Here is a 115,343-nt window from a genome sequence, read left to right as displayed (position 1 = left end):
GGTCGGGAGGGCACCGATCTTCTCCACCACGTCCAGGCCCGAGGTGACCCGACCGATGATCGGGTACGTCGGCTCGGCGGTGGTGAAGTCCTTGAAGAAGATCAGGAACTGGCTGCCGTTGGCACCCGGCGGGTTCGAGATCATCGCGACCGTACCTTTGGGGTAGGTCGGCGCGGCGTCCGGTGCCGGGCTGGCCTCCGGCGACGGCTCCGCCCCGGTCGGCACGTTCTCGCTGTAGAACGAGTACGCCGGACCGCCCAGACCGGTGCCGGTCGGGTCGCCGCAGCGCACCGCGCCCTCGGCGGTGATCTCGTGGCACTTGGTGTTGTCGTAGAACGACTGGCTGGCCAGGTGGGCGATGCTCGCCGCCGCGCACGGCGCGGTCGCCAGATCCAGCTCGACGCTGATCGGCGCACCCTGGTTGGTGGTGACGGTCATCGGCCGGGTGCCGGTGGTCGGCAGCCCGGTGGTGGCCGGCTCGCCGACCTCCTTGAGGTTGCTGTTGCCCGCGGTGTTCTGCGGGGTCCAGAGGCAGACCTCGTCGGCGGCGCTGTTGTCGGTCGGCTCCGAGTCGAAGGCACCCAGCGCCCAGGCCGAACCCGCGACGATCAGTACGAGAATCAGGGCGGTGCCGACTCCGGCACGAACCTGCCGGCGACGTTTGACGGCGGCGGCCCGGCGGGCCATCTGCCGGTCGAGCTTGGCCCGCGCCAGTTTGCGCTGCCGGTCCCTGCTGGAAGCCACCCGTGCTCCCCTTTCCTCTACCCTGGTCGTCAGCCGGTGGTCGCGTACCCGTCGGGCCGGCAGGTGCGCCACGCCACACGCCCGCCAGAGTGTACGGGTACCGGCTGGAAAAGTCGTGTACGAGGTCGGGGCCGGGGCTCATCGGGACATGTCAGTGCCCAGTGGGGCGCCTGGGACGGATGCGCCGGAACCGGCGACAGCGGCCGGATAGGCTGCGCCAGACGGACGACAGCTCGACGGAAAGGGGAGCGGACGTGCTCGTGGCCGGCTTTCCCGCGGACGCCTTCGGCACCAACTGTTACGTGGTCGCCGCCGGGCCGGGGGAACAGTGCGTGGTGGTCGATCCCGGCATCGGGGTGATCGACCGGCTCGACGCGCTACTCGCCGAGCATCGCCTGCATCCCGCCGCAGTGCTGCTCACCCACGGGCACCTCGACCACACCTTCTCCGTGGCACCGGTCTGCGGCGCCCGCGGGATCACCGCGTACGTGCACCCGGACGACCGGGAACTGCTGGCCGACCCGGCCAAGGGGCTGTCGGTGGACCTGGCGCAGATGTTCGGCGGTCGGCTGCCGTACACCGAGCCGGAGGACGTCGCCGAGTTGGCCGACGGTGCGACGCTCACCCTCGCCGGGTTGGAGATCACCGTCGACCACGCGCCCGGCCATACCGGCGGGTCGGTGCTGTTCCGGTTGCCCGGTGCCGGCTCACCCTGGGAGGCGGACCAGCTCTGCCTCTCCGGGGACGTGCTCTTCGCCGGCTCGATCGGCCGCACCGACCTGCCGGGCGGCAGCATGCCGACGATGCTCACCAGCCTGCGGCACAAGATCCTCCCGCTGGCCGACGACACCGTCGTACTGCCCGGCCACGGCCCCGCGACCACCATCGGCCGCGAGCGCGCCACCAACCCGTACCTCGCCGAGGTGGCCGGGACGGGCGGCGCGCGACCGGCGGCCCCCACCCGCGGCCTGTAGCGGCCGAGTCGACTCTGCCCCGCGCGGACCGCGCGGGTCTGCGAACGGAGCATCATGAGCAAGCCCACGCCCATCTCCGGCTTTCCGGAGTGGACGCCCGCCCAGCGGATGATCGAGCAGTACGTGCTGGACCGGATCCGGTCGACCTTCGAGCTGTACGGCTTCGCCCCCCTGGAGACGCGTGCGGTCGAGCCGCTGGACCAGCTGCTGCGCAAGGGGGAGACCTCCAAGGAGGTCTACGTGATCCGCCGGCTGCACGGCGACCCGGAGGGCCCGGCCGGTGACGACAGCCTTGGCCTGCACTTCGACCTGACGGTGCCGTTCGCCCGCTACGTGCTGGAGAACGCCGGCAAGCTGCAGTTCCCGTTCCGCCGCTACCAGATCCAGAAGGTGTGGCGCGGGGAGCGGCCGCAGGAGGGGCGCTACCGCGAGTTCCTCCAGGCCGACATCGACATCGTCGACCGGGACACCCTCGCCGGGCACCACGAGGCGGAGATGCCGCTGGTGATCGGCGACGCACTGCGCTCGCTGCCGATCCCGCCGGTCCGCATCCAGGTGAACAACCGCAAGATCTGCGAGGGCTTCTACCGGGGCATCGGGCTGACCGACCCGGAGGCGGCGCTGCGGGCAGTCGACAAACTCGACAAGATCGGCCCGGCCGGGGTGGCGGAGCTGCTGGCGACCACGGCCGGCGCGAGCGAGGCACAGGCCAAGGCGTGCCTGGCGCTGGCGGAGATCTCCGCGCCGGACGCCTCCTTCGCCGACGCGGTCCGCGCGCTCGGGGTCAGTGACCCGCTGCTCGACGAGGGCATCGCCGAACTGACCACGGTGGTGGAGACCGCCGCCGCGCACTCACCCGGCCTCTGCGTGGCCGACCTGCGCATCGCCCGCGGTCTGGACTACTACACCGGCGCCGTCTACGAGACCCAGATGATCGGGTACGAGAAGTTCGGCTCGGTCTGCTCCGGTGGCCGGTACGACAACTTGGCCAGCGCCGGCAACGCCCGGTTCCCCGGGGTGGGCATCTCGATCGGGGTGACCCGGCTGCTCGGGTTGCTCTTCGGCGCGGGTGCCCTGTCGGTCTCCCGGGAGGTGCCGACCTGCGTGCTGGTGGCGGTGACCAACGAGGAATTGCGCGGCGCCAGCAACCGGGTCGCCGAGGGCCTGCGTTCGCGTGGCATCCCCACCGAGGTGTCGCCGAGTGCGGCGAAGTTCGGCAAGCAGATCCGGTACGCCGAGCGGCGCGGCATCCCCTACGTCTGGTTCCCCGGCACTGATGGTGCCTCCGACGAGGTCAAGGACATCCGCTCCGGCGACCAGGCCCCGGCCACCCCAGCCGAGTGGACCCCCCCACCCGCCGACCTCAAACCCGCCATCCACTAGCCACCCCACCCCGCGACCTTCCCGCCCCGCCCGCCCGCGTGATCTTGCCCCCGCCCCCGTACCCGTCCTCGCCCCCGCCCCCGCGATCTTGCACTTTGTGTCGTCGTTACGGGCGATACAAAGTGCTTTGTCGGGACCGAAAGTGCAAGATCGCGCGGTCGGTGGCGCGCGGTCGGTGGGGCGAGGGCGGTGGCGGTGGGGGAGTGGGGGCTACCAGGGGTAGCCGGCGGGGTAGGAGATGGTGGCGAGGGTTTGCTGGCCGGCGGTGTTGGGGTGGAAGTAGTCCCAGGTGGAGAGCTGGGCAAGGGTGAACGGGTAGCTGAAGACGGCGTTGTTGTCGTACCGGCAGTTCGCGCCGTAGGCGGCGCAGGCCGCGGCCAGTTGGCCGTTGAAGTCGACCACGCGCTGCCGGACTCGATTACGGCGGTCGATGTCGGCCTGGGCGGTCGAGGTCGGGTTGGCCAGGATCGACTGGCAGATGCCAAAGAGCGACCAGGCCGTACGGGCGCTGCTGCTGTCCTTGCCGACCGACCAGAGTCGGTGCACGTCGGGGATGCTGATCACGTAGATCTTGGCGTTCGGCAGGCCGGACTTGAGCCGGGTCAGCGCGGAGTCGATGTTCGTCCGGAAGGCGGCCGGGGAGGTCATCGTCGACTCCGAGCTGGTGCAGGCGTCGTTGGCGCCGATCAGGATGGTCACGTAGCCGGCGCCCTGACTGACTGCGGTGCCGGCCTGGCCGGACAGGTCGGCGGACTTGGCGCCGGTGCGGGCGGCGTTGTTGTTGCGGCCGTTGATGGCCGAGTTGGCCCGCCGGATGCGCAGGTAGTGGCTGTTCACGGTGGAGTCGTCGCCGGTGCTGAACGATCGGCTGGTGCAGTCGACGTACCACCCGCAGGCGTTGAAGCCGCGGGTGATGGAGTCGCCGAGGCTGGTCATCGAGCTGGGTGGTGGGCCGGGGTCGGCGGCGGCGGGGCCGGTGACGAGTAGGACGAGGGCGGTGACGCCGGCGAGGGTGGCCAGCGCGCGTCGGACGAGGGTCATGGTGGCCTCCGGTTCACGGTGTGCCGGATTGTGGCGGCGACCAGAGCGTATAGACGACCTTCTGTGTCCACAATGTTACGGAGGCATTGCTTCGCCCCGGCGGTGGAAATCGGGCAAAGCGTGGCCTTGTCAATGATCTTAAATGTGTGAATACTTGCCTTCGCTTGGCCGTTTCCCCAGGTGGCCGAGTTGCCCCCTGCCCTGTCGACGTGACAGGGCCCGCCAACCCCCTCCGGGAGGCTGTTACATGCGACCCACAAGGTCAATGCTGCGCCGCGCCGTCACCGTCGCCGCGGCCGCAACCCTCGTCGCCGGCGTACTGGCCGGCACGCCCGCCCAGGCGGCACCCGGGTCCGCCACACCCGACGCCGCCGCGTCCCTCGCCGAGCGTCTCGGCGCCCGCGCCGCCGGTGCGTACGCCGACGCCACCGGCAAGATGGTGGTCGCGGTGACCGACAGCGTCGCGGCCCGCCAGGTGGCGGCGGCCGGCGCCACCCCCAAGCTCGTCAAGCGTGGTGCGTCGGAGCTGAACCGCGCCACCGCCGAGCTGGACCGCTCCGCGGCGATCCCCGGCACCGCCTGGTGGGTCGATCCGGCCACCAACCAGGTCGTCGTCTCCGTCGACAGCACGGTCACCGGCGCCAAGCTGGAGCGGGTGAAGGCCGCCGCTGCGCGGACCAACGGCGCGGTACGCGTCGAGGCCGAGACCGGCGTGCTGAGCACCCGCATCTCCGGTGGTGAGGCCATCTACGCACAGGGCGGCGGGCGCTGCTCGCTGGGCTTCAACGTGCGGGCCGGCAGCACCTACTACTTCGTCACCGCCGGGCACTGCACCAACATCGCTGCGAACTGGTACAGCAACTCCGCGCAGACCGCGCTGCTGGGCTCGCGTACCGGCAGCGTCTTCCCGGGCAGCGACTACGGCATCGTCCGGTACAGCAACCAGAGCACGGTGCAGCCGGGCAACGTCTACCTCTACAACGGCAGCTACCGTGACATCACCAGCTCCGGCAGCGCGTTCGTCAACCAGTCGGCGCAGCGCTCGGGCAGCACCACCGGTCTGCGCAGCGGCACGGTGACCGGGCTCAACGCCACGGTCAACTACGCCGAGGGACAGGTCCGGGGCCTGATCCGGACCAACATCTGCGCCCAGCCGGGCGACAGTGGCGGTTCGCTGTTCAGCGGCAGCGTCGCGCTCGGCCTGACCTCGGGCGGCAGTGGCAACTGCAGCACCGGGGGCACCACCTACTTCCAGCCGATCGGACCGGTGCTGAGCCGCTACGGCGTCAGCGTCTACTGATCCCTCGTACGCACGAACTTCTCCTCCACCAGCGGGCCGCCGGATTCCTCCTCCGGCGGCCCGCGTACGTCGTGGGCGGGTCGACCGGGTCCCGTCCGGTGCGCCGGGCGTCGGGACGGGGTCCTTCCCCGCACCCGGCAAACGGCGGCGGGGGCGTGCTGCGAGAATGCCGGAAGTAGACCTGGAGCCAGACGAGGGAGACGCACGTCGTGATCCGTACCCATGACGCCGGCAGCCTGCGCGCGACGGACGCCGGCACCACGGTGACGCTCGCCGGGTGGGTGGCCCGCCGGCGCGACCACGGCGGTGTCATCTTCGTCGACCTGCGCGACGGTTCCGGCGTGGTCCAGGTGGTCTTCCGCGAGGAGGACGCACACGCGCTGCGCAACGAGTACTGCGTCAAGGTCGTCGGCGAGGTGACCCGACGGCCCGAGGGCAACGAGAACCCGGAGCTGCCCACCGGCGAGATCGAGGTGACCGCGACCGAGCTGGACGTGCTCTCCGAGGCGGCGCCGCTGCCGCTGCCGGTGGACGACCAGGTGGTGGCCGGCGACGACGTCCGGCTCAAGTACCGCTACCTCGACCTGCGGCGCGGCGGCCCGGCGCGGGCCATGCGACTGCGCTCGCGGGCCAACCAGCTCGCCCGTACCGTGCTGCACGAGCGGGACTTCCTGGAGATCGAGACGCCGACGCTGACCCGGTCCACCCCGGAGGGCGCCCGCGACTTCCTGGTCCCGGTCCGCCTCCAGCCGGGCAGCTGGTACGCGCTGCCGCAGTCGCCGCAGCTGTTCAAGCAGCTGCTGATGGTCGGCGGCATGGAGCGGTACTACCAGATCGCCCGCTGCTACCGGGACGAGGACTTCCGGGCCGACCGGCAGCCGGAGTTCACCCAGCTCGACATCGAGATGTCCTTCGTCACCGAGGACGACGTGATCGACCTCGGCGAGGCGATCGTCGCCGCCCTCTGGTCGGACCTGGCCGGGTACGAGATCCCCCGGCCCCTGCCGCGGATCACCTGGCACGACGCGATGGCCCGGTACGGCTCGGACAAGCCCGACCTGCGCTACGGCGTCGAGCTGACCGAGCTGACCGACTACCTGCGCGGCACCCAGTTCCGGGTCTTCGCCGGGGCGATCGACGCGGGCGGCTACGTCGGCGCGGTGGTGATGCCCGGCGGCGCCGCCCAGACCCGCAAGGAGCTGGACGGCTGGCAGGACTGGGCCAAGGCGCGTGGTGCCCGGGGGCTGGCGTACGTGGTGCTCGACGCCGAGACCGGTGAGGCGCGCGGGCCGGTGGCGAAGAACCTCTCCGCCGAGCACCTGTCCGGGCTGGCCGACGCGGTCGGCGCCAAGCCCGGCGACGCGATCTTCTTCGCGGCCAGCGCGCAGACCCGGGAGGCGCAGGAGCTGCTCGGGGCGGCCCGGATCGAGATCGCCAAGCGGTCCGGTCTGGTCGACGAGAGCGCCTGGGCGTTCTGCTGGGTGGTGGACGCCCCCATGTTCGAGCTGGCCTCCGACCAGGGGAGCGGCGGGGCCGGTGGCTGGACGGCCGTGCACCACCCGTTCACCTCGCCGAACTCCGAATGGGTCGACCGGTTCGAGGAGGCGCCGGACCGGGCGCTGGCGTACGCGTACGACATCGTCTGCAACGGCAACGAGATCGGTGGCGGGTCGATCCGTATCCACCGTCGGGACGTACAGCAGCGGGTCTTCGACCTGCTCGGCATCACGCCCGAGGAGGCGCAGGACAAGTTCGGCTTCCTGCTGGAGGCGTTCAGCTACGGTCCGCCGCCGCACGGCGGCATCGCGTTCGGCTGGGACCGGGTCTGCATGCTGCTCGCCGGTGCCGACTCGATCCGCGAGGTGATCGCCTTCCCGAAGACGCGCGGCGGCTTCGACCCCCTCACCGGCGCACCCACCCCCATCACCGCCCAACAGCGCGCCGAGGCCGGCATCGACGCCAAGCCCAAGCCGCAGCAGGCGCCGCACACCGGCACCGCCGGCCCGGCCGCCCCGGTGGCCGACCCCACCTGACCGACCGACCCGCCCGGTCACCCGGGGCGCCGCCTCCTGCGTCGATCATGAAGTTGTTGCCGTCCCGCCCGGCGGGTTGCGACAACAACTTCATGATCGACGGCGGTGTCGACGGGGAGCGGGTGAGGGGAGCAGGCAGATCCAGCTCTGCCGCGACTCGCTGGCCGGGCGGGCCACGCTCTTCACCGACGAGTTGCGTTGCCCGGTCGACGGCACCGATCTGGCCGCCGCCGTGGTGGAACTGGTCGGCTCCGACTATGCCGGGCCGCTGGACGTGGCCGGCCCGGAGGCGGTCAGCCGGGCCGAGTTGGGCCGGCTGGTGGCGCACCGGGAGGGCCTCGACGCGCCGGACTGAAGACCTCCACCGTCACCGCCGCCGGGGTGGTGCGCCCCACCGACGTACGCCTGGACTGCGCCCGCGCCGTCGACCTGCTGGCCACCCGGCTGCGTGGCGTCACCTAACTGCTCGGCCCCTAGCCCAGCCGCGCGAGTCGCTGCCGTGGTCCATCCACACCATCTATGCACAGCGCTTGTGCATAGATGGTGTGCGCAGCTACTGTGCATTCATGGAGAAGAAGCCGAGCGGCGCCGAACCGCGCGTCGTGCACGTCGACGCGCGGCAGATCCGGGCGCTCGCCCATCCGCTGCGCGTCCAACTGCTCGGCGCCCTGCGCACCAACGGGCCGGCGACCGCGACCGACCTCGCCGCCGAACTCGACACCAACACCGGCGCGACCAGCTACCACCTGCGTCAGCTGGCCGAGGTCGGGTTGGTCGTCGAGGAGCCGGCCGAGGGCGGCGGGCGGCGGCGCTACTGGCGCGCCGCCCACGACATCAGTTCGTGGCAGCCCACGGACTTCGAGGGGGATCCGGAGGCCCAGGCGGCGGCGGACTGGGTGCAGAGCAGGCACTTCCAGTACGTGGCCGAGTACGCCCAGCGTTGGGTCGCCGTGCAACACGACCGGCCGCGGGAGTGGCGCGAGGCCGTCGACTTCAGCGACGCGCTGCTCACCCTCACGCCCAGCCAGCTGCGCGCCCTCAACGAGGAGCTGTGGGCGGTGGTCAAGCGGTACCGGGACGCGCCGGCCGCGCCCGACGCCGAGCAGGTCATCCTCTTCGCCGCCGGCTTCCCCCTGGTCCGGGACGCGACCCGATGAGCACCCTCACCGTCGCCCAGATCCGCCACCGCTTCCTGGTCCTGCACGGCCTGCGGTGGCTGCCGGTCGGCCTGCTGATTCCGGTGTTCATCCTGCTCATGCAGGAACGCGGACTGACCCTGACCCAGATCGGGCTGGCCGTCGGCGCGCAGGGCGTGGTGGTGCTCGCCCTGGAACTGCCCACCGGCGGGTTCGCCGACGTGCTGGGCCGCAAACCCGTGCTGGTGGTGGCGAACGTGGTCGGACTCGCCTCGCTGGCCCTGCTGCTGGTCGCCGACTCGCTGGCCCTGCTGGCCACCGTCTGGGCGTTGCAGGGGGTGTTCCGCGCCCTGGACAGCGGCCCGCTCGAATCCTGGTACGTCGACGCCACCCTCGCCGCCGACCCCGACGCCGCGTACGAGAAGGGGTTGGGTCAGGCCGGCACCGTCCTGGGCCTGTGCATGGCCGCCGGTGCGCTGCTCAGCGGCGGCCTGGTCGCCCTCGGCCCGGTGGGGCCGGTCAGTGCCCTCACCACGCCGATCGTGGTCGCGGTCGGATTGCAGGCGGTCGCCCTGGCGGGTCTGTTGACCCTGCTGGCGGAGCAGCGACCGGCAGCCGGCGCGGGCGCGTTGCGCTCGTCGCTGCGACAGGCGCCGCGGATGGTCGGCGAGGCGTTCGGTCTGCTGCGCCGCTCCCGGGTGCTGCTCGCGTTGGTGGCGGTCGAGCTGTTCTGGGGCTTCGGCATGGTCACCTTCGAGGGCCTGCTGCCGATCCGGCTCGCCGAGGTGGTGGGCGGCGCCGATCGGGCCGCCGCGCTGCTCGGCCCGGCCAGTACGGCGGCCTGGCTCGCCTCGGCCGGCGGCGCGGCACTCACCCCGCTGCTCATCCGCTGGCTTGGCGCCGCGTTCGGTGCCGCCCTGCTGCGGATCGTGCAGGGCATCACGGTCGTCGGCATGGGTCTGCTCGCCGGTCCGGTCGGGGTGCTGATCGCCTTCGTCGCCTGCTACGCCGTGCACGGCGCGGCCAACCCGCTGCACATGGGGCTGTTGCACCGGCAGGTCGACGGCCCGTACCGGACCAGCGTGATCTCGGTGAACTCCATGGCGGCGATGCCGGCCGCGGCGCTGGGCGGAGTGCTGCTCGGCTACGTCGGTGACCGGGCCGGGGTCAGCGTGGCGATGCTGGTCGGTGCGGTCGTGCTGGCCGTCGCCGCCCCGCTGTACCTACCCGCCTGGCGCGCCGACCGTCGTACCGGCGTGCCAGTCGGCGGCGCCGATCCCGTCGTCGCGGTCGGCTCGGCCGCGGACGTCCCGGCGGTGGGCGTCGCGGCCGATCACGGACCGGGGGCAGCCGACGCGAAGAAGGTCGGCCGGCGCTAGGTGGCGGACTGCCGGCCGGGGGCCAGCCTCGGCCGGCGGTGGGGGCCTGGCTCGGTGGCCGGGGGTTCGGCGCCGGGTGGGATCAGGCGATGCGGACCGAGGTGAGCTGGTGGGTGCCGGTGTACCCGAGCCGCCGGTAGAGCCGGATCGCGCCCACGTTGACCGGGTAGACCCCCAGCGCCACCATGTCGTAGCGGGTGGCCAACGCCCGGGTCATGCCCGCGGTCAGCGCGGCGCCGAGCCCTCGGCCGCGATGCGCCGGCGCCACCGTCAGCCCGGCGAGGAACCCCACGTCACCCCGGGTACGGTCGGCCCCGCAGGCGATCAGGCGGTCGCCGTCGCGGATGCCGTACCAGTCGACGATCCGCGGGTCGCCGGGCCGGGCCGTGGAGGTCGGGAACGCCTCCTCGATCAGCGCGGTCAGTGCCGGGCGGTCCGCATCGGTGAGCCGGACCACCCGCTCCTCGTCGGGCTGCGGCGGCGGGGCGGTGGCGGTCCAGAGGAAGTCCCAGTCCTCGTGGGTGTCCACCGCCGGGACGACGGTGCGGGTCGGCGGATCCAGTCGCGGCAGGTGAACCCACCGCCCCGGCTGCCAGGCATGCTCGGCGGCGAGCGCACGGAACAGGTCGACCGCCTCGGCCGCCGGGCCGACCACACCGCCCAGCGGTCCCGGCGTGGTGGCGGGCAGCAGCCAACACACGGCGTGGTCCCGCCGCCAACCCCGTACCGGTTCCTGCGGCGGCAGCGAGTGCCGGACGAACGGGTGGTTGCCCACGCTGCTCAGGACCGCCTCCCGCCCGGCGGGCCCGCCGTCAACGCTGATCACGACGCCACCCTAATCGAGCCCCCGACCCATCCCGCCCACCCGCCTTCCCGCAGCCGCCCCTGGTACGGACCGGCCCGTCCGAGGGGCGCCCGCCGGCCGGGATCCGCCGGGGACGAAGTTCCAGGGTGGAGATTGGCGGGCCGACCGATCGGGTACATCCCGCGCCGACCTACTGGAACCCCCACCGGAGGAACCCCATGCTCGCCATCGCCGCCGCCGTGGTCTTCGGCTTCGCGTTGCTGCTCGACCTGCTGGACACCCGGCTCGGCGCGCCGGACCTGTTCAGCTGGAACACCTTGGTGCTGATCGGTCTGCTGCTGCTCTCGCTGCACCTGGCCGGGGTCGGCCGGCGTGGTGGTGGCCGCTGGTACCGGGGCCGTCGCCCGGGGCGCGGCTGACCGAGAAGGATCAGACCGGGCGCGGTCGGCGGCGCGATTCCGGCGTGGTCGGTCGAGCCCGGTACTGTTCTCGTGATGGAGTCCGAGACGCTCTTCACCCTGGGTGAACCCGCCGCAGCAGTAGGTGCGGTAACGGGTTCCAGTGGCGTCGGCGGCTTCACTCCGGCCGGTCCGGACGCGCCGCTGCCGGTCCGGATGCGCCCGGCGAGCCTCGACGAACTGGTGGGGCAGGGCCACCTGCTCGCCCCCGGGGCGCCGTTGCGGCAACTGGTCATCGGTGCCGCGCCGATGTCGGTCATCCTCTGGGGGCCGCCCGGCAGCGGCAAGACCACCATCGCCCATCTGGTCGCCGCGGCCACCGACCGGCGGTTCGTCGCCATGTCGGCACTGTCGGCGGGGGTGAAGGACGTCCGAGCGGTGATCGACACCGCCCGGCGGCAACGCCGGTCGGGTGGTCCGCCGACCGTGCTCTTCATCGACGAGGTGCACCGGTTCAGCAAGACCCAGCAGGACTCCCTGCTCGCCGCGGTCGAGGACCGCACCGTCACGCTGCTCGCGGCCACCACGGAGAACCCGTACTTCTCGGTCATCTCCCCGCTGCTGTCCCGGTGCGTACTGCTCACCCTGCACCCGCTCGACGACGCGGCCGTCCGCGGCCTGCTGCGGCGCGCGATGACCGACGAGCGGGGGCTGGCCGGGGCGCTCACCCTGGACACCGAGGCCGAGGATCACCTCGTACGACTGGCCGGTGGTGACGTCCGCAAGGCGCTCACCGCCCTGGAGGCGGCGGCCGGCTCGGCCACCGCCCTCGGCAGCGGGCGGATCGACCTGGCGACCGCGGAGCGGGCGGTGGACACGGCGGCCGTCCGCTACGACCGTGCCGGCGACGCCCACTACGACGTGACCAGCGCGTTCATCAAGAGCATGCGGGGCTCGGACGTGGACGCGGCGCTGCACTGGCTGGCCCGGATGCTGGTGGCGGGAGAAGATGCCCGGTTCATCGCCCGTCGACTGGTTATCTTCGCCAGCGAGGACGTCGGCATGGCCGACCCCGGCGCGCTCGGCGTGGCCACCGCCGCGGCGCACGCGGTGGAGTACGTCGGTCTGCCCGAGGCCCAGCTCAACCTCGCCCAGGCGGTGATCCACCTGGCGACCGCACCCAAGTCGAACTCGGCCACCGCCGCGATCGGCGCGGCCATCGCCGACGTACGGGCCGGTCGCGGTGGCCCGGTACCGCGTGGTCTGCGCGACGCGCACTACGCCGGTGCGCGTGGCCTCGGCCACGGCACCGGTTACCGCTATCCGCACGACGACCAACGAGGTGTGGTCAGCCAGCAGTACGTGCCGGACGAACTGATCGGCGTCGACTACTACCGGCCGAGCCAGCACGGCGCGGAACGATCGGTGGCCACCCGGCTGCCGTTGCTGCGCCGGATCGTCCGTGGGCAGTCCGCCCCGGCGCGCCCGGAGACACCGACGACGGGTGACCGGGCCGCGGCGACACCCCCCGGTGGCGACGGCGGCCAGCGGGCGGCCACTGACGCCGAGACGGCGGACGAGGTCGGCGACCACGCAGACGGGAAGGGTCAACAGTGAAATCCCCTGGTTCCGAACGACCGGAGGACGGTCCGGACGAGCGGCGCAAGGGCCGCCGCTGGGGCCGGGGCAGGTCCGAGGCCGCCGCGGAGGAACCGGCGGCCGGTGAGGACTTCGGCTGGATCGACGACCTGCGCTCGGCCAAGCAGCAGCGCGGTCAGTTGGGCCCCGACGGTGCCCCACCGGCGCCGGACGAGCCCACCGCCGCCCGGCGAGGCCCGGCGGCGCCACCCGGACCGGACCGGGCCGGTCAGGTTCCGCCCGGCCGCCCTGGCCCGGTTCCGTCGGTGCGCCCGGCACCGCCTTCGGGTGGCCCCGTCCCGCCCCCCGCGCCGGGGGGACGCGCCCACGCTCCCGCCGGCCCCGCAGGTCCGGCCGGCCCACCCGGTCCGCCGAGACCGACGAACCAGCCCGGACAGCCGGGGCAGCCGGGTCCGGCTGGTCGTCCCGTGCCGCCGGGTGCCGGGCCTGCTCCGGCCGCCCCGCCACGCCGGGGCAGCGCCGAGCCGCCTCGCGCCCGCCCGGTCGACGGCCCCTGGCCGGGCGCCCCGGCCGCGCGCCCGGCCGGCGAGGCGACGCCAGCCGACGGGCCGCGGCCGAGCGCCGGGGCCGCACCGGTCGCGGGACCGCCGGCCGGGATGCCCGCGCCACCCACGGACGGCCCCCGTCCCCCGGCCGCCGGCCCTCGTCCCCCGGCCGCCGGCCCTCGTCCCCCGGCCGCCGGCCCCCGTCCTCCCGCCGCCGGCCAGCGGCCGCCGGTGCCGTACCCCGGTGCGCCGGCCACCGGTTCCGCACCGGCCGGACGCCGGGAGGGGGGCACCCCGAACCCACCAGCTGACGCGTGGCCGCACCCGGAAGCCGCGCCGCCCGGTCGGCGCCCGCGCGCCGGTTCGCCTGCCGAGCCGATGACCGGCCCGCCGTCCGGTCCACTGTCCGGCCGGGCGGCCGGCCCCACCACCGGTTCGTTGCCTGGCCCGGTGTCCGGTGCTCCGGTCGGTCCGGTGTCCGGCGCGCCCGTCGGTCCGGTCTCCGGTCCACCCGCGCCCCGTCGGTCCCCGGGCCGGCCCGATGGCGCCCCCGCAGGCCCCCGTCGGGCGGCGCCCGACAACGTCGAGGGCACCCTCGGCCCGGCACCGTCGGAGGCCGACGGCGGTCCACGGTCGAGCGGTCGAACGGGTGCACCGGCAGGTCCGCGCGGTCGCCGGGCGGCGGTCGAGCCCGACCCGCACCAGCACCCGACCGGGTACGGTCCGGGTCGCCCGGCGCCGGAATCACCGGTCCCCGCAAGCCCGTCCGGTGCACCGGCGGGCGGTCGACGGGCCGGGCGGCGCCGCGCCGCCGAACCCGACGGCGAGCAGCCGGTGGTACCGCTGTCCGGCAACGCCCCACCGGTTCCCGGTGTGCCGTCCGGCACCACCGGAGGTCTCTCGGTCGGCGAGATCGTGCCACGGGGCCGCCGCGCCGGTGCGGACGGACCGGTTCCGCCGGCCACCGACCGCCGGGTGGTTGCCGAGCCGCCTCCCGGCCGCCCTGCGGCCGCCCCGCGGGACGCGGCGGTGCGCGACGGCCGGCCGACCGGGGCGACGGACGCCCCGGTCCGGGGCCGCCGCTCGGGCGACGCGGAGGAGCCGCGGGCTCGGGGCCGCCGGGCGGCCGACGCGGGACCGGACCCCGAATCCGGTACGGCAACCGGTGACCTCGCCCCGCGGCCCGGTGACCCGCGGCCCGGTGACGCGCGGCCCGGTGACGGCCGGGCCGGCCGGCCACCGCGGCCGGCCGACTGGCTGCGGCAGGCGGGCCGCGCCCACCACACCGATCCGGCGCTGCCCACGATCAATCGGCGCGGCCCGGCACCGGACGCCCCGGCGAGGCACTCCGGTGGCCCCCAGGCGACCGGTATGCCGCCGGTCGGGGAACGCCGGGACGCGGAGGGCGCCGCCGGACCGCCGGCTGCCCGCACCAGGACCCCCGCCCACCCGGATGGCAACCCGACACCACCACCGCACCCAGCGGTCCGTCCAGAGGGGGCGCCGGCAGGCAGGGCGCGCCCCGACGGCGCGCCGGCCGGACCGGCCCGTGGTGCGGTGCGGCCCGACGGGGCGAATGCCGGCCCGGTCCGGCCCGACGGTCCACCGGCCGGCCCGGGCCGCCCGGGTGGCGGCCCCCCCGGCCCGGTCCGGGGGGCAGCCCGCCCCGAGGCCGATCCGACCCGCCCCGACTCCGCCCCGGCACGACCTGCGGTCGGCCCGCCTCGATCGGGCGCCGTACCGCCTGCGGGGCCGGCGCCGGGCGGCCCGGTCCGTACCGGCGCGGACCGCGCCGGACCACCCGGCTCGCCGGCTGTGGCCCGGGCCGCCGCCCCCCGACCTGAGGACCGGCTGGCAGGCCGGGCCGCCCCGCCGCACCGCAATCCGGCCCGCCCGGAACCCACCGGGATCCCACCGGTACCGGCGCTGCCGCGTGCCGTTGACGGGCCGCCGCGGGCCGGGGACGGGGCGCCGCGGGTCGGGGACGGGGCGCCGCGGGCCGGCGGGCCGTTGCCGCGGGCCGGTGAGGGGCCGCCGCCGGTGGCCCGGGCCGCCGCCGCGGTCGCACCCGTCGACCCGGCCGGGCCGCGACCGGGCACCGAGCCGGCCGTAAGGCAGCCCGTGGAAGCGGGGCGCGGGAGTGTCGACCGGTTCGACGACGACGACGCCGGCACCGAGACGCGCCGTCAGGGTGGCGGCAACCAGCGGCTGCGGGCGGGCATCCTGGCCGCGGTGTGCGTACTGCTGCTCGGCCTGTTGCCGGCGTTCTTCGGGCTGCGGGCGGAGGCCCGGGATCCGGCCTTCGCCTCGTTGGACGAGTTGGACGTGCCGGCCTGGGCGGCGGTCGACCCGGTCGACGACGTCACCGGCAGCTACTGGTGTCTGCTCGACTGCCGCCTGCGGGAGCGGACCGTGAACTCCGAACGGGCACCGGAGGAGACCGCCGAGGCGTACCAGGCGGCACTGCGTGAGGACGGCTGGCAGCCCTGGAAGCCGAGCTTCTGCCCCGAGCAGGAGGAGAAGGGCAGCTACACCTGCTGGCGGCTGGACGAGTTGACCCTCGACCTCTGGGTCCGGGCACCCACCTGCGTACCGCCGCCGGTGGACGGTGAACCGGTGATCGTGCCGTCTCCCGACGAGTCGACCGAGGCCGAGGAGTGCTCCGGATCGTTGGTGTCGGTGAAGGTGCGCAACGCGATCGACGACGAACGGACCCGGCCCCAGCCGAGCACCGACCCGTCACTGACCGGTGTGGACCCCTACCCGACGGTGGGAGACGACCCGTTGGGCGAGTTGACTACGTCACCACCGTCCTGAGCCGATCGTCATCACGGACGGTAGGGTCTGGTTCTGGCGGCCCGTGTGCTGCCCGCCGACCTCGGCGGGCAGCCGGGCGGCGGTGTGGGCGAGACGGTCGTGCGGCTCGGGGAGATTGCCGCCCCGAGCCACTTGCTGAGGAGGACAGGCGTGGGCATTTTGGAGGTCGCGGCGTTGATCGCGGCGATCGCGTTCGCGATGCTGGTGTTGATCCTGACGCTGCCCATCCTGCGGCTGCGGCACACCGTGGACGCCACCACTCGGATGATCAACGACCTCAACGACCGGACCGGCCCGCTGCTCGGCGATGTCAACACCACGGTCCGCAACGTGAACGTGACCCTGGAGCAGGTGCAGACCTCGCTCGACGGGGTGAACCTGCAACTGGCCAAGGTCGACAACATGACCAGCCACGCGCAGAACATCAGCGCGAACGTCGCCAACCTGGTCACCGTCGTCTCCGCCGCGGCAGCCAACCCGCTGGTCAAGGTGGCCGCGTTCGGTTATGGGGTACGCAAGGCCGCCGCCGCCCGCCGGCACGCGGAGACCGAGCGCGAGGTCCGGGACAGCATCAAGGCCCAGCGGCGCGCCGCCCGGCGCGAGAGCCGCTGACCGGTCGGGTCGGGGAGGTACGAGCATGAGGCGTCTGTTCTGGCTGGGCATCGGGCTGGCCGTCGGCGTGGTGGTGGTCCGCAAGGCGACCCGGGCCGCGCACGCGTACACCCCGGCCGGCATCGCCGACAACCTGTCACAATCCGCTGGCGGCCTGGTGGAGGAGTTGCGTAGCTTCGTCGCGGACGTACGCGCCGGGATGGCGGAGCGGGAGCAGGAGATCCACGAGGCGTTCGCCCAGGGCGAGGCGTTCGACGACCAGTTCGCCGAGCTGCGGGAGGACCCGCGGTTGGGCGATCGAGAAATCTTTCCGGAGGAACACCAGCGATGAAGACGGCGGAGATCAAGCGGCGGTATCTCGCCCACTTCGAGGCGAACGGGCACGCCGTGGTGCCGTCCGCTCCGCTGCCCGCCATCAGCGATCCGAACCTGCTGTTCGTCAACGCCGGCATGGTGCAGTTCGTCCCCTACTTCCTGGGTCAGCAGTCCCCGCCGTTCCCGCGTGCGGTCAGTGTGCAGAAGTGCATCCGCACGCCGGACATCGACGAGGTCGGCAAGACCAGCCGGCACGGCACGTTCTTCCAGATGAACGGCAACTTCTCCTTCGGTGACTACTTCAAGGCCGGGGCGATCCCGCTCGCCTGGGAGCTGTCCACCAAACCGGTCGATCAGGGCGGGTTCGGGTTGGACCCGGAGCGGATCTGGGCCACGGTCTACCTCGACGACGACGAGGCGTACGACCTCTGGCTGCGTACCGGAGTGCCGGCCGAGCGGATCGTGCGCCGGGGCAAGAAGGACAACTTCTGGTCGATGGGCATCCCCGGTCCGGCGGGCCCGTGCTCCGAGCTGTACTACGACCGGGGCCCGGAGTACGGCGCCGAGGGCGGCCCGGAGGTCGACGAGGACCGCTACCTGGAGTTCTGGAACCTCGTCTTCATGCAGTACGAGATCGCGGACGTCCGGAGCAAGGAGGAGTTCCGGATCGTCGGCGAGCTGCCGAAGAAGAACATCGACACCGGCATGGGCCTGGAGCGGATGGCCTCCATCCTGCAGGGCGTCGACAACCTGTACGAGATCGACGAGGTGCGGCCGATCCTGGACCGGGCGGCCGAGCTGACCGGCAAGCGGTACGGCGCGCACTCCGGGCACGCGGCCAACCAGTCGCACCCGGACGACGTCCGGCTGCGGGTGATCGCCGACCACGTGCGGACCGCGCTGATGCTGATCGGCGACGGGGTGACCCCGAGCAACGAGGGCCGGGGCTACGTGCTGCGGCGGATCATGCGGCGGGCGATCCGGTCCGTGCGGCTGCTCGGCTGGCAGGAGCGGGCGCTGCCCGAGCTGCTGCCGGTGGCCCGGGACTGCATGGCGCCGTCGTACCCGGAGCTGGCCGCCGACTTCGAGCGGATCTCCGCGTACGCGTACGCGGAGGAGGACGCCTTCCTGGCGACGCTGCGCGCCGGTACCACGATCCTGGACACCGCGATCGCCGAGACCCGCACCGCGGGCGGCCGGGCGCTCACCGGCGACAAGGCGTTCCAGCTGCACGACACGTACGGCTTCCCGATCGACCTGACCCTGGAGATCGCCGCCGAGCAGGGTCTCGACGTCGACCAGGAGGGCTTCCGCCGGCTGATGGCCGACCAGCGGGCCCGGGCGAAGGCGGATGCGCAGGCGCGCAAGACCGGGCACACCGACCTGTCGGCGTACCGGTCGGTGCTCGACGCCGGCGGTCCGGTGACCTTCACCGGCTACACCGAGGTCAGCCGGGAGTCGACGGTCCGCGCGCTGCTCGGCGCCGACGGTCCGCGCGCGGCGGCGGTCGAGGGCGACCTGGTCGAGCTGGTGCTCGACACCACCCCGTTCTACGCCGAGGGCGGTGGGCAGCAGCCCGACCACGGCATGATCACGGTGGGCGGCGGGCAGGTCGAGGTGCTCGACGTGCAGCAGCCGGTGCCGGGGCTGATCGTGCACCGGGCCCGGGTGATCCGGGGCGAGGTGCGGGCGGGGGAGGCCGGCTACGCCGAGATCGACACCAGCCGACGGCGGGCGATCTCCCGGTCGCACACGGCGACGCACCTGGTGCACCAGACCATGCGCAACTTCCTCGGCGAGTCCGCCACCCAGGCCGGTTCGTTGAACGCGCCGGGCCGGCTGCGGTTCGACTTCAACACCGCGACCGGGGTGGCGCCGAGCGTGCTGCGGGACGTGGAGCAGCAGGTCAACGAGGTGCTCCTGGCCGACCTGGAGGTGCACGCGTTCGTCACCTCGCTGGACGAGGCGCGGCGGATCGGCGCGATGGCGCTGTTCGGCGAGAAGTACGGCGACCAGGTCCGGGTGGTCGAGGTCGGCGACTACGCCCGCGAGCTGTGCGGCGGTACCCACGTGTCGCGCTCCGGCCAGCTTGGCCTGGTCAAGATCCTCTCCGAGTCGTCCATCGGGTCCGGCGTACGCCGGGTCGAGGCGCTGGTCGGCATGGACGCGTTCAACTTCCTGGCCCGCGAGCACCTGCTGGTGGCCCGCCTCGCCGAGCTGTACCGCGTCCCGTCCGAGCAGGTCGCCGACCGGGTCGAGCAGACGGTCACCCAGCTGCGCGACGCCGAGAAGGAGCTGGAGAAGCTGCGCGCCCAGCTGGTGCTCGGTGGCGCGGCGGCGTTCGCCGCCCAGGCCAGGGACGTGCGCGGGGTCGCCTACGTCGGCATCGAGGCGCCCGAGGGGGCCGGCGGCAACGACGTACGCACCCTCGCCCAGGAGATCCGGGGCCGGATCGACCCGGCCCGGCCGGGGGTGGTCGCCGTGGCGGCCCGCTCGAACGGCAAGGCGTCCCTGGTGGTGGCGGTCAACCCGGCGGCCCGCAGCCGCGGCCTGGCGGCGAACGACCTGGTCAAGGTCGCGTTCTCCGGGCGCGGGGGCGGCAGCCCCGATCTCGCCCAGGGCGGTGGACTGCCCGATTCGGAGGTGCCGACGCTGCTGGTGACGGTCGAGAAGGCGGTCGCCGAGGCGTGAGTCATCGGTACGGCGGGTCAGGGCGGACCGGGTCGGTCCGCCCTGACCCGTTTATCGGCGGAGGTGACGGGGAGTGACTGAGTTGTCTCGGGGCGTGCGACTCGGCGTGGACGTGGGACAGGTCCGGGTCGGGGTGTCCCGATCCGATCCGCACGGGGTGCTGGCCACCCCGCTGCTGACCCTCGCCCGGGATCAGAACCCCAGGTCAGATGCGGTGCCGACGGATCTGGTCGAGCTTGCCGCGCTGGTCGTCGAGCACGAGGCGGTGGAGGTGGTGGTGGGCCTTCCGGTCAACCTCGCCGGTCGGCATGGACCCGCGGCCGAGCACGCGAAGGCGTACGCTCGTCAACTGGCTGATGTGATAGCGCCTGTTCCGGTGACGCTGACCGACGAGAGGATGTCCACGGTCGTCGCGAGTCGTAGGCTTGCCGAGCGAGGTGTCCGGGGGAAGAAGCAACGTGCGGTGGTCGACCAGGCCGCCGCGGTGGAGATTCTGCAGAGCTGGCTGGACGCGCAGCGGAGGCGGACGTAAATGTTTGACGATCTGGACCTCGGTCACGACGAGCAGGATCGGGGTGACAAGGGTAAGCATCGCCGGGGCCGCCGCCGGGACGGTCGCTCCGGTGGCGGGCGCGGCAAGACAGTGCTGGCCCTGATGCTGGCCCTGGTGCTGCTCGGCGGCATCGGCGGTGGGGCCTTCTACGGCTTCGACCGGATCCAGAACTACTTCGTCACCCCGGACTTCGACGGCGCGGGCACCGAGGACGTGACGATCCAGATTCCGCAGGGCGCGTTCCTGGCCGACATGGCGGTGGCGCTCTACGACGCCGGGGTGGTCAAGAGCACCAAGGCGTTCATCGAGGCGGCGGAGGACAACTCCCGCAGCCGCAACATCCAGCCCGGCACGTACAAGCTGCGCAAGGAGATGAGCGGCGAGTTGGCGCTCGCCGCGATGCTCGACCCGCAGAACCGGATCATCAACGGGGTCACCATCCCCGAGGGGCGCACCGCCAAGAACATCTTCAAGTTGCTCAGCGAGCACACCGAGATCCCGGTCAAGGAGTTCGAGGCCGCCGCGAAGGATCCGGAGAAGCTCGGCGTACCGGACTGGTGGTTCAAGCGGGAGGACGGCAAGAAGGCCAAGAAGTCCATCGAGGGCTTCCTCTACCCGGACACCTACGAGATCCCGCCGAACGCCACCGCCGAGACGATCCTCGGCCAGATGGTGGACCACTTCCTCACCGTCACCGGGCAGCTGGAGTTCGCCGACCGGGTGCAGAAGGAACGCGGCGGGATCAGCCCGTACGAGGCGCTGATCGTGGCGTCCCTCGCGCAGGCCGAGGCCGGCACCAAGAAGGATCTCGGCAAGGTGGCCCGGGTCGCCTACAACCGGGTGTACACGGGGACCTTCGACTGCGGCTGCCTGGAGATGGACGTCACGGTCAACTACTACTTCGAGTCGATCGGGCAGGAGGGCAAGACCTCCGGCCAGATGACCGCCAGCGACCTCGACAATCCGAAGAACCCGTACAACCGCAAGCTGCGGGGCATGGTCCCCACCCCGATCAACAATCCGGGCAGGGACGCGCTCGAGGGTGCGATGGACCCGCCGACCGGCGACTGGCTGTTCTTCGTGGCCATCGACAAGGAGGGCAACTCCGCCTTCACCCCGAGCTACAACCAGCACCTGAAGAACATCGAGAAGGCCAAGGAGAACGGCGTCCTGTGAGCGTGGCCGCTCGGCGGGCGGCGGTGCTGGGCAAGCCGATCGCGCACTCGCTCTCCCCGGTCATCCACAACGCCGGCTACGCCGCCGCCGGGCTCGCCGGGTGGTCGTACACCCGGATCGAGTGCGCGGCGGCGGAGCTGCCGGACCTGGTCGCCGGCCTGGGCCCGGAGTGGGCCGGATTGTCGGTGACCATGCCCGGCAAGGAGGTGGCGCTCGCGGTGGCCGCCGAGGTCTCGCCGGTGGCCGCCGCCGTCGGTGCCGCCAACACCCTGGTACGCCGCCCCGACGGCACCTGGTACGCCGACAACACCGACGTCAGCGGCATGGTCGACGTGCTGACCACGGCAGGTGTACGCGAGGGTGGCCTCGGCGTGGTGTCTGGCGTCGGTGAGGTGGGCGTGGTGCCGGGTGCGGGTGGGGCCGTCACCGTGCTGGGTGCGGGCGGGACCGCGCGGGCGGCGCTGGCCGCGGCGGCCCGGCTGGGTGCGACCGAGGTGAGCGTGGTGGCCCGCCGCACGGCGGCCATCGACGAACTGGCACCGGTGGCGACCGCCCTGGGGCTGACCCTGACCGCCGTGTCCTGGACGGACGCGGCGGCGCTGGCCGACGCGAACCTGCTGATCTCCACGGTACCGAAGGGTGCCGCTGACGAACTGGCCGGTGTGGTTCGCTGGCGTCCCGGCACGGTGCTCTTCGACGCCATCTACGATCCGTGGCCGACTCCGCTGGCCGCCTCGGCCGCCGCTGCCGGCTGCCGCGTCGTTTCCGGCCTGGACCTGTTGCTGGCCCAGGCGGTCGGCCAGTTCGAGCAGTTCACGGGCGTTCCCGCTCCCCGGTCTGCGATGGCCGCCGCTCTCACTGCTGCCCGTGCTCCCCGACAGTGAACTGTCCCGGTAGAGCGCGACGGGCGAGGTTCTGGCCTGGATCTTGGACGGTTCCGGTCAGGAACCAACGGGAACTGTCCAAGATCTCCGGGGCAGGTGTGCGACGGACTTCGAGGGTGGAGTCCTGGCGCGCGGTCATGACACGTCCGACGTCTCCCTTCCTCGGCCGGGACGTCGGCGACCGGGGTGGCCGCCCGATCGTCGTGCTACGGGTCGCCGGGCCGGTCTGACGCGGTCTCCGGGGTCTTCGTCGTGCACGGAGCGGACAAACCGCCGACGAGTCGCAGCGTTGGCTTAGGTGACCTTTAAGACGCGCTTAGGTCCCCCTGTCATGCCCACGCTCTGTTGTGTACACCGATACGCTGCTCAGCGTTATCGTCGCAGACACAAGGAGTTCCTGTGACCAGGCGTGGACTTCATCGCCTCATCCGGCACCCCGGTCCCCGGCGCAAGGCCGTGGTCCTCGGCGCGCTCGGCGTCACGGTCGTGCTCGGGCTGACCGCGACCATGGTGCCCCTGTTCGCCGCCGACGACCTGTCGGTGCCGGTGGTCGCCGATACCACCGCCACGTCGGTGGCGCAGGATGGCGACAACAGCGTCAAGACGACCCTGGCCACCTGCCCGGCACGGTGCGACGGGAACCCGCGTGGCGGTCGGGACGCGGTGCTGGCCTTCATGGTGACGTCGCTGCCGGCGAACGCGGTGAACGTCCGGGCGACCCTACGGGTGCACGCCTGGCAGGCGTTCAAGGCCACGGTGAGCGCCCACGCCTCCGCGCTCGACGCGACCGCGGTCCGGCCGGCGCCGGAGCGGGTCAGTTCGGCCCTGGACGCGGTGACGGCGGTCGGCAAGGGTTTCAACGAGTGGGACGTCTCCGGGTTGGTCACCGGCAACGGCATCTGGACGATGTCGCTGGCCCAGGCCGGTCTGGACACCCGCATCTACTGGGCGTCGGGGGAGAACGGTAACTCGGCGCTGCGGCCCAACCTGGTGCTCAGCTACGACCTGGGTGGCCGTCCGTCGCCGCCGCCGCCCAGCGCCACGTTGCCGCCCACGGCCGCGCCGACGACACCGCCGGCCTCGCCGAGCGCGTCGCCGACGGTACGTCCCACGCCCGCCCGGCCGAGCCCCACGACGACCACTCCGCCGCCGGCCGGCTCGGGCAAGTGCGGCACCGTCTCGGAGAAGCTGGTGCCGTCCTGCGGCGCCTGGTGGGGGATGTACTCACCGACCAATCCGGCGACCTGGGACCACGGTCGGGCGATCACCGACGTCGAGGCGCAGGTGGGGCGGAAGTTCGACGTGGTGCACCGCTACCACGACTTCTCCAACAACGGCAGCAACGGTGCCTTCCCGGATTCGTTCCAGCAGGAGCAGATGCGCGACGGACGGCTGATGTTCTTCGCCTGGGAGAGCCGGGTCTTCTCCTCCGGAACGGTGCTGACCTGGAAGGACGTCTACAGTGGCCGGTACGACCAGGTCATCGACGACGTCGCCGGTCGGATCCGGGCGGTCGGACGGCCGGTCTTCATGGGATTCGACCACGAACCGGAGGACGAGCCGGCCAAGGGTAGCGACGCGGACTTCGTCCGGGCCTGGCGGTACGTGCACGACCGGTTCGCCGCGGCCGGTGCCCGCAACGCGGTCTGGGTGTGGACGATGATGGGTTGGTCCGGCCACTACCAGCGGTACGCCGGGCTGTACCCCGGTGACCGGTACGTCGACTGGGTGGCCTGGGATCCGTACAACTTCCACGTCTGCAACGGCAGCACGGTCTGGAAGAGCCCGAGCACCACCATCGGATCCTTCTACCGCTGGCTGGACGAGCAGGGCATCGGCGCGGGCAAGCCGCGGATGCTGGCCGAGTTCGGCACGAACTTCGACATCGACGATCCGAATGCGAAGCGGCGTTGGTTCGAGGAGTTCCCGGCGGCGTTGAAGGCTCACCCGAAGATCAAGGCCGCGATCTACTTCAACTCGGCCGGCGTGACTACGACCACCAAGAACTGCAACATGACGATGAACCACGACGCGGCGGCGCTGGCCGGGTTCGCGGCCGCCGGACGGGACAGCTACCTGCGGCAGCCCACCGGAGGGAGCCGCTGAACGGAGATTCGGCAGAACGAGTCCGCGGCACATCGGTGGCTGTCGGCAATCCGATCGCCACCGGTGTTGTCCGCTAACGGATTCACTGACCGCCCAATCGGCGGATGTCGCCCTGCGGGGTGGACGGGATTAGGCTACGGCGATCCCGTCCACTCTGGAGGCGCAGCGTGCCCATAATCTCCTTCCAGTGGCGACCTACCCGTAGACGTCGAGTCCGGGCCGGTGCCGTCGCGCTGGTGACCATAGCGGCCGTGCTGGCCGTACCCAATGCGGCCGACGCGGCCGTGCTACCGGTGCCGGAGACCGGCACCGTGGTGTCGGCGAACCCGGCCGACCAGACCCCGCACGCCCGTGACGGTGAGACCCGCGCCTTCGCGCAGGTGGGTAACACCGTCTTCGTGGGCGGCAGCTTCACCCAGATCCGGCAGACCGCCACCACGGCCTGGATCACCCAGCGCTACCTGTTCGCGTACGACCGGACCTCCGGCACCATCTCCACCAGCTTCCTGCCGGTGCTCGACGGTGCGGTCAACTCCCTCATCGCCGGCCCGGGCGGGACGCTGATCGTCGGCGGCGCGTTCAAGAACGTCAACGGGGTGGCCCGCCGGAACCTGGTCGCCCTCGACCCGGCCACCGGCATGATCATCGAGAGCTGGGTCGGCCGCTCCGACGGCGGCATGATCCGCGACATGGTGCTGCACGGCAACGACCTCTACCTGGCCGGCGCCTTCAACTGGATCAACGGCACCGCGCACTCCGGACTGGCCCGGCTCAACGCCAGCACCGGCGCGATCGATCCGACCTTCAACATCAACGCGACCGTGGGCCGACACGACACCGGCTCGTACGCGTGGGCCATCGACGTCACCCCGGACGGCAGCACGATGGTCGCCGGCGGCAACTTCATGTTCGTCAACGGCCTGTCCCGCAACCAGATGGCGCTGATCGACCTGACCGGCACGCCCAGCGTGCTCGACTGGAGCACGGAGAAGTTCGTACCGCCGTGCGTGGCACCGGCGACCTTCGTGCACTACGTGCAGGACGTGCGCTTCGGCGGCAACGGCGACTGGTTCGTCGTCGGCACCAACGGCGGCTCCGGCTGGCCGGCCGCCTACTGCGACGCGCTGGTCCGGTTCGAGACCGCCGACCGCGGGCCCAACCAGCTCGGTACCTGGGTCGCCTGGACCGGCAACGACACGATCACCTCGGTCGAGGTGGCCGACAACATCATCTACCTCGGCGGGCACTTCCGCTGGCTGAACAACCCCAACGCGCACGACGCGGCCGGCCCCGGCGCGGTCGACCGGCTCGGCATCGCCGCGGTCACCCCGGCCACCGGCATGCCGGTCAACTGGAACCCCGGTCGCCGCGGCGGCAGCGCGCTGCCCTCCGGCGCCAGCAACTGGGGCTCGCAGGTGCCGGTGCTCTGGCGGGGCACCGACGGGCTCTACTTCGGGCACAACTCCGACGGCATGGGCAACGAGTACCACGGCCGACTCGGCATGTTCCCGATCGCGGGTGGTCGTACGATCACCCCGCGGAACCCTCCGACCGGAACCACCGGCTACCTCTACCTCGGTACGGGTGAGGGCGAACTGGCCAAGGTGCCGTTCGACGGCACCAGCATCGGCACGCCGAGCACGGTGAGCCAGCCGAACTACACCGGTGCCGGTGCGACCTGGCGGGTGAGCGACCGGATCTACTGGTCCCGTACCGTCAGCGGCACGCCCACCGGCAGCCGGATCGACATCTCCATGTTCAACGGTGCCGCGATCGGGGTGCCCTGGGAGTCCTCCGGCTACAACGACTGGTACAACCCGGCGAACCTGACCGGCGCGTTCTTCCTCGACGGACGGCTGTACTACACCCGGACCGGCGCCAACCAGCTCTACTACCGGTACTTCGAGGTGGACGGCAACTACCTCGGCGCCACCGAGTTCACCCTGCCCACCACCGGTGTCACCTGGTCGGCGGTACGCGGGATGGCCTGGGTCGGCGGCAACATCGTGTACGGCCACACCGACGGAAGTCTGCGCAGCGTACCGTTCGACCCGACGGCGGCGCCGGCGGTCAGCGGCGCGGCGAGTACGGTGATCGCGCCGGCTGGCGGAGGATTGACGTGGTCGACGCCGCGAATGTTCTTCTCCGTGCAATAGGGGTGTGCCCGTTGTAGCGCAAGCTCGGTAACTTGTGGAGATCGGGCCGGCGACGGACTTCCGTCGCCGGCCCGATCGTCGGGTGGAGTCCTTCCACCCTTTCCGGTACCCGCGATGTTCACGTTCGACACGTAGCGACGGTGGCTCATGACTGATGCACAGCCCGGCAACTGGCCCGGCGGCGTGGCCGCGGCCCGGACGGTCACCCTGACCGATCTGTTGCGGGTGCCGCTGCATCGAATCCGGCTGGTGGCCGCGGTTTCGGCGCTGGGGCTGGCCGCCGCCCTCGGGTACGTCCTGCTGGTTCCCGGCGCGGTCACCGCGAGCGCGGTGGTGGCGGTCCGCCCGGTGGTCACCGACGCCTTCACCCCCAGCGGGGCGGCGGCCGACCGGGCGGTGAACATGAACGTGGAGAGTGGCATCGCCACCGGCACCGACGTGGTGCAGCGGCTCGCCGAGGCCGGCGGCCGGGATCCGCGCGACGTGCGGGACGCGCTGGACGTGGAGGTGCCCGCCGGCGGCCAGATCCTGCGCTTCACCTACTCCGCGGGCACCGCCGAGTCGGCGGTGGACAGCGTCAACCTCGCCGCCCAGTCGTACCTGGACGTCCGGCGGGCCATGTACGAGCGGCAGCGGGAGGAGATGCTGCGTTCGTACGACGAGAGCATCGAGAAGGTCGCCGCCCAGCAGACGGCCCTGCAACGGCGGGTCGCCAACGCCAGCGGCGGCGCCCGGGACGCGGCGGTCGCCGAACTCGCCGGGGTCAACAACCAGCTCACCCAGCTCAGCTCCGCCCGCACGGAGATCGCCGCCGTCGACGTCAACCCGGGCTGGGTCACCCAGTCCGCCGAACGGGCCCTGGTCCGCTCGGGCGGTCGGGGCCCGCTCTACGTGGTGGCCGGGGTGCTCGGCGGTGTCCTGCTCGGAATCGTGCTCGCCTTCGCCTGGGAGTCGATGGACCGGCGGACCCGGTCGGTCGACGACGGACGGGACGCCACCGGCCTGCCGCTGCTCGGCACCGTCCGCGGCCGGGGCCTGCGCGGGCGGCGCACCGCGGTGGACGCGGACATCCGGTACGTGGCGATGGCCATCGCCGAGCGGGTCCGCGAACCCGCCCGGGTCGCGCTTCTGACCACCCGGGAGGATCAGTCCAGCCTCACCGCCGGCCTGGCGGTGGCGCTCGCCGCCACCGGCCGGGACGTGTACGTCGCCGACGACAGCGGCCGGCTGGACCGGTTGCGCGCCACGGTGATGACCGACCGGGGTCGGCTGCCCGCAGCGGTGAACCCGGCCCGGCCGGTCATCCCGAAGCCCCGCCCGGACGGCTCCGGCTCCGTCGACGACATCACCGAGCAGATCACCGTACGGCGACCGTCCCCGCGTCCGGCCGCCGCCCGCGTACCGGCCGATCCGGAGGCGACCATGATGCTGCCGCGGATGGCCAGTGGCGCGCCGGCCAGCGGGCAGAGCAGCGTCGCCGAGCGGGCCGACGAGGTGCCGGTGGGCGCGGGAACCGTCCGCTTCGGCACCTGGCGGCAGCGCGCCGCCCAGGGCACCGTGCTGTTCAACGCGCCGCCGGCCGAGGCCGACGAGCGGGGTGTGGCCGCCGCCCGGCAGGGCACCGCGGTGGTGGTGATCGAACAGGACCGGACCCGCCAGGACGACCTCCGCCGCCTGGCGGAGCGGCTGCGTGCCGCGGGGGTCGCCCCGCTGGGGTTCATCCTGACCCGCAGCGGCCGGGGGTGACGCGTGCCGGTCCTCAGCCCGCCGTCGGTCAGCGACCCGGCCGGCGCCTCCGCCGCGCCGGACGCGCGGCTGGCCCCGGCGCCGCTGCCCCGGCTGCCGGTGTGGCCGCTGACGGTGATGTTCGGCCTGGTGCCGGTCTGGTGGCTGGCCGGGGCGTTCTACCTGGGCTGGTCGTTGCTGGGCGCGGTGCTGCTGGCGCTGCTGCTGGTCCGGGGCCGGGTGCCGCTGCCGCCGGGCACCGGGATCTGGCTGCTCTTCCTGGCACTGGTCATGGTCAGCGCCACCCAGTTGTCGACGGTCGGTTCGCTGCTCGGCTTCGGCCTGCGCCTCGGCTTCTACGTCACCGCCCTGGTGGTCGGCGTCTACGTGTACGCCGTCGCCCGGCAACGCGCGGACCTGTCGGCGCTGCTGGTGCCGCTGTGCCTGTTCTGGTTCGCGCTGGTGGCGCTCGGCTGGCTGGGTGTGGTGATGCCCCGGTTCACGCTCGGCACGCCGATGGAGATGCTGCTGCCGGGTGGCATCGCCGGTAACCCGTACATCCAGGATCTGGTGCGGGTCGGGGCCAGCGAGTTCAGTGCCCGTTCGCTGAACCCGATCTACCGGCCGTCGGCACCCTTCCCGTACACCAACAACTACGGCAGCGCGTACGCGATGACACTGCCCTGCGTGGTGGCGTTCGTCATGCTGCGGCGGCGGGGGCTGCTGCGCTGGGCGCTGATCGCCTCGCTGCCGCTGTCGCTGGCACCGGCCTTCCTCACCCTCAACCGGACGATGTTCGTCAGCCTCGGCGCCGGTCTGCTGGTGCTCGGTCTGCGGGCCGCCCGCCGGGGCAACGTCCGGGTCGGCGCCTCGGTGGTCGGCGTGCTGCTCATCGGCGGGCTCGCCACCCTGGTCATCCCGGTCGCCGAGCTGATCGACAACCGGGTCGAGTCCAGCGACACCAACAGTGACCGCTTCGCGCTCTACGGCGAGGTGCTGCGGCGCGTCGCCGAGTCGCCGTGGCTCGGGTACGGCGCCCCGGCCAGCGTCGACACCATCAGCGCACCGGTGCCGGTCGGCACCCAGGGTCAACTGTGGATGGTGCTGTTCAGTCACGGCGTACCGGCGCTGTTGTCCTTCCTCGGCTGGTTCGCGCTGGTTGCGGTGATCTGCGCCCGGGTCCGGTCGGCGCCGGGTCAGTGGCTCGCGGTGCTACCGGTGGTGTGTCTGGTGCAGATGCCGTTCTACGGCATGGCCAGCCCGAACCTCTCGGTGGCGTTCTTCGCCATCGCCCTCACCATGGCCCTGGTCGAGCGGGAGACCCGGCCCGTCGGGCCGGTGTTGCCGCGCCCGGCGCCGCGACCGGAGGTGGCGTCCGGATGACCGTACCCACCCGGCCGCCGGCCGATCCCGCCACCGGCGCACCGTCCGACCGGGACGTCGCGGCGACCGAGGCCCGCCGCGGGGCACGCAGTGGTGTCGCCGGGCTGTTCGGCGCCGCCGTCAACGGGTTGATGGGCTTCGTCCTGGTGGTCGTCATCACCCGCGGCTACGGCACCGAGGGATCCGGTGTCTTCTTCGCGGCGATCGGCGTGGTGACGGTGGCCGCGGCGCTCTGCGTGCTGGGCGCGGAGACCGCCCTGATCTGGAGTCTGCCCCGACGGCGGATCGGCCCCGACGGTGACGCCGCCCGGTTGCTGTCGGTCGCGCTGGTCCCACCGTTGACGGCCGGGCTCGCGGTCGCGGCCGTCGGGATGCTCGCCGCCGAACCGCTCGCCCGTCGGCTGTTGGACGGCTCCGGTACCGACGGTGCCACGTTGCTGCGCCTGAGCTTCGCCGCGGTGCCGGTGGTGGTGGCGATGACCCTGCTCTTCGCCGTGCTGCGCTGCGTACGGTCGATGCGGGCCTACGTGGCGGTGCAGTCGGTCCTGCTGCCGACCGTCCGACCGGTGCTCGTCGGTGCGGCCGTGCTGGCTGGCGGTGGACTGCTCGCCGGGCTGACCGGCTGGCTGCTGCCCGCGCTGCTGGCCATGCTGCTCACTCTGCTGCTGGTGGCCGGGCCACTGGGGATCGGCCGGGGAGCGGGCCTGCGGGCAGGGCGGGCCGAGTGGTCGACGTTCTGGCGGTTCGCCCTGCCGCGGGCCGCGTCGGCGGCGATCGACGCGGGCGCCGTCTGGGTGGGGGTGCTGCTCACCACGGTGCTCGCCGGGCCGGCCGACGCGGGTGTCTTCGGTGCGGTGAGTCGATACATCCTCGCCGGGCAGCTCGCCATGCAGGGGTTGCGGGTGGCGGTGTCGCCGCAGCTGTCCCGGCTGTTCGGCGCGGGGCGTCCCGGCGCGGCGGCCGCGCTGCACCGGCAGTTGACCACCTGGGCGCTGGTGCTGTCCTGGCCGGTGTACCTGCTGCTCGCGGTCTTCGGGGCGGGTTTCCTCGAACTGTTCGGCGCCGGGTTCGCCAGTGGTGCCACCGCGATGACCGTGCTGGCGGTGGCGATGCTGGTCAACACCGGGGTCGGCAACGTGCAGAGCCTGCTGTTGATGAGTGGGCGCAGCGGGCTGCACCTGGCGGCCACCGTGGCCGGGCTCACCGTCACCGTCTCACTCGGTCTGTTGCTGATTCCCACGTACGGCGCGACCGGAGCGGCCTGTGCCTGGGCGGCGGGCATCGTCACGGAGAACGTCACCGCCGTGGTCTGCGCCCGGGTCGTCGTCGGGCAGCCGTTGGCCGACGCGCCGATGCTGCGCGCCGCGCTGGTGACGGCCGGTGGCGTGGGTGTGGCCGCGGTCGCCGGTCTGCTGGCCGGCGGCCGGGGCATCGTCGGCCTGGCGGTGGCGCTGGCCGTACTCGCTGTCGGTTGCGTCGGCTTGCTGACGCTGCCCCGGGTGCGACGTGGCATCCGGGCGACCATGGTGCAGATCCGTGGCGGGGCGCCGGCGAGCGTCCCGCCACCACCGTCGAAGGGCAGGTGAGTTGGTCGTGTCATCCCTCCGCGACCGGGTCAAACAGTTGGTGCCGACGCAGATGACGAACCGGGTGCGGGAGAGCCTCGTCGACTACGGGGTACGCACCAGCGATCGTCGGCCGCTGCCGGACTTCCTCATCATCGGCACCAAGCGGGGTGGCACCACCTCGCTGTGGAACTACCTCATCCAGCATCCGCTGGTGCCCCGGCTCTTCCCGGCCTGGAACACGAAGTCCTCGCACTACTTCGAGGAGAACTGGGGCCGGGGCGAGGCGTGGTACCGGTCGCACTTCCCGACCCGCCGCCACCGGGAGGCGTTGGAATCGCGCCACGGCGGCCCGGTACGGGTCGGTGAGGCCGCGCCGCTGTACATGTTCCACCCGCTGGCCGCGCAGCGGGTCGCGGCGCTGCTGCCCGAGGTGAAGCTGGTCGTGCTGCTGCGCGATCCGGTGGAGCGGGCGTACTCGCACTGGAAGGAACGGCGTACCAACGGGGTGGAGCCGCTGGACTTCGCCGCCGCGTTGGCCGCCGAGCCGGAGCGTACGGCGGGGGAGCGGGAGCGACTGGTCGCCGAGCCGGAGTACTTCAGCGAGCGCTACGACTGGTACACCTACCGGGCCCGGGGTCGCTACCTGGAGCACCTCGAACCGTGGCTGGCCCTGTTCGACCGGTCGCAGCTGCTCTTTGTGCCCAGCGAGGAGCTGTACCGTGACGCCCGGGCCACCTATCAGCGCACCCTGGACTTCCTCGGTCTGCCCCCGTTCGACCTGCCGGACTTCAAGGTGTACAACGACCGGCGGTCGGCACCGCTGGAACCGGCGTTGCGGGCCGAGCTGACCGAGTACTACCGCCCGCACAACGAGGCGTTGCGGCAGCGGCTGGGGCTGCGGCTGGACTGGCCGGACCGGGTGGCGTGACCGGATGAGCGAACGAATCGCCGGCATCGAGGGCGGCAGGGTGGGTGTGCCGACGTCGGCCGACCCGCGTACCCGCGACGACGGGCTGGGCTGGGTCACCCGGGCGGTCTTCGGTGACCGGCGGGTCGTGGCGACGATGGACGCTCGGGTGCCCGACGGGCACCGGGTGGTGGCCCGCTACGCGATCGTCGCGTCGGTGGACCGGGCGCGGTTCCTGCTGCCGTTGGGTTCGGCGCGGGCCACGGCGGCGGCGCTACTGGCGTACAACGCGTTGCGGCCGACGAAGGTGCGGGCCGCACGGGCCGTGCTCGGTGTGGCGGCCCGCCTCGGTCTGCTCGCCCGCGCGCCGTTTCCGGTGCTGACCGTCGCCGTACCGGCCGGGGTCGACCCGGCCGAGGTGCTGCTGGCCGAACGGCTCGCCGCCGACCTGTCCGGTGGGCCGACGTACGCCGCCTGCGGGGTACGTCCGCCGGACCCGAACCACAAGCCGACGCTGCAACTGTTCGACCGGGCCGGTGCGCCGCGCGGATACGCCAAGATCGGGTGGAACGACGCGACCCGGTCCCTGGTCACCACCGAGGCGGCCGCGCTGCGCGAACTGTCCACGGTGGCCGGTGTGGCCGGGCACCCGGGCACACCGCGGCTGCTCGCCGAGACCCACTGGGCCGGGCAGGTGGTCGCGCTGGTCGAGCCGTTGCCCACCGGGGTACGCGGGCTTCCGGCCGACACCGCACCGCAGGTGGACGCGCTGCTCGCGGTGGCCCGCCGGGGTCGACCGGCGGCGACGCCGCGACCGCTGGTCGGCTCGCCGTTCCTGGCCCGGCTGACCGCGCAGGCGCAGCGGGCCGCCGCCACCGATCCGGCCGGCGCCCGGGCGCAGACGGCGGTCGCCGAGCTGGTCCGCCGGCACGGCGACGTCGCCGTGGAGTTCGGCCACTGGCACGGCGACTGGGTGCCGTGGAACCTGGGTCGGCACGCCGGTGCGTTGATCGCCTGGGACTGGGAGCACAGTGGCCCGGACGTACCGGTCGGGTTCGACCTGGCCCACGACGCGTTCCAGCGGTCCCTGGTGGTGCGGGGCGAGTCGGCCGCCGTGGCGGCCGAACAGGTGCGACGGTGGCTGGACCGGTACGGCGACCGGCTGGGCCTGGACCCGGCCCGCCGGGCCCTGGTGGCCGATGCCTACCTGGTGGAGATGTGGTTGCGGACCTGGCGGCTGGCCGACGCCGGAGCCGGCTGGAATCCGGCGTTGCATCCCGCATTGCTGGACGTCGTGGAAAACCGACAGGGCGGCTGATGTGTACGACCCGTCGGCCGGTCCACAGTGGGCGGCGGGTGCAGGACCTGATCGTCGTGGAGACACAGCGAACTTGTGGGGAGTCGCGTGGACAACACCATCGAGGAGACCGTGGGACAGCCGGTGCTGCTGCTGGTCGGATCCAGCGGCGGGCACCTGGCCCAGTTGCTGGCCCTGCGCCCCTGGTACGAGACCTGGCGTCGGTGCTGGGTCACCTTCGACACCCCCGAGGCGGTGTCGCTGCTGGCCGGCGAGGAGGTGATCCCGGCCCACCACCCGACCACCCGCAACGTCCGCAACCTGTTGCGCAACACCCTGTTGGCGGCCCGGGTGCTGCGTCGGCGGCAGGTCGCCGCCGTGGTCACCACCGGGGCCGGTGTCGCGGTGCCCTTCGTCGTGCTGGCCCGGCTGCGCCGGATCCCGACCGTCTACATCGAGGTCTACGACCGGATCGACACCCCGACGCTGACGGCCCGGCTCTGCCGCCCGTTCCTGTCGGCGATGCTCGTGCAGTGGGAGGAGCAGCGTCGCCAGTACCCGGAGGCCACCGTCGTGGGGACGCTGCTGTGAGCATCCGACTGCTGGCCGCCGTCGGCACCGACAAGCATCGCTTCGACCGGCTGGTCGAGTGGCTCCGGCAGTGGCACGACGAGGTGCCCGGCGCGGTGGCGCTGACCGTCCAGCACGGGCACACCCCGGTCACCGGCCTGCCCGACGCGGTGCCGTTCCTCGGCCACGCCGAGTTGCAGACCGCGATGGCCCAGGCCGACCTGGTGGTGTGCCACGGTGGTCCGGCGACCATCCTGGAGGCCCGCCGGCACGGGCACCTGCCGATCGTGGTGCCCCGCGACCCGGCGCACGGCGAGCACGTCGACGACCACCAGCAGCTGTTCGCCCGCCGGCTCGGCGCCGCCGGCCTGATCGTGCTCTGCGAGTCGCGGCAGGAGCTGCGCGACGCCCTCGACGCCGGCCTGACCGATCCCGGGCGGTACGCCGTGACGGTCGACGCCGCCGCGGCCGACGGCCAACGGGCCGCGGTGCGGCGGGTGGGTGTGATCGTCGAGGAGTTGGTGGCCGTCGCCGCGCAGCGACGCCGCCGCCCATGGTGGCGGCCGCGGCCCGCGACCGACCCGAACGGAAGGCGGAACCGATGACGTCCTACCCGAGCGTGAGTGCTGTCGTGCCCACCCGGGACCGTCCCGAACTGCTGCGGGCCGCGGTGCGGGCCATCGTCGCGCAGGACTATCCGGGGCCGGTCGAGACGGTGGTGGTCTACGACCAGTCCGAGCCGGACCCGGCGCTGACCGAGCTGTCCGGCCCGGACCGGCCGGTGCGGGTGGTGACCAACACCCGCACCGCGGGGCTGGCCGGGGCCCGCAACTCGGGCACCGTGGCGGCCACCGGTGAACTGGTCGCGTTCTGCGACGACGACGACGAGTGGCTGCCGGGCAAGCTCCGAGCCCAGGTGGACGCGCTGGCCGCGGTGCCCGGTGCGGACTTCGTCAGCTGCGGCATCCGGGTCGACTACGACGGGAACACCGTCGAGCGGGTGCTGGAGCGGGATTCGGTCAGCCTGGCCGACCTGCTGCGGGACCGGATGACCGAGCTGCACCCGTCGACCTTCCTGATCCGGGCCGCCGCCCTGCGCGACGGGTTCGGACTGGTCGACGAGGAGATCCCGGGCAGCTACGCCGAGGACTACGAGTTCCTGCTGCGGGCGGCCCGTAGCGCCCCGCTGGTCAACCTGCGCACCCCGTACGTGCTGGTGCGCTGGCACAAGCGGTCGTACTTCGCCCAGCGCTGGGACACCATCTCCGAGGCGTTGCAGTGGCTGCTGGAGCGCTATCCCGAGTTCGCCACCCAGCCGGCGGGGGAGGCCAGGGTCGCCGGGCAGATCGCCTTCGCCCGAGCCGCCTCGGGTGACTCCCGGGGCGCGCTGCGCTGGGCCCGGCGCACCATCCGCCGCAACCCTCGGGAACCGCGCGCCTACCTGGCCCTGGCCGTGGCCGGCCGGGTGGTCCGCGCCGACGCCGTGCTGCGCACCCTGCACAAGCGTGGTCGCGGCATCTGAGCCGAGCGACCCGCCCGCACCCGGACCACCACCGCCGAACCGACCGACCGCTTCGAACGAAGGACCAGACCTCGATGGCACTGCACTCGCTCAGGTTCCGACTCGTCGACTCGCCCAACTCGTACGGCGCCAAGCGGCGGGCCCGGCGCGCGGCGTGGCTCTCGGACACCTTCCCGAACCTGGCCGAGATGAGCGTGCTCGACCTCGGCGGCCGGGTCGAGAGCTGGACCAAGGTCCCCGTCCGCCCGGCCCGGGTGCATGTGGTCAACCTGGAGCCGCTGCCGACCGAACTGCCCGACTGGGCCGAGGCGGACCACGCCGACGCCTGCGAGCTGCCGAAGGAGATCCTGAACCGGCGTTACGACCTGGTGTTCAGCAACAGCGTCCTCGAGCACGTCGGCGGGCACGAGCGGCGGCGCCGGATGGCGGAGGCGATCCGGGAGCTGGCACCCGCGTACTGGGTGCAGACCCCGTACCGGTACTTCCCGGTCGAGCCGCACTGGGTGGCGCCCGGCATGCAGTTCCTGCCGGTGTCGGCGCGGGTGGTGATGGCCCGCAAGTGGCCGCTGGCGTACACCCCGGGCAAGTCGTACGAGGCCGCCATGCGGCAGGTGCTGACCACGGAACTGATCGGCCGCGCCGAGCTGCGTTACCTCTTTCCGGAGGCGACCATCCGCAGCGAACGCCTGCTCGGGCTGACCAAGTCGATCATCGCGGTCCGGACGGCGTAGCGGACGGCGCCGGGTCGCCGTCCGCAGGGCGGGACGCGGCGGGCGGTGCGCGGCGGTGGACACCGGGCGTGACAGACTCATGGCTGTGTTGCGCTGGCTGACCGCAGGGGAATCGCACGGACCCGCCCTCGTCGCGTTGCTGGAGGGGGTGCCGGCCGGGATCGAGGTGACCACCACCGAGATCGCCGGCGAGTTGGCCCGCCGCCGGCTCGGCTACGGCCGAGGCGCCCGGATGTCCTTCGAGCAGGATGAGATCGAGGTTGTCGGTGGTCTGCGGCACGGGGTGACGCTGGGTAGCCCGGTCGCCATCCGGGTCGGCAACTCCGAGTGGCCCAAGTGGCAGACCGTGATGGCCGCCGACCCGGTCGCCGCCGACGAACTGGCGCGGCAGGCCCGCAACGCGCCGCTGACCCGGCCCCGGCCCGGTCACGCCGACCTGGCCGGCATGCAGAAGTACGGCCACACCGACGCCCGGCCGATCCTGGAGCGGGCCAGCGCGCGGGAGACCGCCGCCCGGGTGGCCGTCGGCACGGTGGCCAAGGCGCTACTGCGGCAGGCACTCGACGTCGAGATCGTCTCGCACGTGGTGGAGTTGGGCCCGGTCGCCGCCAAGCCGGGGCTGCGGCCCCGGCCGGAGGACGCCGAGCGGATCGACGCCGACCCGTTGCGCTGCCTCGACCCGGAGGCCAGCGCCCGGATGGTCGCCGAGGTCGACGCGGCGAAGAAGGCCGCCGACACCCTCGGTGGTGTGGTCGAGGTGCTGGCGTACGGCGTGCCGCCCGGTCTGGGTAGCCACGTGCAGTGGGACCGCAAGCTGGACGCCCGGCTGGCCACCGCGTTGATGTCGATCCAGGCGATCAAGGGTGTGGAGATCGGCGACGGCTGGCAGCAGGCCCGCTCGCGCGGATCCGAGGCACACGACGAGATCATCCCCACCGCCACCGGCGTACGGCGGGTCACCGATCGGGCCGGTGGCCTGGAGGGCGGCATCACCACCGGCGAGCCGCTGCGGGTGAAGGCGGCGATGAAGCCGATCTCCTCGCTGAACCGGGCCCTGGCCACCGTCGACATCACCACCGGTGAGCCGGCCACCGCGATCAACCAGCGTTCCGACGTGTGTGCGGTACCGGCCGCCGCGGTCGTCGCTGAGGCGATGGTGGCGCTGGTGCTGGCCGAGGCGGCGGTGGAGAAGTTCGGCGGCGACTCGGTCACCGAGATCCGCCGCAACCTGGCCGGCTACCTCGACGCGCTGGTGATCCGGTGAGCGCTGCCACCCGGCCGGTCTGCGTGCTGGTCGGCGCGCCCGGCTCGGGCAAGACCACCGTCGGGCAGTTCCTCGCCGCGGAGTTGGGCGTGGAGTTCCGGGACACCGACGCCGACATCGAACGCCTCGCCGGCAAGCCGATCCCGGAGATCTTCGTCGACGAGGGCGAGGACCACTTCCGGGCCCTGGAACGGGCGGCGGTGGCCGCCGCGCTGGCTTCCTGCGCCGGGGTGCTCGCCCTCGGCGGCGGCGCGGTGCTGGCCGAGGAGAACCGGGCCGCGCTGGTCGGGCACCGGGTGGTGCACCTGTCGGTCGAGCTGCCCGACGCGGTGAAGCGGGTCGGTCTCGGCGCTGGGCGGCCACTGTTGGCGATCAACCCGCGGGCCACCCTCAAGCACCTGATGGAGCAGCGGCGCCCGCTCTACGCCGAGGTGGCCACCGCGACGGTGGTGACCGACGGCCGCACGCCGGAGCAGATCGCCGCGGAGATCATCCCCCTGCTCAAGGGGTAGGGAAGCGTCCCTTCCCCACGCCTCGGGTAGCGCCGGGGGCCCTTGCCGACACCACCGTCCCACCCGCCCGGGCCGGGGTCGGGCGAGCGCCGAGGTTCGTCCTTGGCGTGGCTGCCCGTTCACGAGGCGGTAAACCCGTGTTCCAACCATCGGGCGCACGGTGGGCGGAACCGGTCACCGCGGGTACCGGTGGACTAGGCTCCCGGCGATGGACGAGGTGACCCGGATTCCGGTCGGCGGCGAGCGGCCGTACGACGTACTGGTCGGCCGTGACCTGCTGGACACGCTGCCCGGCCTGCTGCCCGGCGCCGGCCGGGTGGCGGTGCTGCACGCCCCGCCGCTGAAGGAACTGGCCGAGGCCGTCGGTGCCCGGCTCGGCGCCGCGGGGATGACCCCGCTGCCGATCGAGGTGCCCGACGCCGAGGCGGGTAAGCACGTCGACGTGGCGGCGGACTGCTGGGACCGGCTCGGTGACGCCGGGTTCACCCGTACCGACGCGGTGGTCGGGATCGGCGGCGGTGCCGTCACCGACCTGGCCGGGTTCGTGGCGGCCTGCTGGCTGCGCGGGGTGCGGTGGGTGCCGGTGGCCACCTCGCTGCTCGGCATGGTCGACGCGGCGGTCGGTGGGAAGACCGGCATCAACACCGCGGCCGGCAAGAACCTCGTCGGTGCCTTCCACCCGCCGGTCGGGGTGCTGGCGGACCTCGGCACGCTGGACACGCTGCCCCCGGCCGATCTGGCCGCCGGCCTGGCCGAGGTGGTCAAGTGCGGGTTCATCGCCGACCCGGTCATCCTCGACCTGGTGCAGCGGGATCCGGCGGCGGCCACCGACTCGACCGGGCCGCTCGCCCGGGAGCTGATCGAACGGGCGATCCGGGTCAAGGCCGACGTGGTCGCCGGTGACCTGCGGGAATCGGGCGTACGGGAGGTGCTCAACTACGGGCACACCCTGGCGCACGCGATCGAGAAGGTCGAGGGGTACCGCTGGCGGCACGGCGATGCGGTCGCCGTCGGCCTGGTGTACGCCGCCGAACTGGCCCGTCTCGCCGGTCGGCTGGACGCGGCCACCGCCGGCCGGCACCGCGACGTGGTGACCGCCCTCGGGCTGCCCACCGAGTACCCCGCCGACGCCTGGCCCCGGCTGCTGTCGGCGATGCGGGTGGACAAGAAGGCACGTGGCAACCGGTTGCGTTTCGTGGTGCTCGACGGGCTGGCCCGGCCGGCGCTGTTGGAGGGCCCGGACGACGACCTGCTGCACGCCGCCTACGCGGCGGTGGGTTCGCAGCCGGCGCCGGGGGGTGGCGCCGCGTGAGGGTGTACGTGCTCAACGGGCCGAACCTGGGTCGGCTCGGTACCCGTCAGGTCGACGTGTACGGCGCGACCAGTTACGCCGACCTGGTGACCTCCTGCGAGTCCACCGGGCGGGAGCTCGGCCTCGACGTGGTCGTCCGGCAGACCGACGCCGAGCACGAGCTGATCGGCTGGCTGCACGCCGCGGCCGACGAGCAGGCGGCGGTGGTGCTCAACCCGGCGGCCTGGTCGCACTACTCGATCGCGGTACGGGACGCCTGCGCGCTGCTGCGGGCGCCGCTGGTGGAGGTGCACATCTCCAACATCCACGCCCGCGAGGAGTTCCGGCACCACTCGGTCGTCTCGGCCGTGGCCACCGGGGTGATCTGTGGTCTCGGCGTCGACGGCTACCGGCTCGCCCTGCACCACCTCGCCACCCGTCTCAGCCAGGGGGTCTGACGTCCGCCGGTCGCCGTACGACACCTCCGGCGGCGACGGGCAGCGGATGCCAACGAGGTCCGGCGAAGGTCCGGCGAAGGCGGCCCGTGACGGCGGCGGGCGGCGGGTTCGGTGGTGGCTAGTAGACTTGCTGGGTCTGTCCGCCAAATGACGATCAAGGCAGGAAATGGCCACCACCAACGACCTGAAGAACGGCCTGGTACTCAACCTCGACGGGGAGCTCTGGTCCGTCGTCGAGTTCCAGCACGTCAAGCCCGGTAAGGGTGGTGCGTTCGTGCGTACCACGCTGAAGAACGTGCTCTCCGGCAAGGTCGTCGACAAGACCTTCAACGCGGGCACCAAGGTCGAGACCGCGACCGTGGACAAGCGCACCATGCAGTACCTGTACGCCGACGGCGAGGACTACGTCTTCATGGACATGGAGACGTTCGACCAGATCACCGTGCCCGGCGGGACGGTCGGCGAGGCGGCGAACTACCTGCTGCCCGAGGCCGAGGCGATCGTCGCCACCCACGAGGGGGTGCCGCTCTACGTGGAGCTGCCGACCTCCGTCGTGCTGGAGGTCACCTACACCGAGCCGGGTCTGCAGGGTGACCGGTCCACCGGCGGCAACAAGCCGGCGACCGTGGAGACCGGTGCGACCGTGCAGGTGCCGCTCTTCATCACCACCGGTGAGAAGATCAAGGTCGACACGCGCGACGGCCGTTACCTCGGCCGCGCCTGATGGCCGAGGGTCCGAAGCAGCAGATGCCGGCGCGCCGCAAGGCGCGCAAGCGGGCGCTGGACGTGCTCTTCGAGGCCGACCTGCGTGATCGTCCGCCGGTCGAGGTGTTGGCCGGCTACCTCGAACGGATCGAGAAGCCGCACCCCGACCACCTGGGGTACGCGGTCGGCCTGGTCGAGGGGGTGGCCGGTCACCTGGACCGGATCGACGAGCTGATCTCCAGCTACGCCGAGGGCTGGACACTGGACCGGATGCCGGTGGTCGACCGCAACCTCGCCCGGATCGCGGTCTACGAGTTGCTCTACGTCGACGAGATCGACGACGCGGTGGCGATCAGTGAGGCCGTCGAGCTGGCCCGGCAGATGTCGACGGACGACTCCCCCCGCTTCCTCAACGGCCTGCTCGGCCGGATCGCCGAGTACGCGACCCGCTGACCAGGCGCCGAAGCGCCGACGAAGGGCCCGTGCCGGACGGCACGGGCCCTTCGGGTGAAGCTCAGGAGGCGAAGAACGCCCGCGGGTCGGCGACCAGCACGCCGTGCTCGGTCAGCCGCTCGATCAGGCCGGACGGCGAGGCGTCGTAGACGATCGCCAGGGCACGCAGGTCGTCGGCGCGGATCGAGAGCACCCGGCCGTTGTAGTCACCGCGCTGCTGCTGGATGGCGCGGGCGTACCGGGCGACGTAGGCGAGATCCTCGCTGGCCTCGTCGTAGAGACGCTCCAGGTCCAGGACGATCTTGCTGGTCGGCTCGTGCCGCACTCCGCTGCCGTCGGGCAACAACTCCGAGACCGGTACGCGGTAGAACTCGGCCAGCTCGGCCAGGCGGGACACCGTGACGGCGCGGTCGCCGCGCTCGTACGAGCCGACCACCACCGCCTTCCATCGCCCGTTCGACTTCTCCTCCACCCCCTGCAGGGACAGGCCCTGCTGCTGGCGGATGGAGCGCAGACGGGCGCCCAGAGACTTGGCGTATTCAGAGGGCATTCGGACACTCCCAGTGCTGCTCGGGGTTCTCCCAGCGATCGCTACGGAGCGTGACGGTACGGGGATTCGTACACGTGGTCAAGTGGTCGTTGCCGACGGGTGGGACACGGCGGGGGAGTTGTACCGTTTCGCCCGCTGAATCGATGTTCCGCCGATGCGGACGGCAACGTGGCGTGAGCCACCGTGCCCGACCGTCCTCAGGGCGGCGACCACTGGTAACGTGACCGCAGCCCGCGGCCGGGCGCCTACGGCCGGCCGGGAGGATCCGACATCCTTTAACGACCCGTCCCGTGAGGCGGGGAAGGAGGTCCGCCGTGGCCTACCCAACGGCTGCCCACTCGTCGCCACCGCGACAACCCTCGGTGAAGGTGATCCTGAGCAGCGTCGACGTCCAGCGCGTCGTCGACCGGATCGCCCACCAGATTCTCGAGAAGACCCAGGGCGCGGCCGACACCGTGCTGCTCGGTATCCCGACCCGCGGCGTCCCGCTCGCCCAGCGGCTGGCCGCCCGGATCAACGCCTTCGAGGGCATCTCCGTGCCGGTGGGCGTGCTCGACATCACACTGTACCGCGACGACCTGCGGCGCAACGCCACCCGTGCGGTGGGCCCCACCCAACTGCCGCCCGACGGCATCGACGGCATGCGGGTGATCCTCGTCGACGACGTGCTCTTCTCCGGCCGCAGCGTCCGCGCCGCCCTCGACGCGCTGGGCGACCTCGGGCGTCCGGCCTTCGTGCAGCTCGCCGTGCTGGTCGACCGGGGCCACCGGCAGTTGCCGATCCGCGCCGACTACGTCGGCAAGAACATCCCGACCGCGCTCGCCGAGAGCGTGAAGGTGACCCTGGCCGAGACCGACGGCAGCGACGAGGTCCGGCTCTACGGTGAGGTAGCCCGGTGAGTGCGAGGAGTGCAGCGCAGCGGAGCCCCGCAGTCGCGAACGGAAGGTTTGTTCCGGTGAGTGCGAGGAGTGCAGCGCAGCGGAGCCCCGCAGTCGCGAACGGAAGGCTTGTTCCGGTGAGTGCGAGGAATGTGAACGAAGGGTCGGTCCAGTGATCCGTCACCTGCTCTCCGGTGCCGACCTGGACGCCGACACCGCCACCCAGATCCTGGACACCGCCGCCGAGATGGCCGCCGTCTCCGGCCGTGAGGTCAAGAAGCTGCCCGCGCTGCGCGGTCGGACCGTGGTCAACCTCTTCTACGAAGATTCCACCCGCACCCGGATCTCCTTCGAGGCAGCGGCGAAGCGGCTCTCCGCCGATGTGATCAACTTCTCGGCGAAGGGGTCCAGCGTCGCCAAGGGCGAGAGCCTGAAGGACACCGCGTTGACCCTGCAGGCGATGGGGGCCGACGCGGTGGTCGTGCGGCACCCCGCCTCGGGCGCCCCGCACCGGCTCGCCGACTGGGTCGACGGTTCGGTGGTCAACGCCGGCGACGGCACCCACGAGCATCCCACCCAGGCGCTGCTGGACGCGTACACGATGCGCTCCCGGCTGGGCCGGCTGGCCGGCCTGTCGGTGGCGGTGGTCGGCGACGTGCTGCACTCGCGGGTGGCCCGCTCCAACGTGCTGCTGCTCTCCACGCTCGGCGCCAAGGTCACCCTGGTCGGGCCGCCCACCCTCATTCCGCTCGACATCGCCGCGGCGCTCGCCCCCGGCACCGACGTCTGCTACGACCTCGACGCGGTGCTGCCCTCGGCCGACGTGGTGATGATGCTGCGGGTGCAGCGGGAGCGGATGGGTGACTCGTACTTCCCGTCCGCCCGCGAGTACGCCCGCCGCTACGGCCTGGACGGCTCGCGCATGGCTCGGCTGCCGGAGCACGCGATCGTCATGCACCCCGGGCCGATGAACCGGGGGATGGAGATCACGCCCGAAGTGGCCGACTCGCCCCGCTCCACCATCGTCGAACAGGTCGCCAACGGGGTCTCCGTGCGGATGGCCGTCCTCTACCTGCTGCTCGGGGGGAACAACCGGTGAACTCGTACCTGATCAGGAACGTCAGCGTGCTCGGTGCGGCACCGACCGACCTGCTGCTGCGCGACGGCGTGGTGGCCGAGGTCGGCCCGGGGCTGTCCGCGCCGGAGGCGACCGTGGTCGACGCCGACGGCCTGGTCGCCCTGCCCGGCCTGGTCGACCTGCACACCCACCTGCGTGAGCCGGGCCGGGAGGACGCCGAGACCGTCGAGACCGGTTCCCGGGCGGCGGCGATGGGCGGCTACACCGCGGTCTGCGCGATGGCGAACACCTCGCCGGTGGCCGACACCGCCGGGGTGGTGGAGCAGGTGTGGCGGCTCGGCCGTGAGGCCGGGCTGGTCGACGTGCAGCCGATCGGCGCGGTCACCGTCGGGCTGGCCGGCGAGCGGCTGGCCGAGCTGGGCGCGATGGCCGACTCCGCCGCCCGGGTGCGGATCTTCTCCGACGACGGGCACTGCGTGGCCGATCCCCGGCTGATGCGCCGGGCGCTGGAGTACGTCAAGGCGTTCGACGGGATCATCGCCCAGCACGCGGAGGAGCCCCGGCTCACCGAGGGTGCGCAGATGCACGAGGGTGAGGTCTCCACCCGACTCGGCCTGACCGGCTGGCCGGCGGTGGCCGAGGAGGCGATCATCGCCCGGGACGTGCTGCTGGCCGAGCACGTCGGCAGCCGCCTGCACGTCTGCCACGTCTCCACGGCCGGCAGCGTCGAGGTGCTGCGCCAGGCCAAGGCCCGGGGGGTACGGGTCACCGCCGAGGTGACCCCGCACCACCTGCTGCTGACCGATGTTCGGGCCGAGACGTACGACCCGGTCTTCAAGGTGAACCCGCCGCTGCGTACCGCCACCGACATCACGGCCCTGCGTGCCGCTCTGGCCGACGGCGTGATCGACATCATCGCCACCGACCACGCCCCGCACGCCGTGGAGGACAAGGAGTGCGAGTGGGCGTACGCCCGGCCGGGCATGCTCGGGCTGGAGACGGCGCTGTCGATCGCGCTCGACGTGCTCGGTCCGCAGTGGGATCTGATCGCCGAGCGGATGTCGCGTGCCCCGGCCCGGATCGCCGGGCTGACCGAACACGGCCACGACCCGGCGCCCGGCGTGCCGGCCAACCTGACCCTGGTCGACCCGGCGGTCCGCCGGGTGATCGACCCGGCGGAGTCGGCCAGTCGTAGCCGCAACACCCCGTACGCCCGGATGACGCTGCCGGGTCGCATCGTGGCGACCTTCCTGCGTGGCGAGGCGACGGTCCTGGACGGAAAGGCAGTCCGGTGAGCGTGAGGAATGTAGCGCAGCGGAGTCCCGCAGTCGCGAACGAAAGGCGGACTCGAGTGAGTGCAGCCCAGCGGAGCACCGCAGTCCGGATCGGAGGCGCGGCATGAGTCGTCGGCGTCCGGCGATGCTCGTCCTGGAGGACGGGCGCACGTTCCACGGCGAGGCGTACGGCAGCGTCGGGGAGACCTTCGGTGAGGCGGTCTTCAACACCGGGATGACCGGTTACCAGGAGACGCTGACCGACCCGTCGTACCACCGGCAAGTGGTGGTGCAGACCGCCCCGCACATCGGCAACACCGGCGTGAACGGCGACGACGACGAGTCGCGGCGGATCTGGGTGGCCGGCTACGTGGTGCGGGACCCGGCCCGGATCAGCTCGAACTGGCGGTCCACCGGCGGGCTGGAGGACCGGCTGGCCACCGAGGGGATCGTCGGCATCAGCGGGGTGGACACCCGGGCGTTGACCCGGCACCTGCGCGAGCGCGGCGCGATGCGGGTCGGCATCTCCAGCGTCGCCGACGATCCGCGGGCGCTGCTGGCCCGGGTCCGCCAGTCGCCGCAGATGCTCGGCGCGGACCTGTCCGCCGAGGTGACCACCGCGGCGCCGTACGTGGTCGACGCCGAGGGGGAGCACCGGTTCACGGTGGCCGCGCTGGACCTGGGCATCAAGCGCAACGTGCCGCGCCGGCTGGCGGCCCGCGGGGTGACGACCCACGTGCTGCCGGCGCACTCGACCATCGAGGATCTGCTGGCCACCGGCGCCGACGCGGTCTTCTTCTCGCCCGGCCCGGGTGACCCGGCCACCGCGGACGGACCGGTCAAGCTGGCCCAGGAGGTGCTGCGCCGGCAGGTGCCGCTGTTCGGCATCTGCTTCGGCAGCCAGATCCTCGGCCGGGCCCTCGGCTTCGGCACCTACAAGCTCGGTTACGGCCACCGGGGCATCAACCAGCCGGTGCTCGACCGGGTCACCGGCAAGGTCGAGGTGACCAGCCACAACCACGGTTTCGCCGTGCAGCTACCCGGCGTACGACCGGGCGCGGTCGTCCCCGACCAGGTGATCGAGACCGAGTTCGGTGGCGTGCAGGTGAGTCATCTCTGCCTCAACGACAACGTGGTCGAGGGGCTGCGGGCCACCGACGTGCCCGCGTTCACCGTCCAGTACCACCCGGAGGCGGCGGCCGGTCCGCACGACGCGGACTACCTCTTCGACCGGTTCGCCGAGTTGATCGAGGGCCGGACCCACAGCGAGGGGCGCACGAATGCCTAAGCGGACCGATCTCAAGCACATCCTGGTGATCGGCTCCGGGCCGATCGTCATCGGGCAGGCCTGCGAGTTCGACTACTCCGGCACCCAGGCGTGCCGGGTGCTGCGCAGCGAGGGGATCCGGGTCAGCCTGGTCAACTCCAACCCGGCCACGATCATGACGGACCCGGAGTTCGCCGACGCCACCTACGTCGAGCCGATCACCCCGGAGTTCGTCGAGCTGGTCATCGCCAAGGAGCGGCCGGACGCGGTGCTGCCGACCCTGGGCGGGCAGACCGCGCTGAACACCGCGGTCGCGTTGCACGAGGCGGGGGTGCTGGAGAAGTACGGCGTCGAGTTGATCGGCGCCGACATCGACGCGATCCGGCGCGGTGAGGACCGGCAGCTGTTCAAGGAGATCGTCGCCAAGGCGGGGGTCCGCATCGGCGTCGAGGATCCGGCCGGCCTGGTGCCGCGCTCGCGGGTGTGCCACTCGATGGACGAGGTCCGCGAGACGGTGGCGGAGCTGGGCCTGCCGGTGGTGATCCGGCCGTCGTTCACCATGGGCGGTCTCGGTTCGGGCATGGCGCACACCGACGACGACCTGGAGCGCATCGCCGGTTCCGGGCTGGCCGCCAGCCCGGTGCACGAGGTGCTGATCGAGGAGAGCGTGCTCGGCTGGAAGGAGTACGAGCTCGAACTCATGCGCGACCGGCACGACAACGTGGTGGTGGTCTGTTCGATCGAGAACATCGACCCGATGGGTGTGCACACCGGCGACAGCGTGACCGTGGCGCCAGCCATGACGCTCACGGACCGTGAGTACCAGGCCCTGCGTGACCTGGGTATCGCGGTGCTGCGCGAGGTGGGGGTGGACACCGGTGGCTGCAACATCCAGTTCGCGGTGAACCCGGCCGACGGCCGGATCGTCGTCATCGAGATGAACCCGCGGGTGTCGCGTTCCTCGGCGCTGGCGTCGAAGGCGACCGGTTTCCCGATCGCGAAGATCGCGGCGAAGCTGGCCATCGGCTACACCCTCGACGAGATCCCCAACGACATCACGCTCAAGACGCCGGCCGCGTTCGAGCCGACGCTGGACTACGTGGTGGTGAAGATCCCCCGGTTCGCGTTCGAGAAGTTCCCCGGTGCGGACCCGGAGCTGACCACCACGATGAAGTCGGTCGGTGAGGCGATGAGCCTCGGTCGCAACTTCACCGAGGCGCTGAACAAGGCGATGCGGTCGATGGAGACGAAGGCGGCCGGCTTCTGGACCGTGCCGGACCCGGCCGGGGCGACGAGGGAGAACACCCTCGCCGCGCTGGGCGTCCCGCACGACGGGCGGCTCTACACGGTGGAGCGGGCGCTGCGGTTGGGCGCCTCGATCGCCGAGGTCACCGCGGCCTCCGGCGGGATCGACCCGTGGTTCCTGGACCAGATCGCCGGGCTGGTCGAGCTGCGCGCCGAGATCGTGGCCGCCCCGGTGCTCGACGCCGACCTGCTGCGACGGGCCAAGCGGGCCGGTCTGTCCGATCGCCAGCTGGCGGCGTTGCGTCCCGAACTGGCTGCCGAGGACGGGGTACGGACGCTGCGGCACCGGCTCGACATCCGGCCGGTCTACAAGACGGTGGACACCTGTGCCGCCGAGTTCGAGGCGACCACGCCGTACCACTACTCGTCGTACGACTCGGAGACCGAGGTGGTCGGGTCGACGCGGCCCAAGGTGTTGATCCTCGGCTCCGGCCCGAACCGGATCGGGCAGGGCATCGAGTTCGACTACTCGTGTGTGCACGCCGTACAGGCGCTGCGAAGCGCACCGGTCGGCTCGGCCGGGGCGTCCGGTTCCGGTGCCGAAGGCGCCGGCTCGGGGTTCGAGACCGTGATGGTCAACTGCAACCCGGAGACGGTCTCCACCGACTACGACACCGCCGACCGGCTCTACTTCGAGCCGCTGACCTTCGAGGACGTGCTGGAGGTCTGGCACGCCGAGGACACCTCCGGGCGGGCCGCCGGTGGGCCGGGCGTGGTCGGGGTGATCGTGCAGCTCGGCGGGCAGACCCCGCTCGGGCTGGCCCAGCGGCTCAAGGACGCCGGAGTGCCGGTGGTCGGCACCTCGCCGGAGTCGATCCACCTGGCCGAGGAGCGCGGTGCCTTCGGCTCGCTGCTGGCCCGTGCCGGTCTGCGCGCCCCGGCGCACGGCACCGCCACCTCCTACGACGAGGCGAAGGAGATCGCCGACGAGATCGGCTACCCGGTGCTGGTGCGCCCGTCGTACGTGCTGGGCGGGCGGGGCATGGAGATCGTCTACGACGACGCCACCCTGCGCGACTACATCGGCCGGGCCACCGACATCTCCCCGGACCACCCGGTGCTGGTGGACCGGTTCCTTGACGACGCCATCGAGATCGACGTCGACGCGCTCTGCGACGCCGACGGCGAGGTCTACCTCGGCGGGATCATGGAGCACATCGAGGAGGCGGGCATCCACTCTGGTGACTCCTCCTGCGCGCTGCCGCCGATCACCCTGGCCAGCTCGCACGTGGCCCAGGTGCGCCGGTACACCGAGGCGATCGCCCGGGGGGTCGGCGTACGCGGCCTGCTCAACGTCCAGTACGCGTTGAAGGACGACGCGCTGTACGTGCTGGAGGCCAACCCGCGGGCCTCGCGTACCGTGCCGTTCGTCTCCAAGGCCACGGCGGTGCCGTTGGCCAAGGCGGCGGCCCGGATCGCGCTCGGCGCGACCATCGCCGACCTGCGGGCGGAGGGTCTGCTGCCGGCGACCGGGGACGGCGGCACGCTACCGCCGGACGCCCCGATCGCGGTGAAGGAGGCGGTGCTGCCGTTCAAGCGGTTCCGTACGCCGGCCGGCAAGGGGGTGGATTCGCTGCTCGGCCCGGAGATGAAGTCCACGGGTGAGGTGATGGGCATCGACACCGCCTTCGGGCACGCCTTCGCCAAGTCCCAGTCGGCCGCGTACGGGTCGCTGCCCACCCAGGGCAAGATCTTCGTGTCGGTGGCGAACCGGGACAAGCGCGGCATGATCTTCCCGGTGAAGCGCCTGGCCGACCTGGGCTTCGAGATCGTCGCGACCAGCGGCACCGCGGAGGTGCTGCGCCGGCACGGCATCGCCTGCGAGTTGGCGCCCAAGCACTACGAGGCCGGCTCGGTCGACGACGCGGTCTCGTTGATCCGGTCGGGCCGGGTGGCTCTGGTGATCAACACCCCGCAGGGTTCCGGAGCCAGTGCCCGTTCCGACGGCTACGAGATCCGTAGCGCCGCGGTGACCGCGGACATCCCCTGCATCACCACCGTCCCCGGCGCCGCCGCCGCGGTGATGGGCATCGAGGCCCGCATCCGCGGCGACATGCAGGTACGCCCCCTCCAGGCCCTGCACGCCACCCTCCGGACCTCCCGATGACCCCCACCCAACCCGCGTTGATCATGAGGTTGGCGGCAGTGGCGGAGATCGGCATCGCCGTCAACATCATGATCAACGGAGTGGTCCGGGGTGGTGCCGGGTGGTCCGGGGAGGTGGGGTGATGTTCGAGCGGACGGTGCGCCGGGGGCTGTTCCGGATCGGTGGCGGTGACGCGGAGGCGGCGCACGAGTGGACCCTGCGGCGGTTGAGCGCGTTGTCACGGACACCGGTGGCGCTGGCGGCGGTGCGGGCCCGGTACGCGGTGGCGGCTCCCCGCACCGTGTTCGGGGTCCGGTTCCCCAACCCGGTCGGACTGGCCGCCGGGATGGACAAGGACGGTGTGGCGCTGCCGGCCTGGCCGGCGCTGGGCTTCGGGTTTGTCGAGGTCGGCACGGTCACCGCGCACGCGCAGCCGGGCAATCCCCGGCCCCGGCTGTTCCGGCTGCCGGCGAGCACGGCAGTGATCAACCGGATGGGCTTCAACAACGCGGGTGCGGCGGCGCTGGCGGACCGGCTCGCGGCGCTGCCCCGCCCGCTCGGCGTACCGCTGGGGATCTCGCTCGGCAAGTCCAAGGTGACGCCGCTGGACGAGGCGGTGGAGGACTATCGGACGTCGTACCGGGCGCTGCGCGGGCACGGTGACTACTTCGCGGTCAACGTGTCCTCGCCGAACACTCCCGGGCTGCGCGCGTTGCAGGACCGCGACCACCTGGACGCGTTGCTGGCCGCGCTGGTCGGGGAGAAGCCGGTGCTGGTGAAGATCGCCCCGGACCTCTCCGAGCCGGCCATCGCCGAGCTGTTGGAGGTCTGCCTGGCCCGGGGTGCCGCCGGGGTGATCGCGACGAACACCACCCTGAGCCGCGACGGTCTCGCCCCGGGTGACCAGGGGCGGGCCGGCGAGACCGGCGGACTGTCCGGCCGGCCGTTGGCCGACCGGGCCCGGCGGGTCGTCGCCTTCGTCCATGCCGAGACCGGTGGTCGGCTACCCATCATCGGGGTCGGCGGCATCGTCGACCCCGACGACGCGACCCGGATGTTCGACTCCGGGGCCAGCCTGGTGCAGCTCTACACCGGCTTCATCTACCGCGGTCCGGCGTTGCCCCGGGCGGTCGCCCGGGCGGCCGCGGGCGCCGCCCGGCTCACCGCGACCGGGGCCTGACCGGCCGGCCGAACCCCACCTAATCACCACCGGCTTTGCGCTGCCGCACCGCACGCACGGGTTCTTCGCTCAGACCGTTGCGTGGTTGAGGCAGAGCAAAGGGGGCGCAAGGAGGAGCGATGACCCCGGAGGAGGTGCTCGCCGCTGACGCGGCGCACGTCTGGCACCCGTACTCGGTGTTGCCGCCGGCCGTGCCGCCGTATCTGGTGGACGGTGCCGAGGGGGTGCGCCTGCGACTGGCCGACGGGCGTGAGCTGGTCGACGGGATGTCGTCCTGGTGGGCGGCGATCCACGGCTACCGGCATCCGGTGCTGGACGCGGCGGTGACCGACCAGCTGGGTCGGATGAGTCACGTGATGTTCGGTGGGTTGACCCACGCGCCCGCCGTGGAGCTGGCCCGTAGCCTGGTCGAGCTGGCTCCGGACGGGCTGGAACACGTGTTCCTGGCCGACTCCGGGTCGGTGAGCGTCGAGGTCGCGGTCAAGATGTGCCTGCAGTACCAGCGGGCCACCGGCCGGCCGGGGCGGCGCCGGCTGGGCACCTGGCGGGGCGGGTACCACGGCGACACGTTCCATCCGATGAGCGTCTGTGATCCCGAGGGTGGCATGCACCACCTGTGGGGCGACGTGCTGCCCCGGCAGGTCTTCGCCCCGGTTCCGCCCGCGGGCTTCGACACCCCACCCGATCCGGCGTACGAGGCGGCGCTGGTCGAGGCGGTCGAGCGGCACGCCGACGAGCTGGCCGCGGTGATCGTCGAGCCGGTGGTACAGGGCGCCGGTGGGATGCGCTTCCACCACCCGCACTACCTGCGGGTGCTGCGTGAGGTGACCCGCGCCCACGGCGTACTGCTGATCTTTGACGAGATCGCCACCGGCTTCGGCCGGACCGGGACGATGTTCGCCGGCGAGCACGCCGGGGTCGTGCCGGACGTGATGTGTGTCGGCAAGGCGCTCACCGGTGGCTATCTCACCCTGGCCGCCGCGCTGTGCACGGCCGAGGTCTCCGCCGGCATCCGTGCCGGTGGCGGGTTGGCGCACGGCCCGACGTTCATGGGTAACCCGTTGGCCTGCGCGGTCGCCAACGCCTCGCTGGGTCTGCTGCGGTCGGGGGACTGGGCCGGGCAGGTGGCGCGGCTGCAGCGTGGTCTGCGGGCCGGGCTGGCGCCGCTGCGCGGCGCACCGGGCGTTCTCGACGTGCGGGTGCTCGGCGGGATCGGCGTGGTGCAACTCGACCACGAGGTCGATCTCGCCGCCGCCACGGCCGCCGCAGTGGCGCAGGGGGTCTGGCTGCGTCCGTTCCGGGATCTGGTCTACACCATGCCGCCGTACGTCACCGGCGACGCCGATCTGGCACTGATCGCGACGGGTATCGCTGCTGCGGTCAAGGTCGCCTGAGTAGTCAGCTGATTCCGTCGACCAAGGTTGAGTAGCCGAACAAGGCAAGTTGAGCACGAGAGAGAGGCGCTGGGGGTATGGAGAGTTTCGGTGCCCGGCTGCATCGGGCGGTCGACGAGCGGGGGCCGCTCTGCGTCGGTATCGACCCGCACCCGGCCTTGCTGGCCAGGTGGGGTCTTGCCGACGACGTGGCGGGGCTGAGCCGGTTCGCCCGGACCGTCGTGGAAGCCCTCGGTGACCGGGTTGCGGTGGTCAAGCCCCAGTCGGCCTTCTTCGAGCGATTCGGGTCTCAAGGCGTGGCGGTTCTTGAGTCAACTATCCGACAGTTACGGGATCGCGGCTCGCTCGTTCTACTCGACGTCAAGCGCGGCGACATCGGCTCGACGGTCCATGCGTACGCCTCGGCGTACCTCGACCCATCCAGCCCCATGTATGTGGACGCGGTGACCGCGAGCCCCTTCCTGGGCGTCGGCTCGCTCGCACCGATGTTCGATCTGGCCGCCGAACACGGCGGCGGAGTCTTCGTCCTGGCCCTCACCTCCAACCCCGAGGGCGCCGCCGTCCAGCGGGCCCGTACCGCCGACGGACGTACCGTCGCGCAGCAGGTTCTCGACGAGATTGCGCAGCTCAACATGGGTGCGGAGCCGCTCGGAAGCATCGGTGCGGTGATCGGCGCGACGGTCGGCGAGACCGGCTGCGACCTGTCCGCCGTGAACGGTCCACTGCTCGCGCCGGGCCTCGGCGCGCAGGGTGCCACGGCGGCGGATCTGCGGGTGGTCTTCGGCACCGCCCTGCCCGCCGTGCTGCCCTCGTACTCCCGGGAGGTGCTGGGAGCGGGCCCGGACCCGGAGGCACTGCGTGCCGCGGCGGACCGCGCAGTGGTCGACTGTCGGGCCGCGCTGGCGATGTCCTGACTGACTGACGGCTCGGTCACTTTGCGGTGATCATCGCGCGCCCACGTTGCCGAAAGCTCCGTTGACCGCTAGTTTTCCCCGCGCTGGGAACCCCTTGGTTCACAGCGACACCACGTTTCACAGATGCGGCGGCGCGCCCCGCCCGTCGCGATAGGGACCTGAGGAGAACTGGTGCCGCTCCCGTCACTGACCCCGGAACAGCGCGCAGCCGCGCTGGAGAAGGCCGCGGAGATCCGCAAAGCCCGCGCCGAGCTGAAGGAGCAGCTCAAGCAGGGCAAGACCACCCTCGGAGCCGTTCTTGAGCGGGCCGAGTCCGACGATGTCGTCGGCAAGCTCAAGGTGTCGGCCGTGCTGCAGGCAATGCCGGGCATCGGCAAGATCCGGGCTACCCAGATCATGGAGAAGCTCAAGATCGCCGACAGCCGTCGCCTTCGTGGCCTCGGCGAGCAGCAGCGCAAGGCTCTGCTTGGGGAGTTCGCCGCCAACTGAGCACGGCTGCGTGTAGAAACAAGCAGTGAGCTTGGATGACGAGGCGCGCCCGGCGGCTCGGCTCACTGTCCTGGCCGGCCCATCCGGTGCCGGCAGGGAGAGTGTCGTCGAGCTGGTCCGGGCGCGTTCTCCGTCAGTGTGGACGCCGGTCACGGTGACCACCCGGCCCCGCCGGGAGGGTGAGCTGGACGGCGTCCACCGCGCATTCCTCACGCCACCGGAGTTCGACCGGCGGGTGGCCGCCGGTGACCTGCTGGAGTGGAGCCGGCTCGGCGCGTACCGGCGGGGCACCGAGAGTGCCGCGCTGCGCAGCCGGGTCGCCGCCCGAACGCCGGTCCTGCTCCCACTCGACCTCGACGGGGCGCTGCTGGTCCGGGCCGTCTGGCCCGAAGCGCGACTCGTGCTGCTGCACCCACCCGGCCGGATCCCGGATCAGGCCATCGTGGCGGCTTTCGACCACAGCGTGTCGTACGACCACACCGAGCGGGTGGTGGACGAGCTGGTAGGATTCATCGGTTCTTCCTTCCTGGCTCCGGCCCGGCCGCGTCCGCGCGGTTGAGCGCCGGCACCGCGTTCGCGCGGTCCGTGCGAAAGACGCAGAGGTTAATCCGTGGGATCCATCGCCAACCCCGAAGGCATCACCAACCCGCCGATCGACGAGCTCCTGGAGAAGACCACGTCGAAGTACGCGCTGGTCATCTTCGCGGCCAAGCGCGCGCGTCAGGTCAACGCCTACTACAGCCAGCTGGGCGAGGGCCTGCTCGAGTACGTGGGTCCGCTGGTCGAGACCACTCCGCAGGAGAAGCCGCTCTCCATCGCGATGCGCGAGATCAACGCCGGTCTGCTCACCGCCGAGCCGACCGACCAGCCGTAACCTCCGCACCTCGATGAGCGTCCGGGTCGTTCTCGGCGTCGGTGGCGGTATCGCCGCGTACAAGGCGTGTGAGCTGCTGCGCCTGTTCACCGAGTCGGGCCACCAGGTCCGGGTCGTGCCGACGGCCGCCGCGCTGCGTTTCGTCGGCGCGCCGACCTGGGCGGCGCTGTCCGGTCAACCGGTCGCCGAGGACGTCTGGTCCGACGTGCACGAGGTGCCGCACGTGCGCCTCGGCAAGCAGGCCGACCTGGTGGTGGTCGCGCCCACCACCGCGGATCTGTTGGCCAAGGCCGCCCAGGGCATCGCCGACGACCTGCTGACCAACACGCTGCTCACCGCCCGTTGCCCGGTGGTGCTGGCCCCGGCCATGCACACCGAGATGTGGGAGCACCCGGCCACCGTGGCCAACGTGGCGACGTTGCGCGACCGCGGGGTGCGGGTCATCGAGCCCGCCGTGGGCCGGCTCACCGGTGCCGACACCGGCAAGGGGCGGCTGCCCGACCCGGCGGAGATCTTCGCGGTGGCCCGGCGGGCCCTGGTCCGCGGCGCCGCCGCCCCGGCGGACCTGACCGGCCGGCACGTGGTGGTCACCGCCGGGGGCACCCGGGAGCCGCTGGACCCGGTACGTTTCCTCGGTAACCGTTCCTCCGGCAAACAGGGCTACGCGTTCGCCCGTTGTGCGGTCGCCCGCGGCGCCCGGGTCACGCTGGTCTCGGCCAACGTGACGCTGGCGGATCCGGCGGGCGTGGACGTGGTGCGGGTGGGCACGACCGGGGAGTTGCGGGCGGCGACGCTGGAGGCGGCGGTCGACGCCGACGCGGTGGTGATGGCGGCGGCGCCGGCCGATTTCCGGCCGGCGATGTACGCGACTGGCAAAATCAAGAAGTCCGACGACGGCGCGGCGCCCACCATCGAGCTGGTCACCAACCCCGACATCGCCGCCGAGTTGGGGCGGCGCCGTCGACCGGAGCAGGTGCTGGTGGTGTTCGCCGCGGAGACCGGCGACGCCGAGGCCAACGGCCGGGCCAAGCTCGCCCGGAAACGGGCCGACCTCATCGTCATCAACGAGGTCGGGCCGGACAAGGTCTTCGGCGCCGACACGAACGCGGCGACCGTCATCGACGTGGACGGTACGGTCAATCGGATGCCCGAACAGTCCAAGGAGGAGCTCGCCGACGGGGTGTGGGATCTCGTCGTCGCCCGGCTGGCCGGGGTCTCCTCCTTACGGGTGGACGGCTAGGCGACCGTCGACGCAACCGCAGCGGTCGGTGACTACACTGCCGCGGAACGACATCCAAAAACTTAGGAGTGCCGTGACACGCCGTCTTTTCACGTCCGAATCGGTCACGGAAGGCCACCCGGACAAGATCGCCGATCAGATCAGTGACGGTATCCTCGACGCCCTGCTCACCCAGGACCCGCACAGTCGCGTCGCGGTCGAGACCCTGATCACCACCGGCCAGGTGCACGTGGCCGGTGAGGTCACCACGAAGGCGTACGCCGACATCCCGACGATTGTCCGGGAGACGATTCTCAACATCGGATACGACTCGTCGAAGAAGGGCTTCGACGGCGCGTCGTGCGGGGTGAACGTCTCGATCGGTGCACAGTCGCCGGACATCGCCCAGGGAGTGGACAACGCGTTCGAGTTGCGCACCGGCGCCTCGGAGAGCGCGCTGGACGCGCAGGGCGCCGGCGACCAGGGCATGATGTTCGGCTTCGCCTGCTCGGAGACGCCGGAACTGATGCCGCTGCCGATCGCCCTCGCGCACCGGCTGGCCCGCCGGCTCGCCGCGGTACGCAAGGACGGCACGGTTCCGTACCTGCGGCCCGACGGCAAGACCCAGGTCACCATCGAGTACGAGGGCCTGCGGCCGGTGCGGCTGAACACGGTCGTGGTCTCCAGCCAGCACGCCGCGGACATCTCGCTGGAGTCGCTGCTCACCCCCGACGTGCGCGAGCACGTGATCGCGCCGGAGCTGGACAGCCTCGGCCTGGACACCGAGGGCTACCGGCTGCTGGTCAACCCGACGGGCCGGTTCGAGATCGGTGGCCCGATGGGTGACGCGGGGCTGACCGGCCGCAAGATCATCGTCGACACGTACGGCGGGTACGCCCGGCACGGCGGTGGCGCGTTCTCCGGCAAGGACCCGTCGAAGGTCGACCGGTCGGCGGCGTACGCGATGCGGTGGGTGGCCAAGAACGTGGTGGCCGCCGGGCTGGCCGAGCGGTGCGAGGCGCAGGTCGCCTACGCGATCGGCAAGGCCCACCCGGTGAGCCTGTTCATCGAGACCTTCGGTACCGAGACGGTGCCGGTGGCCTCGATCGAGAAGGCGGTGAAGGAGGTCTTCGACCTGCGTCCGGCCGCGATCATCCGGGATCTGCACCTGCTGCGCCCGATCTACCGGCAGACCGCCGCCTACGGCCACTTCGGCCGGGAGCTGCCGGACCTGACCTGGGAGAGCACCGACCGGGCCGCCGACCTCAAGTCGGCTGCGGGAGCCTGACCGCGAGTAGGCGAGACGACCGGCGGCCCGCGGACGGGTCGCCGGTCGCTCGTGTCTGCGTGGACGTGCCGCTGGCCCACCTGGACCGTCCCTTCGACTACCTGGTCCCGCAGGAGCTGGCCGGGGCGGCGCAGCCCGGGGTGCGGGTGAAGGTGCGCTTCGCCGGCCAGCTCGTCGACGGCTGGCTGCTCCAGCGGGTCGACCGTTCCGAGCATCCCCGGCTGGCGTACCTGGAGAAGCTGGTCTCGCCGGTGCCGGTGCTCGCCCCCGAGGTGGCCCGGCTGGCCCGGGCCGTCGCCGACCGGTACGCCGGCAGCCTGGCCGACGTGCTGCGCCTGGCGGTCCCGCCCCGGCACGCGCGGGTGGAGAAGGAACTCTCCGCCACCCCGGCGCAGCCCGCGGACGGCGGACCCGAGCCGGGTCTGGCGGCACCGCCCGCGCACGGCGGACCCGAGCCGGGTCCGGCGGCACCGCCCGCGGACGGCGACCCCGACCGGGGCACGCCGCCGGAGGCCGGCGGGTGGCGGGACTACCCGGCGGGGCCGGCACTGCTGCGGGCGCTCGCCGACGGGAAGGCGCCCCGCGCGGTGTGGTCGGCGTTGCCGGGGGAGGACTGGGCGGCCCGCTACGCCACCGCGGTCGCGGCGACCGTGGCCGGCGGCCGGGGTGCCCTGGTGGTGGTCGCCGACGGGCGGGACCTGGACCGGCTGGACGCCGCTCTGACCGCGACGCTGGGCGCCGGCCGGCACGTGTGCCTGTCCGCCGCGCTCGGTCCGGCCCGCCGGTACCGCGCCTTCCTCACCGCCCGGCGACACGACGCGCCGGTGGTCATCGGCACCCGGGCGGCGATGTTCGCCCCGGTGGCCCGGCTGGGCCTGGTGGCGGTCTGGGACGACGGGGACGACCTGCACGCCGAGCCCCGGGCACCGTACCCGCACGCCCGTGAGGTGCTGCTCACCCGGGCCCAGCTCGACGGCGCCGCGGCGCTGGTGGGCGGCTACGCGCGTACCGCCGAGGCGCAGTTGCTGGTGGAGACCGGCTGGGCCCGTGAGGTGGTCGCCGACCGGGCGGTGCTGCGGGCGCGTACCCCCGCCGTCACCCCGGCCGGCGACGACCCGCAGCTGGCCCGTGACCCGGGTGCGGCGACCGCCCGGCTGCCCAGCCTGGCCTGGACCGCGGCCCGGGAGGCGTTGCGGGCGGAGCTTCCGGTCCTGGTGCAGGTACCGCGCCGGGGCTACCTACCCTCGGTGGCCTGTGCCGACTGTCGTACCCCGGCCCGCTGTCCGCACTGCGCGGGCCCACTGGCGCTGCCCTCGGCCGGCGGGGCCCCGCTGTGCCGGTGGTGCGGCCGGGTCGCCGCCGCGTACGCCTGCCCCGAGTGCGGTGGCCGGCGGCTGCGGGCCTCGGTCACCGGTGCCCGGCGGACCGCCGAGGAGCTGGGCCGGGCCTTCCCCGGCGTGCCGGTACGCACCTCCGGCCGGGAAGAGGTGTTGACCGACGTGCCCGCCGGTGCCGCCCTGGTGATCGCGACACCGGGGGCCGAACCGGTCGCGGTGGGCGGGTACGGCGCCGTGCTGCTGCTGGACACCTGGGCCCTGCTGACCCGGGCCGACCTGCGGGCCGGGGAGGAGGCGCTGCGTCGCTGGTGTGCCGCGGCGGCCCTGGCCCGGCCGGCGTCGGCCGGTGGCCGGGTGGTGGTGGTCGCCGACGGCGCACTGGCGCCGGTGCAGGCGCTGCTGCGCTGGGATCCCGCCTGGTTCGCCGCCCGGGAGTTGGCCGAGCGGCGTGAGCTGGGTTTCCCGCCGGCGGTACGGATGGCCAGCGTGACCGGTCCGGCGGCCGCGGTGGCCGACCTGTTGGCGCAGGCGCGGCTGCCCGACGGGGCGGAGCTGCTCGGTCCGGTGCCGGCCGACGGTGAGCGGGAGCGGATGCTGGTCCGGGTGCCCCGGGCGCGGGCCGCGGCCCTGGCCGAGGCGTTGCACTCGGCGGCCGGGGTGCGCAGTGCCCGCAAGGCGGCCGACCCGGTACGGCTGCAGGTCGACCCGCTCGCGCTGTTCTGATCGGCCGGCTGCGGCTGGTCCGGTCGCGGTGCCGGGTTCGGCCCGGCGGAGGTGGGCGACCGAAGGGCGCGAGAGCTGCCGGATGTGAGCGGATTGTCGCGGTCGGTGATGACTCGCCCGTGGGTGGTCGCGTCTTCGGGAAGGGCCTGGCGAGAGTGGTAGAGTCGCCCGTCATGTCGGGGCGCACGACAGCTCCTGGAGACGGTGCGGCGTGAGCCGCGCCGAGCTGGAGATGTCGCAGGGTGGCGCCACCGCGCCGGTTCGGCGCGAAGTCGATGCTCGCAATCAGCTGGTGATCAGGGGTGGGCCAGTCGTGACCGTTCGTCAGTCGATCGTCTTCAACGGTGACCTGGGCAGCGGCAAGAGCACCGTGTCCGTGGAGATCTCCAAGCGGCTCGGGCTGCGCCGGGTCAGCGTCGGTGACCTCTACCGGCAGATGGCCCAGGAGCGTCAGATGACCGCGCTCCAGCTCAATCTGCACGCCGAGCTGGACCAGGCCGTCGACGGCTACGTCGACCAGCTCCAGCGCGACATCGCCGCCTCCGGTGAGAGCCTGGTGATGGACTCGCGGCTGGCCTGGCACTTCTTCACCGACGCGCTCAAGGTGCACATGATCACCGAGCCGGGCGAGGCGGCCCGCCGGGTGCTGCTGCGCCCCTCCGGCCCGGCCGAGAGCTACACCTCGCTGGAGGAGGCCAAGGCCAAGCTGCGGGAGCGCAGCGAGAGCGAGCGTGGCCGCTTCCTGGTCCGCTACGGCGTGGACAAGGCCCGACTGCGCAACTACGACCTGATCTGCGACACCACCCGGTCCCCCGCGGAAGAGGTGATCGAGCGGATCATCGACGCGTACGAGGGGCGGCTCGCCGCGGACGTGCTGCGGGCCGCGCCACCGCTGCTGCTGCTCGACCCGGCCCGGATCTACCCGACCGAGGACATCGCGGGCCTGCGCGGGCTCTGGGACTCGTCGTTCGTCGGGGAGGTCGTCGCCGCCGGCGAGACGGCTCTGGAACCGTTGGAGATCGGCTTCACCGGCGAGTACTTCTTCGTCGTCGACGGGCATCGCCGGCTCAGTGCCGCGCTGCGTGGCGGGTTCCGCCTGGTGCCCGGCCGGCTGGTCGCCGAGGTCGACGAGCCGGTGGTGGGCGGGATGAGTGCGGTCGACTACTTCGCCGCGCAGGCCCGTCCCAGCCTGATCCACGACTGGGAGGCGGCACACGACATCCGGCTGCCGCTGCCCGAGCACGCGCTGCTGGCCGGCGACGCGGTGCTGGCGGGGGAGTCCGGCGCCGCCGGCTGACCTCCTGGGTCGGGCGAGCCTGGCTGGGCCGGGTGGCGCCGCGCGGGCATGATGGAGCCTTCGGCTCACCGGGGAGGCCATCGTGGATGCTGCGCAGGCGCTCGCGTCACTCATGTCACCGGAGGGACGCGTCGACCCGTACCCGGCGTACGAGTGGCTGCGGGCCCACGGCCCGGTAGCGGCGGCCGGCCCCGGCCTGTACGCGGTCACCGGCCACGCCGAGGCCGACGAACTCCTGCGTGACCCCCGGGTCCAGGTGCTGGACGACAACCTCCGCGACGGCGTGATGCCGCAGTGGCGCGACAGCCCCGCACTGGCCTCGATCGCCCGGTCGATGCTGCGCACCAACCCGCCCGACCACAGCCGGATGCGGCGGCTCGCCGCCGCGGCCTTCACCCCACGCCGGATCGCCGGCCTGCGGGACGTGGTGACCGCACAGGCCGCCGAGCTGATCGACACGCTGGCGGCGGCCGGCCGGGACGGTCGGCCGGTGGACTTCATGACCCACTTCGCCTATCCGCTGCCGGTCGGGGTGATCTGCGCCCTGCTCGGCGTGCCGGCCGCCGACCGGCCGCTGTTCCGGCGCTGGGCGGCCGACCTCACCGGCGTACTGGAACCGGAACTGACCCCCGACGAGCTGGCGTCGGCCGACGCGGGCGCCACCGAGCTGCGCCGCTACTTCACCGAGCTGGTGGCCGCCCGGCGCCGTCGCCCGGCCGACGACCTGACCACCGCGCTGGTGCAGGCGCACGACGCCGGTGACCGGCTCTCCGCCGAGGAACTGCTGGCCAACCTGGTGATCCTGCTCGTGGCCGGCTTCGAGACCACCACCAACCTGCTGGGCAACGGCCTGGCGGTACTGCTGGCCCACCCGGCGGCCGCCGACGCGCTGCGGCGGCACCCGGAGCACGCCCCGGCCTACGTCGACGAGCTGCTGCGCTACGACTCGCCGGTGCAGCTGACCACCCGGACCACCGCCGAGGCGGTGCGGGTCGGCGGCGTCGAGCTGCCCGCCGGCAGTTGGCTCCTGCTGCTGCTCGGCGCGGCCAACCGGGATCCCCGGCGGCACCCGGACCCGGACCGGTTCGACCCGTGGCGGGCCGCGCCGAGTCCGCTCTCCTTCGGCGCCGGCCCGCACTACTGCCTCGGTGCCGGGCTGGCCCGGCTGGAGGCGCAGGTCGCCTTCCCGCTGTTGCTGCGCCGGCTGCCCGAGCTGGTCCCGGCCGGTACGCCCCGGCGGCGGATCCGGCTGACCCTGCGCGGGTACGACAACCTGCCGGTCACCGTGGGTCGGCCGGCGCCCGGCGCCGATCATGGTGCGCCGGCCGGGACGGCACCGGGCACTCCGTAGACTGGTACGGCACTCTCGTCCTGCCGTGAAGGAGTCCACCCGCGTGACCGTCCAGCCCATCCGTCTGTTCGGGGATCCGGTGCTGCGCACGCCGGCCGATCCGGTGGTCGACTTCGACGTCGAGCTGCGCAAGCTCATCGCCGACCTGACCGACACCATGCGTGAGAGCAGCGGCGCCGGTCTCGCCGCGCCGCAACTCGGTGTGGGCCTGCGGGTGTTCACCTTCGACGTGGACGACGTGCTCGGGCACCTGGTGAACCCGGTGCTGGAGTTCCCCGACGCCGAGGAGCAGGACGGCCCGGAGGGCTGCCTGTCCATCCCCGGGCTGTACTTCGACACCAAGCGTCGACAGAACGTGGTCGCCAAGGGCTTCAACGGCTACGGCGACCCGGTGCAGATCGTCGGCACCGGCCTGATGGCCCGCTGCGTGCAGCACGAGACCGACCACCTCGACGGGGTGCTCTTCGTCGACCGGCTGGACCCGGCCGGCCGCAAGGAGGCGATGAAGGCGATCCGGCAGGCCGAGTGGTACGACGACGCCGCGCCACCCACCGTCAAGTTGAGCCCGCACGGCGCCGGCAACCCGTTCGGTCTGGGGCGGTGACCCGGATGCGTGTGATCTTCGCCGGTACGCCGGCTGTCGCCGTGCCCGCGCTGGCCGCCGTCGCCGAGTCCGGGCACGAACTGGTCGCCGTGGTCACCCGGCCGGATGCGCCGGCCGGTCGAGGTCGTGGCCTGGTCCGTTCGCCGGTCGGCGCCTGGGCCGACGAGCGGGGCATCGAGGTGCTCACCCCGGCCCGGCCGCGCGAGCCGGAGTTCCTGGACCGGCTGCGCGCCCTCGCCCCGGACTGCGTTCCGGTGGTGGCCTACGGCGCGCTGGTGCCGCCGGTGGCGCTGGAGATTCCCCGGCATGGCTGGGTGAACCTGCACTTCTCGCTGCTGCCGGCCTGGCGTGGGGCGGCACCCGTGCAGCACGCCGTGCTGCACGGCGACGAGCTGACCGGTGCCAGCGTCTTCCAGTTGGAGGAGGGGTTGGACACCGGGCCGGTCTACGGCACCCTGACCGACGAGATCCGCCCCTCCGACACCTCCGGTGACCTACTCGATCGGCTGGCGCACAGCGGCGCCGGGTTGCTGGTGGCGGTCCTGGACGCGCTTGCCGAGGGCACCGCGCGGGCCGAGCCGCAGCCCGCCGACGGGGTTTCGCTGGCGCCGAAGCTGACCGTCGAGGACGCCCGGATCCGGTGGGCCGACCCGGCCTTCGCGGTGGACCGCCGGATCCGTGCCTGTACCCCGGCACCCGGCCCGTGGACCACCTTCCGCGACGAGCGGGTCAAGCTGGGGCCGGTGGTGCCGGCACCGGACGGCCCCGACCTCAAGCCCGGCGAGTTGCTGGTGGAGAAGACCCGGGTGCTGGCCGGCACGGCCACGGTCCCGGTTCGGCTGGGCGAGGTGCGCGCGGCGGGTAAGCGGGCGATGCCGGCGACCGACTGGGCGCGCGGCGCCCGGGTCGGTGCCGGGGAGGAGTTGGCGTGAGAGACACCGCTGCCCGCCGGGGCACCGACCGTCGGGGCGCACGTCCCTCGGGACGACCGGCGGCGGACCGACCCCGCTACGTCGCGTACGAGGCCGTCGCGGCGGTCAACCGGGACGACGCGTACGCCAACCTGGTGCTGCCGGCGATCCTGCGGGACGAGGGGCTGACCGGCCGGGACGCCGCCTTCGCCACCGAGCTGACCTACGGCACGCTGCGTCATCTCGGCACCCTCGACGCGATCCTGACCTCCGCTGCCGGGCGGGACGTGCAGCGCATCGACCCGCCGGTACGCGATGCGTTGCGGATCGGCGCCTACCAACTGCTGCACACCCGGGTGCCCGCGCACGCGGCGGTCTCCTCGACCGTCGACTTGGTCCGCATGGTCGGTCAGGGGGCCACCGGTTTCGCCAACGCGGTGCTGCGCGAGGTGGCCGAGCGTGACCTGGACGGGTGGGTGTCGCGGCTGGCGCCGTCGATGGAGACCGACCCCGTCGGTCACCTCGCCCTCGCCTACAGCCATCCACAGTGGATCATCCGGGCGTTCAGCGAGGCGCTCGGTGGCGACCTCGGTGAGACCACCCGCCTGCTGATCGAGGACAACGAGCGTCCCCCGGTGCACCTGTGCGCCCGGCCGGGGCTGATCGACCCCGTCGAGCTGGCCGACGAGACCGGTGGCGCGCCCGGGGCCTTCTCGCCGTACGCGGTCTATCTCGCCGGTGGTTCGCCGGGTGAGCTGGCGGCGGTCGCCGACGGGCGGGCCCACGTGCAGGACGAGGGCTCGCAGTTGGTGGCCGACGCGCTGGCCGCGGCGGCGGTGGAGGGTCCGGACGGCCGCTGGCTCGACCTGTGCGCCGGGCCGGGCGGGAAGTCGGGCCTGCTCGGGGCGCTGGCGGCGCAGCGCGGTGCCCGGTTGACCGCGGTGGAGGTCGCCGAGCACCGGGCCCGGTTGGTGTCGAGCGCGACCAGGGGCCTGCCGGTGACCGTGCTGAACACCGACGGCCGGCTGGTCGGCGCCGAGCCGAAGCTGCCCGAGCAGCACTTCGACCGGGTGCTGGTCGACGCGCCGTGCACCGGCCTGGGTTCGCTGCGCCGCCGGCCGGAGTCACGCTGGCGGCGCCAACCGTCGGACCTGCCGGCGCTGACCCGGTTGCAGCGTGAGCTGCTCACCGCCGGGCTGCGGGCGGTCCGTCCCGGCGGGGTGGTGGCGTACGTGACCTGCTCGCCGCACACCGTGGAGACGCATGTGACGGTGACCGAGGCGGCCCGCCGCTCCGGCATGCCGGTGGACTTCGTCGACGCCCGGCCGCTGTTGCCGGCCGGTATGCCGGGGCTCGGTGACGGGCCGACGGTGCAGCTGTGGCCGCACCGGCACGGCACCGACGCGATGTTCCTGGCGGTGCTGCGCCGGGGCTGATCCGGGTGCCTGCCGGTCGGCTCAGTTGACCGGCAGGGCCCGGGTGCCGGCACCCTTCAGCGAGCGGTTCAGGAGCCGGTCGCTGCTCCACAGGAAGCACTGCACGCCGCGGTTGCCGTTGCGCCACTCCTGCGGTGCCGGGTGGTAGAAGATGGTGCCGACGCGGAACTGGAGGTTGCCGTCGTCCGGCACCTTGGCGAACTCGGCGACCGCGCTGCGGCAGGCGCGGTGGGTCCGCTCGGGATTGTCCGCGAACGCCTGGAAGCTGGTGTCCGGGGCCTGCCAGAGGCCGACGAACTCGGCCCGGTGCCCGTTGCGACACCCGACGGCGGTCATCTCGACCACCTCGTCGTCACTGATCGTGGCGTTGAAGCAGCCGTGCCGCAGCGGCGAGGGGCCGGACAGCGCGCCGGTGAGGCTGGCGGTGCGTCGTACCGGCACCGGGACGTCGAGCCCCTGCGTCTCGTGGACGTCACAGCGGAACCAGCGGGCCCCACCCGTCCACGCGGTCGGCGAGGGGAACAGGACGCTCAGCCCGATCCGGCCGGTACGCCAGTCGGCGCCCAGTGCCGCCCGGACCCTGCGGTCGCAGTCGGCGTACGCGGTACGCATCGGGGCGCTGCCGTCGGCCGGTGGCCCAGCCCCGCCCGCGTCGGACAGCGTCCCGACGTGCAGGGTCTCGGCCCGGTGCGGCTGCGCGCAGTCGACCGGGCGGTACGCGCCGAGGTAGCCGACCTCCTGCGGTTGGGCGTGGCAGGTCTGCGGTTCGGGGGTGAACACCGTGGGCGCGGCCATCGGGGCCCAGTCGTCGACGAGGTCGCCGTCGGTTCCGGCCGGCCTGGTGCAGCCGGCCAGGGTCAGCGTCACCGCCGCGCCCAGCGCGATCCCGGCCAGCCACCGCCGCATCCCCGTCGCCCTTCCGCTCGCGTGCCGCCGCGGTTCGCGGTCCGTCACGCAGCGGGAGCATACGGCACCGGCCTCAGGTCACCGGTAGACCCTGTGGGCCGACTCCGCGCATCGAACCGGTGAGTTTGCGGTCGTCGCTCCAGAGCAGGCAACGGACGCCGCGGTCGCCCTCCTCCCACTCGCGCTGTGACGGCGGGTAGAAGATGGAACCGGCCCGGTAGGGCAGGTCGGCGTTGTTGGGCACGTCGGCGAATCCGGCGATGAGTTCCATGCAGCGCCGGTGCGCCCGGCTGGCGGAGTTGCTGAACTCCTCCCAGCTCATGTTCTCCTCGAGGTACACCCCGACGAACTCGGCGCCGTGCGGTTCGGTGCACAGCACCGGCGCCATGTAGTTCAGGCTGTTGCCGATGAGCTTCGGGTCGAAGCACCGGTGCACCAGCGGCGAGTCGCCGATCAGCGCACCCCGCAGGCTGCCGGTGCGGTTGACCGGCCGGGTGTTGTCGATGCTGTCGGTCTCGCTCAGGTCACACCTGAACCATCGGGCGCCGCCGTTCCAGGCCGACACCGACGGTAGGGCGATGTTGAGGGTCAGCCGGGCGGTGTGCCAGTCGCCGCCGAGCACCAGGCGGGTCCGCTGGTCACACTCGGCGCGGGCGGTCCGCAACGCCACCGAGCCCGGCTCGGGTCGCCGTCCCTCGGCCGCCGGCCCGGTGAACAATCCCACGTGCACCGCCTCGGCCAGGTGGTTGCGCGCGCAGTCCACGGTCTCGTAGGTGCTCGCCTGCACCACCGCGGTGACCCGGGGCAGGCAGGCGTCGGTGGCCGGGACGAACATCGTCGGCGCGCGCAGCGCCGGCCAGTTGTTGGTGAGATCGCCGTCCGTCCCGCCCGTTCGTACACAGCCGCTCAGCAGAATCGCAGCCGCGCTGGCCAGCGCCAGCGCCGCGAGCCACCGTCGCATCGTCCGCCCTTTCCGGGAGCCGCTTGCCCGGTTGTCGGCTCCCGCACCCACCGGCCTGCACGCTACCGTCACAGTCCCCGATGGAGTGTTGCCGTGTTTCGGCCGTTCGGCCAGTCGGGGCCCTCGTTCGTTCCGACCCGCCGGTCCGGAGAGGGTGATTCTGCACCATTGGTCACCTCTGGATCACAGGGTGTCCCGGTCGGTGCCGTGCTGCCGACGGCTGGTGGCCGCGTTCGTACACTGGCCCTGTGACCGTACCGCCGCCGATCGTCGCGCCCAGCATCCTGGCCGCCGATTTCGCCCGTCTCGCCGAAGAGGTCCGTGCTGTCGAGAACGCGGCGGACTGGTTACACGTCGACGTGATGGACAACCACTTCGTGCCGAACCTGACCATCGGGCTGCCGGTGGTACAGAGCCTGCGCGCCGCCACCGACCTGCCCTTCGACGTCCACCTGATGATCACCGATCCGCGCCGGTGGGCCCCCGGCTACGCCGACGCGGGGGCGTACAACGTGACCTTCCACGCCGAGGCGTGCGACGACCCGGTGGCGTTGGCCAAGGATCTGCGGGCGGCCGGCGCCAAGGCCGGGCTGGCGATCGACCGGGACACCCCGATCGAGCCGTACCTCGACCTGCTGCCGAGCTTCGACACGCTGTTGGTGATGACCATCAAGGCCGGGTTCGGCGGTCAACGGTTCCTGCCGCAGCTGCTGGACAAGGTCCGCGCCGCGCGGCGGCACGTCGACGCCGGTCACCTGGAGCTGCGTATCGAGGTGGACGGCGGGATCGCCGCCGACACCATCGAGCAGGCCGCTGCCGCGGGTGCGGACGCCTTCGTCGCCGGCACCGCCGTCTACGGCGCCGACGATCCGGCCGAGGCGGTGCGTCGGCTGCGGCAGTTGGCGGAGCGCGCGGCGGCCGGAGGCTGACGTGGAACCCGACGTCGACCGCAAGGACGTGATCCTCGTCGTCGACGACGACGCCGACATCGCCCGCTTCGTCGAGTTCAACCTGCGGCTGCACGGGTTCGACGTGGTGCTGGCCGCCGACGGTCAGGAGGCGCTCGAACTGATCGAGCGGCAGCGGCCCGACCTGGCCGTGGTCGACCTGATGATGCCGAGGGTCGACGGCCTGGAACTGACCCGCCGGCTGCGGGCCGACCCGATGACCGCCGCCCTGCCGGTGATCATGCTGACCGCCAAGGGCATGACCCAGGACAAGGTCAACGGGCTCAGCGCCGGCGCCGACGACTACCTGGTCAAACCCTTCGACACCCTGGAACTGCTGGCCCGGGTCACCTCGACGCTGCGGCGTAACAAGGAGTTCCGGGAGGTCTCCCCGCTGACCGGCCTGCCGGGCAACAGCCGGATCCGGCAGGAGATCGCCGACCGGGTCCGCGGCGGTGCCGACTACGCGGTCGGCTACATCGACATCGACCGGTTCAAGAGCGTCAACGACCGGTACGGGTTCTCCCGGGGCGACGACTTCATCTCCGCGCTGGCCCGCAGCCTGCACCGGGCGGTGGTCTCGGTGGCGCTGCCACCGGCGTTCCTCGGCCACGTCGGCGGCGACGACTTCGTCTTCGTCTGCACCCCCGAACAGGTCCTGCCGCTCACCTCCCGGGTGTCGGCCGACTTCGAGAAGGCCGCGGACGCGCTCTACGACCACACCGACCGGGAACGCGGTTACGTGGAGCTGAAGGACCGGCGGGGCAACATCCGGCGGGCCGCGCTGGTCACTCTCTCGATCGGCGTCTCCATCTCGGATGCCGACAAGCGGCTCACCGACCCCCTCGACGCGATGACGATCGCCTCCGAGATGAAGACCGTGGCCAAGAGCCAACCCGGCTCGTACGTCGCGGTGGACCGCCGCCGCGGGGTGGCCGACCCCAACCACCGTTTTGTGAAGTAGCTCGCCAGGAGTAGTCACATCCCCCGGTCGGCGTGTAAGACTTCCCTCAGTACCCACCACGCGCTGGCGGGACTCGGTGTAATTCCGAACCGGCGGTGATCCACGGTCCGACCGTGGTAAGCCCGCGACCCGGGAGCGGTTCGTCCGCCCGGTGGACCTGGTGAGAATCCGGGGCCGACGGTTGGGGGCGGCTCGTCCGCGCCCAGACAGTCCGGATGGGAGACAGCGCGCGGGACGGAAGGGGCGTGTGCTCGCCGATCGTCGGCGTGCGCGCTACCCGTCCGGGGCGGCCGTGCCGTTCCCGGAATCCCCCGCCTGCCGCCCAGACCTCCCTGCCCGCGCGAGCAGAGCGAGAGGGCAGGGCCAGGCGATGGCGAGCGTCTCCGTCGACGAGGCGATGCGGCGCGCGATCGAGCTCGCGGCGCGCGGGCTCGGCGCGACCAGTCCCAATCCGGTTGTCGGCTGCGTGCTGCTCGACGCCGACGGCGAGGTGGTCGGCGAGGGATTCCACGCCTACGCCGGTGGGCCGCACGCCGAGATCGTCGCGCTGGCCCAGGCCGGCCGGCGGGCCAGGGGCGGCACCGCCGTCGTCACCCTGGAACCCTGCGACCACACCGGTCGCACCGGCCCCTGTAGCACCGCCCTGGTGCAGGCGGGCGTGGCCCGCGTGGTCATCGCGGTGCCCGACCCCACCCCGGTCGCGGCCGGTGGCGCCGCCACGCTGCGCGCCGCCGGTGTCCGGGTCGACCTGGGGGTACGCGCCGCCGAGGCGGAGAGCGGCAACATCGCCTGGCTGACCGCCATGCGGCGAGGCTGGCCGTACGTGATCTGGAAGTACGCGGCGACGCTGGACGGGCGCTCCGCGGCGGCCGACGGCACCAGCATGTGGATCACGTCCGAGGCGGCCCGGATGGACGTGCACGCACTCCGCGCGACCGTGGACGCGGTGATCGTCGGGGTGGGCACCGTGCTCGCCGACGACCCCCGGCTCACCGTGCGCAACCTGCGCGACGGCAGCCTGGCCATCCGGCAGCCGCTGCGGGTGGTCGTCGACTCGGCCGGGCGTACCCCGGTCGACGCCCAGGTCCGCGACGGTGCCGCCGCCACCTGGATCGCCACCGCCGACGAGGTGGGTGCCGGTGCCACCGGTGGCGTCGACCTGCCCGCGCTGCTGGCGGCCCTGCACACCCGGGGCGTACGGGCCGTGCTGCTGGAGGGCGGCCCCCGACTGGCCGGGGCGTTCCTCGCGGCCGGCCTGGTCGACCGGGTCGTCGGTTACCTCGCACCGCGGCTGCTCGGTGCCGGCCCCGCCGCACTTGTCGACGCCGGCGTGACGACCATCGCCGAGGCCATCGATCTGGAGATCACCGACGTTACCCAGATCGGTCCCGATCTGCGGATCACCGCGCTGCCCCGTAAGAGGGAGGGCTAGACATGTTCACCGGCATCGTCGAGGAACTGGGCGAGGTCGTCGGGATCACCCCGACGGCAGAGGATTCCGCGCTGGTGGCGATCCGTGGCCCACTGGTCACCTCCGACGCCCGGCACGGCGACTCGATCGCGGTCAACGGCGTCTGCCTCACCGTGGTCGACGTCGACGGCGGAGTGTTCACCGCGGACGTGATGGGTGAGACGTTGCGCCGTTCGGCGCTGGGGGCGTTGCGTGCCGGCGAGCGGGTCAACCTGGAGCGCGCCGCCGCCCTCGGCAGCCGGCTCGGCGGCCACCTGGTGCAGGGGCACGTCGACGGGGTGGGGGAGGTGCTGTCGCGGGAACCGGCGCCACGGTGGGAGACGGTCCGGTTCCGGCTGCCCGCCGGCTTGGCCCGGTACGTGGTGGAGAAGGGGTCGATCACCGTCGACGGGGTCTCGCTGACCGTCGCCGAGGTTGGCGCCGACTGGTTCGCCGTCGGGCTGATCCCCACCACCCTGTCGCTGACCACGCTCGGCGCCCGGACCCCCGGTGACCAGGTCAACCTGGAGATGGACGTGCTGGCCAAGTACGTCGAGCGGCTGCTCGGTGCCGGGTCGCCGGTCGACCGGCCCGACGGCACCGGGTCCGGGCCGGTGTCGGCATGACCGGCGTGATCGGCTGGCTGCTCACCGCCGAGGTCGAGGCGGCCGGGTCGCCGGTGCTGGTCCGGGAGGTCGTCGGCAACGTCTTCGGGCTCGGCTCGGCGCTGCTCGGCCTGCGCCGGCTGGTCTGGGCCTGGCCGCTCGGCATGATCGGCAACGCACTGCTGTTCACGGTCTTCCTCGGCGGTGCCTTCGCCACCCCGCAGGCACACGACCTGTACGGGCAGGCGGGCCGGCAGGTCTTCTTCTTCGGCGTGAGCCTCTACGGCTGGTGGCGCTGGAGTCGGACCCGACGCCTCGGCACCGCCGCCGACGGTGCGGCGGTGGCGCCCCGCTGGGCTACCGGCGCCGAGCGGCTGGGTCTGTTCGCCGCCGCGGTGCTGGGCACCGCGCTGGCCTACCCGGTGCTGGCCGCACTCGGCTCCTGGGGGCCGCTGCCCGACGCCTGGATCCTCACCGGCAGCCTGCTGGCGACGTACGGGATGGCCCGCGGCTGGGTGGACTTCTGGCTGATCTGGATCGCGGTGGACGCGGTCGGCGTACCGCTGCTGCTGCGCGGCGGCTTCTACCCGTCCGCGGCCATGTACCTCGTCTACGGCGCGCTCTGTGTGTGGGGCTTGGCCAGTTGGTGGCGGACGGCGCGGAACACCCGCCCGGCCGCCCGCATCCCGTCGACCTACACGGAGGCCGTGGCATGACCGAACCGGGTTCCATCGACAGCATCGAACAGGCGCTGGCGGACATCGCCGCCGGCCGGCCGGTCGTCGTGATCGACGACGCGGACCGGGAGAACGAGGGCGATCTGATCTTCGCCGCCGAACTGGCCACCCCGGAGTTGTTGGCCTTCACCGTGCGGCACACCTCGGGTTTCATCTGCGTGCCGCTCACCGAGAGCGAGGCCGACCGGCTCGACCTGCCGCCGATGCACCACACCAACCAGGACCGGCGGCAGACGGCGTACACGGTGACCGTGGACGCCCGGGAAGGGATCAGCACCGGCATCTCCGCGGCCGACCGGGCGCACACCATCCGGCTGCTGGCCGATCCCGCGACCGGCCCGGCCGACCTGGCCCGGCCCGGGCACGTGGTGCCGCTGCGGGCACGTGCGGGCGGGGTGCTGCGGCGCTCCGGGCACACCGAGGCCGCCGTCGACCTGGCCCGACTGGCCGGGCTGCGCCCCGCCGGGGTGCTCTGCGAACTGGTCAACGACGACGGCACCATGATGCGGCTGCCGGACCTGGAGAAGTTCTGCGCCGAGCACACGCTGACCCTGGTCACCATCGCGGACCTGATCGCCTACCGCCGGCGTACCGAGCGGCAGGTGGAGCTGGTCGCCGATGCCCGGATGCCCACCGAACACGGGGTGTTCCGGGCGCTGGGTTACCGCAGCGAGTACGACTCGGCCGAGCACGTGGCGCTGGTGCTGGGCGAGATCGGCGACGGGCGGGACGTACTGGTGCGGGTGCACTCGGAATGCCTCACCGGCGACGTGTTCGCCTCGGTGCGCTGCGACTGCGGGCCCCAGCTCAACGCCGCGCTGGACCGGGTGGCCCGGGAGGGGCGTGGCGTGGTCCTCTACGTCCGTGGACACGAGGGGCGGGGCATCGGGCTGCTGCACAAGCTGCGGGCGTACCAGCTGCAGGACCAGGGTCGGGACACCGTGGACGCGAACCTCGACCTGGGCCTGCCGGCCGACGCGCGCGACTACGGCACCGGCGCGCAGATCCTCTACGACATCGGAGTGCGTTCGATGCGGCTGCTGACCAACAACCCGGCCAAGCGGGCCGGGCTGGAGGGCTACGGTCTGACCGTCACCGGCCGGGAGAGCCTGCCGGTACGGACGCACCCGGAGAACATGCGCTACCTGCGTACCAAGCGGGACCGGATGGGGCACCTGCTCGACCTGGACGAGACGGCCGAGGCGCCGATGGGCCGCCCGGTGGCCGACAACGAGATCGGAGTGTAGGACCAGATGGCGGGTTTCGGAGAGCCGGGGGCCACCCCGGTGGAGGCGTCCGGGATGACCGTGGGCGTGGTCGCGGCGCGCTGGCACGCCGAGTTGACCGACCACATGGTGGAGCGGGCGGTCGCCGCCGCGGCGGCGTGCGGCGCGCGGGCGACGGTCGCCCGGGTCGCCGGCTCGGTGGAGTTGCCGGTGGTGGCGCAGGCGCTGGCGCGTCGCTGCGACGTGGTGGTCGCCCTCGGCGTGGTGGTACGCGGCGCCACCGCCCACTTCGACTACGTTTGCCGGTCGGTCACCGACGGGCTGACCCGGATCGCCCTGGACGAGGGTAAGCCGGTCGCCCACGGGGTGCTCACCGTCGACACCATCGAGCAGGCCCGCGACCGGGCCGGCCTGCCCGACTCCGCCGAGGACAAGGGCTGGGCGTCCACCATCGCCGCCCTCGACGCCGCCCTGGCCGTTCGCCAGGTCGCCACCTCCGCCAACCAGCGCGTCGGCTTCGGCGCCTGACAGCCCCACCCTCGCTCACCCCCACCCCGCCCACCCGTTACCCCACCCGATCGCCGTGTCGATCAAGAAGTTTGCGTCGCTCTCCGCGGGCATCCCGACGCGAAGCTCTTGATCGACGCGGCGATTCGGTTTGTGGGGGACTGGGCGGTGGCGGGGCGTTCGGCGGGACGGATTGTGGTCGCCTGGATGCGGAGGGTCAAAGTTTGCGGTGGCTGCACCCTGGCGGCCACGTCCGACGTCTTGGTCGGTGAGTCGCGCTCCGGACGCCGTCGGTACGACCTCGACGTTCCGGAGCCGTGTTCGTTCTCCGTCCACAGTGGACGGAGCGATCGAGGCAGGGAGTTGACATGACACGTCACACGGAGGCCCGGGCGTTTCGTCGGTGGCTACGGCGAGGATTCACCGTGTTGGCCGCCACCGCCGCCGCCGGCACGGTGCTGGTCGCACCGGCGCAGGCGGCGAACACCGTGAGCGCGTTCGGCAGCGCCATGACCGGCCGCTGCCTGGACAGCAACTCCGCGGGCCAGGTGTACACCAATCCCTGCGGCAGTGGGAACAACTACCAGACCTGGGAGCTGATCAGGAGCCCCCTGGGGCACCACCTGCTCAGGAACATCGCGACGGGCCTGTGCCTGGACAGCAACGCCGCGGGAAACGTCTACACCCGCCCGTGTGACGGCTACAACGCGTACCAGAACTGGTCGCTGAACCCCGAGAGCGCGACGCACATCCGCGACATCGCCACCAACCGGTGCCTCGACAGCAACCACGCGGGCAACGCGTACACCAGCCCGTGCGACGGGGCGAACAGGTACCAGCGTTGGGTCTGAGCAAGAACCGACGGTAGCCGCGGCAAGCGGATACCGACGCGGTCGTGGCGAGAACCCGTCCGCCCGGGGTGCCGCCGGGCGGACGGGGCCGCCGGGTGAGGCGGGCACGCCGGGCGGCGCGCACCGTCAGAGGCGGCCGGCCTCGATGATCCGGGCCAGGAACTGGCGGGTACGCGGCTGGGTGGGGCCGCCGAACACCTGTTCCGGCGGGCCGGACTCGACCACCCGGCCGGCGTCGAGGAAACAGACCTGGTCGGCCACGTCGCGGGCGAAGCTCATCTCGTGGGTGGCCAGCACCATGGTCATCCCCTCGGCCTTGAGGTCGCGGATCATGGTGAGTACCTCCCCCACCAGTTCCGGGTCCAGCGCCGAGGTGACCTCGTCGAGCAGCAGCAGCCGGGGCGAGTTGGCCAGCGCGCGGACGATCGCCACCCGCTGCTGCTGGCCGCCGGAGAGCCGATCGGGGAAGGTGTCGGCCTTCGCCGCCAACCCCACCCGCGCCAGCAGTTCCCGGGCCCGATCCTCGGCCTCGCGCCGGGAGCGGCCGTGCACCCGGCGGGGCGCCAGGGTGATGTTGTCCAGCACGTTCAGATGCGGGAAGAGGTTGTACGACTGGAACACCATGCCGATGCGGCGGCGTACCTGGTCGGGGTCGACCCCCGGCGCGGAGATCTCCTCGCCGTCCAGCTCGATCGTCCCGTCGTGCAACTCCTCCAGCAGGTTGACGCAGCGCAGCAGGGTCGACTTGCCCGACCCGGAGGCGCCGATCAGGGCCACCACCTGGTGCTCGGCCACGGTCAGGTCGAGCGAGTCGAGGACGACCTGCCCGCCGAACTCCTTGCGTAGCCCGCGGCAGCGCAACACGTCCATGCTCACCCTCCGGACTGTCGTCGGGCCGCCCGCAGCGTCACCTGGTCGGTGACGGCGATCAGCGGGATCGCGAGCAGGACGAAGAGCACCCCGGCCACGATGTACGGCGTGTAGTTGAAGCTCTGCGCGGTGGCGATCTGCGCGGCCCGGACCGCGTCGATCGGCCCGGCCAGGGAGACCAGGCCGACGTCCTTCTGTAACGCCACCACGTCGTTGAGCAGCGGCGGCGCCACCCGGCGTACGGCCTGCGGCAGCACCACGTGGCGCATGGTCTGCCGGTAGGTCAGGCCCAGCGAGCGGGCCGCCGCGAGCTGGCTGGGATGCACCGACTCGATGCCGGCGCGGAACACCTCGGCCAGGTAGCCGCTGTAGGTGAGCACCAGCGCCAGCCCGCCCAGCACCAGCACCGACGGCATGCCCTGCAACCGCAGCCCGGGCACACCGAGGGTGAGCAGGTACAGCACGATGATCAACGGCAGCCCGCGGAAGGTGTACGTGTAGCCGGCCGCGAGGGCCCGGATGGGGAAGAAGACCGGACCGCGCAGGGTCCGCAGGATCGCGATCAACAGTCCGAGCAGCAGGGCGCCGATCGCGCAGCAGACCAGCAACCGGACGTTGAGCCAGAGCCCGTCCAGCACCCGGGGCAGCGCGTCCCGGGCGATCCGCGGGTCGAGGAACGACTGGCGGACCCGGTCCCAGCCGGGTGCCCCGGTCACGGCGACGGCCAGCAGCGTGCCGACCGCCGCCGTGGAGGCGGCGGCGATCAGCACGCTCAGCACGGTCTGCCGGCGCCGGTACTCCTCGCGGGCCCGCTGCGCGGGCGAGTGCACGTGCGCGGTGGTGCTCACGACAGTTCCGGCGCTCCCGCGACCTGGGCGAGCCACTGCTGCTCCAGCTGCCTGAGCGCGCCGTCGGCGGCGAGCTGCTCCACCGCGCCGGTGACGCAGCCGGTGAGCGGGGAGTTCTTGTCCAGCAGCAGGCCGAACGCCTCGGGAGTGCCCACCTGCGGCAGCTGCCCGACGATCACCGCGTCGTCGATCTCCGCGGCGGTGATGTAGAAGGCGGTGGGCAGGTCGACGACCAGGCCGTCGAGCTGGCCGTTCTGCAGGGCCTTCTTGGCGTCGTCGTTGCTGTTGTAGACCTGCGGCTCCACCGTCGGCTCGAGCACGTCGGTGATCGCCTGGTAGCTGGTCGTGCCGACCTGCGCGCCGAGCTTGGCGTCCTTCAGGTCGGCCAGCGTGGTCTTGCCGGCGATCTTGGAGGACTTCAGCGCGATGACGGTCTGCCGCACCAGGTAGTAGGGCGCGGAGAAGTCGACCGCCTGCTTGCGCTCCTCGGTGATGGAGAACTGGTTGATGTCGAAGTCGAAGTCCTTCGGCCCGGGTGCGATGGCGGCGTCGAACCGGATCCGGGTCCAGACGACGTCCTCGCGGGCGTAGCCGAGCTTCTCGGCCACCGCGTACGCCACCGCGGACTCGAAGCCCTCGCCGTTGTCGGGCTTGTCGTCGACGAACCACGGCTGGTACGCCGGCTCGTCGGTGGCGATGGTGAGCTTGCCCGATGTCCGGGTCTGCAGGTTCTCCTTCGCGCACGCGGCGGGGCCGGTGGCGGAGGGCTGGGGGGCGGGTTCGTCCTGCGGGGCGCAGGCGGCGACGGCGAGCAGGACCGCGCCGGCCGTGGCGAGCGTGAGGATGCGTGGGGTGCTGACCATGGCGGACAGCGTACGACCACCCCCGCGACCACCGAAGAGGTGTCCCACCATGCTGGTAGGAAATACCGGTCCGCCCGCCCAGTGGTCGGCACCGGACCCGTGCGTGCCGCGACCGAGGGCGACTGGGAGAATCCGATTCCGTGAAGACGTTCGAGGAGTTGTTCGCCGAGCTGCAGGCCAAGGCCGCCGCCGGCACCCCCGGCTCGGGCACGGTCGCCGCGCTGGAGAAGGGGGTGCACTTCATCGGCAAGAAGGTGGTCGAGGAGGCCGCCGAGTCGTGGATGGCCGCCGAGCACGAGGGGCCGGAGCGCACCGCCGAGGAGATCTCCCAGCTGCTCTACCAGGTGCAGGTGCTGATGCTCGCCAGCGGCCTGGAGCTGAAGGACGTCTACCGACATCTCTGAGTGCCCGCCGTCGACCCGAAACCGATCGAAGGAGCACTCCGTCATGCTGCGTGTCGCCGTACCCAACAAGGGCGCCCTGGCCTCCTCGGCCGCCGAGATGCTGCGCGAGGCGGGCTACCGCCAGCGCACCGACCCGAAGGATCTGGTCTGCCGCGACCAGCCCAACGACATCGAGTTCTTCTACCTGCGGCCGAAGGACATCGCCACCTACGTCGGCTCCGGTGACCTGGACGTCGGCATCACCGGGCGGGACCTGCTGATCGACTCGGGGGCGCCGGCCGAGGAGGTGGTCGACCTGAACTTCGGTCGGGCCACCTTCCGCTTCGCCGCCCGACCCGACGACGTCGACGACGTACGGGCGCTGGGCGGGCACCGGATCGCCACCGCGTACCCGGGCCTGGTCGAGCGGCACCTCACCGAGCTGGGGATCAAGGCCGACGTGATCCGCCTCGACGGCGCGGTGGAGAACGCCATCCGCCTCGGCGTGGCCGACGTGGTGGCCGACGTGGTGGAGACCGGCGCCACCCTGCGGCAGGCCGGGCTGGTGGTCTTCGGCGAGCCCCTGTTGCAGTCCTCGGCGGTGCTGGTCCGCCGGGCCGGCGCGGAGCCCCACCCGCAGGCCGAGCAGTTGCTGCGCCGGCTGCACGGGGTGCTGGTGGCCCGCCGCTACGTGATGCTCGCCTACGACGTGCCGGCCGGCCTGCTGGACCGGGCCAGCTCGCTGACCCCGGGCATCGAGTCGCCGACGGTCTCCCCGCTGCACCGCGAGGGTTGGGTGGCGGTGCAGGCCATGGTGCTCCGCGACGACGTCCACCGGATCATGGACGAACTCTACGAGCTGGGCGCCCGGGCGATCCTGGTCACCAACATCCACGCCTGCCGGCTGTGAGACCGCCGCCGTCGGCGGTCGCCCTCGCCCTGGTCACCCTCGGCGGCGTCGCCTCCGCCGCGCAGGGCGCCCTCAACGCCGAACTCGGCCAGCAGGTCGGCAACGCCACCCTCGGGGCGGTCGTCAACAACCTCGGCGGCACCCTGCTGATCCTGCTCGGGCTGGCGGTGCTGCCGTCGATGCGGACCGGGCTGCGCGCGCTGCGTCAGGCCCGGGCGCCCTGGTGGTGGTACCTGGGCGGGCTGGGCGGGGCGGCCATCGTGGTGCTGGCCGCGTACGCCGTGCCGGTCCTGGGCGTGGCGGTGTTCACCATCGCCCAGGTCGCCGGCAGCAGCCTCGGCGGGCTGGCGTCGGACCGGGCCGGCCTGGCCCCGCTGGGCCGGCTGCCGCTCACCATGCCCCGGGTGGCCGGCGCGCTGCTCGGGGTGGCGGCGGTGGCGCTGGCCCAGGCCGGTCGGCCGGTCGGCGAGCTGGCCGTCGGGGTGCTCCTGCTCGCCGTGGCCGGCGGGATCGCCGTCGCGTTGCAGGCCGCGCTCAACGCCCGGATCTCCGCGGCCGGTTCGGCCGCCGCCGGGGTCGCGGTGAACTTCGCCGTCAGTACGCCCGTGGTGCTGCTCGTCGCGGCGTTGGCCGGGGCGTTCACCGGCCCGGCGATCCGCTGGCCCGACGGCTGGTACCTCTACACCGGCGGCCTGCTCGGTGTCGGCATCGTCGCCAGCCTGGTGGTGGGGGTACGCGCGGCCGGCGTGCTGCGTACCGGTCTGGCGCTCGTCGGTGGGCAGCTCGCGGGCGCGCTGCTGCTGGACGTGCTGCTGCCGGGCGGGCCGGGCGCCCGGCTGCCGGTGCTGGCCGGCGCGTTGCTCACCCTGCTCGCGGTGCTGGTCGCCGGCCGCGCCCGGCGCCCGTCGGTTCCCGAACCCCGGATCGCCGGTGACGAGGTGCGTGTGGCGCCGGGTGGCCGGCCGGGCGCGGATGGCAAACTGGTGCGATGAGTGAGCGGCGGGACGCAGCACATCCCGGTGCCGATCCGGGTGACGCAGCACACCCCGGTGCCGATCCGGGTGACCGGGCGCCGGTGACCGGCGAGCTGGTCCGGCTCCGGCCGCGGCGCATCCGGGTGGTCTGCTGGTCGTCGGCGGCGGTGTTGGTGGTCCTGTTCTCGGCGGTCGCCACCACGCTGACCGGGCCGACCGGCAACGGCTACGGCACGTTCCAGCGGGGCGACCAGTTCGCCATGATCGGTCTCGGTGTGCTCTTCGCCCTGGGCTGCCTGCTGTTCACCCGCCCCCGGGTGGAGGCGGACGCCCACGGTGTGCGGGTCCGCAACATCATCGGCTCGTACCAGCTGCCCTGGGAGGTCGTCCGGGGTGTCCGGTTCGACCGGGGCGCGCCGTGGGCCGCGCTGGAGCTGTACGACGACGACCTGCTGCCGATGGTCGCCCTCCAGGCCGCCGACAAGCAGCTCGCCGTGGACGGCGTCCGGGCGCTGCGCCGGCTGCACCAGGAGCACCTGGCCACCCTCGCCGAACGCGCCGCCGGCCACTGATCGCCGGCCGCTCGCACGGCCGTCTCGGGCCGTCGCCAGCCCGGGACACGCGAGAGAGCGTGCCGGTTTGGGGGCCCGGATACCGAGGGTGTAGTGTTGTCAAGTCGACCAGGCTGCCCGCATCAGCGGGTGGTCACGAAAGTGGAGCGCCTGCTCCCACCCGAGTCGCCAACTTCGGTGGCCGGGTCCGGTCCCCGGTTCCGGGCACGTCCCGGTGCCGGATGCGCGATCCTGTGATCGTGCCGACCGGTCGAGCGGGCCCTGGCATGCGCCGGGGCCTTCTGCTTTCCGGGTCGGTTCCCACCGGGAACCGCGGGGGTCGGCCACCGATGAAGAAACGACTCGAGGAGGCCCCATCAGCGTCGAACCACGCGTGAACGAGCAGATCCGGGCACGTGAGGTCCGACTGGTCGGCCCCGAGGGTGAGCAGGTGGGCATCGTCCCACTGGAGCGCGCCCTTCAGCTGGCCGCGGACGTCGATCTGGACCTGGTCGAGGTTGCGCCGATGGCGCGCCCGCCGGTGTGCAAGCTCATGGACTTCGGCAAGTTCAAGTACGAGAGCGCACTGAAGGCGCGCGAAGCGCGGCGTAACCAGCAGCAGACCGTCATCAAGGAGATGAAGCTCCGGCCGAAGATCGATCCGCACGACTACGAGACCAAGAAGGGTCACGTGGTGCGGTTCCTCAAGGCGGGCGACAAGGTCAAGGTGACGATCATGTTCCGCGGTCGCGAGCAGAGCCGCCCGGAGTTGGGTTACCGGCTCCTGCGTCGACTCGAGTCCGAGATCACGGAACTGGGATACGTCGAGTCCGCTCCGAAGCAGGACGGCCGAAACATGATCATGGTTCTCGCTCCGCACCGGGCCGTCAAGGCCTCCGCGGTCGCCGCCACGGCCTCCCGTGGTGGACCTCGGGAGCGGACCGCGGAGGAGCCCGCCGCCACGGTGGCCGCCGAGTCTGCGGTGACCAGTGAGAGCGCAGCAGCCGGCGAGACCGGCACGACCGCTGACACCAGCGGCCAGTAACAGGGGAGAAGACGTTCCACATGCCGAAGATGAAGAGCCACACGGGGACGGGTAAGCGGGTCCGGGTGACCGGCAAGGGCAAGCTCCTGAAGGAGCAGGCCAACAAGCGTCACCTGCTGGAGAAGAAGTCCTCCACTCGGACCCGCCGGCTGACGGGCGTGGTCGAGGTGGCCAAGGCCGACGTCAAGCGCATCAAGAAGCTGCTCGGCCGCTGACGCGCGCCAAACTGAGTCCAAGAAGGAGTTGAGATGGCACGCGTCAAGCGGGCTGTGAACGCCCAGAAGAAGCGCCGTACCCTGCTGGAGACCGCGAGTGGTTACCGCGGTCAGCGCTCCCGGCTGTACCGCAAGGCCAAGGAGCAGGTGCTGCACTCGATGCAGTACGCCTACCGGGACCGTCGCGACCGCAAGGGCGACTTCCGGCAGCTGTGGATCCAGCGGATCAACGCGGGTGCCCGCGCCAACGGGATGACCTACAACCGGCTGATCCAGGGCCTGCGCCTGGCCGGCATCGAGGTCGACCGCAAGATCCTGGCCGACCTGGCCGTCAACGACGCTGCCGCGTTCGCGGCGATCGTCGAGCTGGCCCGGGCCGCGGTGCAGGCCGAGGGCACCGGCGGCGCGGCGGCCCAGGCCGCCTGATCCCCGCACAGCGCAGCGAGGCGTCCCTCGACCGGGGGGCGCCTCGCGCGTGTGTGGTGAGGACATGATGCCCTTCACGCCGCGTACCCCCCGGGTGGTCGCTGCCCGCCGGCTGCAACGTCGCCGCGAGCGCGAGGCCACCAGACGCTTCCTGGTCGAAGGACCGCAGGCGGTCCGGGAGGCGCTCACCCGCCCCCGCACGGTGGTGGAGCTGTTCGGCACCCCCGACGCGCTCGACCGGTACGCCGACCTGGCGGCGGCCGCCGCCGGGGCCGACGTACCCGTCTCCGAGGTCACCGACGAGGCCCTCGCCGGGCTCGCCGAGACCGTCGCCCCGCAGGGCCTGGTCGCCGTCTGCCGGCACCTCGACGTGCCGCTGGAGACCGCGCTGTCCCGCCGGCCGCGGCTGGTCGCGCTGCTCGCCGGGATCCGCGATCCGGGCAACGCCGGCACCGTGCTGCGCACCGCCGACGCGGCCGGCGCCACCGTGGTGGTCTTCGCCGGTGACGCGGTCGACCCGTACAACGGCAAGTGTGTCCGCTCGTCGGCCGGCAGCCTGTTCCACGTCGACGTGGTCCGGCACCGCGACCCCGACGCGGTACTCGTCGCCGCCCGCGCCGCAGGCCTGACCGTGCTCGCCGCCACCGGCCACGGCGAGCAGGATCTCGACGAGTTGGCCGACGCCGGCCGGCTGGCCGTGCCCACCGCCTGGCTGTTCGGCTCCGAGGCGCACGGCCTGCCCAGGGAACTGGCCGAGGTGGCCGACGCCGGGGTCCGGGTGCCGCTGCACGGGCAGGCGGAGAGCCTCAACCTGGCTGCGGCCGCGGCGGTCTGCCTGTACGCTTCGGCGAGAGCACAGCGCTGACGTGAGGTCACGCGCAGGATCATGTGCAGCTGTCGGATCAGCTGCAGATCACGAGGAGAACGGCTCCCATGGTGGACGCGTCACGGCGTTCGTTTAGCCAGCCCGCCGGTGCCGGCGGGCGGCGGGCCTGACCTGCTCTCCGCGCAACTCCTACCGGCGGGCTGCGGCGCAGCCGCGCGTCCGTAGACTCGCATCGCCGCCTGGGAGGGCCGGCGCCGCCGTGAGGAGTGCCCGTACGCCATGACCTACCGCAACGATCCGTACGACCCGAAACAGGTCGCCCTGCTCGACCCGGCCGTGTTGGCCGAGGCCGTGACCGAGGCGGAGCGGGCGTTCCACGCCGCCGCCGAGCCCGACGCGCTGGCCGCGGTACGTCCGGCACACCTCGGTGACCGCTCCCCGGTCTCGCTGGCCCGCCGGGAGATCGGCGCGTTGCCGCCGGCCGCCAAGGCCGACGCCGGCAAACGGGTCAACGAGGCGCGCCGCGCCATCGAGCAGGCCTACGCGGCCCGGGCCGAGGTGCTGGACCGCGAGCAGGCGCAGCGCGTCCTGGTCGCCGAGCGCGTCGACGTGACGCTGCCCTACGACCGGCGCCCGCGCGGCTCCCGGCACCCGATCACGGTGCTGATGGAGCAGATCAGCGACCTGTTCATCGGGATGGGTTACGAGGTGGCCGAGGGGCCCGAGGTCGAGTTGGAGTGGACCAACTTCGACGCGCTCAACATCCCCGCCGACCACCCGGCCCGCGGTCTGATGGACACCTTCCACATCGCACCCGCCGAGGAGTCGGGGCTGGTGCTGCGGACCCACACCTCGCCGGTGCAGGCCCGCACCATGCTCACCCGTAAGCCGCCGATCTACGTGGTCGTGCCCGGCCGGGTGTACCGCACCGACGAGTTGGACGCCACCCACTCCCCGGTCTTCCACCAGGTCGAGGGCCTGGTGGTGGACAAGGGCATCACCATGGCCCACCTGCGCGGCACGCTCGACCACTTCGCCCGGGCGATGTTCGGCGAGGGCGCGAAGACACGCTTCCGGCCGCACTACTTCCCGTTCACCGAGCCGTCGGCGGAGTTCGACGTGTGGTTCCCGGAGCACCGCAAGGGCCCACAGTGGGTCGAGTGGGGCGGCTGCGGCATGGTCAATCCGCGGGTGCTGCGGGCCTGCGGCATCGACCCGGAGGTCTACTCCGGGTTCGCCTTCGGCATGGGTATCGACCGGACCGTGATGTTCCGCCACGGGGTGGGCGACATGCGGGACATGGTCGAGGGCGACGTCCGGTTCACCCGGGCGTTCGGCCACGGGGCTTAGTGCGGGCGCGAGTTACGGAGACGGTGGTAACGAGTCATGCGAGTTTCTCTGAGTTGGCTGCGGGAGTACGTCGACATCCCCGCCGACCTGCCCGCCGGTGAGCTGGAGCGGTCCCTGGTCGAGCTCGGCATCGAGGTGGAGTCCGTCGTGGACCTGTCCGCCACGGTCACCGGACAGTTGGTGGTCGGCGAAGTCCTCGACATCGAGGAGCTGACCGGCTTCAAGAAGCCGATCCGGTTCTGCCGGGTCGACGTGGGCGCCGCGAACGGCACCGGCGAGCCGCAGGAGATCGTCTGCGGGGCGCGCAACTTCGCCCCCGGTGACCGGGTCGTGGTGATCCTGCCCGGCGGGGTGTTGCCGGGCGGCTTCGCCATCGGCGCCCGCAAGACGTACGGGCGCAACTCCCATGGGATGATCTGCTCGGCCAAGGAGCTGGGCCTGGGCGACGACCACTCCGGCATCCTGGTGCTGCCCGAGCACGTCGCCGCCAAGCCCGGCGACGACGCGCGTCCCGTGGTCGGCCTCGACGACGTCGTGGTCGAGGTGGAGATCACCCCCGACCGGGGCTACCAGATGTCCCTGCGCGGGCTCGCCCGCGAACTGGCGCACGCCCTGGACGTCGGCTACCAGGATCCGGGCCGGGCCGCCGCGACACCCGGCACCGCCGTCCCGGCGTACCCGGTGGAGGTGCGCGACCCGGTCGGCTGTGACCGGTTCGCCGCCCGGATGGTGCGTGGCGTCGACCCGACGGCGCAGACGCCGGCCTGGATGCAGCAGCGACTCACCATCGCCGGCATCCGCAGCATCTCGCTGCCCGTCGACATCACCAACTACGTGATGCTCGAACTCGGCCAGCCGATGCACGCGTTCGACGCCGACCGTATCGCCGGGCCGCTGGTGGTCCGCCGGGCGGTGCCGGGGGAGATGCTGACCACGCTCGACGGGGTGACCCGCGCCCTCGCCCCCGAGGACATGGTCATCTGCGACGCGGGCCTGCCCAACCCCCTCGCGGGTGACGGCGACGGCCTGCCGATCTCGCTCGCCGCGGTGATGGGCGGGGAGACCAGCGAGGTCCTGCCCAGCACCGTCAACGTGCTCTTCGAGGCCGCGCACTGGGATCCGGCGATGGTCGGGCGGACCGCGCGCCGGCACAAGCTGTTCAGCGAGGCGGCGAAGCGCTGGGAGCGGGGTGTCGACCCGGCCCTGCCGCTGGTCGCCCTGGACCGGGCGGTCGCGCTGCTCACCTCGTACGCGGGCGGCACCGCCGGCGACGAGGTGCTGGACATCGACCACGTCGCGCCGCGTACCCCGGTGGTGCTGCCGGTCGACCTGCCCAGCCGGCGGGTCGGCGTGGCGTACCCGCCGGCCCGGGTGGTCGCCCTGCTGGAGCACATCGGCTGCACCGTCGCCGAGGGCACCGATCGGCTGGCCGAGGACCCGGGCGAGGTGGGTGTCGCCGCCGGTGCCCCGGACGTCCTGAGCGTCACCCCGCCGACCTGGCGTCCCGACCTGACCGACCCGGCCGACCTGGTCGAGGAGGTGGTCCGCCTCGACGGGTACGAGAAGGTGCCGTCGCTGTTGCCGACCGCGCCGCCCGGCCGGGGGCTGACCTGGCAGCAGCGGCGGGATCGGGCGGTGTCCCGGTCGCTGGCCGAGCGGGGTCTGGTCGAGGTTCTGGCGCACCCGTTCGTCTCCGCCGGGTTCGCCGACCAGCTCGGGCTGCCCGCCGACGACCCGCGCCGGCAGGCCGTGCGGGTGGCCAACCCGCTGTCGGACGAGGAACCGCTGCTGCGGACCACGCTGCTCGGTCCGCTGCTCGGCATCGTCAAGCGCAACCTCGGTCGTGGGCTGCGGGATCTGGCGCTCTACGAGATGGGACTGGTCTTCCAGCCCCGTCCGGGTGCGGGCAGTCCACCGGCGATGGGAGTCGACCGGCGGCCCACCGACGCCGAGTTCGCCGCCGCCGACGCGGTGGTCCCGGACCAGCCCCGGCACGTCGCCGTCGTGCTGACCGGCGACATCGAGCCGGCCGGCTGGTGGGGCGCCGGGCGGCCCGCCGGATGGGCGGACGCGGTGGAGGCGGGTCGGGACGTCCTGGCCGCCGCCGGGATTCCCGCCGACCGGGTCGAGGTGCGGGCCGCCGAGTACGCCCCCTGGCACCCCGGCCGCTGCGCGCAGTTGCTGGTCGACGGCACGGTGGTCGGTCACGCCGGTGAACTGCACCCGGCGGTGCTGGCCGCGTTGGAGCTGCCCAGGCGGACCAGCGCCATGGAGCTGAACCTGTCGGCGTTGCCGGTGGCCCCGGTGGTGCCCGCCCCCGCGGTCTCCGGCTTCCCGCCGGCGCTGATCGACGTGGCGCTGGTGGTCGACGACGCGGTGCCCGCCCAGGCGGTCCAGCAGGCCCTCACCGAGGGCGCCGGTGAACTGCTGGAGTCGGTGCGCCTGTTCGACGTGTACGCCTCGGAGCAGCTGGGCGTCGGCCGCAAGTCGCTGGCCTACAAGCTCACCTTCCGGGCGCCGGACCGGACCCTCACCGTCGACGAGGCGGTCGCCGCCCGCGATGCCGCGGTGGCCCGCGCCGCCGAACGCTTCGGCGCCACCCTGCGCGGCTCCTGAGCGGTTGCAACAGGGCCCCTTCCTGCGCCTGAGGCAGGAAGGGGCCCTGTTGGCCAGACCGTCGGGCATGCTTGGGTCCGGGCGGTGTCGGCCTCTGTACACTTTCGCCACGCTGGCTGATCAGCCGCCTACAGTCCTTCGTAATCAACAACGAGGGACTTCTTCATATGCCGGAACCGTCCTCCGATCCGCTGCTGGGCGCGGTCCAGGAGGCCGTTGTTCAGGCCTACTATCCGGATCGGGTTCGTGGCGCCAGCGGTGCCCGAACCAGGGCACAGGCGGCGCAGTCGGTGGTCACCGTGTTCGCCGGGGCACTGGTGGCGACCTTCACGCTGACATCGTTGGCGGATGCTGCGCTGATCACCCGTGCCGGCGGATGCGTCTCCGTGGGGCTGTGGCTGCTTGCCGCCGTTCTCTATGTACACGCGATCGCCGCGTCCGTCCCGGTAGGACCTGATGCCGCGCGGGCGACGCGCGACGCCCGGTCGCTCATCGACGAAGTCCTCAAGCGTGCCGACCGCGAGGCGTTGCAGATCGATCGGCGACAGGGCAGGGCGAATTGGGTGTCCGTGATCGCGCTGATGGCCACGGTGTTCACCTTCGCCACCGCGCTGTTCATGGTGGAACCGGACAAGGCACGCCCCGGAGTCCTCATCCTCAGCGCCGAGGGCCAGGTACTCCTCGCCTCGCTGTGCGGCGCCCCGATGGAGCGCCTCGAAGGTGACATCGACGTGACCACGTTGGCGGGCCAGTACGTCGCGGTGACCGTGCCTCGCTGCGGCCCGCGTGAGCAGGCGACCCTACGGATTCCGCAAAGCGCGGTGGCCGGGACGCTGACCAGGGAGGGCTAGCCGGGTATGGCATTGGGGAACGAACCAGCGATCCTGTTGTTGCGCGGCGAACCTGCCCTGACAGCGGCTCCGGACGTCACCGAGGCGGCCGTGCGGGTGGTCGCGGGACTGCACGCGGAGGGCGGTTCGCTCGACGCCATCGTCCTTGTCGGCGACCTGACCACGACCGCGTCCGGAAACGAGTTCGAGGCCCTGACCGAGCTGATCGACCGCATTCTGGACGAATGTTTCGAGGCACCCGGGCTTCAGGAGCTGCCGGTCGTCCTGGCCGCCCCCGGTTCGCTCGACCGGCAGGCGCGGTCCTCGTCGTTGGTGACCGTGCGGTCGTTGACCGACTGGTGGCCGCAGGTGCAGGGGAGCTTCTGGGCGAACGAGACTCCCGATTTGGAGGAGGCCATCCGGGACAGCTACGCCCGCCTCAACGGTTGGTACGCGAGGTACCGACCGGAGTCGGGCTGGCAGGCCGGCATGCTCCCCGGCGAAGGCGCGGTGGTGCTCGATGCCGGTGGGGTACGGCTCGGGCTTGCGGTGGCCAACACCACGTTCCGGATGCTCAGCGTCGATGCGGGTGCGGAGCTCGCCACCCTTCATCCGCAGCAGGTGGCCATGCTTCTGGGCGACTCGGAACAGCGACCTTCGCTAGACGCGCTCGCGCTCGTGGCGGCGTTGCCCCCGACTGACCCCCCGCCGGCTCTTCCGGTTCCGGTTTTCCCGATCGCCGGTCGCCCGGAATCAGCGGCGGGCGGTGGCTGGAACATTGCACAATCGGGGGCCAGCCTGCTCATCGCGGGTCGGGGCGGCGACGGGACGGTCCGACTGACCGACCAGCGGGGACACTGTCTGGATGCGGTGGCACCGGTCGCCGGTGAGTCGGCAGGGCCGCGGGAGGCGGCCCGGTCGGAGGGTGAACCTTCCTCCGCCGCGCACGAGGGCGAGAAGTCGCCGCGAGTGGTCGCCGAGGAGCGGGCCGCTCTGTTCGAAGACCTTGATCAGGCCGTCGCCACCGGTAACGCGATCCTGGTCGTCACTTCAGGCATCGAGCCAGAGTCGTGCGGCGAGTGGGGAACCGAGCTGGGGAGCCCTGACGACCTGTTCGAAGCATTGGCGGAGTCTCTTCCCGCTCAGACAGACGGGCGGGTTGCACTCGCCGAGGTGATGAGCCGGCTGCGCCAGACAGATTCGACCCTGGTCCGGCGGACCGTGGCGGGGATGCTGGTCGACACCGGTCCGGCGGTGAACAAGACGGCCATGCGTCTTCTGCTCGCGCCGTGGTACCGCATCTACGACTGCACCGGTACGAACATCTTCGCGGCGATCGCCGCACGCGTGCAGCTCGACGCGAACGTGGTCGTGGTCGATGCGCATCGGGACGCGCCGGGCAGCGTCCGTCCGCAGCTCGAGGTGGTGGCGATGAACGGGATAGCCCCGGGTACCTCGACCGCTCCCGTGGTCTTCGACATCGACGACCGGGGGCGAGGATCCCGGGCCCGGTGGTTCCGCCAGATGAAGGCGGACCTGATCACGCACCCGGTGGTCTTCGTGTCCAGAGAGATCGGTAGTCGACACCTGTCGTTGTACCTGAATGCGCTCGTCGGGGACCACGGGCCGACGAAGGGACAGCCGTCCAGGTTCGCGATCGCGCCGGGTGACGATCCGGTCGTCTCCTGGAAGCTTGCCGGTGCCGGGATCACACAACTACCGACTGGGGTGGCCGAGTTGGCGCGGGACCGGCTCGGCACCAGCCGTGAGCCGATCCGTCGCGGTATACAGCTGCGTGCCCGCGCGCGAGCCGTCCAGGACCGCAACGCGGGGGTGCAGATGGTCTCCGCCCTGTTGGAGGCGGCTCCCGACGGCGATCCCCTCTATCTTCGGGGCACCGACCCAACCTGGGGAGATGTCAAGGAGGCGATCCCCGCGTCGCTGTCGACGTTGGCGGCCATGTTGGACGCGGCGGATGCGCCGGCGTCGCAGCGTCCCGTGCTGGTGCTCAACGACCGGTCCGGCACCGGTAAGTCGACGACGCTCATGCAGCTCGCGATGGCTCTGTACATGAAGGGCCTTGCGGTGGGGTGGGTGGACCGGGCCACCACCAAGTCCAGTCAGGACGTGTTCGAAGAGTGCATCGACCTCGGTCTGGATGCCGTGATGATCGACGACGTCGACATCTTCGGTGCCGAAGCCGCCCGACTGATGACTCGGCTCGGTCGTCGCGGCAACGTGCTTGTGGCAGCGACGATCCGGAGCACTCGCGGGCATCTGCTCGACGAGGTTCCCGGTCTGACCAAGGTCCCGCCGCTGCGGTTGACCGACGAGGATCTGGACGCGTTGGTGCACCGCCTGGACACCTATCGCCAGCTGGGCAAGCTCAAGCAGGTGAAGCTGCATGCAGCCAGGGTGGAACGGCTGCGCCGGGTTTGTGATCGGGATCTGATGGCGGCGATGGTGGAGGTGATCACCGGTTACCGTTTCGAGCAGCGGGTGAACAGTGAGTTCAGCCAGCTCGACCAGCGGGAGCGGAACATCTACGCCACGGTGTGTCTGTTCGAGGCACTGCAGTACGAGGACCGGTCGCTGACGCTTCCGCAGAACGCGCTTCTTCAGATTGCCTCGGACGGTCTGCCCGATCTGGCCGTCAACCGTGCCATCGAGGGCCTGATCAGTTCCCGGCGGATGCTGGTGCGGCGCGAGTCCGGACACATCCGGACGAGGCACCGCGTGGTGGCCGAGGCGATGGAGAAGTCGATCCGTGCGGACAAGTCGTATTTTCGTCAGCTCTTCGAACAGTTGCTCCTGTTCTATGTCCAGCGGGGCGCTGGCATAACGGACCGTAACGATCCCACCCGCCGCGCCATGGTGGCACTCATCAACCATCGGGTGATGATCAAGTCGGGGTTGTCGGTGAAGGCTGTCCGCGAGGTGTACAACGAGCTGCACGACTATCTCAAGGACGATTTTCACTACTGGTTGCAGTGTGGTTCGTACGAGTTGGAGAAGCGGAACCTCGACCTGGCGGCGACCTACCTGGATACCGCACGGGGTTGCGAGGGTGGTCTGGATCACTTCAAGGTCGTGACCACCTGGGGGATGGTGTGCCTGCGTCGGGCCAACGAACGCCCTGCGGACGGGACTCTCCATGCGGAGGCCGTGGATGCGTTCAGGGAGCTCGAACGGGTGGCCTCGCAGGAGGGCGACCGCTCTCCGCACACCTTCACCACCATCGTGCAGGACGGAACGCTGTGGTTGCAGCGTGGCGCGTTCTTCACGATGGACGAGCGGCAGGGCATCGCGCGCCGGATCCTGCACTGGATCGGCGTCGGGCGGCGGCTGCTCGAGTTGAACGCCCAGTTCCGCTCGGTCGCCGACCATTGTGCGCCTGCCCTGAAGAAGATGGTGGAGGCCGAGGAGGATCGATCGATCCCCTTGTGAGTGGTGTCGGCCGTATCGGCGGTGTCGTCAGGCTGCCTTTGCAGTACGTGGAGGTGGTAGGCATGTCGTCAAGTTCATGCAGTGGTCTGCATGAACTTGCAGGGTGTGTTTCGCTGCTGTTACCCTTCGTTGCATAGTCATACGGAGGTAGGCATGGGGATTCGGGTCGCGGTCGCGGGCGCGAGTGGGTACGCGGGTGGTGAGTTGCTTCGCCTGCTCGCCGGGCACCCCGAGTTCGACCTGGTCACCGCCACCGCGCACAGCCAGGCCGGTCAGCCGCTCGACGCGGTCCACCCGCAGCTCGTCGGGCTGGAGATGACCTTCGCCGAGACCGTACCGGACGTGCTGGCCGAGGCCGACCTGGTCTTCCTCGCGTTGCCGCACGGCCAGTCGGCCGCCCTCGCCGCGCAGTTGCCCGCCGGGGTGCGGATCGTGGACCTGGGCGCGGACCACCGGCTCGCTGACGCTTCGGCCTGGGCCGACTACTACGGCGGCCCGCACGCCGGGGCGTGGACCTACGGCCTGCCCGAGCTGCCCGGCCAGCGGACCCGGATCGCCGCCGCGACCCGGGTCGCCAACACCGGCTGCTACGCCGCGACGATCATCCTCGCCCTGGCGCCGCTGATCGCCGCCGGTGCCGCCGCGCCCGACGACGTGGTGGTCGTCGCCGCGTCCGGCACCTCCGGGGCCGGCCGGGCCGCCAAGACGCACCTGCTGGCCAGCGAGGTGATGGGCGACCTGTCGCCCTACAAGGTCGGCGCGCACCAGCACGTACCGGAGATCAAGCAGGCCAGCGGGGCGACCGGACTGTCGTTCACCCCGGTGCTCGCGCCGATGCCGCGCGGCATCCTGGCCACCGTGACCGCGCGGCCCACCGGCACGGTGGACCCGCGGGCGGTGCTCGCGCGGGCGTACGCCGACGACCCGTTCGTGCACGTGCTGCCCGAGGGGCGCTGGCCGCACACCGCCGCCACGCTCGGCGGCAACTCCTGCCACCTGCAGGCCACCGTCGACGTCGACTCCGGTCGACTGATCGTGGTCGCCGCCCTGGACAACCTCGGCAAGGGTGCCGCCGGCCAGGCGGTGCAGAACGCCAACCTGATGTTCGGCCTGCCCGAAACCACGGGCCTGTCCCCGCTGGGGGTAACGCCATGACCGTCACCACACCGGCAGGTTTCCGGGCGGCCGGGGTGACCGCCGGCCTCAAGACCAGCGGTGCCCCCGACGTGGCGCTGGTCGTCAACGACGGCCCGGACGCCGCGGCCGCCGGGGTCTTCACCAGCAACCGGGTCAAGGCCGCGCCGGTGCTCTGGAGTCAGCAGGTGCTGCACGGCGGTGAGGTCCGGGCGGTGGTGCTCAACTCGGGCGGCGCGAACGCCTGCACCGGTCCCGCCGGCTTCCAGGACACCCACGCCACCGCCGAGCACACCGCCGCCGAACTGAGCACGACCACCGGTCGGGAGGTCGGCGCCGGTGAGGTGGCGGTCTGCTCCACCGGCCTGATCGGCGAACGGCTGCCGATGGACAGGCTCCTACCGGGGGTCAGCGCGGCGGTGCGGGAGTTGGCCGGTGACGGCGGCGACGCCGCCGCCGAGGCGATCATGACCACGGACACCCGGTCGAAGACCACGGCGGTCGCCGGTGCCGGTTGGACCGTCGGCGGCATGGCCAAGGGCGCCGGCATGCTCGCCCCGGCGATGGCCACGATGCTCTGCGTACTGACCACCGACGCGGTCGCCGACCCGCGGGCCCTCGACGCCGCGCTGCGCGCCGCCACCCGGGTCACCTTCGACCGGGTCGACTCCGACGGCTGCCTGTCCACCAACGACACGGTGCTGCTGCTGGCCAGCGGCGCCTCCGGTGTCGCGCCGAGCGCGGCCGAGCTGACCGCGGCGGTCACCGCCGCCTGTCACGACCTGGCCCAGCAGTTGATCGCCGACGCCGAGGGCGCCACCAAGCAGATCGCCATCGAGGTGGTCGGTGCCGCCGGTGAGGACGACGCGGTCGAGGTGGGCCGGGCGGTGGCCCGCAACAACCTGGTGAAGACCGCACTGTTCGGCAACGACCCGAACTGGGGTCGGATCCTCGCCGCGGTCGGCACCACCGCCGCCGAGTTCGAGCCGGACGCGGTCGACGTCGCCGTCAACGGCGTCTGGGTCTGCCGGGGCGGTGCCGCCGCCGAGGACCGTTCGAAGGTCGACCTGACCGGCCGGGACGTCACCATCCGCATCGACCTGCACGCCGGCACCGCCGCGGCGACGGTGTGGACCAACGACCTGTCGCACGCGTACGTCCACGAGAACTCGGCCTACTCGACATGAGCACGAACCTGAACTCGGACCTGACCCGCGCGCAGGCCAAGGCGGCCACCCTGATCGAGGCGCTGCCCTGGCTGGCCCGGCTCTCCGGCGCCACCGTCGTGGTCAAGTACGGCGGCAACGCCATGGTCGACCCCGAGTTGCAGCGGGCCTTCGCCGCCGACATGGTGTTCCTGCGCTACGTCGGCCTCAAGCCGGTGGTGGTGCACGGCGGCGGTCCGCAGATCTCGGCCATGCTGGGCCGGCTCGGCATCGACAGCGAGTTCCGGGGCGGCCTGCGGGTCACCACCCCGGAGGCGATGGACGTGGTCCGGATGGTGCTGGTCGGTCAGGTCGGCCGGGAACTGGTCGGGCTGATCAACTCCCATGGTCCGTTCGCGGTCGGTCTCTCCGGTGAGGACGCCGGGCTGTTCACCGCGGTGCGACGGCCCGCGTACGTCGACGGGCAGCCGGTCGACGTCGGGCAGGTCGGCGACGTCGAGTCGGTGGACGTCTCGGCGGTGACCGACCTGATCGCGGCCGGCCGGATTCCGGTGATCTCCACCGTGGCACCGGACGTGGACGGGGTGCTGCACAACCTCAACGCCGACACCGCCGCCGCCGCGCTCGCCGTCGCGCTGCGCGCCCGCAAGCTGGTGGTGCTCACCGACGTGCCCGGCCTGTACGCCGACTGGCCGGATACCGCCAGCCTGGTCAGCGAGATCAGCGTCGACGAGTTGGCGAAGCTGCTGCCGTCGCTGGAGTCGGGCATGGTGCCCAAGATGGAGGCCTGTCTGCGGGCCGTCAGCGGGGGAGTGCCCGCCGCGCACGTGGTCGACGGCCGGGTCGCCCACTCCACCCTGCTGGAGGTCTTCACCTCCGAAGGTTTCGGAACGATGGTCGTGAGCACGCGCAGTGCACCGGCGAGCCCCACGACCACGAACGAGGAAGGCTCGGTCGCCTCATGACCACCCTGCGTAACCGGTGGCGTCAGTCGATGATGGACAACTACGGCACGCCACCGCTGGCCCTGGTCTCCGGTGCCGGTGCCGTGGTGGTCGACGACGCCGGCCGGGAGTACCTCGACCTGCTCGGCGGGATCGCCGTCAACTCCCTCGGCCACGCCCATCCGGCGGTGGTGGCCGCGGTGTCCAAGCAGGTCGCCACCCTCGGGCACGTGTCCAACCTGTTCGTCGCCGAACCACCGGTGGCCCTCGCCGAGCTGCTGCTGGCCCTGGCGGGGCGGCCCGGACGGGTGTTCTTCGCCAACTCCGGCGCGGAGGCCAACGAGGCGGCGTTCAAACTGTCCCGGCGTACCGGACGCACCCAGGTGGTGGCCACCGTCGGTGGTTTCCACGGCCGCACCATGGGCGCGCTCGCGTTGACCGGCCAGTCGAGCAAGGCCGACCCGTTCCGGCCGCTGCCAGGCGAGGTCACCCACGTGCCGTACGGCGACGTGGCCGCGTTGGAGGCGGCGGTCGGCGACGCCACGGCCATGGTGATCCTGGAGCCGATCCAGGGGGAGAACGGCGTGGTCGTCCCGCCGGCCGGCTACCTCGCCGCGGCCCGGCGGATCACCTCCCGGCACGGCGCGTTGCTGGTTCTCGACGAGGTGCAGACCGGGGTCGGTCGTACCGGACACTGGTTCGCCCACCAGGCCGACGGCATCGAGCCGGACGTGGTGACCCTGGCCAAGGGGCTCGGCGGTGGCTTGCCCATCGGGGCGACCCTCGCCTTCGGCCCGGCCGCCGACCTGCTGACCCCCGGCCTGCACGGCAGCACCTTCGGCGGCAACCCGGTCAGCTGCGCCGCCGCCCTCGCGGTGATCTCGACCATCGCCCACGAGGGGCTGCTCGACCACGTCAAGCGGGTCGGTGAGCGGCTGCGTCGGGGCGTCGAGGCGCTCGGCCACCCGCTCGTCGACGGGGTGCGGGGGGCCGGGCTGCTGCTCGGTGTGACGCTGGCCGCGCCGGTGTCGGGGGCCGTCGCCGAGGCGTTGCGTACCGCGGGCTTCCTGGTCAACCCGGTGCAGCCGGACGTGCTGCGACTGGCCCCGCCGCTGATCCTCACCGCCGCGCAGGCCGACGCCTTCCTGGCCGCCCTGCCCATCGCTCTGACGTCCGCGTCGCCGGCCGGCACGGACGAGTCGGTACGCCCCCCGGCGGCTGCCGACGCGGACCCGACCCCGACGGAGGCCCCCGCATGACCCGGCACTTCCTGCGCGACGACGACCTGTCGCCGGCCGAGCAGTCCGCCGTGCTCGACCTGGCGGCCCGGATGAAGGCCGACCGGTTTGCGTACACCCCGCTGGCCGGGCCCCGGTCGGTGGCGGTGCTGTTCGACAAGCAGAGCCTGCGGACCAGGATCTCCTTCGACGCCGGCATCGCCGAACTCGGCGGGCATCCGCTGGTGGTGGACACCCAGGTCACCCACTTCGGCCGGGGTGAGACGCTGGGCGACGCCGGGCGGGTGCTGTCCCGGTATGTGGCCGCGATCGTGCTGCGTACCCACGGCGACGAACGGATCGCCGAGGTGGCCGCCGGAGCGACCGTGCCGGTGGTCAACGCGCTGACCGACGGGTTCCACCCGTGCCAGCTGCTGGCCGACCTGCTCACCGTGCGGGAACGGTGCGGTGGCACCGCGGGGCGGAGTCTGGCGTACGTGGGCGACGCGGCGAACAACATGTCCCACTCGTACCTGCTGGCCGGCGCGACCGCCGGCATGCACGTACGGGTGGCCGGTCCGGCCGGCTTCCAGCCTGCCGCCGAGGTGGTGGCCCGGGCCGAGAAGATCGCCGCCGGCACCGGCGGTTCGGTGCGGGTGCTCACCGACCCGGTCGCCGCGGTCCGCGACGTCGACGTGATCGCCACCGACACCTGGACGTCGATGGGGCAGGAGACCGACGGGCTGGACCGCACCACCCCGTTCCTGCCGTACCAGGTCAACAAGACTCTGCTCGGGTACGCGGCGGCGGAGGCGATCGTGCTGCACTGCCTGCCCGCGCACCGGGGCGAGGAGATCACCGACGAGGTGCTGGACGGCCCGCAGAGCGCGGTGTTCGACCAGGCGGAGAATCGGCTGCACGCCCAGAAGGCGTTGCTGACGTTCCTGCTCGGGGAGAAGACATGACCGCACCGTTGACCCGTGCCGCCCGGCACGCCCGCATCGTCGAGTTGATCCGCGACGGGGCGATCCGGTCGCAGACCGAACTGGCCGAGCTGCTCGGCGACGAGGGGGTCCAGGTCACCCAGGCGACCCTCTCCCGTGACCTGAAGGAACTCGGCGCGGTGACGGCCCGCGGTGGCGACGGCCGCGCGGTGTACATGATCCCGGAGGACGGTCACCGTCCGCTGCGCGACGCCGAGGCGGCACCGGCCCGCCTGGTGCGGTTGCTGCGTGAGCTGCTCAACGAGGTGGACTCCAGCGGCAACATCGCGGTCCTGCGTACGCCGCCGGGCGCGGCGCACTACCTGGCCAGCGCCCTGGACCGGGCGGGGCTGCCGGAGGTCGTCGGCACCATCGCCGGCGACGACACCATTCTCGTCGTGGCCCGTGCGGCCGACGGCGGTGCCGCGCTCGGCGAACGGCTCGCCGGCTGGGCCCGTCGCGACGACCACCTGGAAGGGAATGCCACGCCATGACCGATCGGGTCATCCGGGTCTGCGCCGGGGCGTCGGACGCCCCCGTCGTCGCCTGCCGTCCGGCCCCGCGTAGCGGCGGTGAGGGTCTGCCCGCCGGCGGGCGCGGTGCGCCGGTCGCCGTCCGGGCCGCCCGGTGGGACGGGGTGTGGGCGTGACCACCAGAATTGGCGGGGTGGACGACAAGAGCCTGACTGAGAACAGCACCGCAGCCAACCGGACGAGCCTGTGGGGTGGCCGGTTCGCCGGCGGCCCGTCGGAGGCGCTCGCGCGACTGTCGGTGAGCGTCCAGTTCGACTGGCGACTGGCCCCGTACGACATCGCCGGTTCCCGGGCGCACGCCCGGGTGCTGGCCGGTGCCGGCCTGCTCGACCCGGAGGAGCTGGGTCGGATCCTCGCCGCCCTGGATGACTTGGAGGCCGCCTGCGCGTCGGGGGCGTTCCGGCCGACGGTGGACGACGAGGACGTGCACACCGCGCTGGAACGCGGCCTGCTGGAACGGCTGGGCAGCCTCGGTGGCAAGCTGCGCGCCGGCCGGTCCCGTAACGACCAGGTCGCCACCGACCTGCGGCTGTACCTGCGTGACCACGCCCGGGGGGTGGCGTCGCGGCTGGTCGAGCTGGCCGAGGCCCTCGTCGAGCAGGCCGAGCGGCACGTGGAGACGGCCGCGCCGGGCATGACGCACCTGCAGCACGCCCAGCCGGTCACCTTCGGGCACTGGCTGCTGGCGCACGTCCAGCCGCTGCTGCGGGACCTGGAGCGGCTGCGCGACTGGGATCACCGGGCGGCGGTCAGTCCGCTGGGCGCCGGTGCGCTGGCCGGGTCGGGTCTGCCGCTGGACCCGGTGGCGGTCTCCAAGGAACTGGGCTTCCGGACCTCCTTCGCCAACTCGATGGACGCGGTCGCCGACCGCGACTTCGTCGCCGAGTTCCTCTTCATCACCGCGCTGGTCGGCGTGCACCTGTCCCGCCTCGGCGAGGAGGTGGTGCTCTGGACGTCGCAGGAGTTCGGCTGGGTGGAACTTGACGACGCCTTCGCCACCGGGTCGTCGATCATGCCGCAGAAGAAGAACGCCGACATCGCCGAGCTGGCCCGGGGCAAGTCCGGCCGGCTGGTCGGCGGGCTGGTCGCCGTGCTGACCATGCTCAAGGGCCTGCCGATGACCTACGACCGGGACATGCAGGAGGACAAGGAGCCGGCGTTCGACGCCGTGGACACCCTGGAACTGCTGCTGCCGGCCCTGGCGGGGATGATCTCCACCATGACGGTACGCGTCGACCGCCTGGTCGCCGCCGCGCCGGTGGGCTTCTCGCTGGCCACCGAGGTGGCCGACTGGCTGGTCCGCAGGGGCGTGCCGTTCCGTGACGCGCACGAGATCACCGGCAAGCTGGTGGCGCTCTGCGCCGCCCGGGACTGCGCGTTGGACGAGGTCTCCGACGAGGATCTGGCCACGGTCAGCGAGCACCTGGACCCGGCCGTACGCGACGTGCTGTCGGTCCGCTCGGCCCTGGCGGCCCGGATCACCCCCGGTTCGACCGGCCCGGGTCCGGTCGCCGACCAGCTCGCCGAGGCCGCCGACCGGCTGGCCGGCTGGCGGGAGTGGGCCGCGGAGCAGGTCGTACCCCGCTGAGCGGGAGCGGTCCGGGGTGGGCGGCTGTCGCCGACCGTCAGCCGCCGGTGCCCCGGACCGCCTCGATGACGGTCTCGGCGACCTCGCCCGGTCGGGCCACGGCCATCGCGTGCGATCCACCGGTGATCTCGCGCTGGCCCCGGGGGTCGGCCCGGTCGGCCATGAACCGGTGCGCGGCGACCGGGATGTTCATGTCGGCGTCGCCGAACACGAACCAGCTGGGCAGCGACCGCCAGGCGGGGTCGCCGACGAGACCGTCGCCGAGGGCCTGCTCCGTGACCGGTCGTTGGGTGCGGGCCATGAGCGCGGCGAGGTCGGTGGAGGCGTCGGCGGCGAACTGCCGGTGGTAGGCGTCCTGGCCGATCGCCACCTCGTTGCCGCCGGTCGACAGCGGGTACCGCACCAGCGTGTCGGCGAGGGTGCTGCCGGGGAACTGCCCGGACAGCGACAGCGCGCTCTCGCCGGTGTCCGGGGCGAAGGCGTTGACGTACACGAGGGCCGACACCGACGGGTCGTCGGTCGCGGCCTGTGTGATCACCATGCCGCCGTAGGAGTGGCCGACGAGGATGGTCGGCCCGCCGATCCCCCGCAGCACGTCCCTCAGGTACGCGGCGTCGCCCGCGAGGCTCCGCAGCGGGTTGGCGGCGGCCACCACGTGGTACCCGTCGCCCAGCCGCTCGATCACCCCGTGCCAACTCGCCGAGTCGGCGAACGCGCCGTGCACGAGAACGATGGTGGGCTGCTGATCGGACATGACTCGTACCCCCGCGATTCCGATACGTGAAGTTCACCCGACGGCGGCGTCGGTACGCCGGAATACCCGCCAGGTGGGAGTGAAACAACGCTGACCGGGATGGCCGCGTTCCGGCGGTGGTACTCCGGCCTCCGCGGCGGCCCCGGCACGCGGCTGCGGGAAGAAGGCCCGAGCGCGGCCCACGCCGTCGCGGCGACGTCGCGGTGTCATCCGCCCGTGACGCGCCAACCTCGCCGTGAACGGAGTCGATCACGCCCGGCGGTCTGGTCGGGAGGGGTCCGGGCCCGCATGGGCCGGACGTGACGGGGGACACTGCGGGCACCCGGGGTCGCGGAATAGTTGACTCGTCAAATATGTTGTCCGCAGCGCCGGGAGCCACCCGCCCCGGTCGGACGACACGAGGAGCTGTCATGCAGTTCGGGATCTTCACCGTCGGCGACGTCACGGTCGATCCGACCAACGGTCGTGAGCCGACCGAGGCGGAGCGGATCAAGGCGATGGTCGCCATCGCGCTCAAGGCCGAAGAGGTCGGTCTCGACGTCTTCGCCACCGGCGAGCACCACAACCCGCCGTTCGTACCGTCCTCGCCGACCACCATGCTCGGCTACATCGCCGCCCGCACCGAGCGGCTGCTGCTCTCCACCGCGACCACGCTGATCACCACCAACGACCCGGTGAAGATCGCCGAGGACTACGCGATGCTGCAGCACCTGGCCGACGGCCGGGTCGACCTGATGATGGGTCGCGGCAACACCGGCCCGGTCTACCCGTGGTTCGGTCAGGACATCCGCAACGGCATCCCGCTGGCCATCGAGAACTACGACCTGCTGCGCCGGTTGTGGCGCGAGGACGTGGTCGACTGGAAGGGCCGGTTCCGTACCCCGTTGCAGTCGTTCACCTCGACGCCGCGTCCGCTCGACGGGGTACCGCCGTTCGTCTGGCACGGCTCCATCCGCAGCCCCGAGATCGCCGAGCTGGCCGCCTACTACGGCGACGGCTTCTTCGCCAACCACATCTTCTGGCCGGCGGAGCACACCCAGCGGATGGTGGGCCTGTACCGGCAGCGTTTCGCGCACTACGGCCACGGCTCCGCCGACCAGGCCATCGTCGGCCTCGGCGGCCAGGTGTTCATGCGCCGCAACTCCCAGGACGCGGTCCGCGAGTTCCGCCCCTACTTCGACAACGCCCCGGTCTACGGCCACGGCCCGTCGCTGGAGGAGTTCACCTCGCAGACCCCGCTGACCGTGGGCAGCCCGCAGCAGGTCATCGACAAGACCCTCGGCTTCCGCGACTACGTCGGCGACTACCAGCGTCAGCTGTTCCTCGTCGACCACGCCGGCCTGCCGTTGAAGACCGTGCTGGAGCAGCTCGACCTGCTCGGTGAGGAGGTCGTACCGGTGCTGCGCAAGGAGTTCGAGTCGCTGCGCCCGGCCCACGTGCCGGCCGCACCCACGCACGCCTCGCTGCGGGCCGCCGCCGAGCAGGCCAACGCCGCCGAGCAGTCCGGTGCCGACGCCGTGACCGGCGCGGAGGACCGCCGGTGACCGTACGCACCCTGGCGGTGGTCTCGGCCGGGCTCAGCCAGCCGTCGTCCACCCGGCTGCTCGCCGACCAACTCGCCGCCGCCACCCGCGACGAGTTGGTCGGGCGCGGCGAACAGGTCGAACTGCACCCGGTGGATCTGCGCGAACACGCCCACGACATCGTCAACCACCTGCTCACCGGCTTCCCGTCCGAGGCGCTGCGGCAGGTGCTGGACCAGGTCACCGGCGCCGACGGGCTGATCGCCGTCACCCCGATCTTCAACGCCTCGTACAGCGGACTGTTCAAGTCGTTCTTCGATCTGGTCGACGCCGACGCGGTCGGCGGCCGGCCGGTGCTGATCGGCGCCACCGGCGGCACGGCCCGGCACTCCCTCGCGCTGGAGCACGCGGTCCGGCCGATGTTCACCTACCTGCGGGCGGTGGTGCTGCCGACGGCGGTCTTCGCCGCACCCGAGGACTGGTCCGGCGGGACGGCCGAGGGGGCGCTGCGCTCCCGAATCGGGCGCGCCGCCCGGGAACTGGCCGAGCAGGTACACCGCGCCGCGCCGTCGCGCGGCCCGGCCGACCCGTTCGCGCTGACCACCGACTTCGAGCAGTTGCTGCGCGGCGGCGAGGGCTGAGCCGGTCGTCGCCCCGCACCGCCGCGGCGGTGCGGGGCGGCTGCGCGGCGGCGGTGCAGGCAGGGAGCCCGGTCAGGCGGCGTGCTTCGGCGGGTACGGGTGTGCCACGAGCACCGGGCAGCGGGCGTGGTGCACCAGCGCCTGGCTGACCGAACCGAGCAGCAGGCCGGCGAAGCCGCCCCGACCCCGGGATCCGGCCACCACCAACGCCGCCTCCGTGGACGCCTCGATCAACGCCTCGTCGGCCTTCGGCGCGGTGAGTACCCGTTCCTCGACGGTCAGGCCGGGATGCGAACCCCGGGCCGCCGCCGCGGCCGTCGCCAGCAGCTGCCCGCCGTCGGCGTCGCCCTCCCCGGCAACGTGCACCAACACCAGGGTGCCGCCACGGCGGACGGCCTCCTCCGCGCCGTACCCGACGGCCAGTTCCGCCGACTCCGAACCGTCCACCCCGACCAGCACCGGCCCGTCGGTCGGCAGCGGCCGGTCCGGCGGACGCACCACCAGCACCGGACAGTGCCCGTGCGCGGCGACCTGGGTGCCCACCGAGCCGAGCAGCAGCCCGGCGAAGCCGCCCAGCCCCCGGCTGCCCACCACGACCAGGTCCGCCCGCCGGGACTCCTCGACCAGCGTCGCCCCCGGCCCACCGGCGACCTGACGTACCTCGACCGCCAGCCCCGGCCACCGGTCGACCAGCTCCGCGGCGGTCTGTTCGAGCATCTTGCGGCCGTCCTCCGACGGCGCCGGCAACCCCACCTCGTACGGGTTGATCGCCACGCCGTAGCCGAGCGGATGCAGGTAGCCGTGCACCAGGTGCAGCGCGCGGGACCGCCACACCGCCTCCTGGGCCGCGTGCTCCGCGGCGACCAGACTCGGCGGCGATCCGTCCACGCCCACCACCACAGGTCGGTTCATCGTGCCTCCAGACGTCGGTCAGGTCATTGTCGGCGGCGCCGACCGGCGAACCGGCCCCAGACACACCCGAAAGGGACCGGCCCGCCGGTGGCCGGGCGGGCCGCACGGCCCGCGGCGGGCCACGCCGGGGGAGCGGCGCGACCCCGCCGAATCAAGATCCTTCGACGGTACGCGGCGTGCGGACCACCGCCACCGGAGCCGACGCGTGGTGCAGCACGGCGTGGCTCACCGAGCCGAGCAGCAACCCGCTCAACGGGCCGCGTCCCCGCGCACCGACCACCACCAGCTGCGCCGCCCGGGACTGCTCCACCAGCGCCCGGGCCGGTGATCCCCGCACCAGCAGCCGCCGCACCGGCACCTGCGGATAGCGCTCGGACCAGCCGGCCACCGACTCGGCCAGGGTGCGGTCCTCGGTCTCGCGGAACGCGTCCAGGTCGTAGACCAGCGGCAGGATGTCACCGGGGCCGGCTGGGGCCGGGTAGAGCCAGGCGTGCACCGCGACCAGTTCGGTGCCGCGCCGGGCCGCCTCGTCGAACGCGAACCCGACCGCCTGCTGCGACACCGGTGATCCGTCCACCCCGACCACCACCGGCCCGTCCGCCCGCGGTTCACCCCGTACCACCAGTACCGGGCTTTCCGCCCGGGCGCTGACCTGCACGGCCACCGAGCCGAGCAGCAGCCCGGCGAAGCCGCCCAGACCCCGGTTGCCGAGCACCAGCAGCGCGGCGGCGTCGGCCTCGGCGAGCAGTACGGCCGCCGCCGCGCCGTCGACCACCGCACCGGTGACCGGCACCTCCGCGGCGATCTTGGTGACTTCGGCGACTGCCTCGGCGACGTACTGTTCGGCCTGGTTGCGCAGGCCACCGTCGGCCGGTGCGCCCGGGGCCGGGCCCAGCGGCACCCCCATCAACGGCCAGATGAACGCGTGTACCACCCGCAGCGGACGGCGCCGGTATCCGGCCTCGAGCGCCGCGGCGCGCACCGCGTGCAACGCGATCTCGGAACCGTCCACCCCCACCACGACCGGGGCGCCCGTGTCGCTCGTCATCACGTCCTCCTTCGCCTCTCGCTACCAGCCTGACCCACCCGGCCGGCCCGCCGACCCGGTTCCGTCGGTGGGTCGCCACCCGCGGCGCCACCGGACGGCGCCGAGGGGCGGGCCAGCCACAGCAGCAGACCGGGCAGGACGCTCACCGCGGCGCAGGCGAGCAGCTCCACCGCGCCCAGCGGCGCGGTGCCGAGCAACTCCCGCAGCGGTGCCAGCACCACCCCGGCCACCTGCAGCAGGGCGGAGGCGGCCACCGCCAGCGGCAGCGCCGGATTGCCCCGCCGCCCGCCGGCCGGACGCGGTGCGCGTACCGCCAGGGCCACCCCGAGCTGGGCCAGACCCAGCACCACGAAGACCACCGACTGCCAGGGCCGGTCCCACCAGGCGGCGAGCACTCCGGCGCCGAGCGTCACCGCCGAGATCAGTGCCCCGGCGACGACGATCTGCCGGCCCAGCCCCGCGCCCAGCACGGACTCGTGTGGCGAGCGTGGCGCCCGGTCCAACGTCCCCGGCTCGGCCGGTTCGGCGCCCAGAGCGACCCCCGGCAGGCCGTGGGTGAGCAGGTTGATCCAGAGGATCTGCGCCGGCAGCAGCGGTACCGGCAGCCCGAACAGCGGCCCGAGCAGCATCACGGCGATCTCCGCGACTCCGCCGGAGAGCGCGTAGCGCAGGAACCGGCGGATGTTGTCGTAGATCCGGCGTCCCTCGCCGATCGCGGTCGCCACGGTCGACAGGTCGTCGTCGACCAGCACCAGGTCGGCCGCCTGCCGGGCCACCTCGGTGCCACCACCCATGGCGACGCCGATGTCGGCGCGGCGCAGCGCCGGGGCGTCGTTTACCCCGTCCCCGGTCATCGCCACCACGTGCCCGCGGGCCTGCAACCCGGCGACGATGTCGAGTTTCTGCTCCGGCTGGGTACGCGCGAACACCCGGGCCTGCGCAGGGGTCTCGGCCGCCTCGCCGGTGTCGCCCCGCACCACCGGATCACCGGCCTGCCACACGCCCAGCTGCCCGGCGATCGCCGCCGCGGTCGCGGGGTGGTCGCCGGTGACCAGCACCAGCCGTACCCCGGCGGCGGTGAGACCGGCGGCGATCTGCGGCGCCGCGGCGCGCAGCGGGTCACCGACCGCGACCAGGCCCACCGGGCGCAACCCGACCGGCCGGGCCGGGTCGGGCGGCGGGGCGTCCACCAGCGCCGCGGCCAGGGCGAGCACCCGCAGCCCGGCGCCGGCCATCCGGTGTGCGGCGGCGTTCAGCTCGGCCAGTTCCTCGTCGCTGGCGTCCAGCAGCGGTGTGCCGAGCACGCTCTCCGGTGCGCCCTTGCAGACCACCAGGTACCGGCGGTCGCAGGAGCGGTGCACCGTGGTCATCCGGCGTAGTTCCTGGTCGAACGGGTGCTCGGCCACCCGTGGCCAGGCCGTGCGGGTGCGCTGCGGGTCCAGTCCGCAGCGGGCGGCGAAGGCCACCAGCGCCGCCTCCAACGGATCACCGACTCCGGTCCACTCGGGTCGGTCGTCGGACGGCGGGGCCAGTGTCGCGTCGTTGCACAGCAGCCCGGCCCGGGCCAACCGGCGCAGCTCGTCGCCGACGGCGACCGGCGTACCGTCGCGGTGCACGGTGCCGTGCGGCGCGTACCCGGTGCCGGTGACCCCGTACCGGGTGCCGTCGGCGGTCTGCGCCTGCTGCACGGCCATCCGTCCCTCGGTGAGGGTGCCGGTCTTGTCCGAGGCGAGCACGGTGACCGAGCCGAGCGTCTCCACCGCGTGCAACCGACGGGGGATGGCCCGGGAGGCGGCCATCCGTCGTGCCCCGAGCGCGAGCGCCAGGGTCACCACCGCCGGCAGCGACTCCGGTACCGCGGCCACCACCAGGCTGACCGCGGTGACCGCCATCTCCACCAGCGGCCGGCCACCGAGTACGCCGACGACGAAGACCAGCCCGGACAGCAGCACGGCGGCCAGGCCGAGGATGCGGCCGAGCCCGGCGAGCCGACGTTGCAGCGGGGTGGCGGCCGGTCGGGTGGTGGCCGCCAGGCTGGCGATGCGACCCAGCGCGCTCGCCGCGCCGACGCGTACCACCCGGCCGCTGCCCCGCCCGACGGTGACCACGGTGCCCGCGCTGACCTCGTCGTCCGCCTCGCGGGCCACCGGCACCGACTCGCCGGTCAGCGCCGACTCGTCCAGCCGCAACCGGTTCGCGTCGACCAGCAGCAGGTCGGCGGGGACCACGTCACCGGCCTCGACGCGTACCAGGTCACCGCGGACCAGCCCGGCGGCGGGCAGCACCACGTCGCGGCCGTCCCGGACCACCCGCGCGGTCGGCGCGGCCAGCTGGTCGAGTGCGGCGACGGCCCGGTCCGCGCGTACCTCCTGGACCACGCCGATCGCCGTGTTGACGGCGACGACGAGCAGGATCACCGCGGTGTCCGGGTAGTCCCGCAGCACGGTGGTGACCACGGCCGCGGCGAGCAGCAGACCCACCAGCGGGTCGGTCAGCTGCCGCAGGATCCGGACGGTCAGGTGCCGGCGCGGCGGTGCCGTGGCGACGTTCGGCCCGTCGACCGCGAGCCGCGCGGCGGCCTCGGCGGACCCGAGACCACCGGTGGGTGCCGGTCTGGTGACGGTGTCAGTTCCCATCGGTACGCCTCTGCCGACGCCCGCGCGTGCACCTCGTCACCCGTGCCCACCCCTTGTGCCCGGGACGCCCGGCGGTCGTCCTCCGGCACCAGCCTGACCCGACAGCACGGGACTCGGCAGAGGCGACCCGCCCACCCGGACCGGGACCAACGGCCCTGCCGCGCGTGCGGCGTCCGACCCGGCCCTGTCGCGCGTGCGGCGTCCGACCCGGCCCTGCCGCGCGTGCGGCGTCCGACCCGGCCCTGTCGCTGTCCGGACGCGCGCGGGGGTACCCGGACGAGCGGTCAGTGGCGGTCGAGGGCCGACTGCAGCCGTTGGATGAGGGTCTTGCGGCCCTTTCCGGCGCGTTCCGCGCGCAGCGCCGCCCGGAGCTGGCCGGCGTCGAGGTCGCGGACGTGTCGGATCGCCTCGGCGACGGGCAGTTCGGTGAGCGGTGGCCCGTTCGCGGCGTCGCGGCGGGCCCGCCTGGCCGGCCCGGTGTTGGCGACGTACTGCTTGCCGGTCTTGGACTCCCGGCGTTTCTTGGTGTCGGTGGCGCGTTGCTGTGCCGCGGTCAGCTCGTGCCAGGCCCGCTCGGGGAGGTACCGGTCGGTCTCGCCGTCGTGCCGGGCCCGGGTGGTGCCGCGCCGGTTCTGCCACTTCTGGTCGCCCCAGCGCTGGAGGGACTTCTGTCGTTCGTCCTTCGGGCCCTGATAGCCGCCGCCGCGCTTCTGGTACTCCTTCGTGAGCAGCTGTGACTTGCGCGCCGACCACTGTCCCGGCCGGCCGCCACGGTCGGACGCCCGGAGTTCGTCCTTGAGTTGTTCGCGCAGCTCGGGCTTCGTGTATCGCGCCATGCCCGCTGGGTACCCGCGGCGACGCGGTACTCACCGACGGGGCGACGGTTTCAGGGCGCGAAACATTGACACACGTCGGTTACCGGGAATACCTTCATTTCGGAACAGGAAAGCGCTTGCGTCCCGCCGCGGTACGAAGTCCGCGGGCCGTGGCCCCAGCCGTGCAGTGGTTGACGTGGGGCGGCCTCCGTCGCGTAGTGGGAGCGCTCCCAGCTCTGCGTCGTCGCCGTTGATAGCTCGTCGACCACCACTCCTGGAGGACACCGAAGCGATGAGAAACGTCAAGGGAAGATTCAGAGCCAACGCGGCCCGGCTCTCCGCCGGTGTCGTACTCCTGGCCTCGGCGGCGGTCGCCACCGCGTTGCCGGCCGGCGCGGCAGCGGCGGGCTGCTCGGTGAACTACGCGGTGGCGTCGCAGTGGCAGGGCGGCTTCGGCGCGAACGTCACCATCACCAATCTCGGCGACCCGGTCAGCGGTTGGACGCTCACCTGGAACTACAGCGCCGGTCAGCGGGTCGCCGAGGCGTGGAACGCCACCGTGACCCAGAGCGGTGCCGCGGTCACCGCCAGGAACGTCAGCTACAACGGCTCGATCGCCACCAACGGCACCACCTCGTTCGGCTTCAACGGCTCCTGGAGCGGCAGCAACCCCGCGCCCACGAGCTTCGCGCTCAACGGGGTGACCTGCACCGGCGGCACCACGCCCACCACCCCACCCACCACGCCGCCGCCGACGAACCCGCCGCCCACCGGGGCGGCCGACATCACGGTCAACAGCGCCACCCGGTACCAGACCGTCGACGGGTTCGGCGCCGCGGTCTCCATCTGGGGCAGCGCGTGGTCGACCGCCGAGACGCAGACCCTGGTCGGACTGGGTGCCAACCAGCTCGGCCTGTCGATCGTCCGGACCGGCATCTCACCGGTCTCCGGCGAGTGGCCGACGCAGGTCAACGCCCTGCGCACGGCGAAGTCGTACGGGTCCAACGTGAAGATCCTCGCCTCGCCGTGGACGGCACCGGCGGCATGGAAGACCAACAACAGCCGGATCAACGGCGGCAAGCTGCGCACCGACCGCTACGCCGACTACGCGAACCATCTGAACAGCTACGTCCAGTACATGCGCGGTCAGGGCGTGACGATCGACGTCACCTCGGTGCAGAACGAGCCGGACTGGCACCCGGACTACGACTCGATGGACTGGAACGGCACCGAACTGCGCAACTTCGTCCGCGACCACGGCACCCGGGTGCAGAACACCAGGCTGATGGTCGCCGAGGCGGTGAACCTGAACTACACCTACACCGACCCGACCCTGAACGACACGACCGCCCGCAACAACATCGGCTACATCGGCGGTCACCTCTACGGCACCGAGGCCTCCGGCCGGCTGCGCTCGTACCCCCTGGCCGACCAGCACAACAAGCCGGTCTGGATGACCGAGTGGAACCTGCACGCGGCCGACGGCAACGGCTCCAACATCTGGGGCAACCCCGCCAACCAGACGGTCTGGAACGAGACCCTCGACGACATCATGCGTACGGTGCACCGGTCGATGGAGGCCAACTGGACCGCCTACGTCTGGTGGTACGGCAAGCGCTACTACTCCTTCATCGGTGACGGCGAGTCGGCGTACGGCACCCAGGCGGGTGCACCGCTCAAGCGCGGCTACGCGTTCTCGCAGTACTCGAAGTACGTCCGTCCCGGCTACCAGCGGGTCGCCCTGGGCAAGAGTTCCAAGGCCGCACCGCTGGAGGTGACCGCCTACTCCGGCGGCGGGAAGACCACACTGGTGATCCTCAACCGGTCGAATAGCGCGGTCAACAACGCCGTCGTCCAGGCACCGCAGAACGTCACGCGAGCCGAGCACTACCTCACCTCGATCAACGCCAACGCGGCCAGCCAGCCGGTCGGCGTGAACGGCAACCAGGTCAGCGTCAACGTCGGCGCCCGCAGCATCTCCACCGTCGTGCTCACCCACTGAGCACCGGCACGACGCGACCCGGTCGGGCGGGTGGGGGGCGGCGCTTCGCCGGCCCACCCGCCCCACCCCGCGTACCGGCGACGCACTCAGCGCTGCACCACCAGCCGGCGGGCGCCCAGCAACCGGGCCCACCGGGGACGCGGCGTGCGCGGCGCCGGTGCCGGCACACCCCGAAAGCTGACCCAACCGCCCGGCCCCATCGTCAACGCGCCGACCGCGGGCGGCCGTCGCCGTCCCCGCAGCGCCACGCCCGCCCCGAGCAGCCCGAGGGCCAGCAGCCCGGCCGTGGCGGTGATCAGCCGGTCCGGATCGAGCAGCATCCGGTAGCGGACGCCGCCCGCACCGGCCACGAACATGCCGACCGGCCGACCGGCACGGGTCACCGGCACCAGCACCACCGGCGGTGTCGTGGGCAGTTGCACCGCCGGGCCGACGGGCGGCGCCGGGGCCCGCGGCGCCGGTTCGGCGACGCCCCGGGCCGGGACGGTGGCGGGCATCGGACCGGTGGCGTTGAAGATGGCGGTCATCGCGGGTGCCTCCTGTCGGGAGTCGGAACCGGCGGCCGGTCGCACCGTACCGTCAGGTTCTTGGTACCAGCGGCGGCACCGGCCACGGCAGGGCCGGATGCCGGTGGGCGCCGGGCCGTAGGTCCGCATCCGGGTGCGTATCGTCGGGCCGATGAGCGACGACCTGCGGCTGCGTGCGGTCAGCGAGGACGACCTGCCGGAGTTCTACACCCATCAACTGGACCCCGAGGCCAACCGGATGGCCGCCTTCGGCCCCACGGATCCGGCCGACCCGCGAGCGTTCGCCGCGCACTGGGTGCGGATCCTGACCGGCCCGCACAACGTGGCCCGGACCGTGACCGTCGACGGCGCGGTGGTCGGCTACGTGCTGGCCTTCCCCGCCGACGGCCGGACCGAGGTCAGCTACTGGATAGACCGACAACGCTGGGGTCGCGGCTACGCCACCCGCGCGTTGACCGCCCTGCTGTCCGAGGTGATCCGCCGGCCGCTGCATGCGCGGGCGGCGACCGACAACGTCGCCTCGCTGGCCGTGCTGCGCCACTGCGGCTTCGTCGTGCGCGGCACCGACCGGGCGTACGCCCCGGCCCGCGGCCACGAGGTCGACGAGTACGTGTTGGAACTGCCGGCCTGACCGCTACCGGGTGCCCCGGCCCGCCCCGGCAGGTGCCCCGTCGTGGCGCTGACCAGGGCGGGCACTACTCTCGCGGGGTGAACTGGCTGGAACTCGCCGGCTGGGCCGGCTCGGCGCTGCTGGTCTGGTCGTTGCTGCAGACCCGGATCCTGCGACTGCGGGCCCTGAACCTCGTCGGCTGCCTCGTCCTGATCGGCTACAACACCGCCGTGCAGGTGTGGCCCATGGTGGGACTCAACGTCGTCCTCGCGGTGATCAACGTGTGGTACCTGCGGCGGCTGCTGACCACCCGCCACGACGACCAGACCTACCAGGTGGTCGAGGTGGGGGCCGACGACGCGTTCCTGGCCCACACGCTGCGGGTACACGCCGGCGACATCGCCCGCTTCAACCCCGGCTTCCACTCCGGGCAGCTGACCGGCCGCTCGGCGTTCCTGGTGGTCCGCGCCGACGAGGTGGTCGGTGTGGTGCTGGCGCACGACGCGGGCGACGGGGTGGCCCAGGTCGACCTGGACTACGTCACCCCGCCGTTTCGGGACTTCACCCCGGGCGAGTTCGTCTACCGGCGCAGCAGCCTGTTCACCGACCGCGGTTTCCGTCGGGTGGTCAGCCCACCCGGCATGGTCGGCCCGTACTACCTGCGCATCGGGTTCCGCCGCGACGGGCAGTCGTACGTGCTCGACCTGCCCGGCTCGGCGGCCGGCGACGCCGGATGATTCACGCGCTCGGCGAGTGGGCATAGGCACCGCTACGCCAGCGGGGCTTCCGCCGGCGCCGCCGGTCGGCGTGGTCCAGCGAGGGAGAGCCGGGCGTGCACAGCTACTGGAGTCAGCTGGCCCTGGTGGGAGTTCTGATCGTCATCAACGCGATCTTCGCGGGCAGCGAGCTGGCGCTGGTGTCGCTGCGCGACAGCCAGGTCCAGCGGCTGGCGCGGACCAGCCGGGCCGGTGCGGTTCTGGCCAGGTTGGCCCGGGACCCCAACCGGTTCCTCGCCACCATCCAGATCGGCATCACCCTGGCCGGTTTCCTCGCCTCGGCGGCCGCCGCGGTGTCCCTGGCCCGACCGCTGGTGCCGCTGTTGGACGTCTTCGGCCGGGCCGCCGAGCCCGTCGCCATCGTGCTGGTCACGCTGGCGTTGACCTTCGTCACGCTGGTCTTCGGCGAGTTGGCCCCCAAGCGCATCGCGATGCAGATCCCGGAGCGGTGGGCGCTGCTCGTCGCCCGCCCGCTGGATCTGCTCGCCGCGCTCACCCGGCCCGCCGTGTGGTTGCTGGGCGCCACCAGCGACCTGGTGGTCCGCCTGGTCGGGCTGAACCCGAAACCCGAGCGCGACGAGATCAGTCCCGACGAGCTGCGTGACATCGTCGCCGGCAACCACGGCTTCACCAAGGAACAGCAGACCATCATCGCCGGGGCGGTGGAGATCGCCGACCGCCGGCTGCGGGCCGTGCTGGTGCCCCGACTTCGGGTGTTCTGCCTGGACAGCGGCACCACCGCGGAAGCCGCCCGGCTGGTACTGGCCGCCTCCGGGCACTCCCGCGCGCCGGTGGTCCGCCACGGCGGCCTGGACGAGACGGTCGGCGTGATCCACCTGCGGGACCTGGTGGGCGTACGGGACGACCAGCCCGTCGACGAGTGTGTCCGGCCGCCGATGCTGCTGCCCGATGCGGTGTCGGTGGTCGACGCGCTGCGCCAGTTCAAGGCGGAACGCCAGCACATGGCCCTGGTCGTGGACGAGCGTGGCGCCGTCGACGGCATCGTCACCCTGGAGGACATCCTGGAGGAGATCGTCGGCGAGATCTACGACGAGACCGACCGGGACGTACGCGAGGTGCGCCGCGACGCCGACGATGCGTTGCTGCTGCCCGGCACCTTCCCGGTGCACGACCTGCCGGACATCGGCGTGGAACTGCCCGCTCGCCCCGAGGGCGACTACACCACCGTCGCCGGCCTGCTACTGGCCGGGCTCGGCCGGATACCGGCGGTGGGTGAGCAGTTGACCGTGGACGGTTGGCGTCTGGAGGTCACCGAGGTCGACGACCGGGCCATCTCTGGGGTACGGCTGCAACGCTGCGCCGAACCGGCACCGACCCCCGACCAGGACCAGGACCAGGACCAGGACCAGGACGGGGCGTCGGCACGACCGGAGGCGGACTCGGTGCCGGTGCCGACCGGGTTCGACACCGGCCGCTGACTCACCCCGACGGCCGCTCGGCCCGCAGGCCCGGCACCGGCGGATCGAGCCGGATCCGGTTCAGCGGCACCTGCACCGTGCGGCGGCTGAGCAGCCGGGCCACGGCGCGGATCGCCCAGGGCCCGGACGGGTGGCGTTCCGCGCCGATCAGGCGACCGCTGAGCCGGCCGTACCAGTGCCGCGTCACCACCAGATCGGTCAGCCGCAGCGGACCGTCGGGTGTACCCCGTACCACCAGGTCGACCACCCGACCCAGCCGGCGGCCCCGCTCGTCGTACACGGTCCGCCCGAGCAGCTCACCCGCCCGCACGCCCGGCCCCCGGGATCCGACCGATCAGATGCCGGCGCAGCCATTCCTCCACCGGCGAGGTGGGCAGCTGCTCGGCGCGGATCCGCAGCCACACCGCGCTGTCGACCCGATCGACCAGCCCGTACGGGATCCGCAGCGGCACCATCGGCCGGTCGGTGACGAACCGTTCCGCGGTCAGCACCAGCATCCTGCCGATCCGGCCGCCGACCCGCAGCCCGAGCGCGCCGGGGCCGGTCAGCAGCGTCCGCAGGTACGGCACCCCGTCCGCGTCGAGCGCGAACTCCACGTCGTCGACCTTGCCGACCAGCCGACCGTCGACGTCGACGAGTTGGCGGTCGAGCAGTTGGCGGCTGACCTGGATCCTCACTGCCCCATTCTGGTCCCGATGGCCACCGGTATGGCGGCGATCGCCGCTGCCACGATGACCAGCAGCAGAACGGCGCCGAGTGCGTTGAGCCATCGGCCGTTGACCCGGTCACCGAGGTAGGTGCGGTCGTTGGCCACCACCAGGATCGGCAGGTAGGTCAGGGGCAACGCCACCGCGCTGATGATCAGCATGTACTCGGTGAGCGCCACCGGATCGATCGTGGTGAGCAGCAGGAGCACCCCGAGCAGCACGCTGACCAGCAGCACGGTGTGGAAGCGGGCCGCTTCGCGGGGGCTGACCCGCTTGCCCCACTGCCAGCCGAAGTACTGCGCGGCGGCGTACGCGGCGGAGAGCCCGGTCTCCAACGCGGCGCCGAAGGTGACCGCGAAGAACGCCAGCGCCGCGATCGCCAGGCCGACCCCACCGAAGGCCAGGACGACCGGGTGCGCGACCTGGCCGAGGTCGGAGACCGTCAGCCCGGCGGGGCGCAGCACGACGGTCGCGGTGGCGATCAGCGACAGCGCGAGGAAACCGCCGACCGGGAAGCCGACCAGCACGCTGAACCGGGCGTCGGCCAGGTCGGCGGCGCTCCACCGTTCCTCCACCCCACCCGAGGAGAAGAAGAACACCTCGTACGGGCTGACGGTGGAGGCGAACAGCGCCACCGCGACGAACCAGTACGCCCCCCAGCCCTGCCCGCCGTCGTCGATGCGCACCGCGCTGCGCCCGAGTTCCGCCCAGTCCGTCGGCAGCCAGAACAGCGCCACGGCGAAGACCACCAGGGCCAGCCCGGCGAGTCCGAACACCCGCTCCATCACCGGGAAGCGCATCCGCCACAGCACCAGCCAGACCGCCGCCCCGGCCACCGGCACCCAGATCAGGTACGGCACTCCGCTGACCAGTTGCAGCGCCAGCGCCACCCCACCCAGCTCGGCGGCGAGTGTGATCACCGTGACCAGGTACGACGCGACCAGGTTGAGCAGCGCCATGCGTGCCCCGAGGCGCTCGCGGACCAGGTCGAACACCGCCCGACCGGTCACCGCCGCGATCCGTCCGGCCATCTCGGCGTACGCGCAGATGGCCACCACACCGAGCAGCAGCACCCAGGTGTGCGCCATGCCGAACCGGGCACCGGCCTGCCCGGCGGCGACGAGGTCGCCGATGTCGACGAAGCCGCCGACGGCGGAGAGGATGCCGAGCGTGGCGGCGAGGAGTTTCTTCACGTCGACGGGGGCGCGGGCTCGGTCATCGACGCGACGATATCGCCACCTAAGCCGCTATCTACCGCAAAGCCGGCATTGTCCGGTGCCGGTGTCCCGCCACATCGGCGCTGCGGAGCCCAGTCGACGCGGCGTCCGACGACGCGGGCAGCTGTCCGCGTGCCGCAGTTGACGCAGATGGCCCGGTTCGATGCGGCATGGGCGGTGCCGCCCCCGCTCCGGGTCAGCTGTCGGCGTAGAGGTTCTGCAGGCGAACCTGGCCGCGGGCGACCAGCCGGCCGTCGGAGTCGTTGATCTCCACCTGCCACAGCTGCTGGCTACGCCCCCGATGCAACGGGGTACCCACGGCGGTCAGCTCGCCGTCGCGGACGGCCCGCAGGAAGTCGGTCTGGTTCGACACGCCGACCACCCGGCCACGCGCACCCAACCAGAGGCCACCGCCCACGCTGGCCGCCGTCTCCACCACCGAGCAGTAGACCCCGCCGTGCTGGATGCCGTACGGCTGGTGCAGCTCCGGCCGTACCCGCCAGCGGACCGTCACCCGGTCACCGCTGGCCTCGCCGAACTCCAGGCCGAGCAGGGCGAAGAAACCACCCGAGAACTCGGGAATCTCCATCACGACCTCCTCGATCTCGGCGCCGTCAGCCTACCGAGGGCGGGCCGGCGCGAACCCGATAGGCCCGGCACCGGTGCATGGGGGAGAATCGGTGACCGTGACCGACAGCAACCTCCCGCTGGCCCGGCGGGACTCTCTCACCGACGACCTGCGGTGGCGCGGCCTGATCCAGGACTCCACCGACCCCGACGAGCTGCGGGCGCTGCTCGACGGCCCGGCCGCCCCGTTCTACGTGGGCTTCGACCCGACCGCGCCCAGCCTGCACGTCGGCCATCTGATGCAGGTCACCACGGCCCGCCGCCTGCAACTCGCCGGGCACCGCCCGCTGCTGCTCGTCGGCGGGGCGACCGGGCAGATCGGCGACCCCAAGGAGAGCGCCGAGCGCACCCTCAACCCGCCCGAGGTGGTCGCCGGCTGGGTGCGGCGCATCCGCGACCAACTCGCGCCGTTCGTGTCGTACACCGGCGACAACGCGGCCCAGCTGGTCAACAACCTGGACTGGACCGGCGAGATGTCGGTGGTCGAGTTCCTCCGCGACGTGGGCAAGCACTTCCCGGTCAACAAGATGCTGGCGCGGGAGGTGGTCCGCGCCCGGCTGGAGAGCGGGATCAGCTTCACCGAGTTCAGCTACCAGCTGTTGCAGGCCAACGACTTCTTCGAGCTGCACCGCCGGCACGGCTGTCGCCTCCAGTTCGGCGGCTCCGACCAGTGGGGCAACATCACCGCCGGCGTCGACTACGTACGCCGTCGCGGCCTCGGCCCCGTGCAGGGCTTCACCACCCCCTTGGTGACCAAGTCGGACGGCTCCAAGTTCGGCAAGACCGAGGGTGGTGCGGTCTGGCTCGATCCGGAGATGACCAGCCCGTACGCCTTCTACCAGTTCTGGATCAACGTCGACGACCGGGACGTCGGGCGTTACCTGCGCTACTTCAGCTTCCGGTCCCGCGACGAACTGGAGGCGCTGGAGAAGGAGACGGCGGAGCGCCCGGCGGGTCGGGCCGCCCAGCGCGCACTCGCCGAGGAACTCACCACCCTGGTGCACGGCGAGCGGGAGATGGCCCAGGTGGTGGCGGCGAGCCAGGCGCTGTTCGGCCGGGGTTCGCTGGCCGAACTGTCGCCGGTGACCCTGCGCGCGGCGCTCTCCGAGGCCGGCCTGGTACGCCTCGGAGAGCTGCCGGAGGTGGCCGCTCTGCTCAAGGAGTCCGGCCTGGTGCCGAGCATGAAGGAGGCTCGCCGGGTGATCGCCGAGGGTGGTGCCTACGTCAACAACAACCGGGTGACCGAGGCCGACGCCGTGCTGAGCGCCGACGACCTGCTGTACGGGCGGTACCTGGTGCTACGCCGGGGCAAGCGGTCGTTCGCCGGGGTCGAGGTGGACGGCGGCTGACCTGCCGGTCGAGGAGTGTGACGGGGAACGCGCCCGGCGGATTTGACGATCAAACCGCCGGGCGCGTAACTTTCTCTCTGTCAGCGCGGAACGGACGAAACAGGTCGAAAGATCTGAGGCCGGAGCGCAGTCGATCTCCCCGGTTCGAGTGGGTACGTCCCGCCGGCATCGGGGCCGGGTGGTGCCCCTACATCCGCTGCGAGGCGGATTTGGCGAGGCGGAACCGACCGGGTAAGGTTGACGATCGGCAGGGCGCCAGGCGCGCTAGCGGGAGACCGCAGCGGCTGGTCTGCCAAAGTCACGACAGAAGCGGCGAAAGCCGGTTCGATCGTGGTGCCCGGAAATGGGTTGAAGCGTGACAAAGCGGTGCGAGCCGGTTTGACACGGTAGAAACCACCG

General features: G+C 72.5%; 107 protein-coding genes and 1 riboswitch (1 of these 108 running past the window's edge). Of the genes, 88 read left to right on the top strand and 19 right to left on the bottom strand.

All coding sequences use genetic code 11. From position 1 onward, the window contains the following. Positions 1–744, bottom strand: partial view of a peptidylprolyl isomerase gene (locus D2L64_RS14660; protein WP_119576636.1) — the 5' portion only. It extends 168 nt beyond the left edge of the window; 744 of the gene's 912 nt are visible here — the first part of the coding sequence; its start codon is at positions 742–744; the stop codon falls past the left edge of the window. Between the two features lie 254 nt (positions 745–998). On the opposite strand from D2L64_RS14660, the gene D2L64_RS14655 reads away from it, so the two are divergent. Continuing rightward, the gene (locus tag D2L64_RS14655) at positions 999–1,718 is read left to right on the top strand and encodes an MBL fold metallo-hydrolase (protein ID WP_119576633.1); all 720 of its coding nucleotides are present in this window, start codon (positions 999–1,001) and stop codon (positions 1,716–1,718) included. Positions 1,719–1,772: 54 nt separating this feature from the next. Continuing rightward, complete coding sequence (hisS, locus tag D2L64_RS14650) at positions 1,773–3,101, top strand: histidine--tRNA ligase (protein ID WP_119576630.1); 1,329 nt, start codon at positions 1,773–1,775, stop codon at positions 3,099–3,101. 210 nt (positions 3,102–3,311) lie between these two features. On the opposite strand, the gene D2L64_RS14645 is transcribed toward hisS, so the two are convergent. Beyond that, on the bottom strand, positions 3,312–4,142 hold the full coding sequence (locus tag D2L64_RS14645) for an SGNH/GDSL hydrolase family protein (protein WP_119576627.1): 831 nt from the start codon (positions 4,140–4,142) through the stop codon (positions 3,312–3,314). A 247-nt stretch (positions 4,143–4,389) separates the two neighbouring features. Here D2L64_RS14645 and D2L64_RS14640 point away from each other — a divergent pair, with 247 nt between their 5' ends. The 5 genes from D2L64_RS14640 (at position 4,390) to D2L64_RS14620 (ending at position 9,990) form a co-directional block, all read left to right on the top strand. Beyond that, positions 4,390–5,442, top strand: a complete 1,053-nt coding sequence (locus D2L64_RS14640; protein WP_119576624.1) for a S1 family peptidase — start codon at positions 4,390–4,392, stop codon at positions 5,440–5,442. A gap of 209 nt (positions 5,443–5,651) precedes the next feature. Next, positions 5,652–7,475, top strand: coding sequence for an aspartate--tRNA ligase (gene aspS / locus D2L64_RS14635; protein WP_119576621.1), 1,824 nt, complete (start codon positions 5,652–5,654; stop codon positions 7,473–7,475). Between the two features lie 76 nt (positions 7,476–7,551). Then, complete coding sequence (locus D2L64_RS28510; RefSeq protein WP_199714530.1) at positions 7,552–7,830, top strand: hypothetical protein; 279 nt, start codon at positions 7,552–7,554, stop codon at positions 7,828–7,830. Between the two features lie 211 nt (positions 7,831–8,041). Beyond that, positions 8,042–8,632, top strand: a complete 591-nt coding sequence (locus tag D2L64_RS14625; protein WP_119576618.1) for an ArsR/SmtB family transcription factor — start codon at positions 8,042–8,044, stop codon at positions 8,630–8,632. Further along, the gene (locus D2L64_RS14620) at positions 8,629–9,990 is read left to right on the top strand and encodes an MFS transporter (RefSeq protein ID WP_119576615.1); all 1,362 of its coding nucleotides are present in this window, start codon (positions 8,629–8,631) and stop codon (positions 9,988–9,990) included. Before D2L64_RS14625 ends, D2L64_RS14620 begins: the two co-directional genes overlap by 4 nt. A gap of 82 nt (positions 9,991–10,072) precedes the next feature. Here the strand turns inward: D2L64_RS14620 and D2L64_RS14615 are convergent, their stop codons facing one another. After that, a complete protein-coding gene (locus D2L64_RS14615; protein WP_119576612.1) occupies positions 10,073–10,816 on the bottom strand; it encodes a GNAT family N-acetyltransferase in 744 nt (247 codons plus the stop codon). Between the two features lie 197 nt (positions 10,817–11,013). Between D2L64_RS14615 and D2L64_RS14610 the strand changes: the two genes are divergently transcribed. The 26 genes from D2L64_RS14610 (at position 11,014) to nusB (ending at position 41,033) form a co-directional block, all read left to right on the top strand. After that, the gene (locus tag D2L64_RS14610) at positions 11,014–11,214 is read left to right on the top strand and encodes a hypothetical protein (RefSeq protein ID WP_119576609.1); all 201 of its coding nucleotides are present in this window, start codon (positions 11,014–11,016) and stop codon (positions 11,212–11,214) included. 75 nt (positions 11,215–11,289) lie between these two features. Further along, positions 11,290–12,810 carry a replication-associated recombination protein A gene (locus tag D2L64_RS14605; protein WP_119576606.1) on the top strand — a complete coding sequence of 507 codons (1,521 nt, stop codon included), beginning with the start codon at positions 11,290–11,292 and terminating at the stop codon, positions 12,808–12,810. Positions 12,811–15,545: 2,735 nt separating this feature from the next. Then, entirely contained in the window at positions 15,546–16,154 is a 609-nt protein-coding gene (locus D2L64_RS14595; RefSeq protein ID WP_119576844.1) for a hypothetical protein, read from the top strand. 150 nt (positions 16,155–16,304) lie between these two features. Next, a complete protein-coding gene (locus D2L64_RS14590) occupies positions 16,305–16,766 on the top strand; it encodes a DUF948 domain-containing protein (protein WP_119576600.1) in 462 nt (153 codons plus the stop codon). Between the two features lie 25 nt (positions 16,767–16,791). Beyond that, complete coding sequence (locus D2L64_RS14585; RefSeq protein ID WP_013732747.1) at positions 16,792–17,097, top strand: hypothetical protein; 306 nt, start codon at positions 16,792–16,794, stop codon at positions 17,095–17,097. Next, entirely contained in the window at positions 17,094–19,772 is a 2,679-nt protein-coding gene (gene alaS / locus D2L64_RS14580) for an alanine--tRNA ligase (protein ID WP_119576597.1), read from the top strand. Before D2L64_RS14585 ends, alaS begins: the two co-directional genes overlap by 4 nt. Before the next feature lie 73 nt (positions 19,773–19,845). After that, the gene (ruvX, locus tag D2L64_RS14575; RefSeq protein ID WP_119576594.1) at positions 19,846–20,304 is read left to right on the top strand and encodes a Holliday junction resolvase RuvX; all 459 of its coding nucleotides are present in this window, start codon (positions 19,846–19,848) and stop codon (positions 20,302–20,304) included. Continuing rightward, positions 20,305–21,501: an endolytic transglycosylase MltG gene (mltG, locus tag D2L64_RS14570; RefSeq protein WP_119576591.1), complete on the top strand. Its 1,197-nt coding sequence runs from the start codon at positions 20,305–20,307 to the stop codon at positions 21,499–21,501. Between the two features lie 23 nt (positions 21,502–21,524). Next, positions 21,525–22,385, top strand: a complete 861-nt coding sequence (locus tag D2L64_RS14565; RefSeq protein WP_407663106.1) for a shikimate dehydrogenase — start codon at positions 21,525–21,527, stop codon at positions 22,383–22,385. 399 nt (positions 22,386–22,784) lie between these two features. After that, positions 22,785–24,491: a glycoside hydrolase gene (locus D2L64_RS14560; protein ID WP_119576585.1), complete on the top strand. Its 1,707-nt coding sequence runs from the start codon at positions 22,785–22,787 to the stop codon at positions 24,489–24,491. Positions 24,492–24,727: 236 nt separating this feature from the next. After that, positions 24,728–26,647 (top strand): delta-60 repeat domain-containing protein, encoded by a 1,920-nt coding sequence (locus tag D2L64_RS14555; RefSeq protein WP_233558954.1) that lies wholly within the window; start codon positions 24,728–24,730, stop codon positions 26,645–26,647. A 147-nt stretch (positions 26,648–26,794) separates the two neighbouring features. Continuing rightward, positions 26,795–28,393, top strand: a complete 1,599-nt coding sequence (locus D2L64_RS14550) for a YveK family protein (RefSeq protein ID WP_119576579.1) — start codon at positions 26,795–26,797, stop codon at positions 28,391–28,393. A 3-nt stretch (positions 28,394–28,396) separates the two neighbouring features. Then, on the top strand, positions 28,397–29,755 hold the full coding sequence (locus tag D2L64_RS14545) for an O-antigen ligase family protein (RefSeq protein ID WP_119576576.1): 1,359 nt from the start codon (positions 28,397–28,399) through the stop codon (positions 29,753–29,755). Then, on the top strand, positions 29,752–31,341 hold the full coding sequence (locus D2L64_RS14540) for a lipopolysaccharide biosynthesis protein (RefSeq protein WP_119576573.1): 1,590 nt from the start codon (positions 29,752–29,754) through the stop codon (positions 31,339–31,341). Before D2L64_RS14545 ends, D2L64_RS14540 begins: the two co-directional genes overlap by 4 nt. A gap of 7 nt (positions 31,342–31,348) precedes the next feature. After that, the gene (locus tag D2L64_RS14535; protein ID WP_119576841.1) at positions 31,349–32,251 is read left to right on the top strand and encodes a sulfotransferase domain-containing protein; all 903 of its coding nucleotides are present in this window, start codon (positions 31,349–31,351) and stop codon (positions 32,249–32,251) included. A 4-nt stretch (positions 32,252–32,255) separates the two neighbouring features. Then, positions 32,256–33,548: a hypothetical protein gene (locus D2L64_RS14530; protein WP_119576570.1), complete on the top strand. Its 1,293-nt coding sequence runs from the start codon at positions 32,256–32,258 to the stop codon at positions 33,546–33,548. Between the two features lie 87 nt (positions 33,549–33,635). Next, the gene (locus D2L64_RS14525) at positions 33,636–34,118 is read left to right on the top strand and encodes a glycosyltransferase family 28 protein (protein WP_119576567.1); all 483 of its coding nucleotides are present in this window, start codon (positions 33,636–33,638) and stop codon (positions 34,116–34,118) included. Positions 34,119–34,120: 2 nt separating this feature from the next. Beyond that, complete coding sequence (locus tag D2L64_RS14520) at positions 34,121–34,702, top strand: glycosyltransferase (RefSeq protein WP_119576838.1); 582 nt, start codon at positions 34,121–34,123, stop codon at positions 34,700–34,702. Further along, entirely contained in the window at positions 34,651–35,619 is a 969-nt protein-coding gene (locus D2L64_RS14515; RefSeq protein WP_407663103.1) for a glycosyltransferase family 2 protein, read from the top strand. Before D2L64_RS14520 ends, D2L64_RS14515 begins: the two co-directional genes overlap by 52 nt. 74 nt (positions 35,620–35,693) lie before the next feature. Continuing rightward, positions 35,694–36,350, top strand: coding sequence for a class I SAM-dependent methyltransferase (locus D2L64_RS14510; protein WP_119576564.1), 657 nt, complete (start codon positions 35,694–35,696; stop codon positions 36,348–36,350). A gap of 85 nt (positions 36,351–36,435) precedes the next feature. Then, a complete protein-coding gene (gene aroC, locus D2L64_RS14505) occupies positions 36,436–37,614 on the top strand; it encodes a chorismate synthase (protein WP_119576561.1) in 1,179 nt (392 codons plus the stop codon). Beyond that, a complete protein-coding gene (locus D2L64_RS14500) occupies positions 37,611–38,126 on the top strand; it encodes a shikimate kinase (RefSeq protein WP_119576558.1) in 516 nt (171 codons plus the stop codon). The genes aroC and D2L64_RS14500 overlap by 4 nt, the downstream gene beginning before the upstream one ends. 208 nt (positions 38,127–38,334) lie before the next feature. Then, positions 38,335–39,438, top strand: coding sequence for a 3-dehydroquinate synthase (gene aroB / locus D2L64_RS14495; RefSeq protein ID WP_119576555.1), 1,104 nt, complete (start codon positions 38,335–38,337; stop codon positions 39,436–39,438). Beyond that, positions 39,435–39,875: a type II 3-dehydroquinate dehydratase gene (gene aroQ, locus D2L64_RS14490; RefSeq protein WP_119576552.1), complete on the top strand. Its 441-nt coding sequence runs from the start codon at positions 39,435–39,437 to the stop codon at positions 39,873–39,875. Before aroB ends, aroQ begins: the two co-directional genes overlap by 4 nt. A gap of 166 nt (positions 39,876–40,041) precedes the next feature. Further along, entirely contained in the window at positions 40,042–40,599 is a 558-nt protein-coding gene (efp, locus tag D2L64_RS14485; RefSeq protein ID WP_119576549.1) for an elongation factor P, read from the top strand. A gap of 23 nt (positions 40,600–40,622) precedes the next feature. Beyond that, a complete protein-coding gene (gene nusB, locus D2L64_RS14480; protein ID WP_199714535.1) occupies positions 40,623–41,033 on the top strand; it encodes a transcription antitermination factor NusB in 411 nt (136 codons plus the stop codon). A 61-nt stretch (positions 41,034–41,094) separates the two neighbouring features. On the opposite strand, the gene bldD is transcribed toward nusB, so the two are convergent. Beyond that, a complete protein-coding gene (gene bldD / locus D2L64_RS14475) occupies positions 41,095–41,583 on the bottom strand; it encodes a transcriptional regulator BldD (protein WP_007458348.1) in 489 nt (162 codons plus the stop codon). A 314-nt stretch (positions 41,584–41,897) separates the two neighbouring features. On the opposite strand from bldD, the gene pyrR reads away from it, so the two are divergent. From pyrR to D2L64_RS14380, 20 genes are all read left to right on the top strand, one after another. Next, positions 41,898–42,482: a bifunctional pyr operon transcriptional regulator/uracil phosphoribosyltransferase PyrR gene (gene pyrR / locus D2L64_RS14470; RefSeq protein WP_119576543.1), complete on the top strand. Its 585-nt coding sequence runs from the start codon at positions 41,898–41,900 to the stop codon at positions 42,480–42,482. 151 nt (positions 42,483–42,633) lie between these two features. Further along, a complete protein-coding gene (locus D2L64_RS14465; RefSeq protein WP_119576540.1) occupies positions 42,634–43,560 on the top strand; it encodes an aspartate carbamoyltransferase catalytic subunit in 927 nt (308 codons plus the stop codon). Next, positions 43,557–44,834: a dihydroorotase gene (locus D2L64_RS14460; protein WP_119576537.1), complete on the top strand. Its 1,278-nt coding sequence runs from the start codon at positions 43,557–43,559 to the stop codon at positions 44,832–44,834. The genes D2L64_RS14465 and D2L64_RS14460 overlap by 4 nt, the downstream gene beginning before the upstream one ends. 103 nt (positions 44,835–44,937) lie before the next feature. Continuing rightward, entirely contained in the window at positions 44,938–46,101 is a 1,164-nt protein-coding gene (gene carA / locus D2L64_RS14455; protein WP_119576534.1) for a glutamine-hydrolyzing carbamoyl-phosphate synthase small subunit, read from the top strand. Continuing rightward, positions 46,094–49,492, top strand: coding sequence for a carbamoyl-phosphate synthase large subunit (gene carB, locus D2L64_RS14450; protein ID WP_119576531.1), 3,399 nt, complete (start codon positions 46,094–46,096; stop codon positions 49,490–49,492). The genes carA and carB overlap by 8 nt, the downstream gene beginning before the upstream one ends. After that, positions 49,489–49,614, top strand: coding sequence for a hypothetical protein (locus tag D2L64_RS28275; protein ID WP_267898672.1), 126 nt, complete (start codon positions 49,489–49,491; stop codon positions 49,612–49,614). Before carB ends, D2L64_RS28275 begins: the two co-directional genes overlap by 4 nt. After that, positions 49,611–50,651: a quinone-dependent dihydroorotate dehydrogenase gene (locus tag D2L64_RS14445; RefSeq protein WP_119576529.1), complete on the top strand. Its 1,041-nt coding sequence runs from the start codon at positions 49,611–49,613 to the stop codon at positions 50,649–50,651. Before D2L64_RS28275 ends, D2L64_RS14445 begins: the two co-directional genes overlap by 4 nt. Before the next feature lie 119 nt (positions 50,652–50,770). Further along, on the top strand, positions 50,771–52,045 hold the full coding sequence (locus tag D2L64_RS14440) for an adenosylmethionine--8-amino-7-oxononanoate transaminase (protein ID WP_119576526.1): 1,275 nt from the start codon (positions 50,771–50,773) through the stop codon (positions 52,043–52,045). A 77-nt stretch (positions 52,046–52,122) separates the two neighbouring features. Beyond that, positions 52,123–52,959, top strand: a complete 837-nt coding sequence (gene pyrF / locus D2L64_RS14435; RefSeq protein ID WP_119576523.1) for an orotidine-5'-phosphate decarboxylase — start codon at positions 52,123–52,125, stop codon at positions 52,957–52,959. A gap of 171 nt (positions 52,960–53,130) precedes the next feature. After that, entirely contained in the window at positions 53,131–53,448 is a 318-nt protein-coding gene (gene mihF, locus D2L64_RS14430; protein WP_007458370.1) for an integration host factor, actinobacterial type, read from the top strand. Between the two features lie 25 nt (positions 53,449–53,473). Beyond that, a complete protein-coding gene (locus D2L64_RS14425) occupies positions 53,474–54,007 on the top strand; it encodes a nucleoside/nucleotide kinase family protein (RefSeq protein WP_119576521.1) in 534 nt (177 codons plus the stop codon). Between the two features lie 51 nt (positions 54,008–54,058). Then, positions 54,059–54,322, top strand: coding sequence for a DNA-directed RNA polymerase subunit omega (gene rpoZ, locus D2L64_RS14420; RefSeq protein ID WP_007075826.1), 264 nt, complete (start codon positions 54,059–54,061; stop codon positions 54,320–54,322). Between the two features lie 13 nt (positions 54,323–54,335). Next, complete coding sequence (coaBC, locus tag D2L64_RS14415) at positions 54,336–55,562, top strand: bifunctional phosphopantothenoylcysteine decarboxylase/phosphopantothenate--cysteine ligase CoaBC (protein ID WP_119576518.1); 1,227 nt, start codon at positions 54,336–54,338, stop codon at positions 55,560–55,562. A gap of 73 nt (positions 55,563–55,635) precedes the next feature. Further along, positions 55,636–56,829: a methionine adenosyltransferase gene (gene metK, locus D2L64_RS14410; RefSeq protein WP_119576515.1), complete on the top strand. Its 1,194-nt coding sequence runs from the start codon at positions 55,636–55,638 to the stop codon at positions 56,827–56,829. Positions 56,830–56,888: 59 nt separating this feature from the next. Then, positions 56,889–58,889, top strand: coding sequence for a primosomal protein N' (locus D2L64_RS14405; RefSeq protein ID WP_119576512.1), 2,001 nt, complete (start codon positions 56,889–56,891; stop codon positions 58,887–58,889). A 313-nt stretch (positions 58,890–59,202) separates the two neighbouring features. Next, entirely contained in the window at positions 59,203–60,186 is a 984-nt protein-coding gene (locus tag D2L64_RS14400) for an AAA family ATPase (protein ID WP_119576832.1), read from the top strand. Positions 60,187–60,298: 112 nt separating this feature from the next. Beyond that, on the top strand, positions 60,299–61,537 hold the full coding sequence (locus D2L64_RS14395; RefSeq protein WP_407663105.1) for a cytochrome P450: 1,239 nt from the start codon (positions 60,299–60,301) through the stop codon (positions 61,535–61,537). Positions 61,538–61,580: 43 nt separating this feature from the next. Beyond that, on the top strand, positions 61,581–62,141 hold the full coding sequence (gene def / locus D2L64_RS14390; RefSeq protein ID WP_233558953.1) for a peptide deformylase: 561 nt from the start codon (positions 61,581–61,583) through the stop codon (positions 62,139–62,141). A gap of 5 nt (positions 62,142–62,146) precedes the next feature. After that, a complete protein-coding gene (fmt, locus tag D2L64_RS14385) occupies positions 62,147–63,073 on the top strand; it encodes a methionyl-tRNA formyltransferase (RefSeq protein WP_119576829.1) in 927 nt (308 codons plus the stop codon). Next, complete coding sequence (locus tag D2L64_RS14380; protein WP_407663104.1) at positions 63,028–64,488, top strand: RsmB/NOP family class I SAM-dependent RNA methyltransferase; 1,461 nt, start codon at positions 63,028–63,030, stop codon at positions 64,486–64,488. Before fmt ends, D2L64_RS14380 begins: the two co-directional genes overlap by 46 nt. Before the next feature lie 21 nt (positions 64,489–64,509). Here the strand turns inward: D2L64_RS14380 and D2L64_RS14375 are convergent, their stop codons facing one another. Then, positions 64,510–65,394, bottom strand: coding sequence for a septum formation family protein (locus tag D2L64_RS14375; protein ID WP_119576501.1), 885 nt, complete (start codon positions 65,392–65,394; stop codon positions 64,510–64,512). 73 nt (positions 65,395–65,467) lie between these two features. Further along, positions 65,468–66,355: a septum formation family protein gene (locus tag D2L64_RS14370; RefSeq protein ID WP_119576498.1), complete on the bottom strand. Its 888-nt coding sequence runs from the start codon at positions 66,353–66,355 to the stop codon at positions 65,468–65,470. A gap of 248 nt (positions 66,356–66,603) precedes the next feature. Between D2L64_RS14370 and rpe the strand changes: the two genes are divergently transcribed. From rpe to D2L64_RS14330, 8 genes are all read left to right on the top strand, one after another. Next, positions 66,604–67,284 carry a ribulose-phosphate 3-epimerase gene (rpe, locus tag D2L64_RS14365; protein ID WP_119576495.1) on the top strand — a complete coding sequence of 227 codons (681 nt, stop codon included), beginning with the start codon at positions 66,604–66,606 and terminating at the stop codon, positions 67,282–67,284. A gap of 1 nt (position 67,285) precedes the next feature. After that, on the top strand, positions 67,286–68,266 hold the full coding sequence (locus D2L64_RS14360) for a GGDEF domain-containing response regulator (protein WP_119576492.1): 981 nt from the start codon (positions 67,286–67,288) through the stop codon (positions 68,264–68,266). 58 nt (positions 68,267–68,324) lie between these two features. Next, positions 68,325–68,497: riboswitch (FMN riboswitch) on the top strand. A 139-nt stretch (positions 68,498–68,636) separates the two neighbouring features. After that, positions 68,637–69,698: a bifunctional diaminohydroxyphosphoribosylaminopyrimidine deaminase/5-amino-6-(5-phosphoribosylamino)uracil reductase RibD gene (gene ribD, locus D2L64_RS14355; RefSeq protein WP_119576489.1), complete on the top strand. Its 1,062-nt coding sequence runs from the start codon at positions 68,637–68,639 to the stop codon at positions 69,696–69,698. 2 nt (positions 69,699–69,700) lie between these two features. Then, entirely contained in the window at positions 69,701–70,342 is a 642-nt protein-coding gene (locus tag D2L64_RS14350) for a riboflavin synthase (RefSeq protein ID WP_119576486.1), read from the top strand. Beyond that, entirely contained in the window at positions 70,339–71,037 is a 699-nt protein-coding gene (gene pnuC, locus D2L64_RS14345; protein ID WP_119576484.1) for a nicotinamide riboside transporter PnuC, read from the top strand. Before D2L64_RS14350 ends, pnuC begins: the two co-directional genes overlap by 4 nt. Beyond that, a complete protein-coding gene (locus tag D2L64_RS14340; RefSeq protein ID WP_119576481.1) occupies positions 71,034–72,305 on the top strand; it encodes a bifunctional 3,4-dihydroxy-2-butanone-4-phosphate synthase/GTP cyclohydrolase II in 1,272 nt (423 codons plus the stop codon). Before pnuC ends, D2L64_RS14340 begins: the two co-directional genes overlap by 4 nt. A 6-nt stretch (positions 72,306–72,311) precedes the next feature. After that, on the top strand, positions 72,312–72,812 hold the full coding sequence (gene ribH / locus D2L64_RS14335) for a 6,7-dimethyl-8-ribityllumazine synthase (RefSeq protein ID WP_119576478.1): 501 nt from the start codon (positions 72,312–72,314) through the stop codon (positions 72,810–72,812). A 347-nt stretch (positions 72,813–73,159) separates the two neighbouring features. Further along, the gene (locus tag D2L64_RS14330) at positions 73,160–73,642 is read left to right on the top strand and encodes an RICIN domain-containing protein (RefSeq protein WP_119576475.1); all 483 of its coding nucleotides are present in this window, start codon (positions 73,160–73,162) and stop codon (positions 73,640–73,642) included. Between the two features lie 126 nt (positions 73,643–73,768). Here D2L64_RS14330 and D2L64_RS14325 read toward each other — a convergent pair whose 3' ends face one another. From D2L64_RS14325 to D2L64_RS14315, 3 genes are read right to left on the bottom strand one after another with little or no spacing between them, the layout of a single operon-like run. Continuing rightward, the gene (locus D2L64_RS14325; protein ID WP_119576472.1) at positions 73,769–74,512 is read right to left on the bottom strand and encodes an amino acid ABC transporter ATP-binding protein; all 744 of its coding nucleotides are present in this window, start codon (positions 74,510–74,512) and stop codon (positions 73,769–73,771) included. A gap of 2 nt (positions 74,513–74,514) precedes the next feature. After that, positions 74,515–75,360 (bottom strand): amino acid ABC transporter permease, encoded by an 846-nt coding sequence (locus D2L64_RS14320; RefSeq protein ID WP_233558952.1) that lies wholly within the window; start codon positions 75,358–75,360, stop codon positions 74,515–74,517. Then, positions 75,357–76,223 (bottom strand): ABC transporter substrate-binding protein, encoded by an 867-nt coding sequence (locus D2L64_RS14315; protein WP_119576824.1) that lies wholly within the window; start codon positions 76,221–76,223, stop codon positions 75,357–75,359. Before D2L64_RS14315 ends, D2L64_RS14320 begins: the two co-directional genes overlap by 4 nt. A 140-nt stretch (positions 76,224–76,363) precedes the next feature. On the opposite strand from D2L64_RS14315, the gene D2L64_RS14310 reads away from it, so the two are divergent. From D2L64_RS14310 to argH, 20 genes are all read left to right on the top strand, one after another. Beyond that, on the top strand, positions 76,364–76,627 hold the full coding sequence (locus tag D2L64_RS14310) for a phosphoribosyl-ATP diphosphatase (protein ID WP_013732805.1): 264 nt from the start codon (positions 76,364–76,366) through the stop codon (positions 76,625–76,627). 43 nt (positions 76,628–76,670) lie between these two features. Next, positions 76,671–77,516, top strand: a complete 846-nt coding sequence (gene hisG / locus D2L64_RS14305) for an ATP phosphoribosyltransferase (protein ID WP_119576469.1) — start codon at positions 76,671–76,673, stop codon at positions 77,514–77,516. Beyond that, positions 77,513–78,508 (top strand): DMT family transporter, encoded by a 996-nt coding sequence (locus D2L64_RS14300; protein ID WP_119576466.1) that lies wholly within the window; start codon positions 77,513–77,515, stop codon positions 78,506–78,508. Before hisG ends, D2L64_RS14300 begins: the two co-directional genes overlap by 4 nt. A gap of 95 nt (positions 78,509–78,603) precedes the next feature. Beyond that, complete coding sequence (locus tag D2L64_RS14295; RefSeq protein ID WP_119576821.1) at positions 78,604–79,062, top strand: PH domain-containing protein; 459 nt, start codon at positions 78,604–78,606, stop codon at positions 79,060–79,062. Between the two features lie 373 nt (positions 79,063–79,435). After that, entirely contained in the window at positions 79,436–80,086 is a 651-nt protein-coding gene (gene infC, locus D2L64_RS14290) for a translation initiation factor IF-3 (RefSeq protein WP_119576463.1), read from the top strand. A 20-nt stretch (positions 80,087–80,106) separates the two neighbouring features. After that, positions 80,107–80,301, top strand: coding sequence for a 50S ribosomal protein L35 (rpmI, locus tag D2L64_RS14285; RefSeq protein WP_119576460.1), 195 nt, complete (start codon positions 80,107–80,109; stop codon positions 80,299–80,301). Positions 80,302–80,334: 33 nt separating this feature from the next. Continuing rightward, positions 80,335–80,727, top strand: coding sequence for a 50S ribosomal protein L20 (gene rplT, locus D2L64_RS14280; protein ID WP_111244048.1), 393 nt, complete (start codon positions 80,335–80,337; stop codon positions 80,725–80,727). 67 nt (positions 80,728–80,794) lie between these two features. Beyond that, positions 80,795–81,592 (top strand): TrmH family RNA methyltransferase, encoded by a 798-nt coding sequence (locus D2L64_RS14275; RefSeq protein ID WP_119576818.1) that lies wholly within the window; start codon positions 80,795–80,797, stop codon positions 81,590–81,592. A gap of 240 nt (positions 81,593–81,832) precedes the next feature. Next, on the top strand, positions 81,833–82,903 hold the full coding sequence (gene pheS, locus D2L64_RS14270) for a phenylalanine--tRNA ligase subunit alpha (protein ID WP_119576457.1): 1,071 nt from the start codon (positions 81,833–81,835) through the stop codon (positions 82,901–82,903). 36 nt (positions 82,904–82,939) lie between these two features. After that, entirely contained in the window at positions 82,940–85,519 is a 2,580-nt protein-coding gene (gene pheT, locus D2L64_RS14265; protein WP_119576454.1) for a phenylalanine--tRNA ligase subunit beta, read from the top strand. Between the two features lie 167 nt (positions 85,520–85,686). Continuing rightward, a complete protein-coding gene (locus tag D2L64_RS14260) occupies positions 85,687–86,370 on the top strand; it encodes a hypothetical protein (RefSeq protein ID WP_119576451.1) in 684 nt (227 codons plus the stop codon). A gap of 6 nt (positions 86,371–86,376) precedes the next feature. Further along, the gene (locus D2L64_RS14255; protein ID WP_119576448.1) at positions 86,377–89,796 is read left to right on the top strand and encodes a P-loop NTPase; all 3,420 of its coding nucleotides are present in this window, start codon (positions 86,377–86,379) and stop codon (positions 89,794–89,796) included. A gap of 153 nt (positions 89,797–89,949) precedes the next feature. Further along, on the top strand, positions 89,950–90,951 hold the full coding sequence (gene argC / locus D2L64_RS14250) for an N-acetyl-gamma-glutamyl-phosphate reductase (RefSeq protein ID WP_119576445.1): 1,002 nt from the start codon (positions 89,950–89,952) through the stop codon (positions 90,949–90,951). After that, entirely contained in the window at positions 90,948–92,117 is a 1,170-nt protein-coding gene (gene argJ, locus D2L64_RS14245; RefSeq protein WP_119576443.1) for a bifunctional glutamate N-acetyltransferase/amino-acid acetyltransferase ArgJ, read from the top strand. The genes argC and argJ overlap by 4 nt, the downstream gene beginning before the upstream one ends. After that, positions 92,114–93,061 carry an acetylglutamate kinase gene (argB, locus tag D2L64_RS14240; protein ID WP_119576440.1) on the top strand — a complete coding sequence of 316 codons (948 nt, stop codon included), beginning with the start codon at positions 92,114–92,116 and terminating at the stop codon, positions 93,059–93,061. Before argJ ends, argB begins: the two co-directional genes overlap by 4 nt. Then, positions 93,058–94,299, top strand: a complete 1,242-nt coding sequence (locus tag D2L64_RS14235; RefSeq protein ID WP_119576437.1) for an acetylornithine transaminase — start codon at positions 93,058–93,060, stop codon at positions 94,297–94,299. Before argB ends, D2L64_RS14235 begins: the two co-directional genes overlap by 4 nt. Further along, complete coding sequence (gene argF / locus D2L64_RS14230; protein ID WP_119576434.1) at positions 94,296–95,222, top strand: ornithine carbamoyltransferase; 927 nt, start codon at positions 94,296–94,298, stop codon at positions 95,220–95,222. Before D2L64_RS14235 ends, argF begins: the two co-directional genes overlap by 4 nt. After that, complete coding sequence (locus tag D2L64_RS14225) at positions 95,219–95,734, top strand: arginine repressor (RefSeq protein ID WP_119576431.1); 516 nt, start codon at positions 95,219–95,221, stop codon at positions 95,732–95,734. The genes argF and D2L64_RS14225 overlap by 4 nt, the downstream gene beginning before the upstream one ends. Beyond that, positions 95,731–95,889 carry a hypothetical protein gene (locus tag D2L64_RS27290; protein WP_158603503.1) on the top strand — a complete coding sequence of 53 codons (159 nt, stop codon included), beginning with the start codon at positions 95,731–95,733 and terminating at the stop codon, positions 95,887–95,889. Before D2L64_RS14225 ends, D2L64_RS27290 begins: the two co-directional genes overlap by 4 nt. Positions 95,890–95,897: 8 nt before the next feature. Continuing rightward, positions 95,898–97,361: an argininosuccinate lyase gene (argH, locus tag D2L64_RS14220; RefSeq protein WP_119576815.1), complete on the top strand. Its 1,464-nt coding sequence runs from the start codon at positions 95,898–95,900 to the stop codon at positions 97,359–97,361. A 37-nt stretch (positions 97,362–97,398) separates the two neighbouring features. Here the strand turns inward: argH and D2L64_RS14215 are convergent, their stop codons facing one another. Beyond that, positions 97,399–98,115 carry an alpha/beta fold hydrolase gene (locus D2L64_RS14215; RefSeq protein ID WP_119576428.1) on the bottom strand — a complete coding sequence of 239 codons (717 nt, stop codon included), beginning with the start codon at positions 98,113–98,115 and terminating at the stop codon, positions 97,399–97,401. Positions 98,116–98,525: 410 nt separating this feature from the next. Here D2L64_RS14215 and D2L64_RS14210 point away from each other — a divergent pair, with 410 nt between their 5' ends. Both D2L64_RS14210 and D2L64_RS14205 read left to right on the top strand, forming a co-directional pair. Beyond that, positions 98,526–99,659, top strand: a complete 1,134-nt coding sequence (locus D2L64_RS14210) for an LLM class flavin-dependent oxidoreductase (protein WP_119576425.1) — start codon at positions 98,526–98,528, stop codon at positions 99,657–99,659. Further along, positions 99,656–100,279, top strand: a complete 624-nt coding sequence (locus tag D2L64_RS14205) for an FMN reductase (RefSeq protein ID WP_119576422.1) — start codon at positions 99,656–99,658, stop codon at positions 100,277–100,279. The genes D2L64_RS14210 and D2L64_RS14205 overlap by 4 nt, the downstream gene beginning before the upstream one ends. A 72-nt stretch (positions 100,280–100,351) precedes the next feature. Here the strand turns inward: D2L64_RS14205 and D2L64_RS14200 are convergent, their stop codons facing one another. From D2L64_RS14200 to D2L64_RS14185, 4 genes are all read right to left on the bottom strand, one after another. After that, positions 100,352–101,191, bottom strand: a complete 840-nt coding sequence (locus D2L64_RS14200) for a universal stress protein (protein WP_119576419.1) — start codon at positions 101,189–101,191, stop codon at positions 100,352–100,354. Between the two features lie 151 nt (positions 101,192–101,342). Further along, positions 101,343–102,239 (bottom strand): universal stress protein, encoded by an 897-nt coding sequence (locus D2L64_RS14195; protein ID WP_119576416.1) that lies wholly within the window; start codon positions 102,237–102,239, stop codon positions 101,343–101,345. After that, the gene (locus D2L64_RS14190) at positions 102,239–104,875 is read right to left on the bottom strand and encodes a cation-translocating P-type ATPase (protein WP_119576413.1); all 2,637 of its coding nucleotides are present in this window, start codon (positions 104,873–104,875) and stop codon (positions 102,239–102,241) included. The genes D2L64_RS14195 and D2L64_RS14190 overlap by 1 nt, the downstream gene beginning before the upstream one ends. A 284-nt stretch (positions 104,876–105,159) precedes the next feature. Next, positions 105,160–105,711 (bottom strand): hypothetical protein, encoded by a 552-nt coding sequence (locus tag D2L64_RS14185; RefSeq protein ID WP_119576410.1) that lies wholly within the window; start codon positions 105,709–105,711, stop codon positions 105,160–105,162. Positions 105,712–105,982: 271 nt separating this feature from the next. On the opposite strand from D2L64_RS14185, the gene D2L64_RS14180 reads away from it, so the two are divergent. Next, positions 105,983–107,692: a cellulose binding domain-containing protein gene (locus D2L64_RS14180; protein ID WP_119576407.1), complete on the top strand. Its 1,710-nt coding sequence runs from the start codon at positions 105,983–105,985 to the stop codon at positions 107,690–107,692. Positions 107,693–107,778: 86 nt separating this feature from the next. On the opposite strand, the gene D2L64_RS14175 is transcribed toward D2L64_RS14180, so the two are convergent. Further along, positions 107,779–108,219 (bottom strand): hypothetical protein, encoded by a 441-nt coding sequence (locus D2L64_RS14175; RefSeq protein ID WP_119576812.1) that lies wholly within the window; start codon positions 108,217–108,219, stop codon positions 107,779–107,781. Between the two features lie 151 nt (positions 108,220–108,370). On the opposite strand from D2L64_RS14175, the gene D2L64_RS14170 reads away from it, so the two are divergent. From D2L64_RS14170 to D2L64_RS14160, 3 genes are all read left to right on the top strand, one after another. Next, positions 108,371–108,850 carry a GNAT family N-acetyltransferase gene (locus D2L64_RS14170; protein WP_119576404.1) on the top strand — a complete coding sequence of 160 codons (480 nt, stop codon included), beginning with the start codon at positions 108,371–108,373 and terminating at the stop codon, positions 108,848–108,850. A 77-nt stretch (positions 108,851–108,927) separates the two neighbouring features. Then, positions 108,928–109,566 (top strand): YgjV family protein, encoded by a 639-nt coding sequence (locus tag D2L64_RS14165; protein WP_119576401.1) that lies wholly within the window; start codon positions 108,928–108,930, stop codon positions 109,564–109,566. A gap of 95 nt (positions 109,567–109,661) precedes the next feature. After that, a complete protein-coding gene (locus D2L64_RS14160) occupies positions 109,662–111,044 on the top strand; it encodes a hemolysin family protein (protein ID WP_119576398.1) in 1,383 nt (460 codons plus the stop codon). 1 nt (position 111,045) lies between these two features. On the opposite strand, the gene D2L64_RS14155 is transcribed toward D2L64_RS14160, so the two are convergent. From D2L64_RS14155 to D2L64_RS14140, 4 genes are all read right to left on the bottom strand, one after another. After that, a complete protein-coding gene (locus tag D2L64_RS14155; protein ID WP_119576395.1) occupies positions 111,046–111,354 on the bottom strand; it encodes a PRC-barrel domain-containing protein in 309 nt (102 codons plus the stop codon). Then, entirely contained in the window at positions 111,341–111,721 is a 381-nt protein-coding gene (locus D2L64_RS14150) for a hypothetical protein (protein WP_119576392.1), read from the bottom strand. Before D2L64_RS14150 ends, D2L64_RS14155 begins: the two co-directional genes overlap by 14 nt. Continuing rightward, positions 111,718–112,944 carry an NRAMP family divalent metal transporter gene (locus D2L64_RS14145; RefSeq protein ID WP_119576389.1) on the bottom strand — a complete coding sequence of 409 codons (1,227 nt, stop codon included), beginning with the start codon at positions 112,942–112,944 and terminating at the stop codon, positions 111,718–111,720. The genes D2L64_RS14150 and D2L64_RS14145 overlap by 4 nt, the downstream gene beginning before the upstream one ends. Before the next feature lie 220 nt (positions 112,945–113,164). Then, positions 113,165–113,557: a PaaI family thioesterase gene (locus tag D2L64_RS14140; RefSeq protein ID WP_119576386.1), complete on the bottom strand. Its 393-nt coding sequence runs from the start codon at positions 113,555–113,557 to the stop codon at positions 113,165–113,167. A gap of 91 nt (positions 113,558–113,648) precedes the next feature. Between D2L64_RS14140 and tyrS the strand changes: the two genes are divergently transcribed. Next, positions 113,649–114,944 (top strand): tyrosine--tRNA ligase, encoded by a 1,296-nt coding sequence (gene tyrS / locus D2L64_RS14135; RefSeq protein ID WP_407663102.1) that lies wholly within the window; start codon positions 113,649–113,651, stop codon positions 114,942–114,944. Positions 114,945–115,343: the final 399 nt, after the last annotated feature.

The organism is Micromonospora radicis (assembly GCF_003583405.1).
Taxonomy (GTDB): Bacteria; Actinomycetota; Actinomycetes; order Mycobacteriales; family Micromonosporaceae; genus Micromonospora; species Micromonospora radicis.
The sequence above is the reverse complement of the archived record's forward strand: the minus strand, read 5'-3'. Positions and strand labels throughout refer to the sequence as shown.

Coding starts and splice junctions, on each gene's coding strand:
- hisS (WP_119576630.1), top strand. CDS start 1,773: ATGAGCAAGCCCACGCCCATCTCCGGCTTTCCGGAGTGGACGCCCGCC.
- D2L64_RS14645 (WP_119576627.1), bottom strand. CDS start 4,142: ATGACCCTCGTCCGACGCGCGCTGGCCACCCTCGCCGGCGTCACCGCC.
- D2L64_RS14640 (WP_119576624.1), top strand. CDS start 4,390: ATGCGACCCACAAGGTCAATGCTGCGCCGCGCCGTCACCGTCGCCGCG.
- D2L64_RS14625 (WP_119576618.1), top strand. CDS start 8,042: ATGGAGAAGAAGCCGAGCGGCGCCGAACCGCGCGTCGTGCACGTCGAC.
- D2L64_RS14620 (WP_119576615.1), top strand. CDS start 8,629: ATGAGCACCCTCACCGTCGCCCAGATCCGCCACCGCTTCCTGGTCCTG.
- D2L64_RS14610 (WP_119576609.1), top strand. CDS start 11,014: ATGCTCGCCATCGCCGCCGCCGTGGTCTTCGGCTTCGCGTTGCTGCTC.
- D2L64_RS14605 (WP_119576606.1), top strand. CDS start 11,290: ATGGAGTCCGAGACGCTCTTCACCCTGGGTGAACCCGCCGCAGCAGTA.
- D2L64_RS14585 (WP_013732747.1), top strand. CDS start 16,792: ATGAGGCGTCTGTTCTGGCTGGGCATCGGGCTGGCCGTCGGCGTGGTG.
- alaS (WP_119576597.1), top strand. CDS start 17,094: ATGAAGACGGCGGAGATCAAGCGGCGGTATCTCGCCCACTTCGAGGCG.
- mltG (WP_119576591.1), top strand. CDS start 20,305: ATGTTTGACGATCTGGACCTCGGTCACGACGAGCAGGATCGGGGTGAC.
- D2L64_RS14550 (WP_119576579.1), top strand. CDS start 26,795: ATGACTGATGCACAGCCCGGCAACTGGCCCGGCGGCGTGGCCGCGGCC.
- D2L64_RS14540 (WP_119576573.1), top strand. CDS start 29,752: ATGACCGTACCCACCCGGCCGCCGGCCGATCCCGCCACCGGCGCACCG.
- D2L64_RS14530 (WP_119576570.1), top strand. CDS start 32,256: ATGAGCGAACGAATCGCCGGCATCGAGGGCGGCAGGGTGGGTGTGCCG.
- D2L64_RS14515 (WP_407663103.1), top strand. CDS start 34,651: ATGGTGGCGGCCGCGGCCCGCGACCGACCCGAACGGAAGGCGGAACCG.
- D2L64_RS14510 (WP_119576564.1), top strand. CDS start 35,694: ATGGCACTGCACTCGCTCAGGTTCCGACTCGTCGACTCGCCCAACTCG.
- aroB (WP_119576555.1), top strand. CDS start 38,335: ATGGACGAGGTGACCCGGATTCCGGTCGGCGGCGAGCGGCCGTACGAC.
- efp (WP_119576549.1), top strand. CDS start 40,042: ATGGCCACCACCAACGACCTGAAGAACGGCCTGGTACTCAACCTCGAC.
- nusB (WP_199714535.1), top strand. CDS start 40,623: ATGCCGGCGCGCCGCAAGGCGCGCAAGCGGGCGCTGGACGTGCTCTTC.
- bldD (WP_007458348.1), bottom strand. CDS start 41,583: ATGCCCTCTGAATACGCCAAGTCTCTGGGCGCCCGTCTGCGCTCCATC.
- carA (WP_119576534.1), top strand. CDS start 44,938: ATGAGTCGTCGGCGTCCGGCGATGCTCGTCCTGGAGGACGGGCGCACG.
- carB (WP_119576531.1), top strand. CDS start 46,094: ATGCCTAAGCGGACCGATCTCAAGCACATCCTGGTGATCGGCTCCGGG.
- D2L64_RS28275 (WP_267898672.1), top strand. CDS start 49,489: ATGACCCCCACCCAACCCGCGTTGATCATGAGGTTGGCGGCAGTGGCG.
- D2L64_RS14440 (WP_119576526.1), top strand. CDS start 50,771: ATGACCCCGGAGGAGGTGCTCGCCGCTGACGCGGCGCACGTCTGGCAC.
- pyrF (WP_119576523.1), top strand. CDS start 52,123: ATGGAGAGTTTCGGTGCCCGGCTGCATCGGGCGGTCGACGAGCGGGGG.
- coaBC (WP_119576518.1), top strand. CDS start 54,336: ATGAGCGTCCGGGTCGTTCTCGGCGTCGGTGGCGGTATCGCCGCGTAC.
- D2L64_RS14395 (WP_407663105.1), top strand. CDS start 60,299: ATGTCACCGGAGGGACGCGTCGACCCGTACCCGGCGTACGAGTGGCTG.
- fmt (WP_119576829.1), top strand. CDS start 62,147: ATGCGTGTGATCTTCGCCGGTACGCCGGCTGTCGCCGTGCCCGCGCTG.
- D2L64_RS14375 (WP_119576501.1), bottom strand. CDS start 65,394: ATGCGGCGGTGGCTGGCCGGGATCGCGCTGGGCGCGGCGGTGACGCTG.
- D2L64_RS14370 (WP_119576498.1), bottom strand. CDS start 66,355: ATGCGACGGTGGCTCGCGGCGCTGGCGCTGGCCAGCGCGGCTGCGATT.
- ribD (WP_119576489.1), top strand. CDS start 68,637: ATGGCGAGCGTCTCCGTCGACGAGGCGATGCGGCGCGCGATCGAGCTC.
- D2L64_RS14350 (WP_119576486.1), top strand. CDS start 69,701: ATGTTCACCGGCATCGTCGAGGAACTGGGCGAGGTCGTCGGGATCACC.
- pnuC (WP_119576484.1), top strand. CDS start 70,339: ATGACCGGCGTGATCGGCTGGCTGCTCACCGCCGAGGTCGAGGCGGCC.
- D2L64_RS14340 (WP_119576481.1), top strand. CDS start 71,034: ATGACCGAACCGGGTTCCATCGACAGCATCGAACAGGCGCTGGCGGAC.
- ribH (WP_119576478.1), top strand. CDS start 72,312: ATGGCGGGTTTCGGAGAGCCGGGGGCCACCCCGGTGGAGGCGTCCGGG.
- D2L64_RS14330 (WP_119576475.1), top strand. CDS start 73,160: ATGACACGTCACACGGAGGCCCGGGCGTTTCGTCGGTGGCTACGGCGA.
- D2L64_RS14325 (WP_119576472.1), bottom strand. CDS start 74,512: ATGGACGTGTTGCGCTGCCGCGGGCTACGCAAGGAGTTCGGCGGGCAG.
- D2L64_RS14315 (WP_119576824.1), bottom strand. CDS start 76,223: ATGGTCAGCACCCCACGCATCCTCACGCTCGCCACGGCCGGCGCGGTC.
- hisG (WP_119576469.1), top strand. CDS start 76,671: ATGCTGCGTGTCGCCGTACCCAACAAGGGCGCCCTGGCCTCCTCGGCC.
- rpmI (WP_119576460.1), top strand. CDS start 80,107: ATGCCGAAGATGAAGAGCCACACGGGGACGGGTAAGCGGGTCCGGGTG.
- rplT (WP_111244048.1), top strand. CDS start 80,335: ATGGCACGCGTCAAGCGGGCTGTGAACGCCCAGAAGAAGCGCCGTACC.
- D2L64_RS14275 (WP_119576818.1), top strand. CDS start 80,795: ATGCCCTTCACGCCGCGTACCCCCCGGGTGGTCGCTGCCCGCCGGCTG.
- pheS (WP_119576457.1), top strand. CDS start 81,833: ATGACCTACCGCAACGATCCGTACGACCCGAAACAGGTCGCCCTGCTC.
- pheT (WP_119576454.1), top strand. CDS start 82,940: ATGCGAGTTTCTCTGAGTTGGCTGCGGGAGTACGTCGACATCCCCGCC.
- D2L64_RS14260 (WP_119576451.1), top strand. CDS start 85,687: ATGCCGGAACCGTCCTCCGATCCGCTGCTGGGCGCGGTCCAGGAGGCC.
- D2L64_RS14255 (WP_119576448.1), top strand. CDS start 86,377: ATGGCATTGGGGAACGAACCAGCGATCCTGTTGTTGCGCGGCGAACCT.
- argC (WP_119576445.1), top strand. CDS start 89,950: ATGGGGATTCGGGTCGCGGTCGCGGGCGCGAGTGGGTACGCGGGTGGT.
- argJ (WP_119576443.1), top strand. CDS start 90,948: ATGACCGTCACCACACCGGCAGGTTTCCGGGCGGCCGGGGTGACCGCC.
- argB (WP_119576440.1), top strand. CDS start 92,114: ATGAGCACGAACCTGAACTCGGACCTGACCCGCGCGCAGGCCAAGGCG.
- D2L64_RS14235 (WP_119576437.1), top strand. CDS start 93,058: ATGACCACCCTGCGTAACCGGTGGCGTCAGTCGATGATGGACAACTAC.
- argF (WP_119576434.1), top strand. CDS start 94,296: ATGACCCGGCACTTCCTGCGCGACGACGACCTGTCGCCGGCCGAGCAG.
- D2L64_RS14225 (WP_119576431.1), top strand. CDS start 95,219: ATGACCGCACCGTTGACCCGTGCCGCCCGGCACGCCCGCATCGTCGAG.
- D2L64_RS27290 (WP_158603503.1), top strand. CDS start 95,731: ATGACCGATCGGGTCATCCGGGTCTGCGCCGGGGCGTCGGACGCCCCC.
- D2L64_RS14215 (WP_119576428.1), bottom strand. CDS start 98,115: ATGTCCGATCAGCAGCCCACCATCGTTCTCGTGCACGGCGCGTTCGCC.
- D2L64_RS14210 (WP_119576425.1), top strand. CDS start 98,526: ATGCAGTTCGGGATCTTCACCGTCGGCGACGTCACGGTCGATCCGACC.
- D2L64_RS14200 (WP_119576419.1), bottom strand. CDS start 101,191: ATGAACCGACCTGTGGTGGTGGGCGTGGACGGATCGCCGCCGAGTCTG.
- D2L64_RS14195 (WP_119576416.1), bottom strand. CDS start 102,239: ATGACGAGCGACACGGGCGCCCCGGTCGTGGTGGGGGTGGACGGTTCC.
- D2L64_RS14190 (WP_119576413.1), bottom strand. CDS start 104,875: ATGGGAACTGACACCGTCACCAGACCGGCACCCACCGGTGGTCTCGGG.
- D2L64_RS14185 (WP_119576410.1), bottom strand. CDS start 105,711: ATGGCGCGATACACGAAGCCCGAGCTGCGCGAACAACTCAAGGACGAA.
- D2L64_RS14180 (WP_119576407.1), top strand. CDS start 105,983: ATGAGAAACGTCAAGGGAAGATTCAGAGCCAACGCGGCCCGGCTCTCC.
- D2L64_RS14175 (WP_119576812.1), bottom strand. CDS start 108,219: ATGACCGCCATCTTCAACGCCACCGGTCCGATGCCCGCCACCGTCCCG.
- D2L64_RS14170 (WP_119576404.1), top strand. CDS start 108,371: ATGAGCGACGACCTGCGGCTGCGTGCGGTCAGCGAGGACGACCTGCCG.
- D2L64_RS14140 (WP_119576386.1), bottom strand. CDS start 113,557: ATGGAGATTCCCGAGTTCTCGGGTGGTTTCTTCGCCCTGCTCGGCCTG.